This is a genomic window from Pacificibacter marinus, assembly GCF_018860505.1.
GTDB lineage: Bacteria > Pseudomonadota > Alphaproteobacteria > Rhodobacterales > Rhodobacteraceae > Celeribacter > Celeribacter marinus_B.
The window spans coordinates 55,727-147,729 of sequence record NZ_JAHKPU010000010.1; the positions used below are offsets into that span (position 1 = coordinate 55,727).

Genomic DNA, 92,003 nt, shown 5'->3' on the forward strand with positions numbered 1-92,003 from the left:
TCGTGACTTGATCAAGGGTTAGGGGCTGTTTTCGTTAAAAAAAGGCGACACGATGGGTGGAAACTCTGCAACTGGTACTACGAACAAGATCTCGCGTCGTCCTTGCGGACAATTGGGATGAGGGACGCAAAATCGACGCACTTGTTAAACACCTGTGGCGGGAACCACACAAAATTTCCACCCGAACGTATCTGCTTGGCCAAACAACGGCCAAAACTCATCAACACTTGCAACAGCAGGTAGACTATATTTTGCCATGTGCTAGTTAATTTAATAATGGGAAACGACGATGAGAATTCCCCCTAAGTCGGGGATGATCGATGGTTTGAATTGGGGTTTGATGATGAACGCTGCTGGCAATTATCTAAAGAAGCACGCAGAAGCGTTGGTTAAAGACGTGGGTCTTGAAGCCGCTTGTGCCTTGACTGGAAAATCGAAGGCAACACTTGGACGATATTATTCAACGTCTGAAGAACACGCAGATCGGTTTATGCCCGTGGACGCTGTGGCCCAGTTGGAGGCCGCGTCAAGCTATCCGCATGTGACATCTGCTTTGGCCGAATTGCGCGGCATTACGATTTCATATGACAAGTCCAAAAAGAACACGCCTGAAAAAGAGGGCGGCGTGAACAACGATGTGATTGCCTTGTCGCAACGCTTTGCGATGTTGATGGGCGAGTACACGATTTCTATGGAAGACGGTGTCATCACGATCAACGAGGCCAAACGCTTGTTGCGTGAAACGTTGGAACTGCAACAGGTTTTGATGTCGATGAAAATGCATTTGGAAGACGAAGCGAGCTGATCGCGCCTCTCTTCAGCTTTTGATTCAAAAACGGCGTCTCGTGTGAGGCGCCGTTTTTTTGTCTGAAAGAAAAACGCCCCAACCCTGAGACAGGGCGGGGCGTCGTACTTTATGCTGTTGTCTTGCGACGACGATTGCCACCGCCAGATGGTTTGCCTGCAGAAGCCCCACCGGAACGTCCGCCGCCGGATTTGAACCCACCGCCGTTTGAGCCGCCACGGCGTTGACCGCCGCCGCCAGAGCCACCGCGACGATTGCCGCCACCGCCGCCACGTTTCGGGCCAGGCATTGCTTTGTCGTCAGACCAAGAGGCCGGTGTCGCAACAGGAATGGAGATTTTCATCACCTTCTCGATGGCGCGGAATTCGCCAAGCTCGGCTGGTGAACAAAACGCCACCGCTTTGCCATCACGACCCGCACGCGCTGTACGACCGATGCGGTGCACATAGTTTTCAGGGACGTTTGGCAGCTCGTAGTTATAGACGTAGCGCACCAATGGAATATCGATCCCGCGGGCTGCAACATCTGTCGCCACCAACACATCCAATTTGCCGTCACGGGCCATCTTGAGGGTGCGTTCGCGTTGACCTTGGGATTTGTTGCCGTGGATGGAGCCAGATTTAAACCCTGCGGCTTCCAACTGTTTCGACATCCGTTCCGCGCCATGTTTGGTGCGTGCAAAGACAAGCGCCAATTCGCCCTTGTGTTGTGACAAGTGCTTTTTCAACAGGTCAGGTTTGTCGGACTGGCCAACATAGTGCACCTCTTGTTCGATCTTGTCAGCCGCACGACCGGCAGGGGACACTTCGATGCGCACAGGTGAGGTCAAATAGCTTTGCGCCATTTCGTTCATGTGCTTGTTCATCGTGGCCGAAAACAGCATCGTTTGACGCTCTTTCGCCAACATCGGCACCAATTTGCGCAGCGCATGGATAAAGCCCATGTCGAGCATCTGATCGGCTTCGTCCAAAACCAAGAACGATGTTTCGTCCAAACGAATAGCGCGGCGATCGATCAGATCCATCAAACGACCCGGTGTGGCGACCAGTACGTCTGTGCCGCGCTCAAGGCGTTTCACTTGTGCATTGATCGATACACCACCAACAACGCGGTTGATTTTCAGATGGGTGTCTTTCATGAACGGGAACAGGCTGTCTGCGATCTGGTTCACCAACTCGCGGGTCGGGGCCAAGATCAAAGCGCGCGTTGTTTTCGCGTTCGGCTTTGTGCCAGCGCCGAGCAACTGATCCATCAAGGGCAAACCAAAAGCCAGCGTTTTGCCTGTACCCGTTTGGGCCAGACCCATCACGTCGCGGCCGTTCATCACTTCTGGGATGGCACGCGCTTGGATTGGAGTAGGCTCTTTAAGGCCCATGTCGTTGAGAATAGTCAAAAGGCGCGGCTTAAGGCCGAGCATTGTAAAATCAGTCATGTATCTCTTTCTGTGAGAAGAACCCACACGCAAAAAGAACGCCCCAAATGGAGCGTTTTATCAGGTCGCAGGAAAGGTCTCCGTCAATGCGCATCGCGCGCACCGCGTTATCCTGCCGGACCCCTTGCGTGACTGTGGGAACCATGGGCAGCGTACTGCCCGATATCGACACCTGCAGCGCGGAGCTTAGCTCTCACACGGCTGCTCACGCGGCAGCATAGGATGTCGATAGGGGGCGTATGGACCTCGATAGTGCGTGAGTCAAGGTTTTTCACTGTCGTTCAACAAGCAGGTTTATCCGGCGTTTCTATAGTAGAGAGGAGGTTTGGTCAGTAAGGGCATTGTGGCTCGTGTTCGGGTCGTTCTCAAGTTTCGAAAGGGTTGCAACTGACAAAATTCTATCGTCATCAATACCCAGCACTCTAATGGCGTTCTGAATGCCGGATAAATCATTTGATTGGTAATAGCTAAAACTCCATGCAGCATCTGGGTAAGCCTCGGCGACCATTTTGAAATATGGAAGGTCCACAGTGCCGAGCGAATGTCCACGCACCGAAACTTGTTTGATGCTTGGAACGCCACCAAGCCAGCTTCGGAGCTTGTGCGTGATTTCGTCTACTGGTTTGCGTGTTTGCCTAAGATATTCATAGAAGGGATGACCATGGATCTCAGGCCAATCATCTTTGTGCTGTGCTTTAGGTGGGGTGATATCATGACCGAGGATCAACTGATCTTTCGTATTTCTGCTACCATGAATATACAAAATTTTCTCACGACTGACGCCATAATAAGTCTCTAAGGTTTCTGTGTAATTGAAGTTCACAAAAGCTGACGCAGTGTTGAACTTGAAATTCCTGTGTTTGCCGGTTGAAAGATCGATTTCGGAGACCCAGCTTCGAAAAACATCTAAGATGGAAGAGATGCTGTTAATAAAATGATTGACCAATGTCTCCTCCATGCCGAGCTCTTCCATATATTCTGAAATATCTTCGTGTGAACTCTGCTCGAACCTCTCATCATCTAAGGCACCTAAACTGCTCTCAAAATCACACCAACAGTCATAGATGAAATCATTAGTATCATCTGTGGTATTAGTACTCATGAATTCGTGTAACGCTCGAAACTGTTCTGACAAAAGCTCATAAATGCCGGGCGAGTCCGCTTTTGCAAACTCTGAAAAAGCCCCATAAGATGTTTTTAGGCCGTGGTGCAAATCCAAGCCGTTACCTATTATTACAAGTTCAGTCATTCAAAAGTACCGCGCTTCCTACAAATAATTAATGTAAACGAGTCTGATGGGAAAAGTGAAAGCAAAAAATGTATTTAGCAAACACCCAAACAAAAATGGGCACCCCGAAGGATGCCCATAGTCAAATCGTGTTGTGTGTCGGCTTAAGACAAAGCCTGCTCTTGCAAGCTTTCCACTTCGATCTCGCCTTCGCCCCGTGACTTCATTGCCATTGCAGCAGCGTGCGCGCCGGCGGCTGTGGTGAAGTAGGGGATTTTGTCGTACAGGGCGACTTTGCGGATTTCGCGACTGTCTTCAACGGCTTGGCTGCCCTCGGTGGTGTTCAAAACCAGCGCGATATCGTCGTTTTTCAGCATATCGACGATGTTTGGACGACCCTCGTAAACCTTGTTGACGATCGTGCTTTTGACGTTGTTTTCAGTCAGAAACGCTGCCGTGCCGCGGGTGGCGACGATTTCGAACCCAAGATCCACAAGCGTGGTGGCTGCTTCAACCGTGGCATCGGTTTTGTCCATGTCTTTGATCGACAAGAACACTTTGCCAGTCTCTGGCAGAACCGTGCCAGCGCCAAGCTGCGCTTTGAGGAATGCACGGGCAAAGGTCTTGTCCGATCCCATGACCTCACCCGTCGAGCGCATTTCTGGGCCCAAGATGGTATCAACGCCAGGGAAGCGCGCAAACGGCAGAACCGCTTCCTTCACCGCGAAACGACCTGTTTTAGAGCTGTCGATCAGATCAAAAGTGTTGAGTTTTTCACCGGCCATAACGCGCGCAGCGATAGAAGCAATCGGCGAATTCACCGCTTTGGCAACAAATGGCACGGTGCGCGAGGCACGCGGATTGACCTCGATCAGGTAGATGACATCGTCTTTCACCGCGAACTGGATGTTCATCAACCCGACCACGTTTAGCGCCAAAGCCAACGCGCGGGTTTGCTTGTGCAACTCGGCGATGATTTCCTCGGTCAAGGAATAAGGCGGCAAGGAACAGGCGGAGTCACCGGAGTGAACGCCCGCTTCCTCGATATGCTGCATGATGCCCGCGACATGCACGTCCGTGCCGTCACATAGCGCATCCACATCGATTTCAACTGCACCAGACAGATAACTGTCAAGCAAAACAGGGCTGTCGCCAGAAACCACAACCGCAGACGAGATGTAGCGTTTGAGCTGTTCCATATCGCGCACGATTTCCATCGCACGACCACCCAAAACATAGGACGGACGGATCACGAGAGGGAAGCCGATTTCGGCCGCAATTTCAATTGCTTCCGCATCTGTCGATGCGATGCCGTTGTTCGGCTGCTTCAACTCAAGACGGTTCACGAGGTCTTGGAAACGCTCGCGGTCTTCGGCCAAATCGATGGCGTCAGGCGAGGTGCCCAAGATCGGAATGCCTTCGGCTTCCAACGCATTGGCGAGTTTCAGTGGTGTCTGCCCGCCGAACTGTACGATCACGCCATGCAATGTGCCGTTTTCTTGCTCAACCCGCAGGATTTCCATCACGTGTTCAAAGGTCAGCGGCTCAAAGTACAAGCGATCCGAGGTGTCGTAATCGGTGGACACGGTTTCGGGGTTGCAGTTGATCATGATCGTCTCGTAGCCTTGATCGGTCAGCGAGAAACAGGCGTGACAACAGCAGTAATCGAATTCGATGCCTTGGCCGATACGGTTTGGACCGCCACCCAAGATCACAACTTTTTTGCGATCCGAGGGCCGTGCTTCACATTCCACGTCGCCCATCATCGGGGCCTCATAAGTGGAATACATATAAGGTGTCTGCGCTTCAAATTCAGCCGCACATGTATCGATGCGTTTGAACACAGCGTTGACGCCCAAGTTGCGGCGTGCGCGGCGGATGTTGGCCTCATCACGTCCTGTGAGCGTCGCCAAACGTGCGTCGGTAAACCCGAGCATTTTCACGCGGCGCAGGCCTTCCTCAGAAACGGGCAGGCCCTCTTTGCGGATCACAGTTTCTGCGTCAACGATTTCGCGGATGCGCTCAAGGAACCAAGGGTCGTAAGAGTTCGCGGCGTGAATTTCGTCGTTGCTCAACCCGAAGCGGATGGCTTGGGCGATGACGCGCAAACGATCTGGTGTCGCTTTGGATAGTGCTTTGATGACCGCAGATTTTTCTGGCGCGCCTTCGATTTCGATCTCGTCAAAGCCGGATAGCCCTGTTTCCATCGAGGCCAGCGCTTTTTGCATGGACTCGTGGAACGTACGTCCAATCGCCATAACTTCGCCCACAGATTTCATTGCGGTGGACAGGTTTGGCTCTGACCCTGCAAATTTTTCAAAGGCAAAGCGTGGGATTTTTGTGACGACATAGTCGATTGTTGGCTCGAAGGACGCCGGCGTCACTTTGGTGATGTCGTTGTCCAGCTCGTCCAAGGTGTAGCCAACTGCGAGCTTAGCTGCAATTTTCGCAATCGGAAAACCTGTCGCTTTTGACGCCAGCGCGGATGAGCGTGACACCCGTGGGTTCATCTCGATCACAACCATACGGCCGTCGGCTGGGTTCACAGACCACTGCACGTTTGAGCCGCCCGTTTCCACGCCGATTTCGCGCAAAACATTGATCGAATGGGTGCGCATCAATTGGTATTCTTTGTCGGTCAACGTCAGCGCAGGGGCCACAGTGACAGAGTCGCCTGTGTGCACACCCATCGGGTCGACGTTTTCAATGGAACAGACGATGATGGCGTTGTCCGCTGTATCGCGGACCACTTCCATCTCGTATTCTTTCCAACCTAGCAAGCTTTCGTCCACAAGGATTTGCGCCATTGGGGACGCTTCCAAACCGGAACGGCAGAAATGTTCGTAATCGTCGCGGTTGTACGCCACGCCGCCGCCTGTACCGCCCAAAGTGAAAGCAGGGCGAATGATCGCTGGCAGGCCGATTTCTTCGAGCACCGCAAAAGCGTCTTTCATGCCCGCCGCAATATCGTATTTGCCATCTTCGCCTTTGGGGGCTGCAATGATTTCAGCTTTCGGGTTTTCGATGCCCAAGCGATCCATCGCTTCGCGGAACAACTTGCGATCTTCTGCCATTTCGATCGCGGCGCGCTTGGCGCCAATCAGTTCCACGTTGAATTTTTCCAAGATGCCCAGATCATCCAGCTCAAGCGCGGTGTTCAAACCTGTTTGGCCACCCATGGTGGGCAGCAATGCGTCGGGGCGCTCTTTCTCGATGATCTTGGCGACGACCTCGGCTGTGATTGGCTCGATATATGTCGCGTCAGCAAGACCGGGGTCGGTCATGATGGTCGCAGGGTTGGAGTTCACCAAAATAACGCGGTAGCCCTCTTCGCGCAGCGCCTTACAAGCTTGTGCGCCAGAATAGTCAAATTCACAGGCTTGGCCGATTACAATCGGTCCCGCGCCAATGATCATGATGGATGAGATATCGGTTCTTTTAGGCATGGCAGACCCCAGTGTTTTTTGCAGGCGCAATCCCTCCGCGAAAAGGCGGGGATAGCAAATTGTCGTGAGTTATAGGGAAGCGCCGCCCATACGCAAGGGGCAGGGGCGGGCTTTTGGCACAAACTGTGCGGATTCTTTTCAGACCTATAGCGCCTGTTATGGGAATGTTCCAAAGCGAGGCATCTGTGGTGTGTCCTCTGTGACCGCTTGGTCAAAAAGAAGGCCAAAAACGCGCCGCCTGTGGATGTGAAATCGTCTTCCTGATTCCCGACATATATAGAGACAGTCGATGGATTTATCCGGTTCAAAGCGCGCAAGGCAGCCAAAAGCCCCGAAACACCACGCGATCCGCCCCGCAAGGCTTGACTTTCCGGCCCTATAACGGTGTATCAGCGCGACGACTAATATTAGTCCAAGACCTGAGGATTCCGAATTATGCACGCCTATCGTAGCCATACCTGCGCTGAACTGACCAAGGCCAATGTGGGCGACACCGTTCGTCTGTCTGGCTGGGTCCACCGTATCCGTGATCATGGCGGCATTTTGTTCGTCGATCTGCGTGATCATTACGGCATCACGCAGGTGCTTTGCGATCCTGATAGCCCTGTGTTCAAGGACATGGAAAAGGTGCGCGCCGAATGGTGTATCCGCATTGATGGCACTGTCATGGCGCGTGATGAAAGCCTTGTGAACACCAAACTGCCAACCGGCGAAATCGAAGTATTTGTTCGTGATTTGGAAATCTTGGGCGCCTCTGACGAGCTGCCTTTGATGGTCTTTGGCGATCAAGAGTACCCCGAAGAAACGCGTCTGAAATACCGCTACCTTGATTTGCGTCGCGAAAAATTGCACGACAACATGATCATGCGCTCGAAGGTGGTGAAAGACCTGCGCGAACGGATGTGGGCGCAGGATTTCAACGAATTCCAAACGCCGATCATCACGGCATCGTCGCCTGAGGGCGCGCGTGACTTTTTGGTGCCATCACGTTTGCACCCTGGTAAATTCTACGCGCTGCCGCAGGCTCCACAGCAGTTCAAGCAGCTGATCATGGTCTCTGGCTTTGACAAATATTTCCAAATCGCGCCCTGTTTCCGCGATGAAGATCCGCGTGCGGATCGCTCGCCCACCGACTTTTACCAGTTGGATGTGGAAATGAGCTACGTTACGCAGCAAGACATTTTCGACACTGTCGAACCCGTGATCGGCGGCATGTTCGAAAAATTCGGCAAAGGCCGCAAGGTCAACAAAGACTGGCCGCAGATTTCGTACAAAGACGCAGCGCTTTGGTACGGTTCCGACAAACCTGACCTGCGCAACCCGATCAAAATGCAAGTGGTCTCTGAGCACTTCAAAGGGTCAGGCTTTGCCATCTTCGCCAGCTTGCTGGAACAAGAGGGCACAGAAGTTCGCGCCATTCCAGCGCCAAAAGGCGGCTCACGCAAATTCTGTGATCGCATGAACAAATTCGCGCAACAAGAAGGCCTGCCTGGCATGGGCTACATCTTCTGGCGTGACCAAGGCGAAGGTCTTGAGGCCGCAGGTCCATTGGCCAAAAACATCGGTCCAGAGCGTACCGAAGCGATCCGCCAGCAACTTGGCCTTGGCCTTGGTGATGCGGCGTTCTTCTTGGGGGGCAAACCGAAAGCCTTTGAATCTGTTGCGGGCCGTGCGCGCAATGTGATCGGTGAAGAGCTTGGTTTGACAGATAAAGACAGCTTCCAATTCGCTTGGATCGTTGATTTCCCAATCTACGAAAAAGACGAAGAAACCGGCAAAATCGACTTTGAACACAACCCGTTCTCTATGCCACAAGGCGGCATGGAAGCGTTGATGGGCGATCCGCTCAAAGTATTGGGCTACCAATATGATTTGGCCTGTAACGGCTACGAATTGGTGTCCGGTGCGGTACGTAATCACTCGCCTGAAATCATGTACAAAGCCTTTGAAATCGCGGGCTATGGCAAAGATGAAGTTGAAAAACGCTTCGGCGGTATGGTCAATGCGTTTCAATATGGTGCACCGCCCCACGGTGGCTGCGCGATGGGCATCGACCGCGCTGTGATGTTGCTGGCTGACGAGGCCAACATCCGCGAGGTTATCATGTTCCCAATGAACCAACGCGCCGAAGACTTGATGATGGGCGCGCCCAACGAGCCGATGAACGAACAGTTGCGCGAATTGCACTTGCGCGCGCTGCCTGCCGAAGAGTAAGCGGCACTCGTATTCGAATTTAATCAGGCGCGGGGGTTACCTCGCGCCTTTTTTTATGGTGGGCAGTGAAAAACGTTCGTGTAGAAAGGGGGATTTCATGCAAGGCACGCAAATTATTCTTGATACTTTATTGCATTATGTCGGTCAGATTGAGGCGCTGTTAATCAAAATCGAAGAGCATCCTGATTGCGACGCGCTACTCAGGACCCGTGCTGCGCCAGATGTTTTTCCGACAAATCAACAGTTGGCCATCGCATTGAATTTTGCGGCCCGTGCGGTGGCTCCCGTGACTGGGCGCGCGCTGCCGGTGTTTCCAGACAGGCCCACAGGTGCCGCCTTGCACATTTTGGCACGCGATGTGCGTGAAATGCTGGCAGAACTTACACCTGCAGATTTTACCGTGTCTGAGGTGTCGCACGTGGCTGGATTTGCAAAAGTTACCCAAGACAGTACAGATTTCATAATGCGCTATGCTCTGCCCAATATGATCTTCCATTTCACGATGGCTTACGCGTCTGTTCGGGCTGCTGGGATGACGGTCGGCAAATCAGATTTTGACGGGTTGCACAGTTACCCAACGGGATTTTCTTTTGAACAGGCTTTGGATATCTGAATATTACACGACGCGGGCTTGATCTATGCGATCATGTACCAAGCCCGCAATCCGCGCGATATCAGAGCCAAAGGGCAGGCCTTGGTCTCGACGCTTTGACAGTGTTTGGGCCGCATCCACCAACTCTGTATCACCTGCTGTGCGCGCGATACCGGACAAAAACTGCGCGATGTAATCCAGCATGTCTTCGCCACGGTTGAGGGTCATCAGGTCTGAAATATGGACAAAATCGTCTTGCAGCGCGATGGGATCGGGGGTGATCTCTTCGTCAGTGACCCTGCGAATGCCCGTCAGAGCGGGGCGTGATCCTTTGGGCATGGCATTGAGAATGATATGTTGAAATTCAGCCAAATTGGCGATGGGTTTGGCGATGAAGCCGTCAGCACCGGCAGCCCGTGCAAGGCTTTCTGTGCCTGTATCGCCTGACATTCCCAATAGAACATCGACGCGTGCACTGGCGTGGGACAGCTCATCAATCAGGTCCGCGCCAGAACCATCAGGCAGGCCCAAATCAATGATCACCACATTGGGGCGAAACACTCGCAAATGTTTACGTGCATGAGCCAAATTATCAGCGCGTCTGATCCGTGCCCCAGAGCGCAAGCACAACAAGCGCAGCGCCTCAGAGGCAAAACGACTGTCTTCGACGATCAGCACCGTTGTTCCCAGCAAGGGACGCTCAGGCGTTGGCATTTGCGGCGGCAATAGGCTTTCTAGATTATCTGGCATGTCTAACAGCTCCACAGGGTTTGTGTCTGGTAGTTAAGTCTATAACTGGTGAATGGAGCGTTAACCTTGCGGTGTTTTGTGGCGGAAAATCGCAATTACGTGGACTGAGGCGTTAAAACTGCGTCGAAGCGCCGCTTGCGGGCAGGTATCGGCACAGGCCATAACCGAATCTAAGAGTTTGGGAGAGGATAAGACATGATCGGACGTTTGAACCACGTGGCCATTGCTGTGCCTGATTTAACAGCGGCGAGCGCGCAATATGCGAACACTTTGGGCGCAAAAGTCGGCCCGCCACAAGACGAGCCGGATCATGGCGTGACGGTGGTGTTTATTGAACTGCCCAATACAAAAATCGAATTGCTCTATCCTTTGGGTGACAATTCGCCGATCACGGGCTATCTGGAAAAGAACCCAGCGGGTGGCATTCACCACATGTGTTACGAGGTGGATGATATCTTGGCCGCGCGGGACAAATTGCTGGCAGAGGGCGCGCGTGTTTTGGGCGCGGGTGAGCCGAAGATCGGTGCCCATGGCAAGCCTGTGCTGTTCTTGCATCCCAAGGACTTTAACGGTTGTCTGATTGAACTAGAGCAGGTCTGACCTGCTCGAAGATTGAACAGGTCTGACCTGTTCGCATATAAGGAAGCGGCTTTATGTCTATTGTATCTGCAATCGTGCTGTATGCTGTGACGTGGTTCATGACCATGTTTATTGCTCTGCCCATAGGGTTGCGCACACAGGGCGACGATGGCGTGATTGTTGAGGGCACACATGCGGGCGCGCCCAGCAATTACAACCCGCGCCGCAAAGCATTGATCGTCACCTTGGTCGCTTTCGTGATTTGGGGTATCATTGTTGGCGTGATCTATTCTGGCGTGTTTTCATGGCATGATGTCGATTGGACGGCACATTTGCCCAAAGTTGGCGACAGCTAAGCTGAGCCTTGCGGAGGTGTGGTCAAACGTGCGCCCTCAAGCCGCATAAACATATGTGTGAACGTGGCAGCCCCTAAAACGGGGATCAGCAGGTTCACGATTGGGATCGATAAAGGTACGGCCATCAATGCGCCTGCGATCCAGATTTTTGGCGCATGACGGGCGCGGGCGGCTTTGGCGCCTTCGCGTCCCAAGCGGCGTATCGCAACCATTTGAAAATACTCACGCCCCAGCAAGAATCCGTTGAGCGCCCAAAAGATCAGGGGGGCTGCGATATTTAACAACAGATACAGTACCAATGCGATGATATTGGCCACGATCAATAGGCCCAAGAACCCAACCGTGTCGCGCATCATATCGCCAAAGCTTTGACGCGGCGCGGGCGGCAGGTGGGGGTAATGTTTGTCCTCGACGGCTTCTGCGACCTCTTCCAAAAAGAAACCGGTAAAGGCCGAGGCCACAGGCACCATCAAAAAGACCGATAGGCCGATCATCACAAAAAACGAGCCTACTGAGAGCACCAGACCAAGGCCGATATCGCCTAGAACGGGCAGGCTGATGGTGTCGGGCAAGAACAGGCCCAAGGCCCAAACAAAGGCGACGTAGATCGCGATCAAAAGCGCTAAGGTCAATCCGATGCCTTTGAGCAGCACCGATTGAAAACGACTGTCGCCCATTTGGCCGATGGCCTTGAAAAAATCGTCGAACATCAGTCGGTGACCCAAGTTGTGATTGCGTCCAGATCAGGGCGCGGGCGCTCTGGCGGTGCCATTTTTTCGGTGCCGATGTGGATGAACCCTGCGATGGTCTCGTGATCTGAAAGGTCCAATCCGAGTTTGCGAAACTCCGGATCATGCGAGGCCCAGCCTGACAACCAATTCGCACCCCAGCCTGCGGCCAAAGATGCGTTCAGCAACGCCAAACAGGCGGCCCCTGCGGAATACACCTGTTCGATGTGTGGGACTTTCGGCGAGTCTTTGGGCGATGAAATCACCGCCACGGCCAAATCGGCATCGGCGTATTGATTGATCGCTTTTTGCCGCTGGTCGTCATCCAAATCTCGCCCTGCGGCCATCTTTGCCACCAAAAGAGACAGGCGTGTGAGAGCCGGTTTCTCTAGTACGATAAAGCGCCAAGGTTCAAGTTTGCCGTGATCCGGCGTGCGCGCAGCCGCTTGCAACAAGGGCGTAAGGGCGTTGCGGGTCGGCACGGGGCTGACAAGGGTTTTGGCCGGGCGAGACCGGCGGGAGAGCAAAAAATCGAGGACAGCTGGATTTGGTGCAGGCATGTCTTGGGCTTTCTTTTGTGCGATGTTATGCGATATGTCGGTGTTTCGGGGCGGACAATCAACCACCTTTGTGAAAAAATGTAAAAGGCTGTTACATGAGCGGAGCGACATCCAAAGATAAAAACACAATAAAGACCAGCCTACGTACCGATTTGATTGGCGCTATAGACAATGATCTGTTGTCTGTGCGGGTGACGCCCAAAGCCTCACGCAATGCGGTGCAGGTCCAAGAAGGCCAAGTACGCGTCTACGTCACGTGCGTGCCCGAAGATGGCAAAGCCACCAAAGAGGTGATCAAGCTGTTGGCCAAGGCGTTGGGCGTGTCCAAATCCGACGTCAGCCTACTGCGCGGGGCGATTGCGCGTGACAAACAGTTCAAAATCTCAGGGCTTTGAACGTCTGAGCTTTGACCGCAAGGCCTTAAATCTTGGCAGGCCCCAAAATATAAGCGCCCTCTGGCAGGTCCAAAGCTGCTCCCAAGTCGCGCATCTGTGCCAGCGATAAGGTGATTTTCTGGGTGCGCCCCGTGCGAGGGTCATGCTGCTCGACGGTGATACATTCTTCAAAAGCCGAGACAATCACGTCTTCTTGTAGCGGCGCTTCGCCATCATCCACCATCGTTATGACGGTCGCGTCAAATTCGTGTTCTATTGTAAACATAGTCTCGATGCTAACGCTGGGGCGGCGATTTGCAAGGGCTTTACGGGCGTTTGAAACGGGTTTGCGATATGGCGTCGTTTCGTTGGGTCGCCTCACACAGTTGCCACTGGTGTGATCTGTAACATGCGGTTAAAATATGCGTGAAAACCTGCGTGCTTTTTTGTGCCCTTCGCATGCTCTTTAAGGATACCTCTCGTGTTTAATCCATTGCCCAAATCACGGTTGCGCCTGCTTGTTAGCCTTATGACCATCACCGTGCTGAGTGCCTGCATCGAGGTCGAGACGCCCAGCATCCCGCCCGCTGCAAACACGCCTGCGCCAAACGTGCAGCCTGTGACGCGCAGCACTCAGTCTGGGCCTGTCACGGTCGAAAGTTTTGCCACCATCGTGCGGCATGTGGAGCCGATTGCAGAATCTGAATGTCGTGAACGTACCCAAGGGGCCAATTGCGATTTTAAAGTTGTCGTTGACAGTAATGCCTCTGCGCCCGCCAACGCCTATCAATCGGTCGATGCCACAGGTCGTCCCGTGTTGACCTTTACCGTGGCGCTATTGGCCGATCTGCAAAACAGCGATGAATTGGCTTTTATTTTGGGCCATGAGGCCGCGCACCACATTCGTGGCCATCTAGACCGCACCCAAGAAAGCGCTGCAATTGGCGGACTTTTAGGGGGCGTTCTGGCCGCTGCAGTGGGAGCAGATGCTGCCACGTTCGAGACCGTGCAAAACCTTGGCGCAACTGTCGGTGCGCGCCGCTATTCCAAGTCGTATGAGCTAGAGGCCGACCAGTTGGGCACCATCATCGCCTATCGTGCGGGCTATAATCCAATCCGTGGGGCGGCGTTTTTCACCCGTATCGCCGATCCTGGGGATGAATTTCTGGGATCGCATCCCCCCAATGATCAACGCATAGAAACTGTGCGCCGGACCATGGCGACGTTGTAGTTCATTTGATCTTGATCAAGGACGTGCCGGTTCGGGGGTGGCAAAATTGTGGTGCGTTTTCGATGTTCACCGCTTTGCCGTAAGGATTTGCCATGACCGATCTTCACAACACCTCCACCGTATCCAAAACCGATGCGCCTGTTGTGCCCGAACGTGGCTCTACCACTTTGATGCATGGCATGGGGGACCGTTTGGGGGTGGATGTGGATCAGGCCGCGCGTGCGGGCATCATCGATGCGCCTGAGTTGTCGCAGATGGTCACGCGTTGCGGCAAATGCACCCAGCATGACGCCTGCATCTTGTGGATGGTCGAGCATCAAGAGACCCAAACTCATACCCCTGATTATTGCCTGAACACCAATGAGCTTAATTACATCCGTGCGGTGCAAAACGGCGCGCGCTAGTCGCTGTTCGCCTTTGCATGCGCGTCTGACATTCCCGCCTGACATTTGGCCTTGCGCCATATATACGCGTGGCCATGCAAACCTTTGATGGCATCATATCGGATCGTGGGTCAAAATACGCTGTCTCTGGCGGGCCTTGTACCTCTGCCACTGCGGCTAAGGCCTTTCTCAAAACCCTGTGTAAAACCAAAAAATTCGCCAAAGCCACCCATAACACTTGGGGACTTTTGGCGGGCGATACACCTATCAAAAATGATGACGGCGAATCTGGGGCGGGCATGGTGATTTTGCGGATGCTTGAGCGCGAAGGCTTGCACGATCACATCATAGTTGTGACACGTTGGTATGGGGGCAAGCACCTTGGTGGTGATCGCTTTCGCCATGTCCAAGACGCCGTGCGCTATTATTTGGACAATCGCACTACATAGCTTTGTGCGTACCTGTCGCCGACTACGCCAGCGTTTGCCGGACAATGCGAAATCTCGAAATTGCATATAGGGCAATTGGTGCTGAACTGCACTTTAATCTGGCTGGCGTCCGTCATCTGGCTGTCATGCGCTTGGGTCATACTGCTTATATAGTATGCATCCTGCGTAAATTCATGTCCCCCAATCTCTTAATCAACACCATGTCATCACGCGAAACGGTTTTTAGCATTTCATCCAATGATTGCATGCAAAGCTGACTTATATTTAAAAATGATTTGGATGTTTTATGCGAGACGGTATTCAAACACTTGTTGCGTTAGGGCCTGTGCCCAATCCCGACGATTCCGAATGGTATTGGACGACCTTTGAGGCTGCCGTTGACGGCATCGTTCCACCTGTCAGTGATCTCGAGGCCCAAGCGCTGTTGACGTTGTTTGGCCCTGAGGAAAGTCAAAACGGCTTTGGCTTGGCCTGTGCTTTGGTGCATTTGATCGAGACAGCCCCCACGCCTTGGCCCAAAGAGGAGCCTCAGGTCACCGATGGCTATTGGCTGCGGCTTCTGTATGCGCGCCAGCGCGGGGCCTGACTTTAACTTGTTTGATCGCCCTTATTTTGCGGCAACCTGTTCAATGGCCCCGCCAGATTCTTTCCACGCGCCAAAGCCGCCCTCGATATGGGAGATGTTTTCAAACCCCATATCTTGTGCCGTTTTTGCCGCCAGCGCGGATCGCCACGCTGAAGCGCAGTAAAACACAATCTGTTTCGCCTCGGCCAATGCGGGTTTGTGATAAGGACTAGATGGATCGATCCAAAACTCAAGCATCCCGCGCGGACAATGAAATGCGCCCTCGATCTTGCCTTCCCGCTCCAACTCGCGCCTGTCGCGCAGATCGACAATGAGCGTATCTGGGTCACCCACCAAATCGATAGCGAGTTCGGTCGGGATCGTAGAGATTTGGTCGTAAGCCTCACTCAGCAGGTCTTGATAGGTTTTGGTCATGGTGTTGCGCTCCCTTTTTGGGGGAGTTTGCTTGAATGTAAGTGGCAGCGTCAAGTGTATCACCCGAGCGATGCCCGCATCGCTCAGCGCCTGACCCTCCCCAAGGGAGGGCGCTTTCGCACCCACCCAGGGTCAGGCGCTGGACATCACCGATGTAGTGACCATAATTGCCATCATTGAAGTGAGGGAACTATGGAATTTATCAAAGAATTTTTGGACGAAGGCCGCTCACGGATTAAGAGCAATGTGTTTGTTTCAGTCGTATTTGCCTTTGTTGTGTTGAACTGGCAATCGCTATACTTTGTCGCTTTTGAAAATACTGACGCGTTGTCGAAGTTTAAGTTCTTTGAAGACAATGCAAATTGGCAATCGCTTTACTTATATCCGCTCGTTGTCGGTTCTCTGCTCGCAGTTGGTCTGCCTTTCGTCAATAATATGGCTCATTGGGCAGTTAGTTGGGCAATCAATGAAACGAGAAGTCGAGATGATGAATATACGCACAAGCGATTGAAAAAGAAGAATGAATGGGAAGAAGTGCGCTTGCATGAAAGGGCACTGTATGCAGAAGGATTGATTTCTGAGGCGCAAATTGAGCAAAAAATTGATCAGACGATTGATGATCCGAATGTGCGTGAGCAAATAAAGTTAAAGCTGGATAAAGAAAACGTAGACCGCCGGACAAAATTGAACAATTTACAGACCAGTTATAAGAATATGCGGGTACGATTGGATCGAGTTGACGATGAAATAGCTGATAAAAAGGCAGCCATCGTAAACGTAAAAACGCAGAGTATGATGACTATAGGTTCATCGAATTCGCAACATACGGTTCTAGAAAAAGAAATTAATAGGCTGGTGAATGAAAAGGCGAAGCTGGAACTTGATTTGGAAACGGTCAAAGTCGAGTTGTCTAAGCTCTGATTGGTCTATGCCGAATTAACCCAGCGCTCCGACCCTGTCGGGTCTTACGCGCGTTGCCTCCGAAAAATGATACCCCAGATCAAATGCACCCTGCGGCATCGCGTCTTTGACGCGCTGACGCGTGCGCTTCGGAAAACGCTCCTCGAGCGTTTTCTAACGAAGTGCACCCCACAAATCATACTCATTCGCCTCATCAACCTCGACGGTCACCAAATCCCCCACGCTCAAACCTTGCGTGTCCTCATCAATAAATAAGTTCCCATCAATCTCGGGCGCATCGGCTTTGGTGCGGCAGGTGGCGATGCCGTCTTCGTCAATATCGTCGACAATAACCTGCATCGTTTGACCGACTTTGGCGGCCAGTTTGGCCTCAGAAATGGCCTGAGACTTTTCCATAAACCTGTTCCAGCGGTCTTGTTTGACCTCTTCAGCCACGTGATCAGGCAGCGCGTTTGACCGCGCCCCATCGACGTTTTCATACTTAAAACAGCCCACGCGGTCCAAATTGGCTTCATCAAGCCAATCGAGCATATATTCAAATTCCGCCTCGGTCTCGCCAGGGTAGCCCACGATAAAGGTGGACCGCAAAGTGATATCAGGACAATCACTGCGCCAAGCGGCAATTTCGTCCAGCACCTTGGCAGAGGCCGCAGGTCGCGCCATGCGTTTTAAAACATCAGGGTGGCCATGTTGGAACGGGATATCCAAGTAAGGCAAAATCGCGTTCGAGGTATCGGCCATGATCGGGATCAGATCGCGGACATGGGGATAGGGGTATACGTAATGAAGGCGCACCCACAGATCATCTGCAGCGCCAAGCTGGCCCAGCTCGCGGGTCAGATCGGTAATGTGGCTGCGCACCTCACGGTCTTTCCATGGGTGGGTGGAGTAACGACGGTCCAAGCCATAAGCCGAGGTATCTTGCGAAATCACCAGCAATTCTTTGACGCCAGCCTCAACCAGCTTTTCAGCCTCGCGCAAAATCCCATGCACAGGGCGCGACACCAATTTGCCGCGCATGTCAGGGATAATGCAGAATTTACAGGCGTGGTTGCAGCCTTCGGAGATTTTCAAATAGCTGAAATGACGGGGGGTGAGCGACACGCCACGCGCTGGCAGCAGGTCGATAAACGGATCAGGCGCCGGCGGCACAGCCAGATGCACAGCGTCCAAAACCTGCTCGTATTGATGTGGGCCAGTGACGGCCAAAACTTTCGGATGCACACCCGTGATGTACTCAGGCTCAGCACCCAAACAGCCCGTGACAATGACCTTGCCGTTCTCTTGCAAGGCTTCGCCAATCGCCTCAAGGCTTTCGGCCTTGGCACTGTCCAAGAACCCGCAGGTGTTGACCACAACCGCATCCGCGCCGACGTAATCGGGGGAAATGGCATAGCCCTCGGCACGCAGCCGCGTCAAAATCCGTTCACTGTCGACCAGTGCTTTGGGACAGCCCAAAGACACCATGCCGATTGTGGGCTGGTCTTGGCGTTTTTTGGTAATCGCGGCGTCAACAAGCGGTTGCGGGGCGAGATCGGGGCGGAGGCTGGGTGGGTTCTGGCTCATATCTCCATGTACTCCGATTGAATGCAGCGCGAAACCCCCGTCATGCGTGGTTTTACGTCTGCGAAGGTGATGAAGCGGCGTGTTACTAATGGCGTGTTATAAATAAAGGGGGCACGTGGCCCCCTTTGCGATCGTTATATGTTGCGCTGCAGATCACTGCTTAAGGCGCCATCCTGTTTTGAAAATCCAAGCCACAGCAGAGATGCAGAGAACCAAAAAGATAGAAATGGCAGCTAAGGATACGCCCACTGGCACGTCTGAGACTTCAAAGAAGGACCAACGAAAGCCTGAAATCAGGTAGAGTACAGGGTTGAATTTGACCAAGACTTCCCAAAATCCGGGCAACATATCAGCGGTATAAAACGCGCCGCCCAAGAACACCAATGGGGTCACAACCAGCAAGGGGATGATTTGCAATTGTTCGAAGTTGCTGGCCCAAATGCCAATGATAAACCCCAAAAGCGAAAAGCTGACAGCGGTCAAAACCAAGAACCCAAGCGCCCAAAACGGGTGGATAATGTGTAGATCGACAAAGAAGGTTGCCGTGGCCAAGATGACAAAAGCGATGATCATCGCCTTACTGGCGGCCGCGCCGACATAGCCGATCAGAATTTCGACAAAGGAAATAGGGGCTGTAAACAGCTCGAATATCGTGCCGGTGAACTTGGGGAAATAGATCCCGAAAGAGGCGTTGGACAAGGCTTGTTGCAACACTGTCAGCATGACCAGGCCGGGCACGATAAACGCGCCGTAACTGATGCCGCCGACCTCTTGAATGCGTCCGCCAATGGCTGCACCGAAGACCACGAAATACAGCACCGTGGACAAAACAGGTGACAAGATCGATTGGCTTAGTGTTCGGAAGAACCGTTTCATTTCAGATGTATAGATGGATTTAATGGCGAGCCAGTTCATGCTTTTTCCTCCACCAATGTTAAGAAAACGTCTTCAAGCGAACTTTGGTGGCTTTCCAAATCGCGCACCGAAATGCCCGCTGCGGCCAAATCAGAAATCATCCGCGTGATGCCTGTACGTTCGGCGCGGGTGTCGTAGGAATAGGTGAGGGTCATTTTGTCATCAGATAGTGTAAGGTCGTAATTCGACAGCGTGGATGGGGTGTCCGACAAAGGCTCGGTCAATGACAGTTTCAGCGTTTTTAGGCCAAAGCTTTGCATCAAGGTGGACGTGTCTTCCACCAGCAGGATTTTCCCTGAATTGATCACACCGATGCGGTCGGCCATTTCTTCGGCTTCCTCAATATAATGGGTGGTTAAAATGATGGTCACGCCCGCGTCACGCAGCTTGCGCACGACCTCCCACATGTCACGGCGCAAGGCCACATCAACGCCCGCTGTCGGCTCGTCCAGAAACAACACTTTGGGTTCATGCGACAAGGCTTTGGCGATCATCACGCGACGTTTCATCCCGCCAGAGAGTTCCATGTTTTTGGAATCCTTTTTGTCCCATAAAGACAGCGACCGCAGGATGCCTTCTAGATAGGCGTCATCGGGTTTGTATCCGAATAAGCCGCGAGTCATTTTGACCGAATTCCACACAGTCTCGAAAATATCGAGCGCGATTTCTTGTGGCACCAGTCCGATTTGCGCACGGGCTTTGCGTGGATCACGTTCGACGTCGCAACCCCCAACGCTGACCGTGCCGGATGTGATTTTGACCATGCCGCAAATCGCGCCGATCAACGTGGTTTTGCCCGCGCCATTGGGCCCAAGCAGAGCGATGATTTCGCCCTCTTCGATGTCTAAGTTCACTGCATCTAGGGCAGGTGTGCCCGAGGCATAGGTCTTAGTCAGGTCTTTGATCGAAATAATGGGCGCCATGGGGATTGGGCCTTTCACGCATTTGAAATTGTGTTTCTGCGTGCAAATTAAGCCCGCAAACGGTGTTTGGTAACCCCTTTGGCCGCACAGCTCAGCCGCTGTGAGCGCACAGAGTTATGGTTTTGGGTCTTTCTTTGTGCGTAGGTGCGAAGTGATCCCGTGGCGATTGGCCATGAAAAAAGCCGCCCAAATGAGCGGCCTTTTAAAATCTTATGTGCTGCGCGCCTTAGCGGCGACGATCACGGCGCGAAGACATCGGCTGGAAAGCCACGCCAACATGCGCTTCGCAATAGGGTTTGCCCGTTTGCGCAGGCAGGCCGCAGAACCAGAATTCTTCTGTTGCAGGATCACCGATAGGCCATTTGCAGGTCTTTTCGGTGAGTTCCATAACGGAAATCTTTTTGGCTTTCTTTTCAACCTCAGAGACTTTCGCCAAAGCTTCTGCTGGAATTTCATTGGCCGAAGGCTGCGGTGGCAAAGGTTGACCTGCGGGAATAATCGCGCGGCGCGCTGGCAGGTTGGGCCGTGGCGCTGGGGCGGCAGGTTCCGCAGGCGCGGCTGCCGCAGGTTTGGCCTTTGCTTTTGGTGCGGCAGTGCTTGCCTCGACCTTGGGTTTGGTGGCTGCCACTTTGGGTTTGGCCGCAGCCGGTTTTGCAGTTGCCGTTGTGCCAGCACGATTGGACAGGCCAAGGCGGTGCACTTTGCCGATCACGGCGTTGCGGGTGACACCACCAAGTTCCTTGGCGATTTGCGAGGCAGATTGGCCCTCGCCCCACATTTTTTTCAACAGCTCGACGCGCTCATCGGTCCAGGACATGGTCGTTCCTTGTACTTCGCACGGCCAAATCAACCAAAGGCCGTGGGCTATGCATCATTCGTGTCGCGGGCGGGTTACCCGCTCAATTGGCCTGCATCCCTACACCCAGCAGCGCGGACGAGCAAGCGCAGTTACGCGAAAGCCGGCCTTGCGCCTTTGTGCAAAGGGCTTTTGCGCAGGAAACTCTTTTAGAAGTCTTACCTCCTCTATTTTAAACAGGCTGAGACAGGTTACAAGCGCATGCAGCGACTCAGTAGAGGAATAAACGATGGCACAAGCAAAAAAATCGACACAATCGGGGCTTGCGACAGGGGCTGATGCCGAACTGGCAATGGGTGTGAGGCGGTTTGGTCGGGTGAACTGGCTGGGGTTGTACACTTTGGCGCTGCGCGAAGTGTTGCGGTTCACGACCGTTTGGACACAGACTTTGCTGGCACCTTTGATCACGGCAGGGTTGTTTTTGACCATTTTCACTCTCGCGATTGGTCCCAATCGGGGCGATGTGATGGGGGTGCCGTTTATTCACTTTCTAGCGCCTGGCATTTTGACGATGACGGTGATCCAGAACGCTTTCACCAATACGTCGTCGTCTTTGTTGGTGTCGAAAATTCAGGGCAATATCGTCGATACTTTGATGCCGCCCTTGTCGCCACTTGAATTGGTCTTGGGCTATATGGCTGGTGCCTTGGCGCGCGGGCTGGTTGTAGCGATTGCGATCTGGGCGGGCATGGCCTTGGCTGTCGGTCTAGGCTTGGTGCATCCTATATATACGTTGATCTTTATCACTTTGGGCGCTTTGATGCTGGGCGGGCTTGGCGTGATCGCAGGCATCGTTTCGCAAAAATTCGATCAGATGGCCGCAATCACCAATTTTATAATCACGCCTTTGGCGTTTTTGTCAGGCACTTTTTATTCGGTCGAAGGCTTGCCTGCGTGGTTTCGTGGGATCACCCATTTTAACCCCGTGTTCTATCTGATCGATGGGGTGCGTTACGGCATCATTGGTCGCTCTGATTCCTCGCCAGTGTTGGGCTTGGTGATTGTGGGTTCTGTGACCTTCGCGATCTTGCTGGCCTGTTGGGTGCTGTTCAGGCGCGGCACGAAGTTGAAATCGTAGATTTTCGGGGATTTTCTGACGACATAAAAGGCTGTGGGGCTGCATGAAAATGTGCGGTCTCAACCCTATTTTTGCCCGATTTACATGACATATTGCCCTCATTCATAGATGAGGACGCGTGTTGAGTATGGCATTTTTTAGGATTTTAAACCTGTCAAAGCGGGCTATTTCTCTGAGGGTTCTCGTATCAATCACCCTGTGCACAGGCCTTATGGGGCCGCTGCACGCACAGACCGCTGACACCCAAGCCAAAGACCTCGATCGTTTGGATCGACGCGCCGAATTGATCGGTTGGGAAGGTGTCGGGCGGTTGGATGTCGCAGGCATTGGCACCTGTAGCGGCGCGTTGATTGCGCCGGATTTGGTGCTGACGGCGGCACATTGCGTGGTCTATGAGAACAGTCAGACGACCATTGATCCGAAAAGCATTTTGTTTCGCGCAGGTCTGCGCAATGGGGAATTTATAGCGGCTTCGCGCGGGCAACAGGTGGCTGTGTCGCCAGACTATTTCAATGGCGCAAAGGTCACGGGCGCAATGGTGCGCAAAGATGTGGCGTTGATCCAATTGGCCAATCCTATTGCGCGCTCTTTGGCGACGCCTTTCGCACTGCACAGCTCTGGCATAAAAAACGGCGAATTGGCGGTCGCGTCCTACGGGCAGGGACGCAATGGTGCTTTGTCAGTGCAACGCGCCTGCAATGTTCTGACCTACGCGCAAGGCCTGTTGGACTTTGATTGTGATATCACGTTTGGGTCCTCTGGCGCGCCTGTGTTCGCCTTGGACGGGGGGCGCAAACGTATCGTGTCTGTGGTCTCTGCCGGTTCAACCCGTGGCAGTCGCAGCGTCGGCCATGGCATGTCTTTGCTCGACATTGTGCCGGCTTTGAAACGCCAGATTGCCAGCGGATCTTACAGCGCAGCCCCAAAACCTGTGGTGACGCGGCGTATTTCTGTGGGCGGATCATCGGGCGGCGCACGTGCAGTGGGCAATTCGAAATTCCTGTCAGCCAATTGATGCGCCGACCCATTCGGGGAACGTTTTTGCGGGAACTGTCACTTGGTCTTTCCCCTTAGATCGGCTTTGGGGTATCGCTATGGAAATGCGAACCACCGGAGCCCTTCATGACCGACCAAGCCACATCGCCTTTCCCCGCCGACTTTCCGCCTTTGGCGCATCAGGCCTATGGCTATTTTGATCAAGGGCTAGAGCTTGCAAAAAGCTGGTTGCTCAGTCCCGCTGCGTGGTCACAATTTGCGTTGCTTGTCGTGGCTTACGTTTTGGCGCGCTATCTGGCGGGTAAATTGATGCCCAAAGTCAGCCGTTTTCTAACGCCAAAGGATGACGAGGCCAAAGGGGTGCTTGTTGAAGCGCGCCGCTTTGCCGTGTTGTTCTTGCCATTGGGGTTGCCGCTTTTGGCCTATGTTCTCACCGGTCTTGGCGAAGGCGTCACGCGGTCGATCTTTGGCTCTGGCGCTGTGATCGCCTTTGGCAAACGGGTGTTTTTGCTGCTCGCTGTGCGCGCCTTGGTGCAGTCGATCCTGAAAGATCCGTTCCTCAAGTTGTTGGGTAAATTCGCTTTGATGCCCATCGCGATTTTATACACTTTGGGTCTGCTTGATCCGGTGATGTTGAAGCTGTCAGAGACGATTGTGGGCGCTGGCAACATCCAGTTTTCGCTGTTGTCGGTTATTCGCGGTGTAATCGCTGGGTCGATTTTGTTTTGGCTGGGGCGTTGGTCCACAGGGCAAAGCCGCAGTTATATCATCGCCCAAGACAGTATGCGTCCCGCGACGCGTGAATTGGCGTCCAAAGCCGCCGAGATCACCATTTTTGGCCTGTCGTTTTTGTTGCTTATGAACATCATGGGTATCAATCTGTCGACCTTGGCCGTGCTTGGAGGTGCCATCGGTGTCGGTATCGGTTTTGGTCTGCAACGTATCGCGTCGAACTTTATCTCTGGTGTGATTTTGTTGCTTGAGGGCCAAGCCACTGTGGGCGATTACGTTGAACTGGATGGAGGCGAAAAGGGCAAAATCGTCAAAATGACCGCCCGTGCAGCCATTCTAGAGACCTTTGATGGCCGTTGGATCGTGGTGCCCAATGAGGATTTCATCACCACCCGCGTGGTGAATTACTCTGATAGCGGCTCTGCCAATCGGTTCGAAGTGGCGTTTTCCGTGTCATATGACACGGACATCAACACCGTTCCTGCCCTGATCGAAGCGGCCGTGTCGACCCATCCTGATATCCTTGATCTGCCCTATCCGCCCGATTGCGAGCTGCGGGGCTTTGGCGACAGCGGCATCGATTTCGGGGTGGAGTTCTGGGTCAACGGCTTGGACGATGGCGACAATAAGTATTCGTCAGATGTGCTATTCTTGATCTGGAATGCGCTCAAAGACAACAACATCGAAATCCCATATCCGCATCAAGTTGTGGAATTCAAAAACGGGTTACCGAAATAAATCTTTAGCGCGGTGCCATTGGTGCCGCGCTGCCTTAGGCTGACACCGTCACCGCATAGCCAAACCTTGCCTCACCGCCCGCCGCCAGCGTGGTGCTGTTGGGGCGTTCAGCGATTTGGTGGCTGTCGCCAACATAAGGCGCAGTGCCGTGCCAAGGCTCGATGCATAAAAACGGTGCCCCAAGGGGTCGCCAAAGCGCCAAATCAGGCAGGTTTGTAAATTCAAAGTCAAGCGCGATACCCTTGCGTGACGTGTTGCCTGGGCCATAGCGCAGCGCCCGCGCGCCGTTGGGAAATACCAATGCGTCTTTGGCAAACATCTCATCGCGCAGCTCTAAATCGCCCTCAGTGAAAGGGCTTTCAATCACTTCCACGCGCAGCAAGCCATCGTCTATTTTGCGCATGTCAGGGCTGGATGCATCCGCCAGCGTCACGTGATGCGCGTCTGATCCCGCATGGGGCAGGGGAAAGCGAAACGCTGGATGAAACCCGAACCCGAACGGCATCGGCCTGTCACCTGTGTTGCGTATTATTGCGCTGACATGCAGCGTCGCGCCCTTGATTTCATGCGCCAGTTCCAGATCAAAATCAAACGGATAGACGGCGCGTGTTTCATCGCTTTGGGTCAACAAATGTCGACACATCGTTTCTGTCTGCTCAACCACTTCAAACACTGAGCGACGGGCAAAACCGTGCTGTTTCATCGGCGCTGTATGGTCACCCACTGCGATCATGTCCTCTGGCGCGCGGCCCACTATGGGAAACAAAACCGGCGCGCGCCCCGTCCAATAAGTAGCATCGCCAGACCACAACAAATCATCACCCGCACTCGTACGCAGATATTGCATTTCCGCTCCCAAAGGTGCGACAGACAGTGACAGGTGATCATTCTTCAACAGGCAATCAGACGACATAAAAGCGCGAGACCTTGTGTATAGGGTGAGGTGTTTCAACCATTTCTTACCGCAAGATCATTGAGGATCAAACCTGTATCAAGCCGTTCTACACAGAATTAAATGTAGGCGATAAAGCTGCCGCTTTGCTGTGCAAGATGTCAGATTTGAAATCATTTTAAAGTCTTGTATGCCCATAGAAACTGCGCCAAAGTTTACGCGACATTTAGGGGATATGTATTATGGCGTTGTCAGAAATTCTCACTTTTGCTCTTGTAGCAAGCCTGCTTGTTATGTCGCCCGGTCCAAATGGTGTCTTGATCGCGCGAACAGTTCCAACGTCAGGGCGCAAGGCGGGGTTTGCAAATGTAGCGGGATTCGTGACGGGTTTTTATTTGCATGGTGTGATGGCGATACTGGGGATTTCAGTTATTTTGGTCCAGTCAGCTACGGCTTTCTCTATAGTGAAATACCTTGGAGCAGCTTACTTGTGTTGGATAGGACTCAAATCCCTGATCGCGGCATGGAAAGGTGTCGATGCGGCAATAAATGTCCTGCCTGCCGCCCAGAAGCATACTTTGCTTAAAGCTTATGTTGATGGGTTGCTTACAAACGCGCTGAATCCGAAAGTCTCGATGTTTTATCTCGCGGCTTTCCCTCAGTTTATCACGTTGGGTGAGACATCTGCTATCTCTTCATTCACGCTGGTCTTTATTCATTCTATGATCAACGCAATCTGGTTCAGTGCAATGGTCCTTGTGATGTCCCGCCTGACCACGTTTACTCGTCACGAGAGGTTCCAAAGGGGACTTAAGGGTGTCACAGGAGTCGTTTTCATTGGTTTTGGTGCGAAGCTCGCAAGCTTCAAGCCAAGCATATAAAAATACCCCCAACTGGCGGCTTCGTCCGTATCGCAAACATTTTTTACAACAGGTGATGCGCCTCGCTCTGAAACCCTTTGACAGATCGCCCGTGCTCGCCTATCAGCGCCGTATGAACACAGCGCAGACATATATTCGCTCTATCCGACGAGGCCGATAAACCGGTTCCCGTCCGTTCATCCGTGCCGATTGCGGCACAAATCCTGCGAAAATCTCGCATACCCCGTAAAAATCAATCTCTCATTGTTGACAGCCGCGCGCTTGCAGGTCACCCATTGATCTTTCGCAGACGGCCAATACACCTTTAAAGGACCACGACCATGATTTCGTCCGTACTTCCGACCTACAACAGGGCTCCTCTTTCATTTGTCAAAGGCGAGGGCTCTTGGCTGATCGAGGCTGATGGACGACGCTTTTTGGATATGGGCGCAGGTATCGCGGTGAACACGCTGGGGCATGCCAACCCAGAGTTGGCGCAGGTTCTGAAAGATCAAGCTGACACCCTGTGGCATGTCTCGAACCTGTATAAAATTCCGGCACAGCAAAATCTGGCGGATAGACTTGTCGATAGCACCTTTGCCGACACCTGTTTTTTCACCAATTCCGGCACCGAGACCGCAGAGCTGGCGATCAAAATGGCGCGCAAATACTGGTACGACAAAGGCCATCCCGAAAAGATCGAAATCATCAGTTTCGATGGCTGTTTCCATGGCCGGTCTACAGCTGCGATTGCCGCTTCTGAGGCTGATAAAATGACCAAAGGATTCGGTCCATTGATGCCTGGTTTCGTGCATCTGCCGTTTGGTGATTTGGACGCCCTCAAGGCCGCGATCAGCCCCAACACAGCCGCGATTTTGGTTGAACCTATTCAGGGCGAGGGTGGCATTCGCGCCTTGCCTGATAATATGCTCAAAGACATGCGCGCGCTGTGTGACGCGCAAGATGTACTGCTTGTTTTGGACGAAGTGCAATGTGGTGTGGCGCGCACAGGCAAACTGTTTGCCCATGAATGGGCGGGCATCACGCCGGACATTATGATGATCGCCAAAGGCATCGGTGGCGGCTTTCCTTTGGGAGCTGTTTTGGCCACTGAAGATGCTGCCAGCGGCATGGTCGCGGGCACGCATGGGTCTACTTATGGTGGCAATCCTTTGGGCTGCGCTGTGGGGGGGAAGGTCATGGAGATCGTCTCTGATCCTGCCTTTCTGGCCGAAGTGAACCGCAAGGCCGCTTTGCTGAACCAAAAACTCGAAGGCCTGATCGCAAGCCATCCCGATGTGTTTGAAGCCGTGCGTGGGCAGGGCCTTATGGTCGGTCTCAAGTGCAAGATTGCGCCCATTGATATGGTCAACGCTGCTTATGCGCAAAATCTTTTGACCGTGCCTGCTGCTGACAATGTGCTGCGCTTGCTGCCACCGTTGAATATTTCCGACGAGGACATCGCCGAGGCCGTCAAACGCCTTGATGCGGCGGCTTCCTCCCTTTGATCTGCTGATAGAAACGAACATCATATGAAACATTTTCTAGACATCCACACCACTGATCCTGCGGCCCTGCGCCAGATCGTCGACACCGCGCGGGCCACCAAAGAGGCGCGGGTCGGTCTGCCCAAAGCGGCACTTGATGCCGATTTGCCGCTTAAAGACAAAATGGTCGCGCTGATTTTCGAGAAACCCTCGACCCGTACGCGCGTGTCATTCGACGTCGGTGTGCGTCAAATGGGCGGACAGACCATGGTCTTGTCTGGCGCGGATATGCAGCTGGGGCACGGCGAAAGCATCGCTGATACCGCCCGCGTTTTGTCACGCTATGTTGATATGATCATGATCCGTACCTTTGATGAAAGCACGCTGCTTGAGATGGCCGAATACGCCACTGTGCCGGTGATCAACGGGCTGACCAACCGCACACATCCGTGCCAAATCATGGCAGATATTTTGACGTTTGAAGAACACTGTGGGCCGATTCAGGGCAAAAAAGTGGTCTGGTGTGGCGATGGCAACAACGTGGCCGCGTCCTTTATTCATGCGGCGGGCCAGTTCGGGTTTGATTTCACCTTTGCGGGGCCAGAACAACTGGATCCTGAAAAAGGCTTTATGGCCGATGCGCGCAAAAAAGGCGTGAAGATCGAGATCGAGCGCAACGCGGAAAAAGCCGTACAGGGTGCTGATCTGGTTGTGACGGACACGTGGTTGTCGATGCACGACAGCCAATCAGCACGCGAACGTCGTCACGCGATGCTGCGGCCTTATCGTGTGGATCGCAAACTGATGTCGCTGGCCAATCCTGACGCCGTCTTCATGCATTGCTTGCCAGCGCATCGCGGCGAAGAAGTGACGAACAACGTGATGGATGGCCCGCAATCGGTGATCTTTGACGAGGCAGAAAACCGTCTGCACGCACAAAAGGCCATCATGGGCTGGTGCGTGTCGTAAGGCTGTGCTGATCAAAACTTTTTTGTATCTGTCTTTGCGGGCTTATTTAGTGGAACAGGCTCGACAGCAATAAAAACACCAGACCCGATAGCAACGCCGCAGCAGGTACGGTGATCACCCAAGCCGCAATGATGGTCATGAAGTGCGACCGGCGCACCAGTTTGCGACGGCGGCGTTCTTCAACTGCGATGCGCTGCTCAATCGGGCGTTTGGCATTGCTGGCGCGTTTGCGGCGCTCCATATGCCATTCGCGGAAAAAGCCGACCCCAAACACACCACCCACGGCGATATGCGTTGACGACACGGGCAGACCCAACCAGCTTGCGATGATCACGGTGATCGCAGCAGACAGTGCAACGCAAAAGGCACGCATCGGGTTCAATTTGGTGATCTGGCTGCCCACCATTTTGATCAGCTTGGGTCCAAACAACAGCAAGCCAAATGAAATCCCAAAGGCTCCAATGATCATAACCCATTGCGGGATGTTCACCTTGCCCGCGAATTCGCCGAACTCATTGGCATGAACGATCGCCGCCAGCGGGCCGACCGCATTGGCGACATCATTGGCCCCATGGGCAAAAGACAACAGTGCGGCAGAAATCACCAAAGGCAGACCAAACAGAACCTTCAACGATTTGTTGCGGTTTTCAAGCCCCTCAGATTGGCGGCGGATCAAAGGCGCAGAGACAATATAAGACACCGCGCCCACGCCAAACCCGATCAGCAGCGCGGTTGGGATGTCGATAGACACGATCCGTTTGAGACCTTTAAGGGCCAAGTAGGCCGAAAATGCCCCCATCATGATGCCCACAAGAATGGGCACCCACCGGCGCGCGGCTGCGATTTTGTCGTCTTGGTAGATGATCTTGGCTTTGATCAACGCCAAGAAACCAGCCGCCACCAAACCACCAAGTAAAGGCGAAATGACCCAAGAGGCGGCGATCTGGCTCATCGACACCCAATTCACTGCGCCAAATCCTGCGGCTGCGATGCCTGCGCCCATGACGCCGCCCACGACCGAATGCGTGGTTGACACTGGCGCGCCGATCCAAGTGGCAAGGTTCACCCACAAGGCCGACGACAATAAGGCTGCCATCATCGCCCAGATAAATATCTGTGTATCGGCAATGGATGCAGGATCGATGATGCCCTTGGAAATCGTCGACACAACATCGCCACCCGCCAAAAGCGCGCCCGCACTTTCACATAAGGCCGCGATCACAATTGCGCCGCCCATAGTCAGGGCTTTCGCGCCCACGGCTGGCCCCATATTGTTGGCCACATCGTTCGCGCCGATGTTGATCGCCATATAAGCGCCCAAAGCGGCGGCAGCGATGATGATCATCGATCCAGGTTGGCTGCCAAAGATCAACCCGGCGATGAGACCAGCGATGATGATAAAGGCCAAAGCCACCCCAAGTCCCACCATCGGGCGGGCCACATAGGTTTGGGCGTATTCAAATTGGCTGATACGGTTCAGGTCTTTGTCCAGTGTTTTCCACTGATTGCCGTTTGGCGCGCTCATGGGATGGCTCTCAATTTTTACAAAGCTGTTACATTGAGCGCAGCGCTAAAGGACCGAGGCCTTTGTATCAAGCTTTTTGGCACTTCAAGGCGAGAAACTTTCGATATTCACGGTAACTTTATATCGTTATCGAGTTTTGCCCACGAGGGCAGGAGGCTGTAAAATGTCTGCTGCGCGTGGCAGGGCGTCTGTGGCACGGTTTGTTCCACAGGTTTGTTCACCATATTAAAATGCGCGCAAAATCGCTTTCAGTTCTGGTTCTTCCACAAGCTCAGCCGCTGCTTTTGGGGCCATCCAGTCACGTTTGCGCTCATCCACTTCTGGGTAGCTGTCTGCGAGCTTGTCCACTTCGATAGAATACACATTCGCCTCGACCGGTGCGGATGCGCCATTGTTTAACACTTTGGCGTAGTGAAACTGTCCAACGGATTTTTTGTGGATTTTACGGGGCTTCACGCCAGCCTCTTCCCATGCTTCTTGGGCGGCTGTACTTGCGCCGTCCATCCCGTTGATCGGCCAGCCTTTGGGCAAAATCCAGCGGCCGCGTTCACGTGATGTGATTAATAGAACCTCTTTGCCGTTTTTACTTTTGCGAAAGCAAAGCGCGGCAGATTGCACCCTGTTTGGGCGTCTGATCATAGGGTCTATAACGCCAGACCAAGCGGTTTTAAGCAATGAGATCATGAGCGAAAATTATGCCTGCTTTATTATTATTCCGTAAAGTATAGAGACTTTTCCCTAAATAATCAACAATCTACGATTTTCCAGCATTTTCTTGCACATTTTTGTGGCGCAGGCTGCCTGCTAAACTGGCGCATTTCGGCACATATTTTGATGATCAGAGACAGAGCAGGCATGGCAATTCTTTATGTCATACGCTAACATATCACACATAGAAAAATGCACGCGGCGCACAGGTGGCTGCCGCACGACATAATATGAAAGTGAATGACATATGGCACAAGCGCGCATCGGCCTGATTGGCCTTGGTGTTATGGGGGCGAACCTTGCGCTCAACATCGCTGAAAATGGGTTTCCCGTCGCAGTTTACAATCGCACAGGCTCGGTGACAGACGATTACATCGCCTCCGCTGGCGATCTTGCGAAAAACTTGGTGCCGACGAAGACTCTCGAAGAGCTCGTGGCCTCTTTGACCAAGCCGCGCGCCATTATCATCATGGTGCAAGCGGGTGGCCCCGTGGATTCCGTTATCGAAGGGCTGACGCCGCTGCTCGACAAAGGTGACATGATCATCGACGCGGGCAACGCCAACTTCCATGACACCCGCCGTCGCGATGCAGCCCTGTCAACCAGTGGTCTGAATTTCATCGGCATGGGCGTCTCTGGTGGCGAAGAAGGTGCGCGTCACGGTCCGTCTATCATGGCTGGTGGCGACAAATCTTCTTTCGAAGTTATTCGCGACATCTTGGAGGCGATTTCTGCCAAGCACGATGGCGCGCCTTGTGCCGATCACTTTGGTCCGGACGGCGCAGGCCATTTCGTCAAAACCGTGCACAACGGTATCGAATACGCCGATATGCAGATGATCGCCGAAGTTTATGGCCTGTTGCGTGATGGCGAAGGCCGCTCTGCCGCCGATATCGGCAAGCTGTTCGAGACATGGGACCAAGGGCAACTGAAATCCTACCTTGTCGAGATTTCCGGCAAGGTTTTGCAAACGGTAGACGAAAAGTCCGGTCAGCCCATCGTTGATATTATTGTCGATAAAGCTGGTCAAAAAGGCACTGGCCGTTGGACGGCGATTGAAGCCTTGTCTTTGGGGCAATCCCCATCCACGATCGAAGCAGCAGTCGCGGCGCGCTCTTGGTCTGCGGTCAAAGATACACGCATCGCTGGTGAAGAGCTGTTCGCAGGTCTTGAAATGGATACGGCTGCGGCGCCTGCTATCTCGAATGATGATCTGGAAAAAGCGCTTTTGGCGGCCAAAATTATCGCTTATGATCAAGGTCTTAATCTTTTGTCTGCGGCCTCGGATGAATACAACTGGGATCTGGATCTTGCGAGCTGTGCCGAAGTTTGGCGCGAAGGCTGCATCATTCGGTCCACGATGTTGGATGAGATGGCAACCGCCGCCCGTGAAGGTCTGCCCCATGGCAACCTGATCTTCTCACCACGCTTTGCAGATCGCATCAAAGAGGGCTCGTCAGCGCTTCGCCGTGTTGTCGCATCAGCGACTCTGAGCGGTCAGCCTGTGCCAGCCTTCGCAGCCGCACTGGCCTATTTCGATACCATGCGTCAGGGCCGTGGCACCACCGATTTGGTGCAAGGTCAACGTGATTTCTTTGGCGCGCATGGTTTCGTGCGTGTGGACACAGGCGAGACAGACCAACACGGTCCGTGGGCCTCAGATATCGCGCATTCTTAAGCGTATCAGTCTTAAAATCGATCAAAAGCGCGGGGCCTGTCTCGCGCTTTTTTTATGCCTGATAGCTTTATGTCCGAAAAGCTGGGCGTTTTGGCTAAAGACTCATTGTGACGCTCGACTGAATGACGCTCGACTGAAATATACTTGCTAGATTTGTAGGTGCTTTGCTTGGTGATTTGGTGACCAAGATGTGACGGATATGGTTATTAACAATCCGTCCAACACCGTCCGACAAAAACTTTGTGCTGACTTGGGGGTTGCAATCGCTCAAGTGTTCTGCAATTCATGCGTCACCACAGGGGAGCCGCATCATGTTGCGGCTGAGATGGGGGCACAAGCCCACGGACCCTTAAAGCTGATCTGGATAATGCCAGCGTAGCAAGGAGGACAGAAATGTTTGTAGGCGCACAAGTTTCCCTTTATCCGATGACCGATGGGTTCGTGGATGTGATTTTATCATCACTTCATGCGCTTGACCCATGGCGTGATAAATTGCGGATCGAGACAGATGATATTTCAACTTTGATCGTCGGCCCGCCCGAGGTTTTATTTCCCGCTCTGCGCGACCTTTACAGTGCCGCGGCAGCAACCGGCCAGCACATCGTCTTGCGCTGTACTTTATCGCGTGGTTGCCCAGGCGAGCCGGATGATCCCATCTGCCAAACGAATGCTTTGGCGAACCCGTCCGAACCTTTGGTGTCGCGCCAAAACAGCGCCTTGAGTGCCATTGCCGAGACACCAGAAAAAGGCCAGTTCGCAGATGCGCAGTTTTCACTTTACGTGATGGGCGCGGGCGACCATATGGCCGAGATCATGGGCTGCATTGATTTTCTCAAGCAAAGCGGTACGTTTTTGCGATCAAAGAATTTCTGCACCCGTCTCAGCGGTGATGCAGGGCCGGTCTTTGCAACGATAGAGCAAGCCTTTTGCCGCTTCGGCCCGCCAAATGGCCATGTCACTATTGATTTAACGGTTTCTGCCAACAGCCCGTCAAAGCGCTGATTGATGCACATTCCGTTGCCTCGCCGGTCCGGCGCAGGCCTGACACGCGGCTTGCCTGCCGTTTTGAGTGTTGTCAGTGCTTTTGCGCTTTGGGAAATTTACGTCCAAATATCGGGGATTTCCCCGTTGATCTTGCCCGCGCCGTCGCGCGTGCTGGAACAGATGCTATTGAATCGTGAGGTGCTGTGGCGCAACACTGTGCCGACGCTTCAGGCCACACTTTTTGGGTTTTCTTTGTCGCTGAGCGTGGCTTTTGTTTTATCAGTCGCCTTGGATTTTATGCCGCGTTTGCGCCGTGCACTTTTCCCGATTTTTGTGGTCAGTCAAACCTTGCCCTTGGTCGCGATCGCCCCCTTGGTTGTGCTGTGGTTTGGCTTTGATCTGACGCCTAAAATCTTGCTGGTCACGTTGGTGACGTTTTTCCCCATGCTGGTGGCTTTGGTGGATGGATATGATTCGACAGATCCTGAAATCGAAGAATTGTTGCATTCTATGGGGGCCTCAAAGCGCGTGGTGTTTCGGCGTGCGCGTTTGCCGTCGGCGATGCCATATTTCTTTGCAGGGCTGCGTATTTCGATCACCTATGCCGTCGTCGCGGCGATCTTTGCAGAATATGTCGGTGCGCGTGCAGGATTGGGCATCGTGATTTTGAACGCCAAAAACAGCTTTCGTCCTGACCTTGTGTTGGCAGCTGTCGTCATCAGTTCCGTGCTGACCTTGGCACTGTTCGCGGCCACTGCTCTGTTGCAGCGTGTGGCCTTGCGCTGGCGCGATGCAAAGGGGGATCAATGACCGTTCTGGATATGAAAAACGTGGGGCTGAGGCTGGGGCAAACCGATGTCTTGGCGGATATTTCCATGCATGTCGCGCAAGGCGAATTCGTGTCGATCCTTGGTCCATCTGGTGCGGGGAAATCTACCATTTTCCGACTGTTGACAGGTGCGCTGGACGCTGATCGTGGTGCGATCACCTGCAATGGGGTGCCGTTGACGGACGACCAGCAAGGCTTTGCATTTATGCCGCAAAGCGATGCCTTGATGCCTTGGCTGCGTATTCTGGATAATGTGACCTTGGGGCTTGAGGTGCAGGGCGTGCCCCGCAAGGAGGCGCGAGCACGTGCTTTGCCTTTGTTCGCAGACTTCGGGCTTGTTGGGTTTGAACATCGTTATCCCACACAATTGTCTGGCGGGATGCGTCAACGCGCGGCTTTGTTGCGCACTGTTTTGCAAGGTCGTCCAATGCAATTGCTGGATGAGCCTTTTGGCGCTTTGGATGCCTTGACGCGGATGCAGATGCAAAAGTGGTTTGAATCCCGCTGGAAATCGGCGCGCTGGACCACGTTGCTTGTCACTCATGATGTGCGCGAAGCTGTTGCTTTATCGGACCGAATTTACGTGTTGTCGCGCCGTCCCGCGACTGTGATCGCGGAAGTTGCCGTGCCCACACCGCGCCCGCGTTTCGACTGCCCCACGTCCGCTGATGCCCACGCCCTTGAGGCGCATCTATTAGATATTTTGTTGACCCAAACCGGAGATACCCTATGAAGCATTTCATCGCGACCGCATGTTTTTTAATGACCTTGCCTGCCATATCCCAGAATGCTGTGGCGCAAGAGGCCATGACCCAAGAAAAGGTGACTGTTGCACTGGATTGGACCCCGAATACCAATCACGTTGGGCTGTATGTCGCGCAATCCAAAGGTTGGTTCGAAGAGGCCGGCCTTGATGTCGATATCTTGCCTTACACCGATACGTCATCGACCACATTGGTCTCTGCGGGGCTCGCAGAATTTGGTGTTTTAAGTGCTGTTGGTTTTCACAGTTTGCGTGCCAAAGGCGCCGATATGACAGCTGTGATGGCGGTTGTGCAGCACGAAACGGGACGCGTGGTGTTCAATGGCAATCGCGATGACATTCAGCGGCCTGCCGATTTGGATGGCAAGATTTATGCGGGTTTTGGAAGCGATTGGGAAAACGCGCTGATTTCGACCATCATCCAAAATGATGGTGGTGCGGGCACATTCGATACGGTCACTTTGGGCACCTCTGCCTATGAAGCGCTGGCCAATGGTCGTGTCGATTTCACGCTTGAGGTCAGCACTTGGGAAGGGGTGAATTCTGTCCTTTTGGATCGCCCTCAACGCGCTTTTGTCTATGCTGACTTCGGTGTGCCAGACCAACACACAACGTTCTTAGGTGGTAATGGCTCATGGCTTGCAGAGAACCCTGATACGGCCAGCGCTTTTGTTCAAGCGGCGCAACGGGGATATGATTTTGCAACCCAAAACCCCGCCGCTGCGGCAGATATTTTGATCGCTGAGACCGCAGGCATGATGAGCAATCCAGATTTAGTTCATGCCTCTATGCAGGCTTTGGTCGATGGCGGCTATTTGCAAGATGCTGATGAAGCTGTTGGGGTGATTGATGCGGATATGGTCAATAACATTGCAAAGTTTTTGTTCGACGCAGGCATCTTGCGCGATGAAGATGGGCAGATCCTTGCGAGGCTTCCTGATGTTTCAACATGGTTCACCAACGCATATCTGGCGCGCTAAATTTGGGGGTGACTTACTTTGCAAAGCTCGGCGTAAGTCAGTCACCCTTAACTTTTTTGCCCCAATTCCCCACTGTGATAAGCAGCTAAACGGGGATCACTTTTGTGCCCCAAGTGACGCAATCTTGCTCAAGGTTTTGGGGTAAATCTGTATCGGTGATCAACGTTGTGACATCTGCCAATGAGCAGATGGTCAGTGGCGCTTTGCGGTCAAATTTAAAGCGATCCGCAACCACCACGACCTTGCGCGAGCGTTTGATTGCTGTGGTGCTGACCATGACTTCTTGCCCGTCAAAATCCAGCAGATCGCCATCTGTATCAATGGCAGAACACCCCAAAACAGAATAATCGAACTTGAACTGTTTGACCATTTCCGCTGTGAGGCCGCCAACAAGACCACCGTCAGAGCGGCGCAGCACACCGCCGACCAAAATGATTTCACAGCTTTGATTGGCGGCCAGAATATTGGCGATATTGAGGTTGTTGGTGACCACGAGCAGATTTTCATGATCAAGCAATTCTTGGGCCACGGCTTCTGTGGTGGTGCCGATGTTCATGAACAAGGATGCCCCGTTTGGGATCTGCGCAGCACATGTTACCGCAATGGATCTCTTGCCGGTTTGATTGAGGCGACGACGTTCGCCATACTGGATATTAGTGACGCCAGATGCGATCACAGCACCACCATGCACACGTTCCAACTGCCCGCTATCGGCCAGATGTGACAGGTCGCGCCGGATCGTTTGAACTGTAACCTCGTATTTTTGCGCCAGCCCATCGACAGTGACCTTGCCGTCACGGCGCGCCATTTCGAGTATCTCTTTTTGTCTGAAGGTCGAGATCATGTTTGTTCCTTTGGCGGGGGGGAGCCCATCAAAACAATCTGTAGTCCAAGTGGTTTCGTCAAGAGCGCAAGGCTATCGTTTGTGTTCTAATATGTAATATTTATGGATTATATAATAATTTATGCGGAATTTTTCATAAAAACGAAAGTAAACGAACATTCAATGTTGATTGCGATAGTGAATCAGTGTTGATTGAAGCCGACTGAAAGCAGACAGCTTACGGTGAAAATTTGAACGCGAGGAGGCTTTCCGTGGGCCAAAACGAACCGAAGGATATTATCGATCTTTTCGTCATCGGCGGTGGCATCAACGGCTGCGGTATTGCCCGTGACGCGGTGGGCCGTGGCCTCAGTGTTGAACTGGCCGAGATGAACGATTTGGCCTCAGCGACCTCATCGGCATCGACCAAGCTGTTCCATGGTGGATTGCGCTATCTTGAGTACTGGGAAGTCCGTTTGGTGCGTGAAGCTTTGATTGAGCGCGAAACATTGCTGCGTGCTATGCCGCATATTTCTTGGCCGATGCGTTTTGTTTTACCCTATCACAAAGATATGCGCTTTGAAGGTGACACGCCGACCTCAAAGTTGCTCAACACCGTCATGCCGTGGATGAAAGGGCGTCGTCCTGCTTGGCTCATCCGGCTTGGGTTGTTCTTGTATGACAATCTTGGCGGGCGCAAAATTCTTAAAGCGACCACATCGGTCAACTTGGAAACCGCCCCTGAGGGTGCGCCTTTGAAAGATCGTTTCAAAAAGGCTTATGAGTATTCGGATTGCTGGGTCGAAGACAGCCGTTTGGTGGTCTTGAACGCCCGTGATGCGCAAAGCCGTGGTGCCAAAATTAATGTGCGCACCAAGGTCGTGTCGGCCAAGCAAGTGGACGGGTTGTGGCATATCACGCTTGAGGCCAAAGACAGCGGGGCGCAGCGTGTGGTTGTGGCACGGATGCTGGTCAACGCGGGTGGGCCATGGGTCAAAGATGTGATCCAAAATACAGCGCGGATCAATTCGACTGAGGGCGTGCGCTTGGTGCGTGGCAGTCACATCGTCACCCGCAAGCTTTACGATCACGACAAATGTTATTTCTTTCAAGGCGAAGATGGGCGGATCATTTTCACGATTCCTTACGAGACTGATTTTACTCTGATCGGGACAACAGATGCGGAACATTCTGACGCGGATACCAAGCCGGAGTGCACCCCCGAAGAGCGAGCTTATCTGTTGGCCTTTGCCTCCAACTATCTGAAAACACCCGTCACGGACGCTGATGTGGTGTGGAGCTATTCTGGCGTGCGGCCCCTTTATGATGACGGGGCCAGTTCAGCCACGGCTGCGACGCGTGATTATGTGGTCAAGGTCGATACCTCGGCGGGGGCGCCTATGGTGAACGTCTTTGGCGGTAAGATCACCACCTACCGCCGCTTGGCTGAAACAGCGATGGAAAAAATTGCACCGTTTTTCCCAACAATCGGGCAACCTTGGACTGCCGGAGTTGCTATGCCAGGTGGGGATTTTCCGGTGGATGGTGTCGAAGCGCTGACACAACATTTGGCAAAATCATATCCGTTTTTGGATGCGAACTGGGCGACGCGGCTGATCAAGGCCTATGGGAGCGATGCCTTTGAGGTGCTCGGAGATGCCAAGGCGCCCGCCGATTTAGGGCAGCTCTTCGGAGCCAATCTGACCGAACGCGAAGTGGTTTGGTTGATGAACAAAGAGTTCGCGCACACAGCCGAAGACATTGTATGGCGGCGCTCTAAATTGGGGCTGCGCATGTCGCCACAAGACATCGAGGCGCTTGACGGCTGGATGGCAGCTGCGTCTACTGCGCGGTGATCCTGTTTTGGCGTCGCGCCAATTCACTTGAGGTCGCTGTCTTTCGACATTTAGAACAAGGTAAATAACATGACTTACATTCTTGCAATTGATCAAGGGACGACTTCGACCCGCACGATGGTGTTTGATCAAGGCATGTCTGTTGTGGCGTCTAAACAGCAAGAGTTCACTCAGCATTTCCCACAATCGGGTTGGGTGGAACACGATCCGAACGATCTGTGGGACAGCACGCTTGCAACCTGTCGCGGGGCGATGGACAAGGCCGATATTAAGGCCTCGCAGGTTGCCGCCATTGGCATCACCAATCAACGCGAAACGGTTTTGGTTTGGGACAGGCATACAGGTGAGCCCATTCATAACGCGATCGTTTGGCAAGACCGTCGCACCGCTGGTCTGTGCCGTGATCTGCGCGACGCGGGTCACGAGGCGATGATTGTCGAACGTACAGGCCTGTTGATTGATCCGTATTTTTCCAGCACCAAACTGAAATGGGTTTTGGATCATGTGGAGGGCGCAAGGGACCGTGCAGCCAAAGGCGATCTGCTGTTTGGCACTGTTGATAGCTTTCTGATTTGGAAACTTACAGGCGGCGTGGCGCATGTCACTGACGCAACCAATGCAGCACGCACGATGCTTTATGATATCCGCAAAGGCCGTTGGAGCCAGACCATCTGCGATCTGTTGGATATCCCGATGCAAATGCTGCCCGAGGTCAAAGATTGTGCGGCCGATTTCGGCCAAACCGACCCTGATCTATTTGGCGCCTCTATCCCAATTTGCGGCGTTGCGGGCGACCAGCAAGCGGCCACTTTGGGGCAGGCTTGTTTCGAGCCGGGTATGATGAAATCCACATACGGCACCGGCTGTTTTGCGCTGTTGAACACGGGCGATGTGCCTGTGATGTCAAAAAATCGCTTGCTGACGACGATTGCCTATCAATTGAACGGCAAGCCGACATATGCGCTTGAGGGGTCGATCTTTATCGCCGGTGCTGTGGTGCAATGGCTGCGTGATGGGCTGCAAATCATTAACGACGCGGCCGAAACGCAAGAGCTGGCCAAGCAGGCCGACCCGCATCAAAATGTCGTGCTTGTACCTGCTTTTGTAGGCCTTGGTGCGCCGTATTGGAATGCAGATTGTCGTGGGGCGGCCTTTGGCCTGACACGCGGCACGGGACCGGCTGAGATGGCGAAAGCAGCACTGGAAAGCGTGGGGTATCAGACGCGTGACTTGCTTGAAGCGATGTCTGCCGATTGGCAGGCCACAGGTGTCGCCCCCACTTTGCGCGTCGATGGCGGGATGACAGCCAGCGATTGGACGATGCAGTTTTTGTCGGACATTATCGGCGCGCCTGTGGATCGTCCGAAAGTGCATGAAACCACGGCTGTTGGCGTGGCGTGGCTTGCAGGGATGCATGTGGGGATTTACCCCGACCAAGATACTTTTGCAGCACTTTGGGCTTGCGACACCAAATTTGAGCCGCAGATGGACGAGAGCCAACGACAAGACAAATACACAGCATGGAAACGCGCAGTCGCGGCGACGCTGAGTTTCTAAGCTATCTCACACCGTGATCGTCATGGTGATTGTCATGAGTTGCATTGACCAAAGGCTCTGATACGGTCCGTTCGTATCTGCGATAAGGGGCATTCACATGACGGACAATCAAACCACAAAGATGTCAGATCCGCGTTTGCGCAACCCATTGGTGTTTCCAAACGGCGTGCCTGATCCTGCGACTGTGTTTCTATCGCAGGTGATTGATCACCCAAATATCGATGTGGGGGATTGGACCTATTACAACGATCAGCGGTTGCCCGATGATTACGCGAGTACCTTGGCGCCTTACTTGTTTGCCGGTGCGCCTGAACGATTGAGCATCGGCAAGTTTTGCCAGATTGCACAAGGGGTTGAATTTATCACGGCTTCAGCCAATCACGCGATGGCAGGTGTTTCGACCTATCCGTTTGCCGTGTTTGATCCGACAAAGATCGCTGGATACCGAGGAGAGTTGCCTCGTGGGTCAGATACTATCATCGGTCATGATTGCTGGATTGGGCGCGGTGCCACGGTGTTGCCGGGCGCTGAGCTTGGCTGCGGTGTGATTGTGGGGGCAAAAGCCGTCGTGCGGGGCAAAATTCCTGATTACGCTATCGTGGCGGGCAATCCGGCCAAGATTGTGCGAATGCGGTTTGATGCAGATACCGTCGCACAGTTGCTTGAAATTGCGTGGTGGGATTGGAGTGCCGATAAAATCGCAGCGCATGTGGATTTGATCACATCGGGTGATGTTACTGCGCTTGCTGCTGTGACCTAGTACAGCGTGACGATAGGCCAGAAAACGGCTGGCCTATCATTTTGCTCTCATCCTATTTGACGTTGGACACCCAGCGGCATTGATAGGGCGCAAAGGTCAAAACCCCATCAGACAGGTCAAGTTTTTTGCCGGTCAAAAGATCGTACCAATCTTCGCCTTCAATCAAGTTGATCGATAGCGTCGGCACCACTTGCGCCTCGTCAGAGACATTGTGTAGCGCGAATATGGATTGGTCACGGTTCAATGATTGACGCCACAGGCCAAAGATTTTCTCGCCCAATTGCATAGTGAACTGCGTGGCATTCGGATGGAATGCTTTTTGCTTGGTGCGGATGGCGATACGCTCTTTCATCGCTGTCAAAACCTGCGCGTGTACGGTCTCGGGCGCGTCCAGTTGTTTGCGCAGCTCGCCATAATCCCACCGATGACGATTGATCGCACGGTTCATGCCGCTTTTTTCAACCCCGTCCACATCATTGTGTGTGGCCAAAAGCGAATGAACGTAGAACGCAGGCACACCTTCAAGCGCCATGACAATGCTTTGCGAACATAAGAACCGCGCGATTTGATGCGCGTCTTCGCCGCCCTCAATCGTGCCTTTGAGTGCATCAAAAAACGTGATGTTCAGCTCATAGGGTTTCTCCGATCCATCGGGCAGGGCGCGCATCGACACCTTGCCGCCAAAATCGCGTACTGTGTTGATGACGCTGCCAAGCTCTTCGCCAGACAGCAAGCCTTCGGCCCCGCGCACGCCGATCCCGTCATGAGAGGCCGCGAAGTTCAGATAAGCGCAGCCCAATTGCGCTGGCGGCATCCGCATCAACCATTGGTTCAAATGCACGCTTGTCCCGCTCAATAACGCATGCAGCAACAAGGGCGGCAACGAGAAATTGTAGATCATATGCGCTTCGTTGCGGTTGCCAAAATAGCTGAGGTTTTCCGCGTTGGGCACATTGGTTTCTGTCAGCAACACAACAGGTTCTTCGGCGTAATCACACAAGACCCGCATCAGCCGCACGATGGCGTGGGTTTCGGGCAGGTGAATGCAGGTGGTGCCGATTTCTTTCCACAAGAACGCCACCGCATCCAAACGCACGATCCGAATGCCGTGATCGATGTGCAGGCGCGTCACGCGTAGAAATTCAAGCAGAACTTCGGGGTTTTCAAAATCAAGGTCGATCTGATCGTGACTAAACGTACACCACACATGTTTGGGGCCAGAGGCTGTTTCGACCTCGCGCAGCAAAGGCGAGGTGCGTGGGCGTACAACTTCGCTCAGATCGTCGCTGGGCAGGGCTTCTTTGAAAAACTTGTCGTAAGGCTCGCGGCCCTGCAAATAGTCCGAGAACCAGTTTGAGCTGCTCGATACATGGTTCAACACCAAATCAGACATCAATCTAAAATCTGACGCGATACGCTCAATATCGGCCCAATCGCCAAGCTGGCTGTTCACTGCGCAGTAATCTGTGACAGAAAATCCGTCGTCTGACGTGAACGGGAAAAACGGCAGGATATGGACGCCCGAAATGACGCCTTTGACGTAGCGATCCAGAAAGTCACGTAATAGATCTAAAGGTTTGTGTTGGCCGTCTACGAATGTATTGCCGTAGGTGATGACCAATGTATCAGCTTCGCTCCACAACGTATTGCCCAAAGCGCGCCCTCGACTGCGGGCTTTGGTGTCATCGGGCCAAAATGCGTCGACGACTTGGCTCGCCAAAGCTGCAGGGTCTTGGTCAGGATAGATCTGCGTCAGAAGCGTTGCTAAAGTGTCGTTCAGTTTTGAGGATGCTTTGGCCATTGGCTCGCTTTCGTTGCTCTTTAACCTTGTAGAGCAAACTGACGCAGGATCGGCAATGCGAAGTGCCGTTCAACAAACCGACCGTGCCGCAAAGCAGGGCGGTGGCGGTCTATTTCTTTCGCGGATGATTAAAAATTAGACGCAAATCGGGCAATCTAGGCGCGGTCCCCAGCAGAAGTGTCGATAAGCCAACCTTGAGGCCCCGCAATGTGGTCTGGCAAAAAAACGATCATCGCTTCACGAATGGCAATAACGGTCATCACAGACATCACGATTTGATCGAATGTGAGCGTTGAAAAATGCATCTGTTGCCTCCTGCCTTACCAAGTGTCGAGGCAAGGTGGCGTTTCAATGAGGCCTAATGAGGGCAAGGATCAGGCGCTCGTTGGGCGCGTGGCGCACAGAGGTTAATACCAGATCAAATTGCGTTAAAATCCGAACGGCTTTGTCTCATATCCGACACCCGTCATGTACAATCCACCGGGGGGGCTGACAGGTCCACAAGCCGTGCGGTCCCGTGCTTCCAGTGCCGCTGTCATGTCATCAGGGGTCCAATATTTGGCCCCTACGCGTTCGAGTGACCCAACGATAGAGCGCACTTGATTGTGTAAAAACGACCGCGCCCGCAAATGGAACTGGTATTCTTTTCCGTAAGGATAGTCGATTTCCTCGACGGTGATTTCGTCCATGGTTTTGATCGGCGTGTTGGCCTGACACATTGTGGATCGGAACGTGGTGAAATCATGAGTGCCCAGCAGTCGGTTCGCTGCCTCTTGCATCAATCCCGCATCCAGCGGTCCGCGCACTTGCCAGACCAAACCTGCGCCATGCACGACGGGCGCGCGCCGCGCGATCAACCGAAACGTATAGCGCCGCTCGTTGGCAGAATAGCGCGCGTGCCAGTCATCATCGACGCGCACGGCATCCAAAATCGCGACAGGCAGGGGTTTGAGGTGAAAATTCACCGCTTCCATCAGCCGAAATGGCTCCCAGTCGCGTACCAAATCGCAATGGGCCACTTGGCCTTTGGCATGCACGCCAGCGTCTGTGCGCCCCGCTGCGCCGATCGTCGGGCAATCGGGGTCGATTTTGCGCAGCGCCTCTTCGACAGCTTGCTGGACTGAGGGCTGCGTTTTTTGGCGTTGCCACCCTGAAAAGGGCGCGCCGTTGTATTCTATGAGAAGGGCAAATCTGGGCATGACTGCCATGTACCGCGCGGTGTGACGCGCGTCCAGTCTTTCACTGTCTCAAGTTGCGTCGCACCTTTCAAAAAGTGATGGGCCTCCCTATGTTGAAGGCAGAAAACTGTGAAGGGGCAGGGGTTTGATCATTGGTAACATCGCCGACCGCATCGTTCGGGGCGTCGAGACGGTACAAGAGGGCGTGAATGAGGCTCTGTTCGAGCCGGTGATCCGCGTGGGAATCACAGGATTATCGCGAGCGGGTAAAACGGTGTTTATCACCTCGCTTGTGGCCAATCTGTTGGACCGTGGTCGCATGCCACAACTTGGCGCTTCCTCAGCCATCACTGCCGCTTATTTGCAGCCGCAACCCGACGACACCGTGCCGCGGTTCGATTATGAAACCCATCTGGCTGCCCTTACAGCGCCCGTGCCGCATTGGCCTGACAGCACCCGCGCCGTGTCGGAATTGCGTCTGTCGTTCAAAGTGCAGCCGACGGGCATATTGGGCATGGTCTCTGGCCCGCGCACGATCCATTTGGACATCTTGGATTATCCGGGCGAATGGTTGTTGGATTTAGGGTTGATGGAAAAATCCTATTCCGAGTGGTCTGAAAGTACGATTTCTGCCGCTAAATCCCGTGACCAAAGCGCTGAATTTCTGACTCATCTAGACGCCATAGATGCTCATGCAAAACACGATGAGCAACAGGCCAAATCATTAGCGCAAAGCTTTACAACCTATCTGAAAGCTGCACGTGAGGCGGGCTATTCGGATTGTTCCCCCGGGCGGTTCCTATTGCCCGGCGAAATGGAAGGCTCGCCTGTTTTGACTTTCGCGCCCTTACCGTCCAGTGAAGCAAAACGGGGTACATTAGCGCGTGAATTTGAACGACGCTATGAAGCCTATAAGCGCGAAGTTGTGAAGCCGTTTTTCCGCGATCATTTCGCCAAAATCGACCGCCAAGTGGTGCTTGTCGATGCGCTGGGCGCGATTCACGCAGGGCCAAAAGCCGTCGAAGATTTGCGCCGCACTTTGAGTGATATTTTGGGGGCATTTCGCCCCGGTCGAGTGGGGCGGCTCTTGGCACTTTTGGGGCAACGCCGCGTGGATCGCGTGCTATTCGCCGCATCGAAAGCCGATCACATTCACCACAGCCAACATCCGCGTTTGACCGCCATTATGGAAGCGCTTGTGCGTGATGCCCGCGACCGTGCCGATTTTGCAGGGGCGACGACTTCTGCCATGTCAATTGCCGCCTTGCGCGCCACGGTTGAGGAGACGATTGATCACAACGGCGAGACGCTTGACTGCGTGCGTGGGCGTACAAGTGACGGAAAACAAGCGGCTTTCTATCCCGGTGAACTGCCTCAAGACCCGTCTCACATTTTGACGCCCGCACGCAAAGGGGCTGAGAAATGGTTGGATGGAGACTATGAAATTATGCGGTTTGAACCCGCGCGATTGACGTTGAAGCCCGTTGAAGGCCCGCCACACATCAGGCTGGATCGCGCCGCAGAGTTTTTGATCGGGGACAAGTTATGACGGATCTGCCAAAGTCCAAAGCTAAATCCAAGCGCGGTCCCGTATTGATTGAATTTGACGATGCGTCTGACGTGACCCCGTCCACCGCCGATCCTGTACCTGATCTGGTGCCTCTGCGTGCGCCCTCGGCGATGGAGCGTGCTGCTGTTTTTGCAGCCCGTAAACCGTCCCTATTGGCGCGTTGGTTTTGGCGGCTTTTGGGCACTTTGTTTGTGTTTGTCGTCACCCTGGCCAGTTATGATTTCGTCGCAGGATTGATCGCGCGCAATCCGATTTTGGGTTACGGCGCGCTGGCGCTCACCGGTACTTTTATCGTCGTGTTGCTGGCTATTGCCCTTAAAGAACTCGCCGCTTTTGCGCGATTAAAACGTATTGATACCTTGCACAAGGCGGCTGTGGCTGCTGCGGCTAACCAAGATCTGAAAGCCGCGCGTGCCGTCACGGACCGGCTGCAATCTGTTTATAAGGCACGCAAAGATGTGTCTTGGGGCAATGATCGTTTTAATGAGCGCAAAGCCGAAGTTTTTGATGCCGATGGGCTTTTGCAATTGGCAGAAACTGAATTTCTGGTGCCGCTTGATGCCGCCGCGCGCCGCGAAGTTGAGGTTGCTGCACGTCAAGTGGCGACAGTTACTGCTCTTGTGCCCATTGCTTTGGCCGATGTTTTCACCGCGCTGACCGCAAACCTGCGGATGATCCGCCGCATTGCTGAGATTTACGGCGGGCGTTCTGGTACGCTTGGATCATGGCGGGTGACGCGATCTGTTTTGACCCATTTGGTGGCCACGGGCGCCGTGGCTGTGGGGGATGATTTGATCGGGTCTTTGGCGGGCGGCGGTATCTTGGCCAAGGTCTCGCGTCGCTTTGGCGAAGGTGTGGTCAACGGCGCTTTGACCGCCCGCGTGGGCGTGGCTGCGATCGAAGTCTGTCGACCTTTGCCTTTCATCTCTGCCAAAAAACCATCGGTCACGGGCACTGTGAAGCGCGCCTTGACGGGGTTATTTGGATCAACAGAAGAGTAGAGGTCTTACGGCGCAGAGGGATCCATCGGCGTCAAATACCCCAAAGGCGGCAGCATCGTCCCTTTAACCATAGCGGTTAAAATCTGCTTGGTCGGCGGGGTCATAGACAGTGGAAACATCACACGATCACGGAGCACGGGCAGGATACTGCTATTGGATTGGTAAAATGGCGTGAAAGCAGCAGACATCCATTGATAAGCTTTGACATGCCCGCGTCTTGCGCGTGCATAGGCGGGCAGGGCTTTGGTGACAGGGAAATGTTTAAGCGCTTCGCTCAAAGCCCAAGCATCCAAAAGCGCCATATTGGCCCCTTGTCCCAATTGCGGCGAGGCGCGGTGGGCGGCATCGCCGATATAGACAATTCCATCGCCAAAAGGACGGCGCAAGGTGCCGTGAGTGTAGCGCGCCATGGTCATTTGATCGACTGATGTGATTTGATCTAAAAACGGTTCAAGCGCGGGCCACAGCATGCGGACCTCTTGTCTCCAATGATCCAAACCGCGCAGCTGCCAATCACTATAGCTGTCTTGTGGTAAAGACCAAAACAGGGCGGCTTTTTGTTGGTTCTGATTCGGCATTGTGCCTATTGGCATCACACCGATCATATTATTGGCGCGGGTGTAGCGCTGAGACAATTCTCCCAAAGGCACATCCGTTTCAGGCCAATCGAGTGAGGTCCAAATCGCACCAAAAGGCAGGGCGCGAGATTTCAACGGGCTTAGCGCTGACCGCGCACCGCTGGCATCGATGATTAGGTCGAAAGGTCCCGCACACGTGCCATCCTCAAACTCAAGGCGGTGATTTGTATGCCCTGTGACTTGGTGGCTTTGCTGCAGGGTAAGGTCACGGGTTTGGGCCGCTTTGAACAGGCTATCAAACAAGGCCGCGCGGTGAATGGCAAGGCCGTAGCTTGTGCCGTAGGACACATCCAAGACGCGCTTGTTTCGCGTCGTTTCAGATCCAAGCATCCGTTTGATTTCGTGGCCATAGCTGCGTGCCTTATCGCCTGCACCGATGACATCCAGCACGCGCCGCCCGACAGGTTGAATGACCAAGCCCGACCCAACAGGCTGCGGCGTCTCGAATTGATCAAAGACTGTGACCTCGTGCCCTTGATCCGCCAACAGTGATGCGGCAGCCAACCCGCCAATGCCTGCACCTGCGATGCCGATGTTTAAGAGGGGCTGCACCATGGTCGTGCCTCGATCTGTTTAGGGGCTGGTTGCCATGATCTAACAGTAATGTCTGATGTTTAAAACAGTTTAGGAGGCGCACCTTTGGGGGCATCGCGTTGGTCTATGCCCATTTTCAACGCGCGCCCGATACGGTGAGCTAACGCAGACCATGCTATTGCCGTGTCGGGGGGCACAGTGTCTTGGAGCGTCTCATCAAATAAGGCCAGCCAAAGCGCGAAATGGTCGCCCTTGATGTCGGAGGCTCTCATGTGCGCTTGCTGTGGGTTGCCGTCAAAACTGCGGTCCAAACCAATGGCATTGCGCCAAAAGCTGGCGATTTTCGCCTCATGCGGGCGCCAATCCTCAACATGATTGGCAAAGACAGGCCCGAGATCAGGGTGCTGGCGTACGCGAGCGTAAAAACGTGTCACGACTTGATCGATTTGATCTGACGTGATCGGGAATTTTGGTGGCAGGGGCGTCATGGTGCAATCCTTTGATTGCTCCCACCCTATGCCTGTTTTTACGCTCGTGGCATGAGACGCTGCGCCGCAGGACAACAGCGGCTCAAAGCTGCGCATCATAGCGCCTTTACCCCGCGCGCTGACAGACGTATAAGCTGCCTTATGAGATATCTTTTGGTCGCGATTATTATTCGAATTACCAGCCCGGCGCTCTGAACTTGAGCCGCCGGGACAAGGCGTATGGACCACCGCGCCGCCCCACCTATTCCCAGATGTTATCGACAGGATTTGACGCGATGTGCGCTGATACGCCCGACACTGCCGCCACTGAGGCGACCGACTATAAAACCACTTTGAACTTGCCAAAAACCGACTTTCCGATGCGTGCGGGCCTGCCCAAACGCGAACCCGGTTGGTTGGATCGCTGGGCGCAAATCGGCGTCTACGACCAATTGCGGGCTAAGGGCAAAGCCGACAGTCGCACGCCTTTCGTGCTGCATGATGGCCCCCCCTATGCGAATGGTAATTTGCACATCGGTCACGCGCTGAACAAAACCATCAAAGACATCATCGTGCGCTCGCATCAGATGATGGGCCATGACGCGCGTTATGTGCCGGGTTGGGATTGTCACGGCTTGCCGATTGAATGGAAGATCGAAGAACAATACCGTGCCAAGGGCAAAAACAAAGACGATGTGCCTGTGGTGGATTTCCGTCAAGAGTGCCGCAAGTTTGCAGAAAACTGGGTCGGTATTCAACGTGAAGAATTCAAGCGTATCGGTATCAACGGCAATTGGGATGATCCCTATTTGACGATGAATTTCCATGCCGAGGCTGTGATTGCCGATGAATTCATGAAGTTCTTGATGAATGGCACGCTGTACCAAGGCTCCAAGCCTGTGATGTGGTCGCCTGTTGAAAAAACAGCGCTGGCCGAGGCCGAGATCGAATACCACGATCACAAATCGCACACGATCTGGGTGCCGTTTAAGGTGATAAAGAATCGCGCGTTGATTGCAGTCAGAAACGATGGCAATGACCATCACGCTGGTTCGGTCAGTGAGCAGACGGAACGAAAGAAGCAGTTGAGTGATGCCCGTGTCGTGATCTGGACCACGACCCCTTGGACGATTCCGTCAAACAGAGCTGTCGCCTATAATCCGAAAATCAACTACGGCCTTTATAAAGTGACCGAGACCGAAGAGGAAAGCTGGACCGCAGCTGGCGATTTGTATGTCTTTGCTGATGCTTTGGCCGCGGAATGTCTGGCCAAATCCCGCGCCACGGCTTTTGAACGTGTGCGTGATGTGACTTCTGAAGAACTTGGCGCCTTGACCCTTGCACATCCGTTTGCCGGTCTTGAAGGTTCAAAAATTGACAAAGCCACTTTCACTGAACTCAACCCGAATATGGCGGGTCGCGCATTGGCCGACGACGTCGGTTTCTGGGACTACGACGTTCCCATGATCGACGGCGATCACGTCACGGCAGATGCCGGTACAGGTTTCGTGCACACCGCGCCAAGCCACGGTGCGGACGACTACGAATGTTTCGTTGCGCGCAACTGGATTGACCGGATGACTCACAATGTCGGCGAAGAATCTGAATTCTTGCCGCATGTGCCATTCTTTGCAGGCCTGCAAGTCTTTGACCGCAAAGGCAAAGAGGGCAAAGCAAACACTGCAGTGATCGCCAAGCTGGTTGAGGCTGGCGGCATCATTGCGCGTGGTCAAGTCAAGCACAGCTACCCACATTCTTGGCGCTCCAAAGCGCCGATCGTATTCCGCAACACGCCGCAGTGGTTCGCCTCTGTCGATAAGAAACTTGATGACGGCATGGGCGAATACGGCGATAGCATCCGCGAACGCGCGCTGCGCTCCATCGATGAACTGGTCACTTGGACACCGCAGACAGGTCGCAACCGTTTGTATTCCATGATCGAAAGTCGCCCCGATTGGGTGCTCTCGCGCCAACGCGCTTGGGGTGTGCCTTTGTCGTGTTTCACCAAAAAAGGCCTGCTGCCAACAGACCCTGATTTCTTGCTGCGCAACGTTGAATTGAACGCGCGGATCAAGGCCGAGTTCGAAGAACACGGCGCGGATATCTGGTACACGGATGGGTTCAAAGACCGCATCTTGGACGGTATCGCCAATCCTGACGATTATGACCAAGTGTTTGACGTGTTGGACGTTTGGTTCGATTCTGGATGTACGCACGCTTTTGTTCTGCGTGACCGCGAAGACGGGACTGAGGATGGCATCGCCGATGTCTACATGGAAGGCACCGACCAACACCGTGGTTGGTTCCACTCATCCTTGTTGCAGGCCTCTGCGACCAAAGGCCGAGCGCCCTATAAAAATGTTGTGACGCATGGGTTCACGCTGGATCAAAAGGGCATGAAAATGTCCAAATCTATCGGCAATACTATCGTGCCTGAAACTATCATCAAACAATATGGCGCGGATATTTTGCGTCTCTGGGTGGCGCAAGCTGATTATACCAACGACCAACGGATCGGGCCTGAAATTCTGAAAGGCACGGCGGACAGCTACCGTCGTTTGCGCAATACTATGCGCTATATGTTAGGCTCATTGGCTGATTTCTCGGACGCAGATCGCGTGGAACCATCTGATATGCCTGAGCTTGAGCGTTGGGTTTTGCATCGTTTGACAGAAGTTGATGAGGCCGTGCAAAAAGGGTACCGCAGCTTTGATTTCTCGGGCGTTTGGCAGGCTGTTTTCACATTCGCCACTGTCGATCTGTCGGCCTTCTACTTTGATATCCGCAAAGACGCTTTGTACTGTGACGGCGATACATTGAACCGCCGCGCGGCGCGCACTGTGTTGGATATCTTGTATCACCGGATCACCAAATGGCTCGCGCCAATCTTGGTGTTCACGATGGAAGAAGTCTGGCTTGAGCGATTCCCAGGGGGTGACAGCTCAATCCACCTTGAGGACTTTGTTGAAACGCCAAGTGATTGGAAAGATGAGGCTTTGGCCGCGAAATGGGCCAGCATTCGTCAGGTGCGCCGTGTCGTGACCGCTGCTTTGGAAATCCAGCGCACAGAAAAGGTCATCGGGGCATCGCTTGAGGCGGCACCTGTTGTGCATATCGAGGATGCGAGCATTGTTGCTGCGCTGAGAACCGTATCTTTTGATGATCTGTGCATCACGTCGGGCATTTCTATCACAACTGATCCGTCGCCGGATGAGGCCTTCCGGTTGACCGATGTGACGGGGGTTGGGGTTGTGTTTGAAAAAGCGACAGGTGAGAAATGTCAGCGTTGCTGGAAAATTCTGCCAGACGTCGGCACGCACAGTCATTCCGGTGTCTGTGGTCGCTGCGATGATGCTTTGAGCTAAAGATACCCCCCACAGCATTGGGGCATCTTTAATATAGATATCTTAAAAACGGGGGCTTCGGCCCTCGTTTTTTGTTGAGTTATGATCATATTGAAGCGAGTTGAAGTGGGGCAGCCAATTGGTAAGAGATCACAGGGGCGTCTCTAAGAAATAGAGTTGGATCAGTGAGGCACTGAGGCAAAGGTCTGCATGGGCTGACGCCGCGCGCAGGCGCGATGTCAGGGACGTTTAAAATTATCAAACCGCTCAAATTGAGAGTGTGATATTAGACTGATAGCAGGCTTAGGGCCGTTGAATACCCAGTCTCTGCCACAGATTCTGAAGATAAGGTCAGTGTTTCATCTTCGTTGTCTGCGTCAGTTTCGGCAGTGGTCAGACCTTCAAATAAAGAGGCCAGATCTGCGTCTGTGGTCTCTTTATTGCCGCCAGAAGGTGGACCGTTTGGAGGCGGGCCACCTGTGCCACCGCCGGACGGAGGGCCGCCAGCAGGAGGGCCAGAGGATTGGTTTTGTTCGGTTTCAATTGCTTGTGCTGTTGTTGATGACTGGCTTTGTAGGCTGGTCACCATCGCCATCGAGGCAGAATTGATGGACAGTGTCATAAGAGTGGTCCTTTGATCAGACGCGCGCGGAATGCGAAGGCGCTTGTCCGTCAAGGTGGACGCATTCATTTAACATCCGTTTGATCTTTAGATTAAAATTTTAAGGACCGTCTGCAAATTCATTTCAATTTTAATTGTTTTAGCACAGGGGGGGGGGCAGTCATGTACTGAACCTTGTGCACGCAGAACCAGCTTCGGATATATTGTGACTTGGAAAAGGTGAGCATGTGTTTCAACAGTTATCGGGCTTTCGTCGCCTATGAGCTAGGATAGCGGATCAGACATGACCAAAAGGTGCAAAAGTGCCGTGATTTATACAGACGTCGCACGGGGATGGGCGGCGTCGTACACTTCCAAAAGGCGGGCGGTATCGACGGCGGTATAGGCTTGGGTGGTGGCCAGTGAAGCGTGGCCCAACAATTCTTGGATCGCCCGTAAGTCGCCACCGGCATTCAATAGATGGGTGGCAAAGGAATGTCGCATTGCATGGGGCGTGACGGTCGAGGGTAGACCAAGCTGCATCCGTGCTTTCTCGGTGACTTTGGAAATCAAACGCGGGTTTAAAGCCCCGCCGCGTTTGCCGCGAAACAGGGCTGTGTCATCGTCCAAATCAAAGGGGCATTCGCGTATATAGTCCGCCACGGCACGCCGTGCGACAGGCAAGACAGGCACCAACCGTTCTTTGTTGCCTTTGCCGACGATGCGAATGGTGTCAGTGAGCGGCACATCTTTACCAGTCAGGGAAAGCGCCTCTGAAATCCGCAAGCCGCAACCATACAATAATGTCAAAACCGCCGCATCGCGGGCATTGATCCACGGCTCACTTGATTGCAACTCAACTGTGGAAATCATGTCTTGGGCTGCATCCGCAGTCAGCGGGCGAGGCAATTTTTTACCAAACTTAGGCGAGCGGGCGGACAAAACGCCCGAGGCGTCAAACCCGTCACGTTCTGCAATCCAACGGGTGAAGGTTTTCACGGCTGACAATGACCGCGCCAAAGACCGCGCGCCAACGCCGCGCCCGCGTTCAAACGCCATCCAAGAACGCATATCGGAAATGGTGAGGTCAGCGATTTTGCCGGTGCCAAAGCCCGTGCCGTGATGCTGCATCAAAAATGACAGCCAACCGGTGACATCACTGCGATAGGCGGTGATCGTGTGCTCTGACACGCCGTTTAAAGCGCGTTGCAAATCGAGCCAGTCCACGACAGCCATACGCAGGCCATCAGTCAACCCACCTGTGGCAGCGGAGGTCATGCCAGCCAGCGGCGCATTGTTTTCTCAAACACGCCAGCGAAAAAGGACAAAAGATCTGTGCCTTGGGTCGGCTTGAACATATGCGGATCTTCTGCGCCCAAGATCAACAGGCCAGGCAGGCGGCCTGATCCGAAATTGAGCTTCATGCAGGCTTCCGAGTGAATAAATCCCGTTTCGTCGCCATATATAATGTCGGTGTCTGGTGTGATTTGGCGCAACGTCACATCGCGCGGGGGTATATTGCGGCCCAGCGTCAGATAGGTGTTGATGAACTCTGGTTCAGCCGTGACCAAAACATCCCCTAATTTGCGCACCACGGGATCTTCGTTTTCGACCTTGGTTTCCAACAAAAGTTTGACCGCATCGACACGTAAAATATCAGCAACCTCGCCGCCTAAATCACGCAGAAATGTTTCAAAATCGAGAGGGTCCATCATGCGCAAAATCGCGCGGTGAATTTGGTTGGTGCCAGCCAGATTTTCATAGGCAGCCGCGATGACGCCGCGATGGGTGTCTTCCAAACGATCCAAGCGATCCTCAAGGCGGTCCATAGCGATGCCGCGCAAATCGACGATATTGCCGCCGTTGCTTTTTTCGTTGGCGGCGATCAATGCGCGCATGACGTCAAGATCGTCCAAAATCATATCTGGTTCAGAGATGATTTTTTCACGTAACTCTTCGGCCATTGGCGCCATCGTTTTGGAATGGGGGGCCGTGGGAACTTGGGTGCTCATAGGGGTGCTGCCTCAAACTTAAGCTGGATTTTTCCAGTCTCTTGGCATGCAATGTGACGGCATGCACTCTGTGGCGCAAGGGAAATGCCACTTTTGTTTGGTGCATCTGTCCTCATTTGAGACCGCAAAGTCACATCCCTAGAAAGAAAAAACGCCCCGCAACCGGTAGGTCGCGAGGCGTAGAAACAATTCAAAGCCCGTAAAGACAGGACAGTTTGATTAGAGAATTTTGATGCCAGCAGCTTTGATGTCTTTCACAAAACCGTCCAAGCCTTTGTCGGTCAAAACATGGTTCGCCATGGCTTTGATAACGCCGGGAGGGGCTGTGATCACGTCCGCGCCGATTTTCGCACAATCAGAAATGTGGTTCACGGTGCGAATGCTAGCGGCCAAGATTTCAGTCTCGTAACCGTAGTTGTCGTAGATGGTGCGAATGTCTTCGATCAGTTCCAGACCATCGATGTTGATGTCATCCAAACGGCCGATGAAAGGCGAGATATATGTCGCGCCAGATTTCGCCGCTAAAAGCGCTTGGTTGGCAGAGAAACACAAGGTGACATTGATTTTGTGACCTTCGGATGAGAGCACTTTACAAGCTTTCAAACCATCCAAAGTCAAAGGCAATTTGATCACAACGTTGTCGGCAATCTTGGCCAATTTGCGGCCTTCTTCGATCATCGTGGCAGAATCAAGTGCCACAACTTCGGCAGATACGGGACCATCAACCAAATCGCAGATTTCTTTGGTCACTTCCAAAATGTCACGGCCAGATTTTGCGATCAAAGACGGGTTTGTGGTCACACCATCGCAAAAGCCAAGGTCGTTTAGCTCACGGATTGCATCTACATCGGCTGTATCAACGAAAAATTTCATAGCGGAGTCCTCTGTACACCTAAAGTTTTCGCGCCTTGATAGCGCAAACGAGGCGTTTGAGAAAGGGGCTTATCTGTAAAAGCGGCACTGGTATGGGGCAGGCAAACCTCTTATGAAATAAGACCATGACGCAGACCGATTTTTTCCCCCAAGGCGCGCTGGTCGCGGTGTTGACAACCGAGCCACTTGACCGCCCGCTGGATTATAAATCCCCCGAAGGCGGCTGCCGTTTGGGTGATTTTGTGCAGGTGCCGCTTGGGCCGCGCAAAGTTTTGGGCTGCGTTTGGGGTGCTGGGCGTGGCGGTTTTGATCTAAGCAAAGCGCGTGCCGTTTCGAACATCTTGGATGTGGCGCCGATGAGCACCGATATGATGACGTTTTTGACCCGCGTTGGCGCTTACACATTGACGCCGATGCCTGCGATGCTGCGTTTGGCCACCCGCGCGCCGGGCTTGGTCGATCCGCCGTCGATGCGCAAAGTGTACCGGCTTGGCACGGGCGAGATGCCGCGCGAGACAGATGCACGCAAGCGGGTGATTGCGACGTTGAAGGAAACGCCGAATCTGTCGTTCACTTTGAAAGAACTGGCCGAACATGTGGGCGTGGGTACTGCTGTGATCAAAGGTCTGGTGCCCTCAGGCGCTGTGTTGGAACAAGACAGCCCCCGCGATTTGGAATTCCCCCGCCTTGATCCCCATGCCAGCGGTAAGACCTTGAGCGATGATCAGGCTGCGGCCTCAGCCGCCTTGCGCAATGCTGTTGCCTCTGAGCGCTATTCCACGACCTTGCTTAAAGGTGTCACAGGATCGGGCAAAACAGAAGTCTACTTGGAAGCCGTGGCAGAATGTTTGGCTAAAGGCCGTCAGGCTTTGGTGTTATTGCCCGAGATCGCTTTGACGTCTGAGTTTTTGGACCGCGTTGAGGAACGCTTTGGATCGAAGCCTGCCGAATGGCATTCTGGTGTGACCATGACCGAACGCCGTCGTGTTTGGAAAATGGTCGGATCAGGTGGCGCGCAGATGGTGATTGGTGCGCGCTCTGCACTGTTTTTGCCTTACCAAAATCTGGGCTTGATTGTGGTCGATGAAGAACACGATACATCCTACAAACAAGAAGAGGGCGTGTTGTACAACGCCCGCGACATGTCTGTACTGCGGGCGTCTTTGTGTTCGGCCACGGTTGTCTTGGCTTCGGCCACGCCCAGCCTTGAGACTTGGGCCAATGTCGAAGCTGGCAAATACAAACGCCTTGATTTGGAAAGCCGGTTTGGCCCCGCTGTGATGCCAGAAATGCGTGCGCTGGACATGCGGGTAGAGACCTTAGCAGCCACGCGGTTTATTTCCGACCAACTGGTCGCGGAAGTGAACAAGCGGGTGGAAAAAGGCGAACAGTCTTTGTTGTTCATCAACAGGCGTGGCTATGCCCCCGTTACCATTTGCCGTGCCTGCGGACATCAGATTGCTTGCGATCATTGCGATGCGCGCATGGTCGAGCACCGGTTTTTGAAACGCCTGATGTGCCATCAATGTGGTGAGACGAAAGAGATGCCCACCGCTTGTCCGTCGTGCAAAGCCGAGGGGCGATTGGCCCCCGTTGGCCCCGGTGTGGAACGCTTGGCCGAAGAGGTCGTCGAGAAATTTCCCGACGCGAAAGTTGCGGTGCTCTCATCTGACTTGTTCGGCTCTGCGCGGGCCTTGAAAGAGCAAATTCAACTGATTGCCAATGGCGATACAGATATCATTATCGGCACGCAGCTTGTCGCAAAAGGGCACAACTTTCCCAATCTGACTTTGGTGGGCGTGATCGATGCTGATTTGGGCCTGCAAGGGTCTGATCTGCGCGCCGCCGAACGTACCTTTCAATTGATGCGCCAAGTGGCCGGACGGGCAGGGCGGGCTGAGAAGCGCGGCACCGCTTTGATGCAGACGTACCAGCCCGAACACCCTGTGATCCGCGCGATTTTGGCAGGGGATGAGGAAGGCTTTTGGCGGGCCGAAGCGGAAGAACGCAAAATGGCGGGTGTGCCCCCTTACGGTCGTATGGCGGGGATCATTTTGTCGGGGTCTGATCTTGGCGATGTGTCACGCGCCGCCAGTGACATGGCTCGCAATGTTGCCCCGTTACAAAAAATCGGCGCGATGGTTTTCGGGCCAGCCCCTGCGCCGATTGCCCGCGTGCGGGGCAAACATCGTGTACGTCTGTTGGTGAAAGCCGAAAAGACCGCGCCGCTTCAAGGCGCACTTAGCCGTTGGGCCGCAGGCGTGAGACTGCCCAAAAACGTCAAACTTCAGATCGATATCGACCCGCAGAGTTTCTGGTAGGTTTATCTGGGCGCTCTAGCCGAGCCTGATTTTGAACAGATGCGTGGTCACAATCGCGCCGATCCACATGCACAATAACGCCAGCCAAGCGGTGGCCGCAAACACCGACCCGCCGGTGACGCCCGCGCCAATCGCACAGCCGCCCGCCAACATTGCGCCAAATCCCATCAGCACAGCTCCGATCATGGCGCTGCGCATCACCGGCACGGAATCAAATGCTTGCCAGCGAAATTCGCCTGCGATCAATGACGATAAAAATGCGCCGAGCACCACGCCCGGCACAAGCCCTACATCAAATTCTAGCACCGCATTACGATCTAAAAAGAACATTAAAGTATTGGCGGACGGGCCTGAAAACGTGGCTGAGGTGATGGGCACGGGATCGAAGGCAACCTGCGCCAGCGACCATGTGAGCATCCACCCCACAGCCACGGAAAAACCCACGCCAGAGGCAAAAATCCACGTTTTTGGCCCGATCTGATGCCGTTTTGCGAGGTAAAGCGCCAAACCAGCGGTGATCAATCCAAACGCCATGCCTGTGTGCTGCGGCAGATGTAAGGCGTTCAACAGGTTGATGTTTTCACCATTTGGGGTGATCCAAAGCATCGCCAATGCATCACGATAGGGGGCAAGCAGTCCGTGCAAGCTCATTTGCGCTGTGACCGCGAAAATCAAGCCGGACACGACAGATCGCAGGTTGCCCGTGGATGCTAAGACCAACAAGCGCCCCGAACAGCCACGCGCCAAGACCATACCAGCGCCAAACATCATCCCACCGATCACAGCGCCTGACCATGATCCCGTCACGGCCATGATCCGAGCATCTGCTCCGCGAAACAGCCCGAGCATTTCAGCGCCTTGGACCCAGACAAGCGCTGTGGAAAAGATCAGCAACCAGACGGCCACGCGGGGGCCCATGACGCCATGGGCAAATTCAACCGTGGCTGCGCGCAGGCAAAAGCGCGAACGCTGTGCGGATACGCCAAAGATGATGCCCGTCATTAGACCAAACAATGCTGCGGTTGGCGTGTCTCCGATGCGTTCGACGAGGGGGAGCATATCCATGTTCAAATCTATACCTGTCCTTGACGCGGGTTTGGATCATAGTTTCAGTTTTGAGAAAGCTTTGCCTTGATCTGAATCATATAAATTCAAATACAAGAATGTGATTTGTTTTCCCAACGCCAATAGAGCTAAGGCCAATTAGTGCGAGTTTGATGTGCAGCGAAGGTTGAAAGTTTTATCTTTTCAGTCGGCAGACAAAAGCCTAAACGACAAGCATGAAAAAAATCGTTCCCATATCAGAGGCTGCGCATTTTCCACTTTGGCGCCGTCCCGTTTTTTTGCTATTTTTGATGGCCTTTGCCATGCCAATTGCCTTCAATACATGGAGTGCTCTGCTCAATAATTTCGTTATTGATGTGGCGGGATTTACCGGCGTTGAGATCGGGTGGTTGCATTCGGTGCGCGAGATTCCAGGCTTTTTGGCGGTGGGAGTGATCGCTTTGATGATGCTTGTCCGCGAGCAGATATTGGGGCTGGTTGCCTTGTTGATGCTCGGCGTAGCTACAGCGTTGACGGCTTATTTTCCGTCTTTTGGAGGCATCTTGACGCTAACCATGCTGTCGTCCATCGGCTTTCACTATTATGAGACAGTAAACCAATCATTGCAATTGCAATGGATCGACAAAGCGCGTGCGCCGCAAGTGATCGGTTGGCTTATGGCCGCGGGATCTGCGGCCTCCTTGTTGGCCTATGGCACTTTGGTTTTGACGTGGAAAACTTTTGATCTGTCTTATGCGGTTGTCTATATGGTGGGGGGCGGGGTGACTGCTGCTATCGCGATTTATGCGTTGCTGGCTTTCCCGCAATTCGAATCTCCAACACCTCAGTTGAAAACGTTTGTGCTGCGTCGCAGGTATTGGCTCTATTATGCCTTGCAGTTCATGGCGGGCGCGCGCCGTCAGATTTTTGTGGTCTTCGCAGCCTTTATGATGGTCGAAAAGTTCGGCTTTGATGTGCACCAAGTGACATCGCTGTTCATGATCAATTTCGTGATTAATATGGTTGTAGCCCCGTTGATGGGGCGTCTGGTGGTCGCGCGCGGCGAACGCTTTGTTTTGTTGCTAGAATACGCTGGGCTTATCGTGGTGTTCTTGGCTTACGGCGGTTTGTATTGGCTGGGCTGGGGGGTCGTGGTCGCCTCTGTCTTATATGTGGTTGATCATATGTTGTTTGGCTTGGCCTTTGCGTTGAAGACTTATTTTCAAAAAATCGCAGACCCGCAAGACATTGCGCCAACGGCAGCCGTGGCCTTTACCATCAACCATATCGCGGCGGTGTTTTTGCCTGCCGCTTTAGGGTATTTGTGGATCGTGTCGCCTTCAGCTGTGTTCATCTTGGCAGCCTCAATGGCGGGGGTGTCCTTTGGGTTGGGTCTATTGATCCCGCGCCATCCGCGCAAAGGCAATGAGACCCTGCTGTCGGCGCGCTTCAAAGCGTAATGGCGAAAGCACATATGTGTGACCTTTGCGAGCCGCCCTTGGTGCTTGGCCGCGCGCGCCCTATATATCCGTGACATCACATGAGGACCGACATATGTTTTCGCTCTTTTCTAAAGCCACATCTGTGACACCTGACACAGCCTTGCCTGGGCGCGATGCGGCTATCGCCACGGCGCAGGACCATTTCATTTTTGGCACGCCTTTGAAGGCCGACATCAAAGAAGGTCACCAAGTGGTGATTTTTGGCATGGGCTGCTTTTGGGGCGTCGAGCGGATTTTTTGGTCTCTTGATGGCGTGGTGAACACAGCCGTTGGATACGCTGCAGGGATCACGCCGAACCCGACCTATAAAGAAGTCTGTTCAGGCCAAACGGGGCACAACGAAGTGGTGCGGGTCGTGTTTGATCCCAGCCGCTTGAGTTTCGAGGCTTTGCTGAAAACCTTTTGGGAAAATCACGATCCCACTCAAGGCATGCGTCAAGGCAATGATCGCGGCACGCAGTATCGTTCTGGTATCTACACCAGCAATGCCGCGCAGATGACGGCGGCCAAAGACAGTCTGGCCGCTTACGCCCCTGCGTTGATCAAAACCGGACATGGCGCGATCACCACCGAGATTTTACCTGCTCCGACGTTTTACTATGCCGAAGATTATCACCAGCAATACCTTGCCAAAAACCCCGAAGGATATTGCGGGATTGGCGGCACTGGGGTGAGTTGTCCGATTGGTTTGGGCGCGACACTGAAATAAACCAAATGAGCTTGCCCCCTAGGCGCCGCCGAAGACTGGCGCCTAGTTGTTGAGTGCGTAGATCATAGGTTGGTACACGAGGTCTAAAGGTGGCGTGCCTGACAGGCCTGCCAAAAGACCAAAAAGCGACAGCAAGAAGCCAGCTATAAACGTCGCGATCCCCAGTTTGAGGTGCTTTACACGTCGACGACGGCTAAAATGCAGTGCGGTTGATGCGAGCCAAATACCCCATAAAAAGGCGGCACAAATACAAAATGCATAGAGTGGACTGCCCCAAATAAGGGTTTTCGCAAAAATAACGCTGCCAAAAGCTGCGTCTTGGGCTGTCTCATTGTTAAAGAGCCGCAATCCAGCTCCAAAAATGACTTGCCACAGATAAAATCCAATGGCGAAGGGGAAAATTATATTCAGCGTTGAAAAATATTGTCGTGAGCGAGGAACTGTATCGTAATACATAGCAGAATGCCTACTTTGAAATCTTTTAGAAGAAACCAGAGACGATCACATGTACAAACATAGTTTGGCTAGTGAGTATACATTGAGGCGATTGACAAGCCTGAAAATGTATTTTGACCCAGGGTAAGCCAAAAAATTGCATTGCGATCTCAAATGTTACAAATTTGTCTAAAATGATTAAAGAATTCGCATGGTTTGAACCCGCCCGTCTGGGTGAGTGATGCCTTTGCGCAGGATGTTTTTGTATAGGTCAGCAGCCATAAGTCTTGCCGTGAAATTCTGTGTCATGGTGGTGTAGATGCGAAAAGCCATAGACCAAGTGCCATCAAAACTGTTTAAGCGGTGGTAATTCCAACAGGAGACCCCCATGCCCACGTTCACAGCCTTTACTACAACCAACGGACGCCTGCCAGCCGAGGCCATTTCAGAGATCCTTGAAACCCTGTTTCCCGAGCCTATCGGCGTTGGCGTGTTCGAAATCGAAGACGGATCGGGTCTGTGGGAAGTGGGGGCATACTTTACCGAAGCGCCTGATGTGGTGGGGCTTGCTTTGGTCGCCGCCTCAAATGGCGCGAAGGATTTTGTCATCTCTGAATTGCCCGACACTGATTGGGTCGCCAAAGTCCGCCGCGATTTGGCCCCTGTTGAGGCGGGACGCTTTTTTGTCTACGGGTCACATGATGCGGATAAATTGCCGAGCGATAAGATAGGCCTGCTGATCGAGGCGGCTATGGCCTTTGGCACGGGGCATCACGGCACCACATTGGGGTGTTTGCGCGCCTTTGATCGCTTGCTCACTGCGGGCGGCACTTACGCCAATGTGGCCGATATTGGCTGCGGAACTGCCGTGTTGGCGATGGCGGCTGCAAAAGTGAACGACACGCCAGCCTATGCGTCTGACATTGATGAGGTGGCCGTGGCTGTGGCGCAAAGCAATGTCGATGCCAATGGCCTGAGCGATCAGGTGATCTGTTTGGAGGCCGCTGGTTTTAACCATGAACAGCTCGCGGCCAAAGCGCCGTTCGATCTGGTCTTCGCGAATATCCTCAAAGGTCCGCTGGTGGCGCTGGCCCCTGATGTTGCAGCCCATACCAAAGAGGGTGGGGCTGTGATTCTGTCAGGGATTCTTAATCCGCAAGCTGCTGAGGTTATTGAAGTTTATACCCGAAACGGGTTCAATCTTACTCATCACGAAGAGATTGTTGACTGGTCGACGTTAACGCTGACAAAGATTGCCTCAAACTAACCTCAAATTTCTGTTTTTTGCCTTTTTTGCCCCATTCTTGCCACATTTGGCCGCAATAAAGTCATTGTCGGTGGGGGCCGATATTAAGGGTGTTGCCATGGCCTATTCAGGTTCACAGCAATTGGAAAAAAGACTGACACGGATCGACGCTAAACGCCGTTCGATCGCTAAGGGTGCAGTCTATTCAGTTAACCAAGACGGGCTGATCATTGCACGTCCACGTCGCACAGGTCTTCGTTTCCCATTGCGGGGAGTTTTCTTCGCAATCGCGGGCCTGTTGATGTTTAAGGTCGGTGTCTTGGTGGCCCTCGGTACTGCGACCTATGCGGACCGCATTGGCGCATGGAATGACGGTACTATGCTTGAGCGCGCTGGCGCTTGGGTGATGACAGCCGATCCCGCGACACAATGGGTGGCGATGCAGGTTAAGCTGCTTTTGCCTTAACCACAGATTTCCTTTGGGTCCGTTCTGGCGAGTTTCCCCCAGCCGTTCTTGACCCTTTCCATGAAAAGACCCGCGTCCCTCCGGCGCGGGTTTTTCACCGTTTAATGGGCTGAGTGTTTCGTCAGATGTATCCATTGGTGTTTGCAATGTTCTTGTTTCGTGCTAGTCGTAAACAAAAGCATAAGAATGCAGGTAACAAGAGCAGGGGTGAACATGCGAGTACTCGGGATAGACCCAGGGTTGCGCAATATGGGCTGGGGGGTCATCGACGTGGCAGGCTCGCGCATCACGCACGTGGCAAATGGCGTGTGCCATTCATTGGCCAGTGATGATCTGGCGATCCGGCTGCTGTCACTGTTTGACCAATTGGCTGATGTCGTCCACACCCATCAGCCCGATTGCGCCGCGGTCGAGCAGACGTTCGTCAACAAAGATGCCGTCGCCACATTGAAACTGGGTCAAGCCCGCGCCGTAGCGCTTTTGGTGCCTGCGCAATTTGGCCTGCCAATTGGAGAATACGCCCCCAATGCGGTGAAAAAAGCCGTCGTTGGTGTGGGCCACGCGGCCAAGCAACAGGTCGAACATATGATCAAGCTGCAATTGCCGGGGGCTAAGCTGGCTGGCGCAGATTCCGTTGATGCTTTGGCTATCGCGATTTGCCATTCGCATCACGCGCAATCTGGGGCACGTTTGAGTGACGCGATCCAAAAGGCCGCCGTCAAACGCCCCGGAGTTAAAGCACCAAATTACAGACCATCCACCATCAAGAAAGCACGCGCATGATTGGCAAACTCACAGGCATCGTCGATTACATTGGCACAGATCACGCGATGATCGATGTGCGTGGCGTTGGTTATATCGTATTCGTATCTGAACGTACCCGTATGGCTATGCCGCGACAGGGCGAACCCGTAGCGCTCTATACTGATATGCTTGTGCGCGAAGACATCATGCAGCTGTTTGGCTTTACATCGTTGTTCGAAAAAGAATGGTATCGATTGCTGGTTTCTGTCCAAGGCATCGGCGCGAAAGCCGCTATGGCCATTCTAGGCACGCTTGGACCCGAGGCCACAGGGCGCGCCATCGCGCTGGGCGATTGGAACGCGATCAAAGCTGCCCCCGGCGTCGGCCCTAAAACCGCACAGCGGGTGATTATGGAGCTAAAAGACAAAGCGCCCAAAGTCATGGCTATGGGCGGCGCTCTGCCCGAAACACTGGATGCCTCTGATGCAGCCGAAGTGATCGAGGCCTCGCAGCCCCAGCCAGCCCGCAAAGCTGCAGCCAAAGCGCCCGCTGTAAAACCAAATGTCGCCGCCGAGGCTGAGGCTCTGTCAGCCTTACAGAATCTTGGTTATAGTCCCTCTGATGCTGCCAGCGCCGTGGCGCAAGCCGCCGTGGACACGCCTGAGGCCGCAACATCAGCGCTGATCCGTGCCGCTCTTAAATTGCTTGCACCGAAGGATTGATAGATGGACGCTTTCGATCCAATTGAACCAGACGAGACCCTACGCGGCGAGCGCCAACCGCAAGACGCGGATCGTGCCTTGCGCCCGCAAACCTTGGACGAATTCATCGGCCAGAAAGAAGCGCGGGCCAACTTGCGCATTTTCATTGAATCTGCCCGAAAACGCGAAGAAACCATGGATCATGTGCTGTTTTACGGTCCTCCCGGTTTGGGCAAAACCACATTGGCGCAGATCATGGCCCGCGAATTGGGCGTGAATTTCAAAATGACCTCTGGGCCTGTTTTGGCCCGTGCTGGTGATTTGGCGGCTATTCTCACAAATCTCGAAGCGCGTGATGTACTGTTCATCGACGAAATTCATCGGATGAATCCTGTGGTCGAGGAAATTCTTTACCCCGCGATGGAGGATTTCGAGCTTGATCTGGTGATCGGCGAGGGGCCTGCCGCGCGGACCGTGCGTATCGAATTGCAGCCCTTTACACTTGTCGGCGCCACCACGCGGATGGGTCTGCTCAGCACGCCCTTGCGAGATCGTTTCGGTATTCCCACGCGGCTGCAATTTTACACCACAGATGAGCTGCACGAGATTGTCACCCGTGGAGCGCGGATGCTTGGGGTGCCTGCTGACGATGATGGCGCGCATGAAATCGCCAAACGCGCAAGGGGCACGCCGCGCATCGCGGGACGGTTGCTGCGGCGTGTGCTAGATTTCGCTGTGGTCGAAGGCGACGGGCGTATCACCCATGCCATTGCTGACAACGCCCTGACGCGTTTGGGTGTGGATCACTTGGGCCTTGATGGGGCGGACAGGCGGTATCTGCTGCTCATCGCGCAGAATTATCAAGGTGGGCCAGTGGGCGTGGAAACGCTCGCGGCCGCTTTGTCGGAAAGCCGTGATGCGATCGAGGACGTGATCGAGCCTTACCTACTTCAACAAGGTTTGATCCAGCGCACTCCGCGTGGCCGGATGTTGACGCAAAAATCATGGCATCACCTTGGGATGCAACCGCCGCAAAAGCCAGAACAGATCCAGATGTTTGGAAAGTAGACAGCACACAACTGCCCCTTGCGATTTGCGCGGGAATTGCGCATCTACGGTGAGCGCAAAGGAGACCCCATGACAGACACCTCAGAATTCACCCCCGAAGCCGTTGAAGCCTATTTCACCCGCGCCAGTGGTGATTATGTGTTTGCCCGTTGGGGGCGGCCTATCGCGCCTGTTGTCTTTGGCGTCGCCGAGGATTCCTTGGCCGTGATCAAAGGCAGCATCGAGGCGGCTGTGGCCATTGCGGGGGCCGAAATGGCCGAAACCGATCCTGAACTTGGATCGAACCTGATGATGTTCTTTTTCTCGGATTGGAAAGAGCTGCTGGACGTGCCTAATATGGGCGACATGATCCCAGATCTGGACATGCGCGTGCAGATGTTGATCGACCGTAATGCGCATCAATATCGTGCCTTTCGCTTTGACGATGATGGCGCGATCAAAGCCTGCTTTACTTTTGTGCGCATGGGCGGGGCGATGGACGAGGTGCCTGCCGACGTGATTGCACTGTCTCAGGCCACTCAAGCACTTTTGTTGTGGTCTGATATCACCTTCACCCAAGACAGTCCTCTGGCGCTGACCGAGGCGGGCACAGTCATACGCCCAGATGTGGCCAACGTGTTACGCGCCTCTTATGATCCGGTTCTGCCAAGTGCCGCACGAGATGCGTCTCATGCATTGCGTCTTTATGCGCGTTTGATTGCAGGATAGGACAAGGCTGGCGTCATGACCCCGTCTTGCACATGTCATACGCAGGTCTTAGCCTGATGAAAACGGCTTGAGGGGCTCGACATGATCCATAAATTTCCCGTGCATGTCTACTATGAAGACACCGATCTTGCGGGCATTGTTTACTATGCCAATTATTTCAAATTCATCGAGCGCGCGCGCACCGAATGGGTGCGTGAGGCGGGCGTCGATCAGGTTGCGCTGAAAGCCAATGATGGCATTGTGTTTGCTGTACGGCGTGTCGAAGCAGATTACCTTTTGCCCGCGAAGTTCGACGAGGATTTGATCGTCGAGACCGAGGTCGAGGCCATCACAGGCGTGCGGATTGTACTCAATCAAACGGTCAAACGTGCCGATGCGATCCTATTTGTGTCGCAAGTGACGCTTGTGGCTTTGTCCGAAACAGGTCAGCCAACGCGCTTGCCGGCAAATATTCGCCGAAATTTGCACTGAACTGGCCAAAACCTGCATCGTTTTGACCGTTTTTCCCCGTATGTCACGCTGAACTCACATGTAAGTGTTGGCGTGAACCCTGCCGATAGGGTAAATCATGAGTTAACAACAAGCCGCGCAAACAGCGGCACAGGCGAAAAGAGCAGGTCATGGAACAAACTACCCTCGCAATGGCGCAGGAGATCGATTTCTCCTTGCTGGCGCTTTTTATGAAAGCGACATTTACTGTTAAACTTGTGATGCTGATGCTGATCGGCGCGTCCTTTTGGTCGTGGTCCATCATCATTCAAAAGCACATCTTTTATCGTAACGCGCGGTCTTCGGCTGCCGTGTTTGACCAAGCCTTTTGGTCCGGCGAACCGCTTGATGAGCTCTTCGATAAAATCGGCGGCGCGCCTGCCAATGCGCCTGAACGGGTGTTCGTCTCGGGCATGACCGAATGGCGTCGCTCGCACCGCTCAGACGGGGGGCTGATTGCTGGCGCTGCCTCGCGTATTGATCGGTCTATGGATGTGGCTATTTCCAAAGAAGCGGAAAGCATGAACAGCCAGTTGTCCATTCTGGCCACAGTCGGCTCAACCGGTCCTTTCATCGGCTTGTTCGGGACTGTGTGGGGCATTAAAACTGCGTTCGAAGACATCGCTTTGGCGCAATCAACCAATCTGGCGGTTGTGGCACCTGGTATCGCCGAAGCACTTTTGGCCACGGCCTTGGGTCTTTTGGCGGCGATCCCTGCGGTTATTTTCTATAATAAATTGTCTGCGGACAGTGACAAGATATTAGGCGGCTATGAGGCCTTCGCAGACGAGTTCTCGACCATCCTGTCGCGCGAATTGGATGCTTGAGCCATGGGCGCTGGAGTAGTCAAACGCAAAAGTGGCGGCGGGCGCGGCAGTCGTCGTCGCGGGCAATCTGCGGCGATGAGCGAGATCAACGTCACGCCTTTCGTCGATGTTATGTTGGTGCTTTTGATCATCTTTATGGTTGCCGCTCCGATGATGACCGTGGGCGTGCCGGTTGAGTTGCCAGAAACAGCCGCCACCGCTTTGCCGCAGGAATCTGAAGACCCATTGTCGATCACGCTGACCGCGGATGGGCGTGTCTTGTTGATGAACAACGAAGAAAACCAAGATGAATTGGTGACCAAATTGCAAGCCATCGCCGCCGAGCGCACCGACGATAAAGTGTTTTTGCGCGCGGACGGGGCCATTCCCTATGAGCAAGTCGTTCAAGTCATGGGCGCGCTCAATGCAGGCGGGTTTCGCAATATCGGCCTTGTGACCGAACAGGGCGGGCCACGTCTTGACGGCACCTCTGCAAGCACAGGCAACTGAGGGCGCAGGCGTGAACACAGGTCAATATATCTCGGCGGGGGCTCATTTCGGGTTCATCGCTTATGTCTTGTTTGGCGGTTTTTTTCTAAATGCCCGCGATAGCGAACCTGTGCAAACGCAAGAAGTGTCTTTGATCTCTGAATCCGATTTTGCGGCGCTCAGCCGTGTCGAGACAGCCCCTGAGGTGCCCGTTGAGGCGCCTGAAATCACAGCGCCAGCTGTAGATACGGCTGCCCTGTCAAATCCTGAACAGGCCCAGCCAAACACAGCTGAGCCTGTGACGCCAGTGCAGCCCGATAATTCAGAGCCGGCCCCTGCATCAGAACAACCGATCACGCCACCTGCCGCGGTTGATCCGACGCCGCCCAGTTCCTCAGCTGAGCCAGAAATTTCAACCGAGGACCCTGGTGCTGGTCTGCCCGATATTCCAAATCAGCGGCCGACGCCGCGCCCCGTGCCGCGCATCGCGCCCGAGGCCGTGGTCAACCCTGAACGCACGCCAGACATAGCCGATCAAGTGATCCCTGAGGTGTCTCCCGATGCCACAGCCACGGCTGAACCTGTGCCCGATCAACCTGCAGCTGCCCCGCAAGAGGCTGTAACAGAAATTGTGACCGAGGCGGAAAAGCCATCGGGCCTGTCCACATCGCCGCGCCCCAAAGCGCGTCCGCAAGCGGTCGTGGCCCAAGCGGCTGCGAAAAAGGCCGAAGCGGCAGCACAAGCCAACAGTGACGCGGCGGCCAATGCCGCAGCAGATGCCGCCTCGGCTTTGGTGGCAGAGGCCACATCTGAGACACCTGCCGCGCCCCGTCGACCAACAGGTCCACCGATGAGCGCGGGCGAAAAAGACGCGCTGCGTGTGGCGGTTCAGCAATGTTGGAACACTGGGTCCATGTCGACAGAAGCACAGCGCACGAAAGTGACTGTGGCTGTGTCGATGAACCAAGATGGCACGCCCATTGTTGGCTCTATCAAACTGCTTGGATCGTCTGGGGGCTCGAGTGCCTCTGCCGAGCAAGCCTTTCAAACTGCGCGTCGCGCGATTATCATCTGTGGCAGAAGCGGCTTTCAACTGCCTGCCGATAAATACAACGAGTGGCGCGATATCGAACTTAGCTTCGACCCTGAACAAATGAGGTTCAAATGATCCAACTTTCAGCTTATGTCCGTCGCTTGGCCGCAACGGCTTTCACCGCAGCCTGTGTGTTCGGGACTGCCGCGCCATTGATGGCCCAAGATCAAGGCCCGCTTAAAATCGAAATCACCCAAGGTGTGATCGAACCCTTGCCTGTGGCCGTGCCTGATTTTATCGTGGAAACGACACAAGCCGCAGAGTTTGCAAAGCAAATTTCCGATGTGATCGCCGCTGACCTTGTGGGAACAGGCCTGTTCCGCGAAGTGCCTGACAGCGCTTATATTTCCAAGGTCACTTCATTCGATAGCCCCGTGCAATACGCAGATTGGAAGGCAATCAACGTGCAAGGGCTGGTCACAGGGGCTGTATCCGTGGATGCAGGCGGCAATCTGTCGGTCAAATTCCGTGTGTTTGATGTGTTCAATGACGGGCAGCTTGGCTCTGGAATGCAACTGGGGGGATCGACCAACAGTTGGCGTCGCATCGCGCATAAAGTCGCGGATGTTGTTTACAGCCGGATAACCGGCGAGGGCGCGTATTTCGACAGTCGCGTGGTGTTTGTGTCTGAGGCCGGATCAAAGCAAGCCCGCCAAAAACGCTTGGCTGTGATGGATTACGATGGCGCGAATGTGCAGTATCTCACCGATGCCTCTGCCATCGTTTTGGCGCCACGCTTTTCGCCCACAGGTGATCGCGTTTTGTACACATCTTATGAAAGCGGCTTTCCACAAATCATGATGTTGGATGTGGGCACCGTAACCCGTCGCAGGTTACCTGTGCCCACAGAAAGCATGTCATTTGCGCCACGCTTTTCACCTGATGGGCGCTCTGTGGTCTATTCTGTATCCACAGGATCCAACACCGATTTGTACCGGATGGACATCGCATCTGGTCAGGTGGCGCGTTTGACCAATACGCCTGCGATTGAAACTGCGCCGTCGTTTTCGCCAGATGGATCAAAGATCGTGTTTGAAAGTGACCGCTCTGGCACGCAACAGATTTACATCATGGATGCTGCTGGGGGCGATGCGAAACGTATTTCCTTTGGTCAAGGGCGTTACGGCACCCCAGTGTGGTCGCCGCGCGGGGATTTGGTCGCCTTTACAAAGCAAGCCAACGGGCGTTTCCATATCGGCGTGATGCGCACGGACGGGTCCGAAGAACGTCTGTTGACCGCGTCCTTTTTGGACGAGGGGCCAACGTGGTCGCCCAATGGGCGCGTGATCATGTTCACCCGTGAAACCCAAGGGGCCACAGGCGAATCCGCATTGTATTCGGTGGACATCTCGGGTCGTAATTTGCGTCGCGTGCCGACCAATTCAGGCGCTTCTGATCCGGCGTGGTCGCCCCTGTTAAAATAGTGAACGTGCCCCACTCCCCAAAGGGTTTGCGGGGTGCTATACTTGCCTAAAATGAGCAGCGTTAAATTCCGCAAAGGATGACCAAATGACACAGACACTTTCCACTCAATCGCGTAAAAACCCGCCCCGCGTGGCCGCTTTTGTTTTGATGTCCGCACTGGCACTGACGGCCTGTACCAACCCTGACCGCTTTGGCGCGGGCGGTGCGGGTGCTGGCGCAGCAGGTGCGAATGGCGGCATTATCGCAGGATCGATCAACGATCCGACCTCGACGGCCTATTTCAACCAAACTATTGGTGATCGTGTGTTGTTCCTTGTGGACCAGTCCACATTGACAGACAGCGCACGCGGACAATTGACGCAGCAAGCGCAGTGGTTGTTGGCCAACCCTGGTTACACCGCGATCATCGAAGGTCATGCCGATGAGCAAGGCACACGCGATTACAACTTGGCTCTTGGCAGCCGACGCGCTGCTGCGGTGCAAGATTTCTTGATCTCGCAAGGGGTGAACCCATCGCGTCTTAAACCAATCACATACGGCAAAGAACGCCCCATCGCGGTGTGTTCCGACGAGAGCTGTTATGCACAAAACCGTCGCGCAGTGACTGTTTTGGCAGCGGGCGCTGGCGTAAGCTAAGGCCTTTTATAGGTGCAATAAACTGGCAAAAGGTGGCGGTATGAAACGCATTTTGATGACGACTGTGGTGGTGTTTGGTCTCGGTGCTGGTCTGAGCTTTGGCGCGGGCGTGCAAGGCGCTGCCGCCCAAGATGCGCAGACCTTGGCGGATATCCGGCAAGAGGCCGCTGTCTTGTCGGTTGAGCTGCTTAAACTGAAACGTGAACTATCGACGACAGGCGCGCCGAATACAGCCTTTGGCGGCGCGTCCACCTTGGAACGTGTTGATTTGATGGAAAGCAGTCTCACGAAATTAACGGCCAAGATGGAACAGCTTGAGTTTCGCATCGACCGTATTGTGGCCGATGGCACGCGTCAGCTTGATGATCTGAATTTCCGTGTCTGCGATATGGAAGCCGGTTGTGACATAGGCAATCTGCCTGTTTTGGAACCACTTGGGGGGGCTGAACCTTCAAGTGGCGCCAGCGATGTCGTCGCTGTCGGACCAGGATCAGAAGCGCCGATGGATGGTGGCGGTGGTCAATTGGCCGAAGCCGAGCAAGCCGATTTTGATGCAGCTCAAGCTGCTTATGACGCGGGATCCTATGAGGTGGCTGCCGATGCCTTTGGCACGTTTGCGCAAAACTACACTGGTGGATTTTTGACCAGCGAAGCGCATTTCATGCGCGGCGAAGCCTTGAGCAAATTGGGCCAAACCACGGAAGCCGCACGGTCCTATTTGGACAGTTTCAACATCTCGTCCGACGGCGTGCGCGCCCCTGCGGCCTTGTTGCGTCTTGGGGGCGCGATGGCGGCTTTGGGGCATGTGGACAAGGGCTGTGTGATGCTGGCTGAAGTGGGCAGTCGTTTTTCTGGATCATCTGAGGCAAATGAGGCGCAAACCGCGCGTCAAACTCTTGGGTGTCAGTAAATACACACCCCGAAATATTGGACCATGCGGTGCGCCGCTTGGTCGATTTATTGATGTGATTGCATAACATTATTATGGTTCAGACAGATACCCACGGCGCGATGCTGAAACATTTTTTTGCCTCCGCTTTCACCTTCGAGAAACCCAATCACGTCGGCATTGCTGTGTCTGGTGGCGGGGATTCCATGGCCTTGCTGCGCCTGATGGCCGATTGGGGCCAAGAGCAGCGGGTGCGCTTGTCTGCTGTTACGGTTAACCACGGGTTACGCGCAGATGCCGCACGCGAGGCGGAATTTGTGGCCGAGACCTGCGAGAGCCTGAAAATCAAACACACCACTTTGAATTGGACCGATTGGAGCGGCGCGGGCAATCTGCAAGACGCCGCCCGCCGTGCGCGCTATGGCTTGATGGCCGATTGGGCCAAAGACAACGATATCGATACCATCGCGCTGGGGCACACCGCCGATGATCAGGCCGAGACCTTTTTCATGCGTCTGGCGCGGGCTTCTGGCATTGATGGGCTGACGGGGATGCAGCGGCGTAGGCAATCGGACGATATCACATGGGTACGGCCTTTGTTGATGCAAGAACGGTTCGAGCTGCGCCAATACCTGCGTGACTTGCGCCAACCTTGGATCGATGATCCCAGCAATGATGACGAAGCCTATGACCGCGTAAAGGCGCGCAAAGCCATGGCTGCGCTGTCTGATTTGGGTATCGATTCTCATGTGGTGGGGCGGGTGATGGATCATCTGTCACAAGTGCGCTCAGTGCTGGATGTCACCACCCATGATCACGCGATTGATTGTATGGTTGAGGACAACGGCGATTTGATCATTGACCGCAAAGGCTTTGCCCAAGGCGCCCCCGAGATCAACCGACGCCTTGTCTCTCATGCGCTCAAGTGGATTTCATCTGCCGATTACGGGCCGCGTGGGTTGAAATTACAAGAATTCATGTCTGCGATGCTACGTGGCCAACATGCGACTCTGCACGGTGTGCGCTTGATCGGAGGTGCGCAATCCTTGCGCTTGTGTCGCGAATTTTCGGCTGTGCAAGACAAAGTGAGCATTCCAAACGAGATTTGGGACAATCGCTGGCAGATAACCTGCGACAAATCAGATGGTTTGATCGTGCGGGCTTTGGGCGAGGACGGCTTGCAAAAACTAGGGAAACGCGCAGAGGGTGGCATGCCCAGAGAGAGCTTAAAGTCCACGCCTGCGGTGTTTTTAGGCGACGATTTGATCGCGGCCCCCTTGGCCGATCCAAGCGTTCCAGCGGAGCTTGCGCCTCAATCTATCCATGCAAAATTGATCCATCCACGCGGTCACGCGTTCACATCGCTTTTATCGCATTGAACTTACCCCATTGATCCCTATTTTAAGGGAAACCGCTCGGCGCCTTCGCGCTGAGTCTGAATTTTCGAGGAGACCTGTTTTGGGTAATGCACGAAATCTCGCTTTTTGGCTGGTGCTGTTGATGCTGGTGGTGGCGTTGTTCAACGTCATCGGTGGCGGCCAATCATCTTTGGCGACGAATGAAACCAATTATTCCGAATTTATGTCCAGTGTTGAGTCTGGTACTGTCACCTCGGCCTATATCAATGGCGAGAAGGTTAATTACACCCTGTCGGATGGCTCAGACTTTTACGCCATTAACCCAGGGGATGACGATTTGGCGCGTACCTTGGTCGACAAGGGCGTGAACGTCAAAGGCAAGGCGCAAAAGCAAAGCGGTCTCACATCTTTGTTGATCACCTTTTTGCCTTTCGTCTTGATTATCGGCGTTTGGATTTTCTTCATGAACCGTATGCAAGGCGGCGGTAAAGGCGGGGCGATGGGCTTTGGCAAATCGAAAGCCAAGCTTTTGACCGAAAAAGCCGGACGCGTGACATTTGATGATGTCGCTGGCATCGACGAGGCGAAAGAAGAGCTGGAAGAAATCGTCGAATTCCTGCGGAACCCGCAAAAATACTCACGCCTTGGCGGTAAAATTCCAAAAGGCGCTTTGCTTGTCGGCCCTCCCGGCACAGGTAAAACGTTGCTAGCACGCGCGATTGCGGGCGAGGCTGGCGTTCCATTCTTTACCATTTCTGGTTCTGATTTCGTTGAAATGTTCGTCGGTGTTGGTGCCTCTCGTGTGCGCGACATGTTCGAACAAGCCAAGAAAAACGCGCCTTGTATCGTCTTTATCGATGAAATCGATGCTGTGGGCCGTGCCCGTGGTGCTGGCCATGGCGGTGGCAATGACGAGCGTGAACAAACGCTCAACCAATTGCTGGTTGAAATGGATGGTTTTGAAGCCAATGAAGGCGTGATCATCGTCGCCGCAACCAACCGTCGTGACGTGCTTGACCCCGCCTTGCTGCGCCCTGGTCGTTTTGACCGTCAGGTCACTGTGCCAAATCCAGACATCAAAGGCCGCGAGAAGATTTTGGGCGTGCATGCGCGTAAAATCCCTCTCGGACCTGCAGTTGATCTGCGCATCATCGCGCGCGGCACACCAGGCTTTTCCGGCGCTGATCTGGCCAATCTTGTGAACGAAGCGGCTTTGATGGCGGCTCGTATCGGACGCAATGTTGTCACTATGGTCGATTTCGAAGCTGCCAAAGACAAGGTCATGATGGGCGCAGAACGTCGTTCTATGGTGATGACGCCTGAGCAAAAAGAGATGACGGCCTATCACGAAGCAGGCCACGCCATTGTAGGCATCACCTTGCCGAAATGTGATCCGGTCTACAAAGCGACTATTATTCCACGCGGTTCTGCTTTGGGTATGGTGATGAGCCTGCCTGAAATGGATCGCTTGAACATGTTCAAAGACGAGTGCCACCAGCGCTTGGCTATGACCATGGCGGGCAAGGCGGCTGAGATCATCAAATACGGTGCTGACCAAGTATCCAACGGCCCTGCAGGCGACATTCAACAAGCTTCAGGTTTGGCACGGGCGATGATCTTGCGCTGGGGCATGTCTGACAAGGTGGGCAATATCGATTACACCGAAGCGCATGAAGGCTACAGCGGCGGCGCTGGCGGGTTTTCAATGTCAGCTGCGACCAAAGAAATGGTCGAGGAGGAGGTCAAAAACTTCATCCAAGCGGGCTATGAGCGTGCCTATCAAATTCTCGAAGACAACAAAGAGCAATTTGAACGTCTGGCGCAAGGTTTGCTTGAATATGAGACGCTCACTGGCGATGAAATCAAACGCGTGATGAAAGGTGAATCACCTCACGTTGATGAAAACGCTGACGATGAGGCCGACAAAGACAAACCCTCTTTGATGGCCGTGCCCAAAACGCGCAAACGTAAACTGGATGCGCCGAAATCGGATGCGCCAGAATCAGAGACGCCGGATACGGATGCCTCTGATGCGGGGACACCAGAGTAATCTGCGTCACTATATGAATTTAAAAACCGTGCCTTAGGGTGCGGTTTTTTTTATGGGGGCATAGGGTGAAACTTCATAGATCACAAACCATGTTGGGCTAAATCTGCACAGGCCGGTAATGCGTTGCGATTTCGACCGCGGCCATGCGGCCTCTTTCCTCAAGACCTCCCACATGATAAAGCGCGGATAAGAGGACCTGATATGACGCTTAGACATCCAAAAGACATCGACACAATGGCCGACCTGCGCGCTCAGATTGATCAGATTGATCTTGAGCTGATCCGAATGCTGTCGATCCGCCAAAGCCACATCGATCGCGCCGCCGAAATCAAACCCGCTGCGGGGTTGCCCGCGCGCATTGATGACCGCGTCAATGAGGTGGTGAACAACGTGCGTGCGATTGCGACCCGCGAAGGGTTCGATGCGCAAACCGCTGCTGACATGTGGCGTTTGATGGTTGATAACATGATCGCCCGCGAAGAGCAGGCCATGTCCAAAGGAGACACCGAATGACAGCCACCCGAATTGACGGAAAAGCCTTTGCCGCCACGATGCGCGGCACAATCGCAGCCCATGTGGCCCGCCTCAAAGAAGAACAGGGCATCACCCCTGGCTTGGCAGTTATTCTTGTGGGCGCTGATCCTGCCTCTGAAGTTTACGTACGCAACAAGAACACATCGACCCTCGAAGTGGGCATGAATTCTTTTGAACACAAACTGCCTGCGGACACCCCCGAGGCCGATCTTTACGCGCTGATTGATCAGCTCAACGCCGATCCCGCGGTGCACGGCATTCTGTGTCAATTTCCTGTGCCAGACCATTTGTCAGAGCGTGATATCGTAGCCCGTATTGATCCGGCCAAAGATGTCGATGGCTTACATGTTTTGAACGCGGGCCTCTTGGCCAGTGGTCAGCGCGCCATGGTCAGCTGCACGCCGCTGGGCTGCTTGATGCTGCTTCGCGATCAGCTTGGCTCTTTGTCTGGCAAAAACGCTGTGGTCATAGGCCGCTCAAACTTGGTGGGCAAACCTGTGGCGCAATTGTTGCTGCGCGACAGCGCCACCGTCACCATCGCACATTCGCGCACCAAGAATATCGAAGAGGTCGTGCGGGGCGCTGACATCGTTGTTGCCGCTGTGGGGCGCGCTGAAATGGTCAAAGGCGACTGGATCAAACCAGGTGCCGTCGTGATCGACGTGGGCATCAATCGCATCGACGCGCCCGAGCGTGGCGAGGGCAAAACCCGCCTTGTGGGCGATGTCGATTATGCTTCTGCTGTTGAGGTTGCTGGTGCGATCACACCTGTGCCCGGTGGTGTTGGCCCAATGACCATTGCGTGCCTGCTGGCCAATACGGTCACCGCCTGTTGCCGTGCCAACGGTTTGGCCGAACCTGAAGGCCTGACAGCCTAAGGCAGTCTAAACCCATCGCAAACTGCATGGAAAAGCCCGCGCTGAGGATCTTCTCGCGCGGGTTTTTTATGTGCTCAAAAAGGGATCACATTTACTTGCATAATCTTGCTTTCATAAGTCTTGCCACGTGTTGATCTAATCCATCGGTTCCAAATTGTGCAGCATCTGTTTCAGCAGCTCTGGTAGGGCGGTATCCGCGCCCTCAGGCGCAGCATCCAAAGCCGCAGCCACGTCTTTTTCCAAAATCGCGACGGTGTTTCCCGCCTCATAGCCTTGGCGGGCAAATTCGATTTGCTCGAAACGCGAGGCGAACCAATTTTGCCCTGTGGCTTTTTCCACCAGCGCCAACAGCTTGCCGTGATCAAGATCGGCATCCGAGGCCCAATCCAAAATCAGCCGCGTCATTACCGTATGCGAAGCACAGAGCAGATTGTTCAACACCTTGGTTTGAATACCATCGCCAAACCCACCCATGCGGTGGATATTGCTGCCCATCGCCTCAAACAAGGGCCAAGCGGTTGCAACGGGTGCATCCTCGCCGCCGACCATAAAGGCCAGTGTGCCTTCTATCGCGCCGACTTGCGCGCCTGACATCGGGGCATCGATCAAATTGATATGCGCAGGAATGCGGTCCCGCAAAGCGCGCACGTATTTCGGTGATAGAGTCGAGGAGACAATGATGGTTTCCAAATCTGTGGCGCGCAGCACAAAGCCTTGGGGGCCGAACAGCACTTCATCGGTCTGAACCGTATCGCGCACAACGGTGATCAGTGTCGTCAGCCCATTTGCAAAAGCATCGGCATCATTGGTCACCGGTAGATTGCCAAATTCACCGGCTGGGCGAATATCAAACCCCACCGCGTCAATCCCACCTTTGCGCATATTGGTCAGCATCCCACTGCCCATACGGCCCACGCCAGCCAGTCCTGTTTTTGTCATGTCTTATCCTCCTGTGGGGAGGATGGCGCTATTGGTTAGGGTTGGGAAGAGGCTTTTTGCAATACCCCTAGTGATCAAACGTACTTTCCGCCACGAACATATTCGCCCAAGCGCGGTCAATCAGGTCCGGCGACATGTGATAGGGGACCCCTTCAAAGTCGCAGATGGCAATCATTTGATCGATCAGGAATATCGGCTGATAGTTGGCAAAAATACTATCAATCTTTGGGTATTTTTCTTTCAGCAAATAGATCAGCGAGGCCTCGTCCAGCGGCATCTTTTTCTTGCGCGCCATCATTGCGAAGATTTTCAAAAAGCCCTCTTGGTCGGGTCCATCGATTTTGATCTTGTAGAAAATCCGCCGCAACGCCGCTTTGTCAAAAATCTCGTTGGGGTGAAAGTTGGTCGAGAAAATCACCAAAGTGTCAAAGGGCACTTCGAATTTTTCACCTGATTGCAGCGCCAGAATATCTTTGTTTTCCTCAAGCGGCACAATCCATCTGTTGATCAGTTTTTGCGGTGGGTCTTCTTGGCGACCAAGGTCGTCGACGATGAAAATGCCGCCGTTGGATTTCAGCTGAAGCGGCGCTTGATAGGTGCGCGCAGTGGGGTTGTAGACCAGATCCAACATGTCGAGTGTCAGCTCGCCGCCGGTGACCACAGTGGGGCGCTGAATACGCACGTAGCGGCGATCAAAACGGTTGGCAGAACGACGCAATTGCGAGGCGTCGTCTTCGGTTTCTTCGCGAATGGTGTGAATGATAGGGTCATAGACTGTGATCACTTGACCATGATAATCGATGGCACGGGGCACATAAATCAAATCGCCCAGAGCATCGCGAATACCGTTCGAGATTGACGACTTACCATTGCCGGGTGGTCCGTACATCAAAATAGAACGCCCTGCGCCGACAGCAGGCCCAAGTTGGTCCAGCAAATCAGGGGGCAAAATCAAATGCCCCATGGCATCGGTCAAAGCCTGCCGCGTGATGCGCATATTGCGCACCGATTGGCGTTTCACTTGTTCGGCGTAGACCTCCATCGGGATCGGCATCGGGCCGTAATATTCGGACTGCGACAAGGCATCCAGCGCGCGCGCTTTGCCCGTCTCGGACAGCCGAAACCCCATTTCAGAGCCTTGCCCCGCAGCCATGGTGCCGGTCGCTTCGACCAAGCCTTGCTCGCGCACCATATCAACCAAGTCTTGCGTGACATTCACCGGCAAACAGATGGTTTTGGATAGGTTCGACACCTGTTCTTGATTGGTGCGAAACATCGTTTTTAACAAGATATCGCGCATCATCACGACGCCAAGTCCCGTGTCGGCAATCGTGCGGGGCAGGGGCGGTGCGACCACATTTGGGGTTACGTCCATATTCATCTGTCTCGTCCTCTTCCGCTGCGCTGTTTTGGCGAATGCTCGCATGGCCCGCGTTATTGGCACAGTGTAGCCAGCCTGACGCGCTACGCCAAGAATTTACCGCGCAATTCTTTGCAAACTATGACGATTGAGCCTAGTCTTTGAAAAAAATGAAACGAGGCAGTGATGAACAAGATTTCCGGCACGCGCTATGGGCTTTTTTTGATGGGTATCATTACTCTGTTGGGGGGCGTCGCCATGGCCAAAGGCGGTCTGTATGTTGACCGCTACGAAGGCGATGTGGCCCATATGTTGGATATATTGCTACGCATCGACGCGGGGCAGGTGCCACATATCGACATTTCTACCCCACTTGGGATCGCGGCCTTTTACCCGATCATACTGTTCAGCGCGCTTGGCCTTGGCCTTGGTCTGAGCTTTATCGCAGGGCAAATTTTGGTCGCGGTGCTGCTTGCGCCAATGGTGCTGCGTGTGGCGGTGTCGCGGTTGGCTGGTTTTGGTGCGTGGCTGTTTGGTTTGATGGTGATGACCATCGTTTTGTCACTGGTGCACGGCGAAGACGTGGCCTCGCAATCTGCTTCGATGTATTACAACCGCTGGGCCTGGGCTATATCCTTTGTCGCGATCATCTTGGCGGCTTTGCCTGCGCATGAGGGGCGCAATCGTCCGCGTGTCGACGGGGTAATCATCGGTGTTCTTTTGGCTGTGTTGGCGTTGTTGAAGCCCACCTATTTCATGGCCTTCGCTTTGCCGATTGCTGCTAGCTTGGCCTTGCGCGGGGCGTGGGTGTCACTGGTGTTTGGGGTGGTGTCGGGCGTGGTCGTGGCGCTTTTGGTGGCACTTGGTTTTGGCTTGGACTTCTATGGAGCCTATATTCATGATCTGTTGTCTGTCGCGCAATCGACCACGCGGTCTGCACCTGGGGCCGAGTTTGTCGAAGTGGTCAACGGGCCGCGTTTTTTGATCGGTACGCTGACCTTATTGCTTAGCATCATCGTGCTGCGCCAAGGCGGGCAGGGGCGTGCGGGATTGGTGCTGCTGTTGCTGGCCCCTGGCTTTGTCTATGTGACCTATCAAAATTTTGGCAATGATCCGAAATGGCTGTTGCTGCTGTGTGTCTATTTGTTGACGTACAGACCTTTGAGTGGCACGCGGGTGATTTTCAACGCGGATGCGCGCAACGCCTGTGCCGCTTTGGCTTTGGTCAGTTTTGCTTTGATCGCGCCCTCGTTCCAAAATATGATCACCAGCCCTTTGCGCCATTTTGGTGAGGATGGGGACGACTATCAGGTGCAGTTGCAAGCCCAGTCCAAAGCGCAAGATGTGTGGATCTACAAAGACCGTACATCCAAAGTGAATGTGAGCCAGTCTTTGGTTGCAAGTGTGCCCGACCTGACCGCTTTTGGGGCGCAAATGGACGAACCTGTGATGTTCTTGGGAGAAGAACTGCCACAGTGCCAATTGCTAACCGGTGAGGTTCCGGTGAACAGCTATATGGCAGACCGTTTGAGCAAAGCACCATTCAACTTTGGCCCGCAGACACAGTTTTTTGTTGCAGATGTGTCGTCAACGATTTGGTTGGAGGGCGGGTTCGCTCCGCTCAAAGGAGGGGCGCCGTGGTATTATTCTGGCACGCCGGGCATCGAAAACGCAGATGCGATCGTGATACCGTTGTGTTCCCTTGTGTCGGAGTTTCAACAGGCGGCACTCACCGCCATTGATCAAGCTGGCCTGACTTTAGGCGCGCCAATCAAGAACGATGTGATGTGGGTCTATCCGATTGAAAAATAATTACATAGTATATTCGGCGCAGTCTTCTCAGGTTGTATGAAATGAGACATCTAAACAAAACACCGCGCAATCGGCGCGGTGTTTTGTGTTTAGGGCAGCGTTGCGCGGGGCTTACAGGCCGAAGGCAACGATTCCAAAATATGTGGTAAAAGCGCCAGCCAGTGCCAGCCCAACGGGGAATTTTTTGTGCCCCCAAGACACCCAAGATTGCGTCGAGTTGCGCACAGCAGGAATGGCACGAAACAGGCGATGGGTGGCAAAAGCGCCGATCAAATAGGCGCAAAATAGGGGCAGCACAAAGCGCGCATCATGTGTTGGAATGAACATCGCCATCGCGGCCGCATATTTTCCGTCACCCGCGCCAACCCCCATAAAGGCATAGGCGAACATGCCAAATAGATACATGACAATGCCATGGGCAAAGCCCCAAAAGTATGTGGGCCAATCGAACAAAAACGGCCCGATCACAACGTAGATAACCACCAAAGCCATCACGAGGGCATTGGGCAATTTCATCCGCGCCAAGTCATTGAACGCGGCCAGAAAGGATAGCGGCGTGGTGACAATCAAAATCCACAAGGCCGCTGTCGTATCAAGGCTGAGCATCAGTTCGTGACGTTGGATTCAAGCGCACGCAAAGATCGCACAGCTGTTTCAAAATGCTGTGGATGGGTATCGATGGCTTCTTTGATCAACCCCTTGCCGATGGTGACATCGCCGGATTTTACCGCAGACAGTCCCAAGGTGTACAAAAGCTGCGCACGCTCGATTTGGGTCATGGTGACGACGGGCAATTCGTATTTGCCTTGAGCGCCGCGTGACAACACAAGATTGTTTTTTGCGGTGAACAAGGCAGGGTCATAGGTGATTGCTTCTGCAAACAACCGCTCAGCCGAGGTGAACTCGCCACGGGTCATTTTGGAATAGCCCCAGTTGTTCAGCACGGACGATGGCTTTGTGGTCAGGCCTACGGCTGTTTCGTAAAAGCTGTCGGCTTTATTCCAGTCTTGATTGCTGTCGGCGATCATCGCTTCCAAACGGTAGCGTTTGTATGTTTCATGCGTTGGCGGAACAAGGTTCAGTTGCGCTTGCGCCTCGTCCCAATCGCCAGCGCGGATCAGCGCGTCAGCGTAATCCACGCGGTCCGTACTGGTGGCGTCCTGGTGTTGGACAACGCCCTTCCACGCTTTTACGCCTGCAGTGTTGTTGCGCGCCCGGATCAGGGATTGGGCCAGTCCGCGCATCAAATCGATACGGTTTGGCTCAGAGGCTAAGGCTCGTGTGAAATAGGACACAGATTCATTGGGATCAGCGGCCGACAACATCACATCATTGAGGTTGTTTTCATCGATCACGTTCACGGATGTTTTCGCCCGCTTTACGTCACCGAAATTCGATTGACCGCAACCGGTCAAGATCATCGCGCCCGAAAGGGTCAGCGAAGTTAAAATCACTTTGCGCATGGTGCCTGCCACCTCTTTTGACTGCCCGTTTCACCAGATATCGGCCTTTTTGCATCCGGTTTGTCCAAAATCACACAGACCGTATGATTGAAGCGCACCGCCGCCGGGTTAGTCCCGAGGTCCGATTAGCGTGCCAAGATCAGGTAATCCCCTGTTCCTCGACGCACCAAGGTAAAATCACTCTCATTTTGAAGAATTGTATCAGGATTTTTCAATTTGGCGAGCGCCAAGCGTAAATTGTCACGAATTTCGGCAGATTGGCCACTATCAAGGGCGAAGGCCGTGCGGAACACGCGCTCTGCTTCGCCGTAATTGCCCTGCTCCATTAAAACAACGCCTAAATTGTTCCACGCAGGCACGAAGGTTTCGTCCGCTTCAACAGCGCGGCGCAGGATTTTCTCAGCTTGGCCCAAACGCCCCAGTTTAAGATTGGCCGACCCGATGGCTGACATAACATCGACATCAAGGCCGCGATCCCCAGCAGCACGCAAGTAAGCACGCAAGGCCAGTTCGTATTCGCCGGATGCCATCAATCTGTGGCCCACGATCAGCCCGTCTACGGAGGCGGCATTTGTTTTGATGCCTGTTGGCGCATAGACACCACTCTCTTTGAGCGGGGCCAATGCGTTGGGATCATGACAGCCAGTCAAGGCGGCAAAGGTCAAGCACGCCAAGACAACCCGACGCAGTACCAGCTTTGGGGAAGACGGATCATGGCGTGGATACATGTCTTTCGGGCCTTTACTTTAAAAACGTATAAGGGGCGCACAACATCCGTCCCTATAGGTCATATCGTAAAGGCTTAGAACCCTTGCAACAAGGTGAAGATGTCATAAACAGATGGGCCGATCAAAATGATCAATAGCGGGGGCACGGTCAACATCATGGTCGCCAAGGTCATCTTTGTCGGCAAAGTGTTGGCCTTTTCCTCAGCAAGCATCACCCGTTTGTCGCGCATCTCACTCGCGTAAATCCGCAAAGCATCGGCAATAGAGGTCCCAAAGGACTGAGATTGAATCAGCACGGTCACGAATGAGGCCACATCGGCCACGCCCGCGCGTTCAGACATATCGCGCAACACGTTGATCTTGTCCTTACCGGCTTTGATCTCATAGCTGACGATTTCAAACTCATCGGCCAAGGCGGGAAAACCCGAACGAATTTCACGTGCCACACGGACGATGGATTGATCCAGCGATTGGCCCGCTTCCACACAGACCAGCATCAAATCAAGCGCGTCTGGAAAACCGTTGGTGATTTCTTCTTTGCGGGCTTCGACGCGGCGTGTAACCCAGTATTTGGGCGCCATATAGCCGATGCCAGCAGGGATCAGCACAGTCATAACCATAGACTGGGTTGTGACCTCAGCGTTGCCGCTTTTGATCACAGCTAAAATCACCCCGATGGCCAACAGACCCATGCCCAAAGCAAGCTGCGCAAAGTTATACATGCGCACGGCGTTTTTACCGCGATAGCCCGCTTGGATCAGTTTCAACTGGACGGCAGAATATTCTTCTTCGTCTTGTGGCTCTAGGAAATCTGCGTATTTCTCAAGCTTGTCTTTCTTTTGGGCCTGACGCAGCTTTGTTGTTTTGCCGTTTTTGCTCTTTGCCGTTTGGGCGTTGCCACGCACCTGCGCGCGCAAACGATCCAGCGGATCATCGCGTTTTTTCAACAGGGCAGGGGCGGCAAATAGCATCAAAACGATGCCAAGCACGCCCATGATGATCACCGGACCAAAGGGGCCAAGCTGTTCGCCAAAAATAGCTGTGAAAAACTCTAACATGATGTGTCCTTTCCCTACCTAGACTTTGATGTCGACGAGGGAGCGCATGATGAAAACATTGGCGACCAGAAAGCCAGCAACCACAAGGCAAGCGGGAATAAACGCGGCGGTGTGTTTCACGGTGTCGTAGTAATCGGGTTTACCAACCAAGATGACCAACAAACATCCAAGCGGAAACAGGGACAGAAACATACCGGACCATTTTGATTCAGCCGTGATCGCTTTCACGCGGCGAAACAGTTTGAACCTTGAACGAATAACCTTGGACAGGCCCTCCAAAACTTCGGCCAGGTTACCACCTGATTGCTGTTGGATCGCGACGGCCACGGCCAAAAAGCGCATGTCTTGCATATCAAGCCGTTCGGCCATGTCTTTCAACGCCTCGCCCACATCACGCCCGTAAGCGGATTCATCAGCGATCACGCCCATCTCGGTGCCAAGCGGATCAGGGACCTCTTTGGATACGATGGTCAAAGCACTGGAAAACGGGTGGCCCACACGCAAGGACCGCACCATCAATTCAACGGCTTCTGGCAGCTGCTCTTCGATCATCGACATCCGTTTTTTGGCTTTGTTGTTGATCCACACAAATACGGCTGTGACCCCCATGCCCAAAGCGATGCCCGCGCGTAATGGGGCTGATGTTGCGGTGCCAATCGTCAAACCAACAAAAGAAATCATTGCCAAAAGTGCCATAATTCCAATCAGTTGAACCGGTGAAAAGGCGATGTTCGCTTTCTGCGCTTTCTCTGCCAGAATGGAATAGAGTGGCACTTGGCGTGATTTTAGGTGCTGACCCATTTCTTTGCGCAGCTGGTTGAGCACCTCTTCGCGGTTGCCCCCCTTTTCCAGCATTTCAAAGCGGCGGTTCACGCGGCTGTTGAGCGAAATGGATTTGCCGAACACCGTCAGATAAATGCCTTCGACCAGCAAAAGCACGGCAATAAAGACGACGATATAGATGATAAGATCAGTTGAAATGGCCATAGCGGTTCGTGTCCTTACTGCGGTTTCGTGGGTTCGAACAATGATGGTGGCAAATCATAGCCCCACATTTTGAACCGCTCGGAAAAGTGGCTGCGCACGCCGGTCGCTGTGAAGTGACCGATGATTTTATTGTCAGGAGTCAGGCCAGTGCGTTGGTAGCGAAAGACTTCTTGCATCGAAATGACGTCGCCTTCCATGCCAGTGACTTCTGTGATCGAGACCATGCGACGCGACCCGTCTTGCAAACGCGAGGCCTGCACAATCAGGTTCACCGCACTTGAAATCTGGCTGCGCACCGCTTTGAGGGGCATTTCGATCCCGGCCATGGCGACCATGTTTTCCAGACGAGACACACCATCGCGCGCCGAGTTGGCGTGAATTGTGGTCATTGATCCGTCGTGACCGGTGTTCATCGCTTGCAGCATGTCGATCACCTCTTCGCCGCGGGTTTCCCCCACGATGATGCGGTCAGGACGCATCCGCAAAGCGTTGCGCAAACAATCGCGCTGGGTCACAGCGCCTTTGCCCTCAACGTTGGCGGGACGGGATTCCATCCGGCCCACATGAGTCTGTTGCAGTTGAAGCTCGGCCGTGTCCTCAATGGTTAGGATACGCTCGTCATCGGCGATGAAAGATGACAGCGCATTGAGCGTGGTTGTTTTACCAGAGCCCGTACCCCCCGATACGATGACGTTCAGACGCGTGGACACGGCAGCTTGCAAATAGGCAGCCATTTCTTCGGTGAAAGCCCCAAAATTGACCAGATCGTCAATCGCCAGCTTTTCTTTTTTAAATTTACGAATGGACACCAAAGACCCATCCACCGCAACTGGCGGCACCATGGCGTTGAAGCGTGAGCCATCGGCGAGACGTGCATCGACGTAAGGGTTGGATTCATCGACGCGGCGCCCAACGGCGGACACGATTTTATCGATGATACGCAACAGGTGTTTTTCGTTTTTGAACGTCACATCCGACAGCATCAATTTACCGTCGCGTTCCACGAATATCTGGTTCGGACCGTTGACCAGAATATCGTTCACAGTGTCGTCTTTGAGCAGGGTTTCAAGCGGCCCCAAGCCTTTGACTTCATCGTATAAATCTTGGTTCAAGACCATCCGCTCGTCGCGGTTGAGAACCATACCTTCCTCATTGAGGAATTCGGTGGTAATGGCGGCAATCTCTAGCTTTAACTCTTTTTCCGGCGCACTTTCCAGCGCGGCCAAGTTCAAGTCTTCCAGCAAGCGTTGGTGCATCGACACTTTGATGTCGGAAATGCGTTCCTTGCGTTTGCGGTCTTTTTCCTCAGGCACGATCACTTCTGTGCGCTGAATGTCACGACGCTGTACCGTCGCTTTTGGCTTGGGTGCAGGGGCAGCAGCTTGGGGAGCTTTGGACGCAGGCGCGTCTGAGGCTGGCGCAGCTTTGACGGCGCGCGCTTGTTTTGTGTCTGTCTTTTTGTATCTCGAAAACATGTAATTCCCCTAAACCTGAATCCCCTCACGAGGTCTTATTGTGCTGCTGCGCTCATTGCTTCGCTTTGGCGTACGTGTATCGATGCGGCGAGCTTTTGGATCTCTTTGCACAGCGGGTTTTTACCTGCGTCGATCGCCAGAGGTAGCCCTTGGTCATTCGATTGCAGCACGGCTTTGCCGCCATCTGGAAGTTGCACCTCGATGGCGATTTCCAAACTTTCCGACATGCGTTTGATCCGTGATTTTGCTGATAGGTCCATGCCTTTGGGGGCGCGGTTCAACAAAAAGCGATACTTTTCAAACGGCAGGTCTTCGGCCCGCAAGGCGGATCTGAGACGTAATATGTTTTGCGCAGACCGCATATCCAGCTCGAAAGGCGCAAAGATGATGTCGGCTTGGTTCAAAATCACTTCTGACCACGTTACAAAGGTCGATGGCATGTCGATGATCACATAATCAAAATGATGACGCGCCATTTCCATGATGCGTTCCAAATCCTCTGACTCGATGAAATCAAGTGGCAGCAAATCCGTTGGTGCTGTGAGGACCGAAATTGAATCGTTGAAGTTGGTCAGGGCTGATTTGAACGCTTCGTCATCCATATGTTCTGTCGAGGACAAGAGCTCATAAACCGCTTCGCGGCGCGGTAAATCAAGATAGGTCGAAACCGACCCGAATTGCAGGTTCAAATCCATCAACAACACACGCGGCTGTGGTTCGGCTTTCTCAACGTGGGCAAGTTCCCAGGCCAAATTCACCGCCAAAGTCGTCGCCCCTGCGCCGCCCGAAACGGATTGAACCGGCAAGACCACACCATTGGCAGAGCGTTTTTTGGGCGCACCTTGTTCGATGAAATCCGCAGCCTGCACCTTGCGCGGTGCGTCAAGGCGCGCGATGGCCTCTGACAATGCGTTTTCGGGCAAAGGGTAGGGGATAAAGTCTTCGGCGCCAAGCTGCAATAAATGGTGCAGTGCCATTGGGCTGACTGCATCTGCAATCAAAATGACCTTAACATTCTGCGCCTTAGCTGACTTGATCAAATCCGCAACGATGGCAAGCATACCTTCGTCTTCTTTATCAATGGCGACGGCGACAAATTTTAATGCGCCTGATTCAGGTTGCCGGAAAAACTGCCGCGCATCCTCAAAATTAAGATCGCCCCAGGATTCTCCCAGTTCGGTCTCCATGTCTTCGACCAACAGGTCGAAATTCTGAACATCGCGTGAGATTGTACACGCAACCAATTGGTCTTGTTCAGTATGCAATGCAGTTTCACTCGTCATTGCCGCGTCCTTTTCACCTTGGAGCGCCAAAGCCAAAAAGGTTTGCTTGCATAACAAAGCCCGCCCCTTGGTCCTTGGCGCATGTCGCCCGACTCACTGTCGAACGAATTGCTCCTATTAGGCTTAAGGTGACGGGCAATGTGGGCAACAATAGGGCCGAAATAGCATAATAATACGCTATTTCGGGACGGTTTCTATTCGGCGATCTGAGAAACGCCATATTCTACAAGAGCAGAGGGCGCTGTCGCACTTTCAATATATTCGCGGTGAATGATGTCGGCGTAACGGCTGTCCATGATAAGTGGAGCACTCTGAACAAAGCCGGACACTTCGGTCACAGTGCGACGATTGCGGCGCTCTGGTGCTTGTGTGGCGACCAAAGGCTGTGTTTCGCCCTCAGAAATAACCGCTTCGACGCGTGATCTTGAGATCCCGTGACGTATCATTTCATTCACAACAGCACGGGCGCGACGCATCCCAAGCGCTTTGTTGGAGGCATCAGAGCCAACCAAATCGGTGTGACCAAAGACGCGGAAGCGCACTTCGGGGAATTGCGCGATATATGCGGCTTGTCGTTTGATCGTTTCGCGGGCAGGTCCATCCAAGATCGCAGAATTGAATTCAAAGTTCACTGTGGTGTCAACTTCGGCCGCAAAACGTTCATTCATGCTGATAGCGTAAGACAATTCACCGTTTTGAATCAGTGTATTGTGCATCGTCGCATTGCCAAATGTGCCATTGTCCAAATATCCGCCAGCCTCTTGTGTCCAAGACGCAAAGACAGGAGAGTCAGAGCAAGCAGAGAGAGCTAAAAGACTTGTCGCAGCCAGGGTCATTTTGATATTTGCGCGCATGATCTTACTCCATCACATAGCCGTAAGAACCAGAAAAGTCTTGCTTGGCGACTTCAGCCGCAGCACCTGTTTTCGGGCGCTCAGTGCCGCCATAAGTTTTACCAAATAAGAACAATTCAGATTCCGTTGGAATTTTCACGCGATCTGTTGGCAAGGCCAAAGCCAGACCATTGGTCGGTGTGACCAGATGCGGCGTAACGATGATCACAAGTTCGGATTGGTCACGCGAGTAATCGGTTGACCGGAACAGGGCGCCCAATACGGGGATGTCACCCAACCATGGCACTTGGCCGGCAAGATCTTGGAAATCGTCTTGCAACAAGCCCGCGATGGCAAAGCTTTCGCCGTCACGCATTTCCACAGTTGTCGATGTTTCTCGACGTGTGAACGAGCTGACCGAAAATCCCTCGAGGTTGTAGTTCACGGTTGTGTCGATGCCAGACACAGCGGCTTTCAGTTCCAAGTTGATCTGATCGCCGTTCACAACGCGCGGGGTAAAGTCGAGTTCAACACCGAAAGGTTTGTACTGAATGGTGATGCCGTTTTCGCCGGCAACAGGAATAGGGTATTCGCCACCCGCAAGGAATTTGGCTTGCTGGCCTGACAGAGCTGTCAGGTTGGGTTCGGCGAGTGTGCGTACGATGCCTTTGTTTTCCATCGCTTCGAGCAAGACAGCAATCTCGGTGCCGCCAATCGATGCCCCAAGTTTCAACGCGCCCAATGAGTCATCTTTTGCGGTGAGCGCAGTGGTCACCCCGTTGTCGTCGCTTAGAAAACTACCGGTTTCAGAGCCGGTCCAGTTGCCGTTTGTTCCGACATTGCCCGCGAAAGCCAAAGAGCCAGACAGGTTTTTCGAAACTGAGCGCGACATTTCTGCAAAGCGCACTTTCAACATCACTTGTTGGGTGCCGCCGATGTTCAGCAAGTTGGATACACGATCCGGCGCATAACGATTGGCCAGTTCAACCGCGCGTTCCATCGAGGTGACCGATTTGACCACGCCTGACAAAACAATGCCATCATTGGCCGTGCGCACTTCGATCGCCTCATTGGGCATGATCTGGCGCAAGCGTTCTTTGAATTCTGAAATATCTGGCGTGACCTGAATTTGGACGTTGGTGATCAAAGATCCGTCCGGTGCCAAAAGCGTCATTGTTGTTAGACCAGGAGAGCGCCCAAGCACATAAATTGACCTGTCGGACAATGTCGAAATATCTGCGATCTCGGCGTTGGCCACCGAAATTTCCGCAAAGGGTTCGTCACTTTCGACGACCACAGCACGGTTCATCGGGACGTTCAGAGCGCCAGAAGGCGATCCTGTCATAACCCGAAGTTTATCTGCAAATGCCACCTGTGGCACCATGTTCGCAACGGCGCACCCCAATAGGGCTGCCTTAAGTATACTCATCATTTTCATGTGACCTGCCTCTGAAATGATCACGCCTCTAGGATTGGGTTCTAACGACCCGATTGCGGGTACCATGGCCGAAAAGCGGTTTGTTTGCAAGAATCAATCGCTTGGCAGGCTTTGGTGATGTGGACAAGTCACAGGTTGCCTCTAGGTCATGACTGGGTTTTGCCGACAAGTCATTGAAAAAGGCGGCACCTTTTACTGAATGCCGCCTGTTTGAAATTTTGCGATGCGTCGCCTCATGCGTGGTGCTGTGACGTTTTTCTGTGCTTTATTGGCTACAGGGGATCGGCATTTCGATGATCTCTGCCCCTTTGCGCGTCCGGACCGTGCAGATGCGTTCTTCGGGGGCGGCGACAATTTGTGCCGCAGCTTCGATCCCCAGCAATGTCTTTTGGTCGATCTCAACGCCACCGATCACTGTATCGTCGTCGCGGCCAACAAGGGACAAGGATAAGCGACCAGAGGATTGCGCCTGCGCCAATGCGGCAACCTGTTGCGGTGTGATTTCTACGGTCACAGTGCGTGCGATGGTGGGCGAGGACCGCTCACCGTCGGCCATTTGGTCAATCGCCACAAGCGGCACAGAGGATTCGATCAATTTGGTGACTTCACCGTTTTTCTGACCTGGCAGATTACCCGTCCAATAGACGTCAACTTTATCGCCTGGGCGCAAGAAACCAGACACACCTGTCGACACATCGACGCGAATGGCGAAGGCGCGCATACCTTTGCTCAGTCGCGCGGCCACGCCGGCATCGGCACCGGGTTCTGTGACCTTGATGCCCAAGAGCGGCTCCATTGGTTCAATCGCACGCAGGGCAATCCGAGGCACATCGGCGCCTTGTGGGAATAATTCGTCTTCGGTGCGAAACACACCTTCGGGCATGAAGTCTACTGGCCATTTCGCCAGCGTCACGGCCTCTGGTAGAATGGGATCACCGTAAGCAACTTTCGCTGTCACGATGTAAATCTCTTCCGTTTTCACGATATTCTGGCGCAACGCTTTTTCGCGAGCCAAGTCCGCTTGATAGGTCGAGAGGTAACCTTTCGTTATGTGAACAGCAAAGCCCGCGAGGGCCATCCCAACCACCAAAACCAATCCAAATATAATACGCATCTTCACATCCTCTTGCCTCTGACCCTTGATTTGGGCCTTCTGCTCACTGTTCGAAAATGACTGTTGAATGTGGCGAATTCGTGGTTTTCGCGCGTCAATAGCTGGGATTTTGCGCTTATCCGTAACAAAGCGCTGTCTTGCGTTTATTGTCTTCGTGGCGCGTGCAGACTGAAGTATGATCTGCTCTTTGACGCTTTGCGCCAAAACGGAAAAGACCGCACCCAAGAGGCGCGGTCTAAAGAGCATTTATGCTCAAATGTGCTTATTCAACAACTGTGCGGCTTGCGAGGTTTGAAGAGATCTTGCTACCCAGATCTTTTGTACCGCTGGATACAGTTGCGAGAACTGCAACACCGAGGCCCACGATGGCTGAGGTCAAA

89 protein-coding genes and 1 riboswitch are annotated in these 92,003 nt (G+C 53.7%); of the genes, 49 read left to right on the top strand and 40 right to left on the bottom strand.

What is annotated here, in order from left to right:
• Positions 1-343 precede the first annotated feature (343 nt).
• Positions 344-805: a hypothetical protein gene (locus KO503_RS01740; RefSeq protein ID WP_215989961.1), complete on the top strand. Its 462-nt coding sequence runs from the start codon at positions 344-346 to the stop codon at positions 803-805.
• A 109-nt stretch (positions 806-914) separates the two neighbouring features.
• Here KO503_RS01740 and KO503_RS01745 read toward each other — a convergent pair whose 3' ends face one another.
• The 3 genes from KO503_RS01745 to carB form a co-directional block, all read right to left on the bottom strand.
• A complete protein-coding gene (locus tag KO503_RS01745) occupies positions 915-2,237 on the bottom strand; it encodes a DEAD/DEAH box helicase (protein ID WP_215989872.1) in 1,323 nt (440 codons plus the stop codon).
• Between the two features lie 307 nt (positions 2,238-2,544).
• Positions 2,545-3,486, bottom strand: a complete 942-nt coding sequence (locus KO503_RS01750) for a bacteriophage abortive infection AbiH family protein (protein ID WP_215989873.1) — start codon at positions 3,484-3,486, stop codon at positions 2,545-2,547.
• A 143-nt stretch (positions 3,487-3,629) separates the two neighbouring features.
• Positions 3,630-6,911 carry a carbamoyl-phosphate synthase large subunit gene (carB, locus tag KO503_RS01755; RefSeq protein ID WP_215989874.1) on the bottom strand — a complete coding sequence of 1,094 codons (3,282 nt, stop codon included), beginning with the start codon at positions 6,909-6,911 and terminating at the stop codon, positions 3,630-3,632.
• A 435-nt stretch (positions 6,912-7,346) separates the two neighbouring features.
• On the opposite strand from carB, the gene aspS reads away from it, so the two are divergent.
• Together aspS and KO503_RS01765 are read left to right on the top strand one after the other, a co-directional pair.
• Complete coding sequence (gene aspS, locus KO503_RS01760) at positions 7,347-9,125, top strand: aspartate--tRNA ligase (RefSeq protein ID WP_215989875.1); 1,779 nt, start codon at positions 7,347-7,349, stop codon at positions 9,123-9,125.
• Between the two features lie 97 nt (positions 9,126-9,222).
• A complete protein-coding gene (locus tag KO503_RS01765) occupies positions 9,223-9,738 on the top strand; it encodes a DUF1993 family protein (RefSeq protein WP_215989876.1) in 516 nt (171 codons plus the stop codon).
• Positions 9,739-9,741: 3 nt separating this feature from the next.
• Here the strand turns inward: KO503_RS01765 and KO503_RS01770 are convergent, their stop codons facing one another.
• Positions 9,742-10,467 (bottom strand): response regulator, encoded by a 726-nt coding sequence (locus KO503_RS01770; protein WP_215989877.1) that lies wholly within the window; start codon positions 10,465-10,467, stop codon positions 9,742-9,744.
• Between the two features lie 195 nt (positions 10,468-10,662).
• On the opposite strand from KO503_RS01770, the gene mce reads away from it, so the two are divergent.
• A complete protein-coding gene (gene mce / locus KO503_RS01775; RefSeq protein WP_215989878.1) occupies positions 10,663-11,067 on the top strand; it encodes a methylmalonyl-CoA epimerase in 405 nt (134 codons plus the stop codon).
• 53 nt (positions 11,068-11,120) lie between these two features.
• Positions 11,121-11,402, top strand: coding sequence for a DUF1467 family protein (locus tag KO503_RS01780; protein ID WP_215989879.1), 282 nt, complete (start codon positions 11,121-11,123; stop codon positions 11,400-11,402).
• On the opposite strand, the gene KO503_RS01785 is transcribed toward KO503_RS01780, so the two are convergent.
• Positions 11,399-12,112 (bottom strand): EI24 domain-containing protein, encoded by a 714-nt coding sequence (locus KO503_RS01785; protein ID WP_215989880.1) that lies wholly within the window; start codon positions 12,110-12,112, stop codon positions 11,399-11,401. The genes KO503_RS01780 and KO503_RS01785 overlap by 4 nt on opposite strands.
• Positions 12,112-12,690 carry a nitroreductase family protein gene (locus KO503_RS01790; RefSeq protein ID WP_215989881.1) on the bottom strand — a complete coding sequence of 193 codons (579 nt, stop codon included), beginning with the start codon at positions 12,688-12,690 and terminating at the stop codon, positions 12,112-12,114. The genes KO503_RS01785 and KO503_RS01790 overlap by 1 nt, the downstream gene beginning before the upstream one ends.
• Positions 12,691-12,785: 95 nt before the next feature.
• On the opposite strand from KO503_RS01790, the gene KO503_RS01795 reads away from it, so the two are divergent.
• Positions 12,786-13,085: a DUF167 domain-containing protein gene (locus tag KO503_RS01795; protein WP_215989882.1), complete on the top strand. Its 300-nt coding sequence runs from the start codon at positions 12,786-12,788 to the stop codon at positions 13,083-13,085.
• Positions 13,086-13,110: 25 nt separating this feature from the next.
• Here the strand turns inward: KO503_RS01795 and KO503_RS01800 are convergent, their stop codons facing one another.
• The gene (locus tag KO503_RS01800; protein WP_215989883.1) at positions 13,111-13,350 is read right to left on the bottom strand and encodes a hypothetical protein; all 240 of its coding nucleotides are present in this window, start codon (positions 13,348-13,350) and stop codon (positions 13,111-13,113) included.
• A gap of 195 nt (positions 13,351-13,545) precedes the next feature.
• On the opposite strand from KO503_RS01800, the gene KO503_RS01805 reads away from it, so the two are divergent.
• The 4 genes from KO503_RS01805 to KO503_RS01820 all read left to right on the top strand — a co-directional run bounded on the left by KO503_RS01805 (position 13,546) and on the right by KO503_RS01820 (position 15,713).
• A complete protein-coding gene (locus KO503_RS01805) occupies positions 13,546-14,295 on the top strand; it encodes a M48 family metalloprotease (protein WP_303505828.1) in 750 nt (249 codons plus the stop codon).
• Positions 14,296-14,387: 92 nt separating this feature from the next.
• On the top strand, positions 14,388-14,699 hold the full coding sequence (locus tag KO503_RS01810) for a DUF6455 family protein (protein WP_215989884.1): 312 nt from the start codon (positions 14,388-14,390) through the stop codon (positions 14,697-14,699).
• Positions 14,700-14,773: 74 nt separating this feature from the next.
• Complete coding sequence (locus tag KO503_RS01815; RefSeq protein ID WP_215989885.1) at positions 14,774-15,127, top strand: YigZ family protein; 354 nt, start codon at positions 14,774-14,776, stop codon at positions 15,125-15,127.
• 286 nt (positions 15,128-15,413) lie between these two features.
• Positions 15,414-15,713: a hypothetical protein gene (locus tag KO503_RS01820; protein ID WP_215989886.1), complete on the top strand. Its 300-nt coding sequence runs from the start codon at positions 15,414-15,416 to the stop codon at positions 15,711-15,713.
• Positions 15,714-15,734: 21 nt separating this feature from the next.
• Here KO503_RS01820 and KO503_RS01825 read toward each other — a convergent pair whose 3' ends face one another.
• A complete protein-coding gene (locus KO503_RS01825; protein ID WP_215989887.1) occupies positions 15,735-16,127 on the bottom strand; it encodes a rhodanese-like domain-containing protein in 393 nt (130 codons plus the stop codon).
• A gap of 192 nt (positions 16,128-16,319) precedes the next feature.
• Between KO503_RS01825 and KO503_RS01830 the strand changes: the two genes are divergently transcribed.
• Positions 16,320-17,048: a hypothetical protein gene (locus KO503_RS01830; RefSeq protein ID WP_215989888.1), complete on the top strand. Its 729-nt coding sequence runs from the start codon at positions 16,320-16,322 to the stop codon at positions 17,046-17,048.
• Positions 17,049-17,201: 153 nt separating this feature from the next.
• Here KO503_RS01830 and rimO read toward each other — a convergent pair whose 3' ends face one another.
• From rimO to KO503_RS01850, 4 genes are all read right to left on the bottom strand, one after another.
• Positions 17,202-18,614 carry a 30S ribosomal protein S12 methylthiotransferase RimO gene (gene rimO, locus KO503_RS01835; RefSeq protein WP_215989889.1) on the bottom strand — a complete coding sequence of 471 codons (1,413 nt, stop codon included), beginning with the start codon at positions 18,612-18,614 and terminating at the stop codon, positions 17,202-17,204.
• 153 nt (positions 18,615-18,767) lie between these two features.
• Positions 18,768-19,529, bottom strand: a complete 762-nt coding sequence (locus tag KO503_RS01840) for an ABC transporter permease (RefSeq protein ID WP_215989890.1) — start codon at positions 19,527-19,529, stop codon at positions 18,768-18,770.
• Complete coding sequence (locus KO503_RS01845) at positions 19,526-20,452, bottom strand: ABC transporter ATP-binding protein (RefSeq protein WP_215989891.1); 927 nt, start codon at positions 20,450-20,452, stop codon at positions 19,526-19,528. The genes KO503_RS01840 and KO503_RS01845 overlap by 4 nt, the downstream gene beginning before the upstream one ends.
• 226 nt (positions 20,453-20,678) lie before the next feature.
• Positions 20,679-21,269, bottom strand: coding sequence for a GcrA family cell cycle regulator (locus KO503_RS01850; RefSeq protein WP_215989892.1), 591 nt, complete (start codon positions 21,267-21,269; stop codon positions 20,679-20,681).
• 331 nt (positions 21,270-21,600) lie between these two features.
• Between KO503_RS01850 and KO503_RS01855 the strand changes: the two genes are divergently transcribed.
• The 3 genes from KO503_RS01855 to KO503_RS01865 all read left to right on the top strand — a co-directional run bounded on the left by KO503_RS01855 (position 21,601) and on the right by KO503_RS01865 (position 24,852).
• A complete protein-coding gene (locus KO503_RS01855; protein WP_436836502.1) occupies positions 21,601-22,386 on the top strand; it encodes an ABC transporter permease in 786 nt (261 codons plus the stop codon).
• 127 nt (positions 22,387-22,513) lie between these two features.
• Positions 22,514-23,401 (top strand): trypsin-like serine peptidase, encoded by an 888-nt coding sequence (locus KO503_RS01860; RefSeq protein WP_215989894.1) that lies wholly within the window; start codon positions 22,514-22,516, stop codon positions 23,399-23,401.
• 107 nt (positions 23,402-23,508) lie between these two features.
• The gene (locus KO503_RS01865) at positions 23,509-24,852 is read left to right on the top strand and encodes a mechanosensitive ion channel family protein (protein ID WP_215989895.1); all 1,344 of its coding nucleotides are present in this window, start codon (positions 23,509-23,511) and stop codon (positions 24,850-24,852) included.
• A gap of 34 nt (positions 24,853-24,886) precedes the next feature.
• Here the strand turns inward: KO503_RS01865 and KO503_RS01870 are convergent, their stop codons facing one another.
• A complete protein-coding gene (locus KO503_RS01870) occupies positions 24,887-25,765 on the bottom strand; it encodes an aldose 1-epimerase family protein (protein WP_215989896.1) in 879 nt (292 codons plus the stop codon).
• 221 nt (positions 25,766-25,986) lie between these two features.
• On the opposite strand from KO503_RS01870, the gene KO503_RS01875 reads away from it, so the two are divergent.
• From KO503_RS01875 to argF, 3 genes are all read left to right on the top strand, one after another.
• Positions 25,987-26,625, top strand: a complete 639-nt coding sequence (locus KO503_RS01875) for a LysE family translocator (RefSeq protein WP_215989897.1) — start codon at positions 25,987-25,989, stop codon at positions 26,623-26,625.
• A gap of 320 nt (positions 26,626-26,945) precedes the next feature.
• Positions 26,946-28,112: an aspartate aminotransferase family protein gene (locus tag KO503_RS01880; protein ID WP_215989898.1), complete on the top strand. Its 1,167-nt coding sequence runs from the start codon at positions 26,946-26,948 to the stop codon at positions 28,110-28,112.
• A 24-nt stretch (positions 28,113-28,136) separates the two neighbouring features.
• A complete protein-coding gene (gene argF / locus KO503_RS01885; RefSeq protein ID WP_215989899.1) occupies positions 28,137-29,060 on the top strand; it encodes an ornithine carbamoyltransferase in 924 nt (307 codons plus the stop codon).
• Positions 29,061-29,106: 46 nt separating this feature from the next.
• Here argF and KO503_RS01890 read toward each other — a convergent pair whose 3' ends face one another.
• On the bottom strand, positions 29,107-30,585 hold the full coding sequence (locus tag KO503_RS01890) for an inorganic phosphate transporter (protein WP_215989900.1): 1,479 nt from the start codon (positions 30,583-30,585) through the stop codon (positions 29,107-29,109).
• Between the two features lie 225 nt (positions 30,586-30,810).
• The gene (locus KO503_RS01895; protein WP_215989901.1) at positions 30,811-31,269 is read right to left on the bottom strand and encodes an NUDIX hydrolase; all 459 of its coding nucleotides are present in this window, start codon (positions 31,267-31,269) and stop codon (positions 30,811-30,813) included.
• Positions 31,270-31,540: 271 nt separating this feature from the next.
• On the opposite strand from KO503_RS01895, the gene gndA reads away from it, so the two are divergent.
• The 5 genes from gndA to KO503_RS01920 all read left to right on the top strand — a co-directional run bounded on the left by gndA (position 31,541) and on the right by KO503_RS01920 (position 36,527).
• Positions 31,541-32,971, top strand: a complete 1,431-nt coding sequence (gene gndA, locus KO503_RS01900; RefSeq protein WP_215989902.1) for an NADP-dependent phosphogluconate dehydrogenase — start codon at positions 31,541-31,543, stop codon at positions 32,969-32,971.
• A 287-nt stretch (positions 32,972-33,258) separates the two neighbouring features.
• Positions 33,259-33,371: riboswitch (TPP riboswitch) on the top strand.
• Positions 33,365-33,973: a Ykof family thiamine-binding protein gene (locus KO503_RS01905; RefSeq protein ID WP_215989903.1), complete on the top strand. Its 609-nt coding sequence runs from the start codon at positions 33,365-33,367 to the stop codon at positions 33,971-33,973. It overlaps the preceding riboswitch by 7 nt.
• Before the next feature lie 3 nt (positions 33,974-33,976).
• On the top strand, positions 33,977-34,765 hold the full coding sequence (locus KO503_RS01910) for an ABC transporter permease (protein ID WP_215989904.1): 789 nt from the start codon (positions 33,977-33,979) through the stop codon (positions 34,763-34,765).
• The gene (locus KO503_RS01915) at positions 34,762-35,517 is read left to right on the top strand and encodes an ABC transporter ATP-binding protein (protein WP_215989905.1); all 756 of its coding nucleotides are present in this window, start codon (positions 34,762-34,764) and stop codon (positions 35,515-35,517) included. Before KO503_RS01910 ends, KO503_RS01915 begins: the two co-directional genes overlap by 4 nt.
• Positions 35,514-36,527, top strand: a complete 1,014-nt coding sequence (locus KO503_RS01920) for an ABC transporter substrate-binding protein (protein ID WP_252730901.1) — start codon at positions 35,514-35,516, stop codon at positions 36,525-36,527. The genes KO503_RS01915 and KO503_RS01920 overlap by 4 nt, the downstream gene beginning before the upstream one ends.
• Positions 36,528-36,612: 85 nt before the next feature.
• On the opposite strand, the gene KO503_RS01925 is transcribed toward KO503_RS01920, so the two are convergent.
• Positions 36,613-37,371 carry a DeoR/GlpR family DNA-binding transcription regulator gene (locus KO503_RS01925; protein WP_215989906.1) on the bottom strand — a complete coding sequence of 253 codons (759 nt, stop codon included), beginning with the start codon at positions 37,369-37,371 and terminating at the stop codon, positions 36,613-36,615.
• Positions 37,372-37,622: 251 nt separating this feature from the next.
• Here KO503_RS01925 and glpD point away from each other — a divergent pair, with 251 nt between their 5' ends.
• From glpD to KO503_RS01940, 3 genes are all read left to right on the top strand, one after another.
• On the top strand, positions 37,623-39,206 hold the full coding sequence (gene glpD / locus KO503_RS01930; protein ID WP_215989907.1) for a glycerol-3-phosphate dehydrogenase: 1,584 nt from the start codon (positions 37,623-37,625) through the stop codon (positions 39,204-39,206).
• A gap of 69 nt (positions 39,207-39,275) precedes the next feature.
• On the top strand, positions 39,276-40,763 hold the full coding sequence (gene glpK, locus KO503_RS01935; protein WP_215989908.1) for a glycerol kinase GlpK: 1,488 nt from the start codon (positions 39,276-39,278) through the stop codon (positions 40,761-40,763).
• A 97-nt stretch (positions 40,764-40,860) separates the two neighbouring features.
• Positions 40,861-41,523, top strand: a complete 663-nt coding sequence (locus KO503_RS01940) for a CatB-related O-acetyltransferase (protein WP_252730903.1) — start codon at positions 40,861-40,863, stop codon at positions 41,521-41,523.
• Positions 41,524-41,575: 52 nt separating this feature from the next.
• Here KO503_RS01940 and KO503_RS01945 read toward each other — a convergent pair whose 3' ends face one another.
• From KO503_RS01945 to truA, 3 genes are all read right to left on the bottom strand, one after another.
• The gene (locus KO503_RS01945) at positions 41,576-43,324 is read right to left on the bottom strand and encodes a sugar phosphorylase (protein WP_215989909.1); all 1,749 of its coding nucleotides are present in this window, start codon (positions 43,322-43,324) and stop codon (positions 41,576-41,578) included.
• 155 nt (positions 43,325-43,479) lie between these two features.
• The gene (locus KO503_RS01950; RefSeq protein ID WP_215989910.1) at positions 43,480-43,629 is read right to left on the bottom strand and encodes a hypothetical protein; all 150 of its coding nucleotides are present in this window, start codon (positions 43,627-43,629) and stop codon (positions 43,480-43,482) included.
• A gap of 123 nt (positions 43,630-43,752) precedes the next feature.
• The gene (gene truA / locus KO503_RS01955; protein ID WP_215989911.1) at positions 43,753-44,523 is read right to left on the bottom strand and encodes a tRNA pseudouridine(38-40) synthase TruA; all 771 of its coding nucleotides are present in this window, start codon (positions 44,521-44,523) and stop codon (positions 43,753-43,755) included.
• 124 nt (positions 44,524-44,647) lie between these two features.
• On the opposite strand from truA, the gene KO503_RS01960 reads away from it, so the two are divergent.
• Together KO503_RS01960 and KO503_RS01965 are read left to right on the top strand one after the other, a co-directional pair.
• Positions 44,648-46,051 (top strand): YcjX family protein, encoded by a 1,404-nt coding sequence (locus tag KO503_RS01960; protein ID WP_215989912.1) that lies wholly within the window; start codon positions 44,648-44,650, stop codon positions 46,049-46,051.
• Entirely contained in the window at positions 46,048-47,073 is a 1,026-nt protein-coding gene (locus tag KO503_RS01965; RefSeq protein WP_215989913.1) for a YcjF family protein, read from the top strand. Before KO503_RS01960 ends, KO503_RS01965 begins: the two co-directional genes overlap by 4 nt.
• A 5-nt stretch (positions 47,074-47,078) precedes the next feature.
• On the opposite strand, the gene KO503_RS01970 is transcribed toward KO503_RS01965, so the two are convergent.
• Both KO503_RS01970 and KO503_RS01975 read right to left on the bottom strand, forming a co-directional pair.
• The gene (locus tag KO503_RS01970) at positions 47,079-48,266 is read right to left on the bottom strand and encodes an FAD-dependent oxidoreductase (RefSeq protein ID WP_215989914.1); all 1,188 of its coding nucleotides are present in this window, start codon (positions 48,264-48,266) and stop codon (positions 47,079-47,081) included.
• A gap of 59 nt (positions 48,267-48,325) precedes the next feature.
• Positions 48,326-48,733: a group III truncated hemoglobin gene (locus KO503_RS01975; RefSeq protein ID WP_215989915.1), complete on the bottom strand. Its 408-nt coding sequence runs from the start codon at positions 48,731-48,733 to the stop codon at positions 48,326-48,328.
• A 275-nt stretch (positions 48,734-49,008) separates the two neighbouring features.
• On the opposite strand from KO503_RS01975, the gene ileS reads away from it, so the two are divergent.
• The gene (ileS, locus tag KO503_RS01980; protein ID WP_215989916.1) at positions 49,009-52,077 is read left to right on the top strand and encodes an isoleucine--tRNA ligase; all 3,069 of its coding nucleotides are present in this window, start codon (positions 49,009-49,011) and stop codon (positions 52,075-52,077) included.
• Between the two features lie 265 nt (positions 52,078-52,342).
• On the opposite strand, the gene KO503_RS01985 is transcribed toward ileS, so the two are convergent.
• The 4 genes from KO503_RS01985 to fsa all read right to left on the bottom strand — a co-directional run bounded on the left by KO503_RS01985 (position 52,343) and on the right by fsa (position 55,542).
• Complete coding sequence (locus KO503_RS01985; RefSeq protein WP_215989917.1) at positions 52,343-52,678, bottom strand: hypothetical protein; 336 nt, start codon at positions 52,676-52,678, stop codon at positions 52,343-52,345.
• Positions 52,679-52,990: 312 nt separating this feature from the next.
• Complete coding sequence (locus KO503_RS01990) at positions 52,991-53,935, bottom strand: tyrosine recombinase XerC (protein ID WP_215989918.1); 945 nt, start codon at positions 53,933-53,935, stop codon at positions 52,991-52,993.
• Positions 53,932-54,669 carry a DUF484 family protein gene (locus KO503_RS01995; RefSeq protein ID WP_215989919.1) on the bottom strand — a complete coding sequence of 246 codons (738 nt, stop codon included), beginning with the start codon at positions 54,667-54,669 and terminating at the stop codon, positions 53,932-53,934. The genes KO503_RS01990 and KO503_RS01995 overlap by 4 nt, the downstream gene beginning before the upstream one ends.
• 219 nt (positions 54,670-54,888) lie before the next feature.
• Positions 54,889-55,542 (bottom strand): fructose-6-phosphate aldolase, encoded by a 654-nt coding sequence (gene fsa / locus KO503_RS02000; protein WP_215989920.1) that lies wholly within the window; start codon positions 55,540-55,542, stop codon positions 54,889-54,891.
• 125 nt (positions 55,543-55,667) lie between these two features.
• Between fsa and KO503_RS02005 the strand changes: the two genes are divergently transcribed.
• Positions 55,668-57,863 (top strand): primosomal protein N', encoded by a 2,196-nt coding sequence (locus KO503_RS02005; protein ID WP_215989921.1) that lies wholly within the window; start codon positions 55,668-55,670, stop codon positions 57,861-57,863.
• Between the two features lie 15 nt (positions 57,864-57,878).
• Here KO503_RS02005 and KO503_RS02010 read toward each other — a convergent pair whose 3' ends face one another.
• Positions 57,879-58,928, bottom strand: a complete 1,050-nt coding sequence (locus KO503_RS02010; protein ID WP_215989922.1) for a YeeE/YedE family protein — start codon at positions 58,926-58,928, stop codon at positions 57,879-57,881.
• Between the two features lie 215 nt (positions 58,929-59,143).
• Between KO503_RS02010 and KO503_RS02015 the strand changes: the two genes are divergently transcribed.
• Together KO503_RS02015 and msrA are read left to right on the top strand one after the other, a co-directional pair.
• Positions 59,144-60,367 (top strand): MFS transporter, encoded by a 1,224-nt coding sequence (locus KO503_RS02015; RefSeq protein WP_215989923.1) that lies wholly within the window; start codon positions 59,144-59,146, stop codon positions 60,365-60,367.
• Between the two features lie 94 nt (positions 60,368-60,461).
• Complete coding sequence (msrA, locus tag KO503_RS02020; protein ID WP_215989924.1) at positions 60,462-61,118, top strand: peptide-methionine (S)-S-oxide reductase MsrA; 657 nt, start codon at positions 60,462-60,464, stop codon at positions 61,116-61,118.
• 42 nt (positions 61,119-61,160) lie between these two features.
• Here msrA and KO503_RS02025 read toward each other — a convergent pair whose 3' ends face one another.
• Complete coding sequence (locus KO503_RS02025) at positions 61,161-61,466, bottom strand: hypothetical protein (protein WP_215989925.1); 306 nt, start codon at positions 61,464-61,466, stop codon at positions 61,161-61,163.
• Between the two features lie 285 nt (positions 61,467-61,751).
• A complete protein-coding gene (locus KO503_RS17870; protein ID WP_290122897.1) occupies positions 61,752-61,886 on the bottom strand; it encodes a hypothetical protein in 135 nt (44 codons plus the stop codon).
• A gap of 55 nt (positions 61,887-61,941) precedes the next feature.
• Between KO503_RS17870 and KO503_RS02030 the strand changes: the two genes are divergently transcribed.
• From KO503_RS02030 to folD, 17 genes are all read left to right on the top strand, one after another.
• On the top strand, positions 61,942-62,820 hold the full coding sequence (locus KO503_RS02030; protein WP_215989926.1) for a 50S ribosomal protein L11 methyltransferase: 879 nt from the start codon (positions 61,942-61,944) through the stop codon (positions 62,818-62,820).
• A 97-nt stretch (positions 62,821-62,917) separates the two neighbouring features.
• The gene (locus KO503_RS02035; protein ID WP_215989927.1) at positions 62,918-63,265 is read left to right on the top strand and encodes a hypothetical protein; all 348 of its coding nucleotides are present in this window, start codon (positions 62,918-62,920) and stop codon (positions 63,263-63,265) included.
• 213 nt (positions 63,266-63,478) lie between these two features.
• The gene (ruvC, locus tag KO503_RS02040; RefSeq protein ID WP_215989928.1) at positions 63,479-64,048 is read left to right on the top strand and encodes a crossover junction endodeoxyribonuclease RuvC; all 570 of its coding nucleotides are present in this window, start codon (positions 63,479-63,481) and stop codon (positions 64,046-64,048) included.
• Positions 64,045-64,731, top strand: a complete 687-nt coding sequence (ruvA, locus tag KO503_RS02045; protein WP_215989929.1) for a Holliday junction branch migration protein RuvA — start codon at positions 64,045-64,047, stop codon at positions 64,729-64,731. The genes ruvC and ruvA overlap by 4 nt, the downstream gene beginning before the upstream one ends.
• A gap of 3 nt (positions 64,732-64,734) precedes the next feature.
• Positions 64,735-65,778: a Holliday junction branch migration DNA helicase RuvB gene (ruvB, locus tag KO503_RS02050; RefSeq protein ID WP_215989930.1), complete on the top strand. Its 1,044-nt coding sequence runs from the start codon at positions 64,735-64,737 to the stop codon at positions 65,776-65,778.
• A 69-nt stretch (positions 65,779-65,847) separates the two neighbouring features.
• The gene (locus tag KO503_RS02055; RefSeq protein WP_215989931.1) at positions 65,848-66,486 is read left to right on the top strand and encodes a hypothetical protein; all 639 of its coding nucleotides are present in this window, start codon (positions 65,848-65,850) and stop codon (positions 66,484-66,486) included.
• A gap of 81 nt (positions 66,487-66,567) precedes the next feature.
• Entirely contained in the window at positions 66,568-66,957 is a 390-nt protein-coding gene (gene ybgC / locus KO503_RS02060; RefSeq protein ID WP_215989932.1) for a tol-pal system-associated acyl-CoA thioesterase, read from the top strand.
• A 149-nt stretch (positions 66,958-67,106) separates the two neighbouring features.
• Entirely contained in the window at positions 67,107-67,802 is a 696-nt protein-coding gene (gene tolQ / locus KO503_RS02065) for a protein TolQ (RefSeq protein WP_215989933.1), read from the top strand.
• A 3-nt stretch (positions 67,803-67,805) separates the two neighbouring features.
• Positions 67,806-68,291: a protein TolR gene (gene tolR, locus KO503_RS02070; protein WP_215989934.1), complete on the top strand. Its 486-nt coding sequence runs from the start codon at positions 67,806-67,808 to the stop codon at positions 68,289-68,291.
• On the top strand, positions 68,260-69,438 hold the full coding sequence (locus tag KO503_RS02075; RefSeq protein WP_215989935.1) for an energy transducer TonB: 1,179 nt from the start codon (positions 68,260-68,262) through the stop codon (positions 69,436-69,438). The genes tolR and KO503_RS02075 overlap by 32 nt, the downstream gene beginning before the upstream one ends.
• A gap of 80 nt (positions 69,439-69,518) precedes the next feature.
• On the top strand, positions 69,519-70,787 hold the full coding sequence (tolB, locus tag KO503_RS02080) for a Tol-Pal system beta propeller repeat protein TolB (RefSeq protein ID WP_252730908.1): 1,269 nt from the start codon (positions 69,519-69,521) through the stop codon (positions 70,785-70,787).
• Positions 70,788-70,872: 85 nt separating this feature from the next.
• A complete protein-coding gene (gene pal, locus KO503_RS02085) occupies positions 70,873-71,424 on the top strand; it encodes a peptidoglycan-associated lipoprotein Pal (protein ID WP_215989937.1) in 552 nt (183 codons plus the stop codon).
• Positions 71,425-71,464: 40 nt separating this feature from the next.
• Entirely contained in the window at positions 71,465-72,334 is an 870-nt protein-coding gene (ybgF, locus tag KO503_RS02090) for a tol-pal system protein YbgF (protein ID WP_252730904.1), read from the top strand.
• A 74-nt stretch (positions 72,335-72,408) separates the two neighbouring features.
• Entirely contained in the window at positions 72,409-73,692 is a 1,284-nt protein-coding gene (tilS, locus tag KO503_RS02095; protein WP_215989938.1) for a tRNA lysidine(34) synthetase TilS, read from the top strand.
• Between the two features lie 79 nt (positions 73,693-73,771).
• Complete coding sequence (ftsH, locus tag KO503_RS02100) at positions 73,772-75,721, top strand: ATP-dependent zinc metalloprotease FtsH (protein ID WP_215989939.1); 1,950 nt, start codon at positions 73,772-73,774, stop codon at positions 75,719-75,721.
• 201 nt (positions 75,722-75,922) lie between these two features.
• Complete coding sequence (locus tag KO503_RS02105) at positions 75,923-76,234, top strand: chorismate mutase (protein WP_215989940.1); 312 nt, start codon at positions 75,923-75,925, stop codon at positions 76,232-76,234.
• A complete protein-coding gene (gene folD / locus KO503_RS02110; protein WP_215989941.1) occupies positions 76,231-77,133 on the top strand; it encodes a bifunctional methylenetetrahydrofolate dehydrogenase/methenyltetrahydrofolate cyclohydrolase FolD in 903 nt (300 codons plus the stop codon). The genes KO503_RS02105 and folD overlap by 4 nt, the downstream gene beginning before the upstream one ends.
• A 135-nt stretch (positions 77,134-77,268) precedes the next feature.
• On the opposite strand, the gene KO503_RS02115 is transcribed toward folD, so the two are convergent.
• A complete protein-coding gene (locus KO503_RS02115) occupies positions 77,269-78,072 on the bottom strand; it encodes an NAD(P)-dependent oxidoreductase (protein ID WP_215989942.1) in 804 nt (267 codons plus the stop codon).
• A gap of 67 nt (positions 78,073-78,139) precedes the next feature.
• Positions 78,140-79,453, bottom strand: coding sequence for an ATPase (locus KO503_RS02120; RefSeq protein ID WP_215989943.1), 1,314 nt, complete (start codon positions 79,451-79,453; stop codon positions 78,140-78,142).
• Between the two features lie 165 nt (positions 79,454-79,618).
• On the opposite strand from KO503_RS02120, the gene KO503_RS02125 reads away from it, so the two are divergent.
• Complete coding sequence (locus KO503_RS02125) at positions 79,619-81,244, top strand: hypothetical protein (RefSeq protein ID WP_215989944.1); 1,626 nt, start codon at positions 79,619-79,621, stop codon at positions 81,242-81,244.
• 111 nt (positions 81,245-81,355) lie between these two features.
• Here the strand turns inward: KO503_RS02125 and KO503_RS02130 are convergent, their stop codons facing one another.
• The 10 genes from KO503_RS02130 to cpaB form a co-directional block, all read right to left on the bottom strand.
• Complete coding sequence (locus KO503_RS02130; RefSeq protein WP_215989945.1) at positions 81,356-81,850, bottom strand: prepilin peptidase; 495 nt, start codon at positions 81,848-81,850, stop codon at positions 81,356-81,358.
• Complete coding sequence (locus KO503_RS02135; protein ID WP_215989946.1) at positions 81,850-82,707, bottom strand: tetratricopeptide repeat protein; 858 nt, start codon at positions 82,705-82,707, stop codon at positions 81,850-81,852. Before KO503_RS02135 ends, KO503_RS02130 begins: the two co-directional genes overlap by 1 nt.
• Before the next feature lie 125 nt (positions 82,708-82,832).
• The gene (locus KO503_RS02140) at positions 82,833-83,435 is read right to left on the bottom strand and encodes a tetratricopeptide repeat protein (RefSeq protein ID WP_215989947.1); all 603 of its coding nucleotides are present in this window, start codon (positions 83,433-83,435) and stop codon (positions 82,833-82,835) included.
• Positions 83,436-83,509: 74 nt separating this feature from the next.
• Positions 83,510-84,493: a type II secretion system F family protein gene (locus tag KO503_RS02145; protein WP_215989948.1), complete on the bottom strand. Its 984-nt coding sequence runs from the start codon at positions 84,491-84,493 to the stop codon at positions 83,510-83,512.
• A gap of 18 nt (positions 84,494-84,511) precedes the next feature.
• Entirely contained in the window at positions 84,512-85,480 is a 969-nt protein-coding gene (locus KO503_RS02150) for a type II secretion system F family protein (RefSeq protein ID WP_215989949.1), read from the bottom strand.
• A 14-nt stretch (positions 85,481-85,494) separates the two neighbouring features.
• Positions 85,495-86,955 carry a CpaF family protein gene (locus tag KO503_RS02155; RefSeq protein WP_215989950.1) on the bottom strand — a complete coding sequence of 487 codons (1,461 nt, stop codon included), beginning with the start codon at positions 86,953-86,955 and terminating at the stop codon, positions 85,495-85,497.
• 35 nt (positions 86,956-86,990) lie between these two features.
• On the bottom strand, positions 86,991-88,238 hold the full coding sequence (locus KO503_RS02160) for an AAA family ATPase (protein ID WP_215989951.1): 1,248 nt from the start codon (positions 88,236-88,238) through the stop codon (positions 86,991-86,993).
• A 194-nt stretch (positions 88,239-88,432) separates the two neighbouring features.
• Positions 88,433-89,092: an OmpA family protein gene (locus KO503_RS02165; RefSeq protein WP_215989952.1), complete on the bottom strand. Its 660-nt coding sequence runs from the start codon at positions 89,090-89,092 to the stop codon at positions 88,433-88,435.
• Positions 89,093-89,096: 4 nt separating this feature from the next.
• Entirely contained in the window at positions 89,097-90,509 is a 1,413-nt protein-coding gene (locus tag KO503_RS02170; RefSeq protein ID WP_215989953.1) for a type II and III secretion system protein family protein, read from the bottom strand.
• Positions 90,510-90,774: 265 nt separating this feature from the next.
• Positions 90,775-91,623, bottom strand: a complete 849-nt coding sequence (gene cpaB, locus KO503_RS02175; RefSeq protein ID WP_215989954.1) for a Flp pilus assembly protein CpaB — start codon at positions 91,621-91,623, stop codon at positions 90,775-90,777.
• Positions 91,624-92,003: the final 380 nt, after the last annotated feature.

Excerpts from the sequence above, each read along its gene's own strand:
- KO503_RS02155 (WP_215989950.1), bottom strand. The coding sequence starts at position 86,955 with ATGTTTTCGAGATACAAAAAGACAGACACAAAACAAGCGCGCGCCGTC.
- KO503_RS02120 (WP_215989943.1), bottom strand. The coding sequence starts at position 79,453 with ATGAATATGGACGTAACCCCAAATGTGGTCGCACCGCCCCTGCCCCGC.
- gndA (WP_215989902.1), top strand. The coding sequence starts at position 31,541 with ATGGCACAAGCGCGCATCGGCCTGATTGGCCTTGGTGTTATGGGGGCG.
- KO503_RS01860 (WP_215989894.1), top strand. The coding sequence starts at position 22,514 with ATGGCATTTTTTAGGATTTTAAACCTGTCAAAGCGGGCTATTTCTCTG.
- fsa (WP_215989920.1), bottom strand. The coding sequence starts at position 55,542 with ATGAAATTTTTCGTTGATACAGCCGATGTAGATGCAATCCGTGAGCTA.
- KO503_RS02010 (WP_215989922.1), bottom strand. The coding sequence starts at position 58,928 with ATGGATATGCTCCCCCTCGTCGAACGCATCGGAGACACGCCAACCGCA.
- KO503_RS01940 (WP_252730903.1), top strand. The coding sequence starts at position 40,861 with ATGACGGACAATCAAACCACAAAGATGTCAGATCCGCGTTTGCGCAAC.
- KO503_RS01745 (WP_215989872.1), bottom strand. The coding sequence starts at position 2,237 with ATGACTGATTTTACAATGCTCGGCCTTAAGCCGCGCCTTTTGACTATT.
- KO503_RS01840 (WP_215989890.1), bottom strand. The coding sequence starts at position 19,529 with ATGAACTGGCTCGCCATTAAATCCATCTATACATCTGAAATGAAACGG.
- KO503_RS01780 (WP_215989879.1), top strand. The coding sequence starts at position 11,121 with ATGTCTATTGTATCTGCAATCGTGCTGTATGCTGTGACGTGGTTCATG.
- KO503_RS02170 (WP_215989953.1), bottom strand. The coding sequence starts at position 90,509 with ATGAAAATGATGAGTATACTTAAGGCAGCCCTATTGGGGTGCGCCGTT.
- KO503_RS02035 (WP_215989927.1), top strand. The coding sequence starts at position 62,918 with ATGGCCTATTCAGGTTCACAGCAATTGGAAAAAAGACTGACACGGATC.
- glpK (WP_215989908.1), top strand. The coding sequence starts at position 39,276 with ATGACTTACATTCTTGCAATTGATCAAGGGACGACTTCGACCCGCACG.
- folD (WP_215989941.1), top strand. The coding sequence starts at position 76,231 with ATGACAGCCACCCGAATTGACGGAAAAGCCTTTGCCGCCACGATGCGC.
- KO503_RS01865 (WP_215989895.1), top strand. The coding sequence starts at position 23,509 with ATGACCGACCAAGCCACATCGCCTTTCCCCGCCGACTTTCCGCCTTTG.
- KO503_RS01915 (WP_215989905.1), top strand. The coding sequence starts at position 34,762 with ATGACCGTTCTGGATATGAAAAACGTGGGGCTGAGGCTGGGGCAAACC.
- mce (WP_215989878.1), top strand. The coding sequence starts at position 10,663 with ATGATCGGACGTTTGAACCACGTGGCCATTGCTGTGCCTGATTTAACA.
- KO503_RS01820 (WP_215989886.1), top strand. The coding sequence starts at position 15,414 with ATGCGAGACGGTATTCAAACACTTGTTGCGTTAGGGCCTGTGCCCAAT.
- carB (WP_215989874.1), bottom strand. The coding sequence starts at position 6,911 with ATGCCTAAAAGAACCGATATCTCATCCATCATGATCATTGGCGCGGGA.
- KO503_RS01740 (WP_215989961.1), top strand. The coding sequence starts at position 344 with ATGAACGCTGCTGGCAATTATCTAAAGAAGCACGCAGAAGCGTTGGTT.
- KO503_RS01975 (WP_215989915.1), bottom strand. The coding sequence starts at position 48,733 with ATGACGCCCCTGCCACCAAAATTCCCGATCACGTCAGATCAAATCGAT.
- ybgC (WP_215989932.1), top strand. The coding sequence starts at position 66,568 with ATGATCCATAAATTTCCCGTGCATGTCTACTATGAAGACACCGATCTT.
- KO503_RS02055 (WP_215989931.1), top strand. The coding sequence starts at position 65,848 with ATGACAGACACCTCAGAATTCACCCCCGAAGCCGTTGAAGCCTATTTC.
- KO503_RS01895 (WP_215989901.1), bottom strand. The coding sequence starts at position 31,269 with ATGATCTCATTGCTTAAAACCGCTTGGTCTGGCGTTATAGACCCTATG.
- KO503_RS02150 (WP_215989949.1), bottom strand. The coding sequence starts at position 85,480 with ATGGCCATTTCAACTGATCTTATCATCTATATCGTCGTCTTTATTGCC.
- KO503_RS01910 (WP_215989904.1), top strand. The coding sequence starts at position 33,977 with ATGCACATTCCGTTGCCTCGCCGGTCCGGCGCAGGCCTGACACGCGGC.
- KO503_RS02105 (WP_215989940.1), top strand. The coding sequence starts at position 75,923 with ATGACGCTTAGACATCCAAAAGACATCGACACAATGGCCGACCTGCGC.
- KO503_RS01995 (WP_215989919.1), bottom strand. The coding sequence starts at position 54,669 with ATGAGCACCCAAGTTCCCACGGCCCCCCATTCCAAAACGATGGCGCCA.
- argF (WP_215989899.1), top strand. The coding sequence starts at position 28,137 with ATGAAACATTTTCTAGACATCCACACCACTGATCCTGCGGCCCTGCGC.
- KO503_RS01795 (WP_215989882.1), top strand. The coding sequence starts at position 12,786 with ATGAGCGGAGCGACATCCAAAGATAAAAACACAATAAAGACCAGCCTA.
- KO503_RS02115 (WP_215989942.1), bottom strand. The coding sequence starts at position 78,072 with ATGACAAAAACAGGACTGGCTGGCGTGGGCCGTATGGGCAGTGGGATG.
- tolB (WP_252730908.1), top strand. The coding sequence starts at position 69,519 with ATGGCCCAAGATCAAGGCCCGCTTAAAATCGAAATCACCCAAGGTGTG.
- KO503_RS01880 (WP_215989898.1), top strand. The coding sequence starts at position 26,946 with ATGATTTCGTCCGTACTTCCGACCTACAACAGGGCTCCTCTTTCATTT.
- KO503_RS01785 (WP_215989880.1), bottom strand. The coding sequence starts at position 12,112 with ATGTTCGACGATTTTTTCAAGGCCATCGGCCAAATGGGCGACAGTCGT.
- tilS (WP_215989938.1), top strand. The coding sequence starts at position 72,409 with ATGGTTCAGACAGATACCCACGGCGCGATGCTGAAACATTTTTTTGCC.
- ileS (WP_215989916.1), top strand. The coding sequence starts at position 49,009 with ATGTGCGCTGATACGCCCGACACTGCCGCCACTGAGGCGACCGACTAT.
- KO503_RS02140 (WP_215989947.1), bottom strand. The coding sequence starts at position 83,435 with ATGTATCCACGCCATGATCCGTCTTCCCCAAAGCTGGTACTGCGTCGG.
- KO503_RS02130 (WP_215989945.1), bottom strand. The coding sequence starts at position 81,850 with ATGCTCAGCCTTGATACGACAGCGGCCTTGTGGATTTTGATTGTCACC.
- KO503_RS01810 (WP_215989884.1), top strand. The coding sequence starts at position 14,388 with ATGACCGATCTTCACAACACCTCCACCGTATCCAAAACCGATGCGCCT.
- KO503_RS01870 (WP_215989896.1), bottom strand. The coding sequence starts at position 25,765 with ATGTCGTCTGATTGCCTGTTGAAGAATGATCACCTGTCACTGTCTGTC.
- KO503_RS17870 (WP_290122897.1), bottom strand. The coding sequence starts at position 61,886 with ATGGCTTTTCGCATCTACACCACCATGACACAGAATTTCACGGCAAGA.
- KO503_RS01905 (WP_215989903.1), top strand. The coding sequence starts at position 33,365 with ATGTTTGTAGGCGCACAAGTTTCCCTTTATCCGATGACCGATGGGTTC.
- KO503_RS01925 (WP_215989906.1), bottom strand. The coding sequence starts at position 37,371 with ATGATCTCGACCTTCAGACAAAAAGAGATACTCGAAATGGCGCGCCGT.
- KO503_RS02145 (WP_215989948.1), bottom strand. The coding sequence starts at position 84,493 with ATGTTAGAGTTTTTCACAGCTATTTTTGGCGAACAGCTTGGCCCCTTT.
- KO503_RS02165 (WP_215989952.1), bottom strand. The coding sequence starts at position 89,092 with ATGCGCGCAAATATCAAAATGACCCTGGCTGCGACAAGTCTTTTAGCT.
- tolQ (WP_215989933.1), top strand. The coding sequence starts at position 67,107 with ATGGAACAAACTACCCTCGCAATGGCGCAGGAGATCGATTTCTCCTTG.
- KO503_RS02160 (WP_215989951.1), bottom strand. The coding sequence starts at position 88,238 with ATGACGAGTGAAACTGCATTGCATACTGAACAAGACCAATTGGTTGCG.
- KO503_RS01990 (WP_215989918.1), bottom strand. The coding sequence starts at position 53,935 with ATGACCTCCGCTGCCACAGGTGGGTTGACTGATGGCCTGCGTATGGCT.
- KO503_RS01765 (WP_215989876.1), top strand. The coding sequence starts at position 9,223 with ATGCAAGGCACGCAAATTATTCTTGATACTTTATTGCATTATGTCGGT.
- ruvB (WP_215989930.1), top strand. The coding sequence starts at position 64,735 with ATGGACGCTTTCGATCCAATTGAACCAGACGAGACCCTACGCGGCGAG.
- KO503_RS02005 (WP_215989921.1), top strand. The coding sequence starts at position 55,668 with ATGACGCAGACCGATTTTTTCCCCCAAGGCGCGCTGGTCGCGGTGTTG.
- KO503_RS01815 (WP_215989885.1), top strand. The coding sequence starts at position 14,774 with ATGCAAACCTTTGATGGCATCATATCGGATCGTGGGTCAAAATACGCT.
- KO503_RS01985 (WP_215989917.1), bottom strand. The coding sequence starts at position 52,678 with ATGACACTGTCCATCAATTCTGCCTCGATGGCGATGGTGACCAGCCTA.
- truA (WP_215989911.1), bottom strand. The coding sequence starts at position 44,523 with ATGCCCAGATTTGCCCTTCTCATAGAATACAACGGCGCGCCCTTTTCA.
- KO503_RS01945 (WP_215989909.1), bottom strand. The coding sequence starts at position 43,324 with ATGGCCAAAGCATCCTCAAAACTGAACGACACTTTAGCAACGCTTCTG.
- ruvA (WP_215989929.1), top strand. The coding sequence starts at position 64,045 with ATGATTGGCAAACTCACAGGCATCGTCGATTACATTGGCACAGATCAC.
- KO503_RS01970 (WP_215989914.1), bottom strand. The coding sequence starts at position 48,266 with ATGGTGCAGCCCCTCTTAAACATCGGCATCGCAGGTGCAGGCATTGGC.
- KO503_RS01890 (WP_215989900.1), bottom strand. The coding sequence starts at position 30,585 with ATGAGCGCGCCAAACGGCAATCAGTGGAAAACACTGGACAAAGACCTG.
- msrA (WP_215989924.1), top strand. The coding sequence starts at position 60,462 with ATGTTTTCGCTCTTTTCTAAAGCCACATCTGTGACACCTGACACAGCC.
- KO503_RS01965 (WP_215989913.1), top strand. The coding sequence starts at position 46,048 with ATGACGGATCTGCCAAAGTCCAAAGCTAAATCCAAGCGCGGTCCCGTA.
- KO503_RS01830 (WP_215989888.1), top strand. The coding sequence starts at position 16,320 with ATGGAATTTATCAAAGAATTTTTGGACGAAGGCCGCTCACGGATTAAG.
- KO503_RS02135 (WP_215989946.1), bottom strand. The coding sequence starts at position 82,707 with ATGCGCAAAGTGATTTTAACTTCGCTGACCCTTTCGGGCGCGATGATC.
- KO503_RS01855 (WP_436836502.1), top strand. The coding sequence starts at position 21,601 with ATGGGTGTGAGGCGGTTTGGTCGGGTGAACTGGCTGGGGTTGTACACT.
- KO503_RS01800 (WP_215989883.1), bottom strand. The coding sequence starts at position 13,350 with ATGTTTACAATAGAACACGAATTTGACGCGACCGTCATAACGATGGTG.
- KO503_RS01950 (WP_215989910.1), bottom strand. The coding sequence starts at position 43,629 with ATGCATTTTTCAACGCTCACATTCGATCAAATCGTGATGTCTGTGATG.
- KO503_RS02030 (WP_215989926.1), top strand. The coding sequence starts at position 61,942 with ATGCCCACGTTCACAGCCTTTACTACAACCAACGGACGCCTGCCAGCC.
- rimO (WP_215989889.1), bottom strand. The coding sequence starts at position 18,614 with ATGAGCCAGAACCCACCCAGCCTCCGCCCCGATCTCGCCCCGCAACCG.
- aspS (WP_215989875.1), top strand. The coding sequence starts at position 7,347 with ATGCACGCCTATCGTAGCCATACCTGCGCTGAACTGACCAAGGCCAAT.
- KO503_RS01750 (WP_215989873.1), bottom strand. The coding sequence starts at position 3,486 with ATGACTGAACTTGTAATAATAGGTAACGGCTTGGATTTGCACCACGGC.
- KO503_RS01825 (WP_215989887.1), bottom strand. The coding sequence starts at position 16,127 with ATGACCAAAACCTATCAAGACCTGCTGAGTGAGGCTTACGACCAAATC.
- KO503_RS01845 (WP_215989891.1), bottom strand. The coding sequence starts at position 20,452 with ATGGCGCCCATTATTTCGATCAAAGACCTGACTAAGACCTATGCCTCG.
- KO503_RS01850 (WP_215989892.1), bottom strand. The coding sequence starts at position 21,269 with ATGTCCTGGACCGATGAGCGCGTCGAGCTGTTGAAAAAAATGTGGGGC.
- pal (WP_215989937.1), top strand. The coding sequence starts at position 70,873 with ATGACACAGACACTTTCCACTCAATCGCGTAAAAACCCGCCCCGCGTG.
- KO503_RS01770 (WP_215989877.1), bottom strand. The coding sequence starts at position 10,467 with ATGCCAGATAATCTAGAAAGCCTATTGCCGCCGCAAATGCCAACGCCT.
- KO503_RS02015 (WP_215989923.1), top strand. The coding sequence starts at position 59,144 with ATGAAAAAAATCGTTCCCATATCAGAGGCTGCGCATTTTCCACTTTGG.
- cpaB (WP_215989954.1), bottom strand. The coding sequence starts at position 91,623 with ATGCGTATTATATTTGGATTGGTTTTGGTGGTTGGGATGGCCCTCGCG.
- ybgF (WP_252730904.1), top strand. The coding sequence starts at position 71,465 with ATGAAACGCATTTTGATGACGACTGTGGTGGTGTTTGGTCTCGGTGCT.
- KO503_RS01875 (WP_215989897.1), top strand. The coding sequence starts at position 25,987 with ATGGCGTTGTCAGAAATTCTCACTTTTGCTCTTGTAGCAAGCCTGCTT.
- ruvC (WP_215989928.1), top strand. The coding sequence starts at position 63,479 with ATGCGAGTACTCGGGATAGACCCAGGGTTGCGCAATATGGGCTGGGGG.
- KO503_RS02125 (WP_215989944.1), top strand. The coding sequence starts at position 79,619 with ATGAACAAGATTTCCGGCACGCGCTATGGGCTTTTTTTGATGGGTATC.
- KO503_RS01790 (WP_215989881.1), bottom strand. The coding sequence starts at position 12,690 with ATGCCTGCACCAAATCCAGCTGTCCTCGATTTTTTGCTCTCCCGCCGG.
- KO503_RS01920 (WP_252730901.1), top strand. The coding sequence starts at position 35,514 with ATGAAGCATTTCATCGCGACCGCATGTTTTTTAATGACCTTGCCTGCC.
- tolR (WP_215989934.1), top strand. The coding sequence starts at position 67,806 with ATGGGCGCTGGAGTAGTCAAACGCAAAAGTGGCGGCGGGCGCGGCAGT.